This window comes from Streptomyces iranensis, assembly GCF_017874715.1.
GTDB classification, from domain to species: domain Bacteria; phylum Actinomycetota; class Actinomycetes; order Streptomycetales; family Streptomycetaceae; genus Streptomyces; species Streptomyces iranensis.
In genome coordinates this window covers 1-83798 of record NZ_JAGGLR010000037.1, presented here as the reverse complement: position 1 = coordinate 83798, position 83798 = coordinate 1, and the positions used below count along the sequence as shown (strand labels likewise).

Sequence of the window (83798 nt, the reverse complement as noted above, 5' to 3'; positions counted from 1 at the left end):
CCATCCTCGACCGACACCTCCGACAACAGCGACACCTGCGGCACACCCAGACGCTCCGCCAACATCGCCGGCAGCACACCCATCGTGCCGTCCGTGGAAGCCATACCACACACGACCAGGTCATAACCGGTCTTCTCGACCGCCTTGGCCAGCACCAGCGAGGTCCCCAGCACATCGGTACCGTGCAGATCATCGTCCTCGACGTGCACAGCCTTGTCCGCACCCATCGACAACGCCTTGCGCAGCGCGTCCTTGGCATCCTCCGGACCCACGGTCAGCACGGTGATCTCGGCGTCATCGGCCTCGTCGGCGATCTGCAGGGCCTGCTCGACCGCATACTCATCCAGCTCCGAGAGCAGCCCGTCCACGTCATCACGATCAACGGTCAGGTCCTCGGCGAAGTGCCGGTCGCCGGTGGCGTCGGGCACGTACTTCACACAGACAACGATCCTCAAGCTCACGCCCACTCTCCTCACGGTCCCCGAATGCCTGCGCTGCCGCAGCGGAGCATCGGAACGAGGGTATGGCACTCAGTGCCCTACGTAAAGGTACTCAGTGTCAGCTATTGCTGGTGCTGATGCTAGGTTCCCTCCATGACGGACGTACGCGACGAGGGCAAGGCAACCGCGGCGGTCAGCGGGCCCGAGCCGTCCGACAAGGCACCCATGCGCGAGGCGCTCATCGAGGCGGCGTTCCAGCTCTTCTTGGTGCACGGCTTCGAGCGGACCACAGTGGACGACATCGTGGCGCGGGCCGGAGTGGGACGCCGGTCATTCTTCCGCTACTTTCCGTCCAAGGAAGACGTCGTCTTCCCCGAGCATGAGCGCTGCCTGGCCGAAATGAGCGCTTTCCTCACCACGAGCACCGCCGGCGAACCGCTCGACGTGGTCTGTGACGCGGCCCGCCTCGTCACGCGGATGTATGCCGCGAACCCCGAGTTCTCCGTGCAGCGCTACCGGCTCACGCGCGAAGTGCCCAGCCTTCGCGGCTATGAACTGTCCGTGGTGCACCGCTATGAACGGACCCTGGCCCACTACCTCCGGCAACGGTACGCGGGGGACCATGTTGGAGCGCTTCGGGCCGAAGTGCAGGCCGCGGCTGTCGTCGCCGCGCACAACAACGGACTGCGGACCTGGCTGCGAGGCGGGGGGCAGGGCGATGCCGCGAAGGCGGTGGATCAGTCGCTGACCTTCGTCCGGCAGACATGGGGCAGCCTCGGCGAATCCGCGGAGAGCGGCACCGCGCCCGCGCCGGAGGACGACGTGATCGTGATGGTGGCGCCACGGAGCGTTCCCATGTGGCGCGTGGTGCAGAAGATCGAGAAGACTTTGGGCGGCGACTAGCTCCCCGCATGGCACTCAGAGCCCTGACCGAGGGTACTCAGTGTCGGCACCCGCAGTGCCTGACCTGGAACAGCCCCGGTCAGGCACCGTCATCTATCGGGTACACACCGTGAGGTGAGACAACACCGCGTGCGGTCGCCTTACGGCGTGTAGACGGCGTCGCTGCCGTACAGTTCCCTGGTGAACGCGGAGACATCGGCGCTGCGATTGGCGCCGTCGAGGTTGTACGTCAGATAGACGCCGTACCCCTCGCTGACGGTGCGGCGGGCGAGGTCGGCGGCCGTGCTCTGCGAGGTCCGGCCGATCTCGACGGCCGCCGGCGACAGCTTCGACTTGGGCAGTGCCACGCGGGGAACCTGCCAGGTGCCGTAGTACGGGTTCCAGGCGTAGTCGAACTTGGACGAGACGTCGACGCCGCCGTAGGAGAGGCGCGACGCGGCCGGGCCGATGTTGTAGAGGCTGATGATCTTGTCCGGCATGTTCGCGCGCAGCGCCGTCACCAGGTGCACGAACGAGCTGTCGTTGGGCTGGCCTGTGCCGTTGTTGCCGTAATCCGCGTACTCGTCGTCGAAGTCGATGCCATCGAGGCCGTACTTGGCCACGGTGTCCGACAGTTTCTTCGCGAACGCCGAAGCCTCTTGCTGGGAAGGGAAGTTGGCGAAGCCCGCGCCCTGGTGGTTGCCGAGCACCGAGAGGACGACCTTGATGCCCTTCTGCTGCAACGGCCGTATCTCCGTGGCGGCGTTGTCGAGGACGCGCTGCACGTTCTCGTTGAAGTGCAGATACGCCGCCTTCGTACCCGTGTCGTAGTTGATGTTCGCCGCGAAGATCACGGCGACGTCGAAGACGTTGCCGCCGCCGTTGGCGAGGGTGTATTTGCCGACGTTGCGCATGCTGTTGTTGTTCACCTCGACGTACGCCACCGAGGTCGGCCCCTGTTTCGCGGGAGCGGGGGCCGCTGCCGCGCCGGTTGCGGCGGTCGCGGCGGTCCCGCCGAAGGCGAGGGCCGCGACCGCCGAGAGCGCTAACGCGGCCGTCCGTACTCTGCTCCGTACCAGAGTGAACATCGTTGACCGGTCTCCCCTCGCATGGGTCGGCGCCCGACCTGTTCGAAGCGCCGAGTGAGCCCTCCAAGTCTTCCGCTCCCGTAACCAAATCCCGAGATTCGCGCGCGAACTCTTCACGACTCCCACGCACGTCACGCCTTCCTCACGGGTGAACGTGTCCCGGTATCGGCGGTGGGCGTGGTCGGCATCGACTCCGCGTGAGCGGCGGTGTCCGAGGCGGCAGCACGGCTCCGCATGCGCACCCCTCCGAGATCCGGACCGTTCCCGGGCCAGTAGGCGCCCGATCACCCCTGCGACGCACGGCGGGAGGGGTCCCGGTCGGGGCGGGGTTTCATGGGGCCATGATGCATAGAACGTCATCCAGCGCCGTCCTCGCCGTCGCTGTCGCCGTCGTGTTCGCCGCTCTCACGTCGTGTTCCTCGGATTCTTCGGACGGGTCCCCCGCGAAGGGCCGGCCCAGCGGGTCCAACTCCGGCTCGTCGGCCTCCGACTCCGCGCCGACTCCCACGGAGACGGCCACGCCGTCGCCCTCGCCGACCGGGCCGTGCGCTGACGGGACGTGCGAGATCGAGGTCGCCGAGGGGGACGTCCTGACAGTGCCGGCGAAGTACGGCCTCGGGCAGGTCAAGGTGACGGCGATCACTGGCAGCGAGGTCAAGATGGCCGCGCAGCTGACGGGTTCGGGCTTCAGCGTTTCGGGCTGTTCCGGTGGCGGCGGCGTGTCATCGGAGGGCGGAGGCGGCGTCGGACTGAACTGCGGCAAGGGACCCGCCGCGACCATCAACGACGCCATGAGCCTGAAGGTCGTCGAGATCCACAACACCGCCGCCGTCCTCCGTATCGAACCCGCCGGATGACGTACGGCTCGACCTCGGGACGCCGCCAGGCGAAGCGCTGAGAGGATCACGCGGATGTCCAGGCGAGCTCTGATCATGTTGCTTCCGCTCGCACCCCGACCGTCGCGGGGCTGGTGGCCGCCGCGCTCGACACGATCAGCGGCGAGACAGTGCGGGACGCCGCGGGGCATACGGTCGCAGTCGACGAGCTGCTGCGCTGCGTCGTGCAGGCGTGGTCGGAGGTGCTGCGCAACGACGAGGTGCGTGGCCCGGCCGCGGAGGGCTTCGAGAAGGTCCGGGCCAGTATCGCCGACGCGCTGCGCCGTGGCCGGGCCGCGGGCGCGGTGCCCGCCGCCGTGGACCCGGACCGCGGAGCCCGCGTGGTGATGGGGCTGCTGCACGGATTCCTGCTCCAGCGCGTGGCCTTCGGACTCACGGACACGACCGGCTTCGCGGACGACCTGCGCGCCGGGCTGATCTTGTGATGGGCGATGACCGCGCCGAACCGGCGCGATCGGCTCAGGCGGCGCGACGTCGGCCGCCACGGCGTTGATCTCTACCGCCGGGATCGACGAGCTACCGGTAGGATGACAAACCGATGAGTTCGGGGTCACACCGGCTGACGGCTCCCGCGGAGTCGTACGGGCCAGGAGCGGGTGTCCGCAGGGCGGTCAGGTCGCTGGAGGGTGCGTCGGACACGACGGGGGGCTCGCGTTGGATCGCCTGACCGGAGCGGACCTGGAAGTCGGCCCCACCCGGTTCGCGCTTGAAGTGCTGCCCCGGTCGCTGCGCGCGCGGCTCGGGCCGATCTCGGCCCTCGCCGCCCTGGTGGTCGGCGTGCTCGGGGTCCTGTACGCCGGCCACGGCGAGCCCGGCGGGGTGGACAGGTGGATCATCCAGCCGACGGCGGACAGTGTGCGGCCACCCTGGAGGCGCGTCGCTCTGGCCGTGGACTTCTTGGGGGAACCCGCCGGAGCGGCCACGCTGATCGTGGCCGCTGTGGCGGGCTGCCTGCTGCTTCGGCGTACTCGCGCGGCGGTGCTCGTCGTTGTCGGCGCCACCGTGTCCGTGGGGACGGCGACGCTGCTCAAGCATCTGGTGGGACGCACCATCCACGGCGACGGCAACCTGTCCTATCCGAGCGGGCACACCGCCTTCTTCACCGCACTCGCCCTCATCGTGGCGCTGCTCGCGACCGGCCGGTTCGGCCTCGGCGGGACGGTCGGCACGTCACTCGTGCTCGCCGCGGCGCTCGTGGCCGGCGCCGCGATGGGATGGGCGCAGGTAGCCCTGGGCGCGCACTATCCGACCGACGTCCTCGGGGGCTGGTGCACCGCGCTGGCGGTGACTCCGGCGACCGCGTGGCTGGTCGATCGCATGGCCGACGCCCGTCGGTGGAAGCGCCGCTGACGCCACGTCATGTCATGTCATGTCACGACGTCACGTCACATCACGTCACGCCAAGCGGCGGAATACGGGCTTCACCGGTCGTCCGGCCAGCCAGGGGGTGGGGTCGGCGGCGTCCAGTGCCTTCCGGTACACCGCACATGCCTGGGCCACCACATCGACGGTGTGATCGATGTCGGCGTCGCTGAGCGCGCTGCTCACCACGAACGACGGGGCCAGCACCCCGCCCGCGAGGAGCCGGCGCAGGAACAGGGTGCGGTACCGCTGCGACGGCTGCCCGTTCTCGTCGAGGGTGGCGAAGACCAGGTTGCTGGCCCGGCCCCGGACGACAATGTGGTCGCCGACGCCCATACCCGCCGCCACCTCGCGGACGCCCGCCGCCAACCGCTCGCCGAGGACGTGCAGTTGGGCGGTGATGCCCTCTTCGGCGTAGGTGGTTTGCACGGCCATCGCGGCGGCCAGCGAGTGCGTTTCCGCACCGTGCGTGGTGGACAGCAGGAACACCCGGTCGCCGGAGTGGCGCAAGCCGCCCCGCTCCATCAGATCGCGGCGCCCGGCCAGCGCGGAGACGGCGAATCCGTTGCCCAGGGCCTTGCCGAACGTGGAGAGGTCGGGGACGACGCCGTACAGGCCCTGGGCGCCCGCCTCTGACCAGCGGAAGCCGGTGATCATCTCATCGAAGATCAGTACGCAGCCGTGCCGGTCGGCCAGCTCGCGCAGACCGGCGAGATAGCCGGGCGGCGGCTCGACGGTGGCGGGTTCGAGGATCAGGCAGGCGACCTCGTCCTGGTACCGGGTGAGCAGTTCCTCCGTGGCGGCCAGGTCCCCGTAAGGGAACGCCACGGTGAGCTCGTTGGTCGCCGCCGGAACACCGGCGGACATCGGCGTGGTGCCGATGAACCAGTCGTCGACGGAGAAGAACGGATGGTCGGCGCAGATGGCCACCCGCGGGCGCCCGGTGGCGGCGCGGGCGAGGCGCACCGCGGCGGTGGTGGCGTCGGAGCCGTTCTTCGCGAACTTCACCATCTCGGCGGTCGGCACCGTGGCCAGGAAGCGTTCCGCGGCTTCGACCTCCACGATGGACGGCCGGGCGAAGTTGCTGCCGCGGTCGAGTTCCCGCCGCACCGCCTCGATCACCCGTGGGTGGGCGTGGCCGAGGCTGACCGACCGCAGGCCGGAGCCGTACTCGACGTAGCGGTTGCCGTCGATGTCCCACACATGGGCACCGCGGCCGTGGCTGATGACCGGGGCCAGGTTCTCGGGGTACTGGTCGTCGCCCTTGGCGTAGGTGTGCGCGCCCCCGGGGATCATGGCGTGCAGCCGCTCGTTCGCCAGTCGCGACCGGGGCAGGAGGAACTCTTCGGTTTCCAAGCCGACTTCACCTTTCCATGTGCTTCAGGACCTCGGCGAGGCTCGGCGCCTCCCGGTCCCGCCGGGACATCGATGTGACCGGCAGCGGCCAGCCGATGGCGAGCTCCGGGTCGTCGAAGGCGATCGTCACGTCCTCCGCCGGATCGTGCGGGCGGTCGATCCGGTACGAGGTGTCGGCGGTCTCGGTCAGCGCCTGGAAGCCGTGCGCGCAGCCCGCCGGGATGTACAGGGTCGTCTGCGTCTCGCCGGACAGTTCGAAGAAGGCCCGGCCCAGGTACGTCGGCGAGTCCGGCCGCAGATCCACGACGACGTCGAAGATCCTCCCGTACGAGCACCGCACCAGCTTGGCCTCACCGGCGCCGGAGCGCAGGTGCAGGCCGCGCAGTACGCCACGGACCGAGCGGGACAGGCTGTCCTGGACGAAGGCGTGCGGGTCGAGGCCCACCGAGCGGACCACGTCGGCGTCGAAGGTGCGGCAGAAGAAGCCGCGTTCGTCGGCGTACGGGGTCGGCTCGAACAGGTACGCGCCGGCGATCTCCGGGACTTCGGTCGCCTTCATCGAGCCTCCCGATGCGTGTGGGCGGGTGTGTGGTCCGTCGTCGGGAACAGGGCCGCGGTCAACGCGGTGAACTGGTGGTCGAGTTGCTGTGCGGCGGCCCGGTTCCGCTCGGCGAGGGTGTGCCGCAGCTCGGCCGAGTGCTTCTCCAGGTCCCTGAATTGTTCGAGCAGCCGGTCGGCGTCGACCGCGCGCGCCGGGTGGCAGTACGCGCCGAGGCCCATCCGGTCCATGAGCGCGTCGCTCTTCGCCGCATAGCAGAGGGCCAGCACCGGCGTGCCGGTCTTCAGCGCGCAGATCAGGTTGTGGTACCGGACCGCCACGACGGTGTCGGCAGCCGCCATCTCGTTCATCAGGTCGGCCAGTGAGGCCGGTTCGGCAGCGGTGACCAGGGCTGAGTCCACCGCGTCGAGGATGGCGGCGACCACCGACGCGTCGCAGTCGTCACCGGTGAGCAGCCGGACCGGTCTGCCCTCCTCGACCAGCGCACGGACGAACCGGATCGTCCCGTCGAGGTAGCGCCGGTATATCTCGTCGGCTTGGGCGCGGTCGTCGTTGCCGCCGTGGAAGTCCATGACACCGAGACAGACCGGGCCCGGCGATCCCGAACCCGAGGGCGCTTCCCCGAGCTCTCCGACAAGCTCCGAGCGGGGGATACCCCATTCCCGCGGCGTCGGCAGCGCGAACGCGAGGTCGGGGTAGACCTCGTCGCGCGCGGTGTCCACACCCATCGCCCGCATCGCGTCGCGGGACTGGGTGTCCCGGTACGACCGGTACGCGGCCAGCCGCGCCGACCAGCGCACCAGGGCCCGGGTCGGCCGATTGCCGATCTCGGCGGCGCCGACGCCGACCAGCGCGACCCGGGTGCGCAGCAGCCGGCCACTCGCGCAGAGCAGGAACAGCGAGTACGGGAAGCCCCACGGCCGCAGCGGCAGCGTGGCCTCCAGGACGCCCATGCCCGGCACGATCACCACGTCGTGCCGGCGCACCCAGGCAGCGGTGCGGAAGACATCGAGGAGTTTGCCCAGACCCTTCGCCGCGATCGCGCCCGCACGCGACGCGGTCCGGTACTCCCCGCGGTACCAGTGCAGCCGCGTGGCGGGGATCCCGAACCGGGTCGCCACGGCCTCGGGTCCCCCGCACAGCGCGTCCACGACCGCCTCCGGGTGCTCGGTGCGGAGGTAGCCGAGCATGGCCTCGAGCGACCCGTCGTTGCCGAGGTTGCCGGAGCCGAGCAGGCCGAACACCCCCACACGTGTCGCCGTCCTCATGCCCGCCGCCCCTCACGGCCCGCGACGAGGGCGTCGACGGAGACGGTCAGCTTGGCCGGGTCGACCGGGGCGCGGTCCTCGACCCGCTCACCGGCGCCCGGCCGGACCCGGCTGGTCATCCATGCGGCCAGGTGGCGGTAGCACGCGCGCCGGTCGGCCGCGGACAACGGGGCCCGCCGGATCGCCGAGGCGAAGCCCCAGACGTACTCGGCGAGCAGCCGGGGCGTCGGGTGCAGCGGGCCCGCCCGGCGCGGGTCCAGGTTGACGCACCGGGAGCGCTTGCCCGGGTTCGCCCGCTCGGCGCGGGTGGGGTGGTCGCGGCGGAAGTACAGCAGCTCCGGCACCTGGTGGAAGCGCCCGTGCAGGGCGATCTCGGCGACGAACGTGCGGTCCGCGTGGTGGTAGCTGTCCATCGGCTTCACCCGGCGCAGCGCGTCGGCCCGGATCACCCCGTAGAAGTCGTCACCGCCGGGCTCGAACAGCATGCTGCGGAAGCGCTCCGGCGGGTGCGGTGAGCCGGTGGCGAGCGTGTACTCGTACGGGACCTTCACCTGGCCGTCGCCGTCGATGACCGCCTGGTCGGCGTGTGCGAGGATCACGTCCGGCCGCTCGTCCAGCGCCTGGACGCAAGCCCGCAGCAGATCGCGGGCATAAAGGTCGTCGTGCGAGGCCCACTTGAACAGCTCGCCACGGCACTCGGCGAACACCCGGTTGTGGTTCGGCGTGGCGCCGACGTTCCGGGGCAGCCGGAGGTAGCGGATGCGCGCGTCCTGCGCGGCGTACTTGCGGCAGATGTCCTCGGTCCCGTCGGTCGAGGCGTTGTCGGAGATGACCAGCTCGAAGTCCTCGTAGGTCTGGCCGAGCAGGGCGTCGAGCGACTCGGCCAGGTACTCCTCGCCGTTGTACACGGGCAGGCCGATGCTCAACCGGGGATGGGCGGTCATGGGGTCCTCACTTCGGGGATGGGGTGGTGGCGGCGCTCGCGCAGGGCGGACCGCAGTTGCAGCCACCACACGGCCGAGCCGCTGACGGTCGCGGCGGCGACGCACCAGGCCGAGCCGACCGTGCCGGCGACGGCCGCCCCGCCGAGCCCGCCGCTGACATAGCAGGCGGAGGCGAACAGCTGGGAGCGCAGGCTGCGCCGGGCGGCGCCGAGCGCGCGCAGCCCGGCCGCCGCGCCGGTGCCGAGCCCGGCGCCCGCGACGCCGAGGGTGACCGGCACGATGAGCTGTGCGGCGGAGTGCCAGACACCGCCGAGCACGAACTCGCCGAGCCGGTCCGGCATCAGCAGCAGCGCCCCGCCCCAGAGCAGCGCGCCGACGGCCTGCCCGCCACCCAGCAGAAGGCAGAACGCGCCAAGGCGGTGCGGGGTCCGCCGCAGCACCCGCGCCGCCTCCGGGACGGTGACCAGCGAAAGGCCCATCAGCACGGCGAGGAACGGGCCGAGCAGGAGCTCGGCGCCCCGCACCGCGCCCACCGCGCCGACCCCGACGATCGCGCCGAGCCCGTACGCCCGCAGCTGGCTCGCGCCGCTGAGGCAGGTGTTCTCGACCAGGTACCGGTAGCCGAGATCGCGCTGCTCGCGGAGCCACCCGCGCGCCCCGGTCACCCGGGGCCGGATACCGGACTGGAGGTAGCCGTACCCCGCCGCCACCGTGGCGGACGCGCCCCAGGCGAGCACGAAGGCGGCCACGCTGCCCGCGCGGGCCGCCACGATCATGGCCGGGACGAGCGCGACGCCCCACACGACGTCGTTGAGACACGCCTTCCGCCCGGCACCGGCGGCGAAGAACGAGAACCGCCAGGCGTCCTGCAGAAGCAGCCCCGGCAGCACGACGCCGAGGCAGACGAACGCGGGCCCCACGCGGCCGCCGAGGGCCGGCCCGACCACCAGACACCCCGCGCCGATGGCCGCGCCTACGCCGAGTGCGGTACCCGACGACCGGGCCACCGCCCCGCGCCAGGACGCGTCCGACACGCCGCTGAAGCGCACCACGAGCGGATCGGTGGCCAGCCCGCGGGAGATGTTGAGTACCACGCCGTAGGTCACCCAGGCCAGGCTGAACACGCCGAACGCGGTCACCCCCAGCGAGCGGGCCACGTAGATGCCCACCGCGAAGTTGGACATGCTGGAGGCCGCCTGGTCGGCCAGTCCCCAAGACAGCCGGCCGACGAGGGCCCGCTTGGCGGATCGGGGCGGTGGCGCCGTTGTCCGCGGCTTCTCCCCCTCGGTGGGCATCGGCGTCATGCCTTGATCAGCCCGGCGCCGTGCAGGGCGCCGGCCGCGTCGGCGACGGTGTCGAACGGCAGCCCGGACCGCTCGGCGACGTCCAGCAGACTGTGCTCGCCGTCGGAGAGGTTGAGCACCCAGAGCATGGCCATCTGGGCCTGCTTGGCGTCGCTGCGGCCGCCGAGCGAGTCGTACAGCCCGCGTCGGCCCAGCTGTGGTTCGCCATAGGGGCTGAGGTTGAGGTACCGCCGGTCGCGGTCCAGGACGGCGAACGCCTCGCGGCAGACGGCGAGCGTGTCCGCCATCGCCTCCGGGGAGACGAAGTCCAGGTTGTCCGCCGAGGTGTGGTACTCGGGGTAGCCCGCGTACGGGGTCCGGGTGAGCGAGCCGACGCCGAGATCGAACCCGGGCGAGCAGAACTGCCGCTCGTCGTAGCCGTACGGGGTGAACTCGGCGACGCGGTGCGGGCGTTCGGAGGCGGCCAGCACATGCCGCATCACCCGGTCGATCTCCGCGTCGCCGCGCCTGCTCTGTTTGTACGTGAGGTGTCCCCGGTCCCCGGCGCAGGCCAGCACCAGCCCGTGCTTGACCCGGTCGATCCGCTCCGCGTTGCGGGCCAGCCAGGTGATCGCCCCGATGGTGCCGGGGGCGAAGATGAACCGGTAGGTGTAGTACGGCGTCTGCTCCGCCAGCGCCCGCGCCAGGAACGTCGCCACCGCGACACCGGCCATGTTGTCGTTGGCCAGCGACGGGTGGCAGACGTGGCAGGAGACGATCACCTCGTCGGCGATCTGCCCGGGGACGATGTGCTCGGCGTAGGTGAGGTGGCCATCGGTGAGTGTGGAGTCGACGCACACCTCGTACTCGCCGTCCGGCAGCGCGTCCAGGGTCTCCTGGGCCAGGCAGAACCCCCATTGCGGCTGGTAGTAGCTGGTGCGGTACGGCACCCAGGCCGGGTGGTCCGGCAGGGTGTGCAGGTGTTCGCGCAGCTCGGCCAGCGGCATGGTCGCCGACACCGGCACGCTGTAGCCGAGCACATGCAGGCTGGACGCCCGGAAGTCGACGACCCGGTTGCCTGCGGGGTCGGCGATGTACGCGTCCCGGATGTTCCACTCCTGCGGCACCGTCCAGTCGAGCACCTGGGTCCCGGTCGGCACCTCGTGCACCTTCAGCGGGACGTACTCGCCGACGATCTCCAGGGTGGCGCGCACACCGTCGCCCGTGATGCTCCGGCAGAGCGGGTACAGCCGCTCCACCAGCGCGTACATCTCATCGCCGTGCTCAGTCACCGGCGCCACCGCAGGGTGTCGTCGACGGTGCCGGCGTCGGACGCCGCGCGCAGTACGGCAAGGCGGGTGAAGCGCTGCTCGAAGTCCTCCCGGGTCAGCCCGTGTTCCCGGTAGGCGTCGGCGAGTTCGAGCGCGCCCCGCTTCACCGTCCACTCGCAGTCGAAGCCGGGTATCGCGGCGCGGAACCGGGAGAAGTCCACCCGGTACGAACGCGGATCGGCACCGGTCTCCCCGGTGATCACCACCTTGGAGCCGGACACCGCCTCGGCGACCTGCCCGGCGATCTCGGCAACCGTGACGTTGTTGGTCTCGCTTCCGATGTTGAACGCCCGGTCGTGCACCGCCTCCCGCGGCGCGGTCAGCGCGGCCGTGAAGGCCCGTGCGATGTCGACGGCGTGCACCAGCGGGCGCCAGGGGGTGCCGTCGGAGAGCACCAGCACCTCGCCGGACAGCAGCGCGTGGCCGACCAGGTTGTTCAGCACGATGTCGGCACGCAGCCGGGGCGAGTGGCCGAAGGCGGTGGCGTTGCGCATGAACACCGGGCTGAAGTCGCCGTCGGCCAGGTCGTGCAGGTCGTCCTCCACCCGCACCTTGGACTCCGCGTACGGCGTCACCGGGCGCAGCGCGGCGTCCTCGGCCACCAGGTCGTCGCCGCCGGCGGCGCCGTAGACCGAGCAGGTCGACGCGTACAGGAAGCGCCGCACTCCGGCGTCGCGGGCCAGCCGGGCCAGCCGCACGGACGCGTGGTGGTTGATGTCGTGGGTGAGCTCCGGCGCCAGCGATCCCAGCGGGTCGTTGGAGAGCGCGGCCAGGTGGATCACGGCGTCGGCCCCGGCCACGTGTTCGGCCGTGACGTCGCGCAGGTCCACCCGATGCCCCTGCGGGTCCGCGGGCGGCGGGCCGAGGACGCAGTCGGCGAACAGGCCGGCGTCGAGGCCGACGACCTCGTGCCCGGCGGCGGCGAGGGCCGGGGCCATGACGGTTCCCAGATAGCCCTGGTGTCCGGTCAGCAGTACGCGCAAGGTTCAACCCCCCAGGTTGAGCGTGAGTTTGGTGACGGCGAACGCTTCGGCGTATCGCTCGTGGCATTCGATGCCGCGGATCCGGGCGAGGCCGAGGAAGGCCTCCCGGTCGTACCAGGGCCGGTGCCGCTGCGAGGGGTAGTGCTCCTGCAGCAGCCGCACCTTCTCTTCGGCGACCTCCGGCGACAGTGGCTGGTACACCGCGAGGCGGCCGAGGTCGCCGTCCCACTTGACGATCTCGTAGCCGAGCACGAGGTGGTCGCGGAAGGCGGTGGGTATCAGCTTTGCCAGGCCGCGGTGATCCTGGTGCGCGTCATCGGTGCGCGGCGCCAGCACCAGATCCGGCTCGGTCCGCGCGCGCAGTTCCTCGACGGCGGCCTTGGCCTCTTCCCAGTGCGCGGGCAGCCGGCCGTCGGGGAGCTTGTGCACGGTCAGCCGCAGGTCGGCGTCCGGGCAGAAGGCGGCGAGCGCGGCCCGCTCCTCCCGCTCCCGCTCGCTGCCACCGCCGGTGAGCACCAGCGCGTCGACGCGGACGCCCGGCCGCGCGCGGCACAGCGCGAGCAGCGTGCCACCGGCGCCGATGGCGATGTCGTCGCAGTGCGCGCCCATGGCGACGATCCGGTCCAGGCGCCCGGTGTGGAGACGGATCACGCCCTCGCCCCCGCACCGTCTCGTTCCCATACGGCCCACGGGCGGTCGCCCCGGGCGTAGGCCTCGTCGAGCGCGGCCCGCTCCTTCACGGTGTCGGTCGGCTTCCAGAAGCCGCGGTGCTGGTGCGCCACCAGCCGGCCGCGCTTGGCCAGTTGGGCGCATCCGTCGGCGACCAGGTCCCCGTTCTCCGGGATGTGGTCGAAGACCTCCTGCCGGAGCACGAAATAGCCGCCGTTCTCCCACAGTGGCAGTTCGCTCACCGCGGTGATGCCTCCCACCAGGCCGTCGTCGCCCAGGTCCACGCAGTGGAACGAGGACTGCGGCGGCACCACCATCATCGACGCACCGGCGTCGCGCCGGGCGAACCGGTCGATCATCTCCGGCAGCGGGGCGTCGGTGAGCACGTCGGCGTAGTTGGCGAGGAACATCTCGTCGCCGTCCAGGTGGTGCCGCACCCGGCGCAGCCGCTCCCCGATCGGCGACTCGACGCCGGTCTGCGCGAACGTGATCGTCCAGTCCGAGATGTCGGTGGACAGCAGCTCGGTCCGCCCACCTCGCAGCACGAAGTCGTTGGACGTCGTCTCCTCGTAGTTGAGGAAGAAGTCCTTGATGTGGTGAGCCCCGTACCCGAGGCACAGGATGAACTCCGTGTGCCCGAAGTGCGCGTAGTAGCGCATGACGTGCCAGATCAGCGGCCTGGGGCCGACCATCGCCATCGGCTTGGGCACGTCGTCCGCGGCACCGCTCCGCATCCGCATCCCGTAACCGCCGCAGAACAGAACGACCTTCATACTGTGCCCCTTGAAGACGCGACCTCGGCAATGCTCAGTTCCGGGATGGGAAAGACCAGCCGGCCGCCCCAGTCGTGCACGAAGGACAGCTGCTCGACCAGCTCGGCCCGCAGGTTCCACGGGAGGACGAGCACGTAGTCCGGCTTGTCGGCGGCGATCCGCTCGGGCGGCAGGATCGGGATGCGGGCGCCCGGGGTGAACCTGCCGTGCTTGTAGGGGTTGCGGTCGACCGTGTACGGGAGCAGATCGGGCCGGATGCCGCAGTGGTTGAGCAGGGTGTTGCCCTTGCCCGGGGCGCCGTAGCCGACGACCGTCTCGCCGCGCTCGGCCGCCTCGATGAGGAACCGCAGCAGATCCCGGCGCACCTTGGCCACCCGGGCGGAGAACTCGGTGTACCCGGACAGCTCCTGGAGCCCTGCGGCCTTCTCCCGGGCCAGTACGTCGGCCACCCTCGAAGTCGGCTCGCCGGCCACCTCGGCCGGCCGGGCCCACAGCCGGATGGAACCGCCGTGCGTGGGCAGCAGCTCGACGTCCACGAGCGCGAGTCCGCCGCTCGCCAGCGCCCGGGTGGCGGACGCGACCGTGTAGTACTGGAAGTGCTCGTGGTAGATCGTGTCGTACTGGTTCTCCTCGATCAGGGTCAGCAGGTGCTGCACCTCGATGGAGACCCAGCCGTCGTCGGCGACCAGGGCGCGCAGCCCCCGGGTGAACCCGACCACGTCGGGGATGTGCGCGTACACGTTGTTGGCCACGACCAGGTCCGCCGGGCCGTGCTCTGCGCGGACAGCGGCGCCGGTGTCAGGGCTCAGGAACTCCGTGAGCGTGGGCACACCCGCGTCCCGCGCCGTAGCGCCGACGTTGACCGACGGCTCGATGCCGAGGCAGCGGATCCCGCGGTCCACCACATGCCTCAGCAGGTACCCGTCGTTGCTCGCGACCTCGACCACGAAGGCGTCGGTGCCGAGACCCAGCCGCTGTACGGCGTCGCCGACGAACGTGCGCGCGTGCTCCACCCAGGAGGTCGAGAACGAGGAGAAGTACGCGTACTCCTTGAACGTCTCCTCCGGCGTGATCAGCGGCGGGATCTGCGCCAGCCAGCAGTCGGCGCAGACCCGCAGGTGCAGCGGGTACGCCGGTTCCGGCTGGTCCAGTTGGTCCGCGGCGAGAAAGCTCTCACATGGTGGCGTCGCCCCGAGGTCGAGGACGCTCGCCATCGCTTCCGAGCCGCAGAGTCGGCATCGTGTCATCTACTGTCCCCATCCCCCCTGCTCGCGCGGGAGTCCCCGCCGCGAGTCAGTGCTGACCGACCCGCGATCGCGGTGCGGTACTCCTCCACCAGGCGCTCCAACCCGACGGCCGGGCTGAAACCCTGTTCGTAACGGAGCCGGGCCGCCTGGCCCATCTCCCGGCCCAGGACCGGCTCGGCCGCGATCCGGCGCAGGCAGGCCGCGACCGAGGCGGGCTCGCCCGGCTGGTGCAGCAGCCCCGTCACGCCGTCCTCGACGAGTTCGACGAAGGCGCCGTGACCGGCGGCGACGGCCGGGACCCCGGCCGCCATCGCCTCCACGACCACCAGGCCGAACGCCTCCTGCCAGGTCGAGGGAGCCACCACGGCGACCGATCGCACGATGGCCTTCCGGCACTCCCCCGGGTCCAACAGGCCGACGAAAGCCACGTCGTCCCGGCCCGCCGCCCAGCCGGTCACCTCTCGCTCCAGCGGCCCCGCACCGGCGATCACGAGCGGTACGCCCACACCGCCGCTCGCCGCGATCTCGTCCCACGCGGCCATGAGCAGCCGTACGCCCTTGGCCTCCGCGAGCCGGCCGAGATAGAGCAGATGCTCTCCCCCGCCCACTCGGCAGGCGCCCGGGTCGGGCACGAAGTTGTGCTTCACCGCCAGCCGCTCGGCCGGCATGCCGGCCCGCACCAGGACGTCGCGCTGCGCCGCGGAGATGCAGAAGAACCGCTCCACGCCGGACCACCATCGCCGCCGGTTGACCGACAGGCTGACCGCGAGCGGCACCGTCGCGAGGCGGGAACTGCGGTAGCAGCCGTGCCGGACGGCGGGCAGTGGCGCGGAGCCTACGCACTCGGCGCACGGCCGGCCGTTCCGCTGCAGCGTGCCGGGCGAGCAGACCTGGGTGTAGTTGTGCAGCGTGGCGACGGCGGGCACGCGGGCGTCGGCGCAGGCGGCGAGCACCGCGGGCGACAGGAGCGGAAAGACGTTGTGGACGTGGACCACGTCCGGCCGCTCGGTGCGCAGCCGGGCGGCGAGCTCCGCGCGGACCGCCGGGTTCCACGGCACCAGGAGCGGCACCGCGGCCTTGCCGAGGAGGGACCGGGCGGCGATGTCGTCGCTGCGCCGCTCGAACACCCCGACCCGATGGCCGGCCGCGCGCAGCAGTTCCACCTCCTGGTCGACGACCTTGTTCTCCCCGCTCGGCTGCGCCGAGGCGTAGCGGTTGTGCACCACGAGGACGTGCATGCTCAAGGAACCTCCGTTCTCCGGGCCCAGCGCGGAATGTGTCGTCGAGGGGGGTCGGGCGTCGCGCGCGGAGCGGCCGCGGCGGGTGTCGCCAACAGCGCGGCGGCCAGGGCCAGATGCAGCAGATACGGCGAGGCGTCGCCAAGACCGGCCTCGGTGTACGACGCGATCGCGCAGTAGCTGATCAGAAAGATCGCGCAGGCCCTCTGCAGCGACGGTGGCCGCAGCAACGCGACGCCGCCCAGCACGATGACGATCGCCGCGACGAGGGTGACGCCGACCAGACCCTGTTCGTTGTAGACGGCCAGCCAGCTGTTGTCGATCGGCAGCCCGCCGAACGACTTGTCGCCCAGACCCACGCCGAACCACTTCTCCCCGGTCGTCCGGGGTGCGGCCAGCAGGGCGTCCCAGACCTTGGCCCGGCCGGTGAGGCTGGAGAAGTTCTCCTTGCTCTGTCCGCGCAGGAACCACGCCTGGAGCACGGAGGCGAACCCCACCGCGGCCACCGTGGCGCACACCACCGCCCAGGTGAAGAAGCGGCGGGCGGCGGCGCTGGTGAGGAGGAGCGAGCCGATCGCCAACGCCAGGCCGAGGAACAGGCCGAGCGTGGCCGTCCGGGTATGGGTCAGCGCGAGCAGGACGAGTGACGGCACGATGACCACCGCCGCGCCGGCCCGGTCGGTCCGGCGGCCCAGTACGAGCAGCACGGTGAGCCCGGTGATCACCGCGGCGTACTGTCCGATCTGCGGCGGGGTGAGCGGCCACAACGCGCCGACCAGCCGCCCGCCGTAGAGGTCGGGCAGGGCCGCGCCCGGTGAGGCGACCAGGCCGGCGGCCACCGACCCGAGCACCGCGAAGTACATCCGGATGTGGTGCCGGACGAATGTCAGGCTGCCGTCCCACCAGCGGCTGAGCAGCCAGAGCGTGCCGACGAAGAGAGCCAGCCGGGTGCAGCGGAACAGCGCGCCGAACCCGGACTCCAGATGCGCGCTGGAGATCACGCTCGTCACCAGTAGCAGGGTGAGCAGGAATACGTACGCACTGGCTCGGATGCGCAGCCGGAGATTGACCGCGAGCGCCAGCGCGAACGCGGCGACCAGCGCGCCCATGGTGACCATCTGGATGAGGGAGCGGGGCAGCGGGACGATGGTCTTCGCCCCGGCGGAGCCGAGCGTGTTGAGGACCAGCAGCCCCCAGATTGTCCCGACGGTCTTCGGTGTGTGACCCCCGCCCATCTCAGCCACCGTCCCGTGCGCGGAGGGTGCTGCCCGCGTCCTGCCGGTACGGCGTGCTCTGCCACTGCCCGAAGTCGAGCACCCGGCTCGGGTCGTGGGCGACGAATGTCCATGGTCCGACGTAGACGTTGTCGTGCCAGCGGTTGTGCTGCTTGTGGGTGATCGCCTCGGCCACCCCTTCGCCCTGGTACGGCGACCAGTCCGGATAGGTGCCGTAGTTGGCCAGCACCGCCATCCGGTCGCACTTCACCGCGCACTTGACGACGGACTTGTCCAGCACGAAGCGGTTGTCGTGGATGTCCACCCGCTGGGTCTTCCACCGGCAGTCGGCGTAGAGCGATGGCTTGGCGATCGCCGGTTTCGCGCAGCGGCCGGTGTCCCGCACCAGCAACGTGCATTCACCGGACGAGGTATTGGCCGGGCTGTTGCAGAACCGGTCGGCGTTTTCCCACAGGGTGACCCCGGACCAGTTGTTCTCCAGCACGTTCCGGTAGATCTCGATCTTGTCGGTGCGGGCCTTGATCCGTGGTTCGCCACCGGACTCGGACACATAGACGGTCGCGAACGGGAAGTTGTCGCCGCGGTCGGCTTCCCTGCGGCCCTCGACCCAGTTGTTCCGCCGGATCGTGTTCTTCCGGATGACCGCGTTGTAGCTGGTCTCGTAGATCAGCGCGGCACCGTCGTTGTCCTCGAGCACGTTGTCCTCGACGCGGAAGTCGTTGTTGTTGGTGTCCGCCCACAACCCGGTTCCACGGTTGTCGTGCACCCAATTGCCGCGTATGTCGGCACCGTTGACGGCCCAGAACTTGATGCCTCCGGTGCAGCCGCAGCCCTTCCGTCGCCGCTCCCAGTCGCCGGTGTTGTTGCCCGCGATCTCGTTGCCCTGGACCACCAGGCCGCTGATACGGCCTTTGGCCTTGTACGCGTTCATGCCGTACTGGCCGTTGTCGCGCAGGCAGCTGGCGCGGACTCGCTGGCGGGCACCGGCCATCAGCCCGGCACCGGAGTTGTCCCGGATCGTCGCGTGCTCGATCACCCACCCGTCGGCCGAGTCATGGTTGACCACGCCCTCGTCCGGCGGCGCCACGAAACGTCGCACGGTCAGATAGCGGATGGTGACGTCGCGGGCGGTGCCGCCGAACGCGTACTGGTTCTTCTTCCGGCCGTCGAGCACCGCGCCCGGCGCGCCGATGTAGCGGTTCCCCTCCTTGGGGACGACCTGGGCATAGCGGTCCGGGTCGAGCCTGTGCCTGCCCGGCCGAAGCCAGAACGTGGTGTTCGGGGGGTGGCTCTTGGTCTTCGCCACCAGGTCACCGACGACCGCGGGGTCGACCGTCACCGCGCCCGCCGGAGCCTTGGCCGGACCGGCGGCGGGATTGGCGCACACCCGGGCCACGGGCCGGGCCGCGGACGTGGACGGCGCGGCGGTCGGCTCCGCCGCCGGGGCGCCCGGCGTGCTCTCACAGCCGGTCGCCGCCGGCAGGACGAGCGCCGCCGCCGCCACCGGTAACGCCCAGTTCCGCCACTTGATCGCCACGCGTCCCCCCTAGCCGCGGAACCTGAGTACGGTGGTGAACCCCTGCGTGCCGTCGGCGAAGCCGGTGCCGACCAGTGTGGTGGTGGGTTCCTTGCGCCCGAAGCCTGCGGAGTACCAGCCCAGCGGCGGTCCGGTCTCGCCGCGATGTGCCCGCCAGGACAGCTGTCCGGGCAGGTCGAGCACCGCGGAGCGGTCCTCGCCGTCCCGGGTCCAGGTGAGCTGTGCCCGGTTGTCGACCAGGTCCGCGGCGATCGCCGGGCCGAGGTGGAACGCCAGGTGCACATCCCGGCGCGGGCCGCGCACCTCGTCGACCACCCTCAACTCCCTTGTCGCGGCCGTCAGTTCCACCCGGCGGCGGTGCACGGAGCCCTGGTAGCCGTCGTGCTCGGCACACCAGCGGGCCACCCCCTCGCCCGATGTGTCCACGGCCAGGACCCGGCTGCGGGCATGCCGGGTCCACAGGAACGGGCCACCGGAGACGGACTGGTCACCGCCGTCCAGCCGCAGGGTGTTGTGGCCGAGGGTCGACCGGAAGTACTGCCGCCACTCGGGCTGCCCGTGGTAGCAGTACGTCCCCGGGTCGGCGAGCACATCGACCCCGTCCTGCCGGACCTCCACGGACAGCGCGTCCGCGTGGGCATGCGCGGCGATGGACAGGAAGCCGTGCGGACCACCGTCGCAGCGGCACCAGATCTCTTCCGGACCACGCAGGATGGTGAGCCCCGCGTCGGCGAAATGGGCCGGCCGGCTTGGCGGGCGGGTCACGGCCGGTGCGGTTCCGTCTTTCGGGTACGGCCGGATGAGCGCGGCCAGCAGCGGAGTGCGCACATCGGTGCCGGTCACCGCCGGCCACCAGGCGAGCCGGCCGAACACGGCGTCCCCGGTGGCCAGCAGCGAGGCCCAGCGGTCGGTGCCCGCGCCGTCCACGACCAGACCGTGCCCGTCGTCGGCGTCCCCCTGGCGCGGCGGCCGCAGCCGGCCGTCCACGATGGCCGCGAGCGCGTCGGTCATCCGCAGCAGCACCAGCCGGATCGACGCGGGGACCGGCACGCCCGCGGCATCCGCCTCGGCCACCGCGGCCAGGCCGAGCTCCAGCACCAGTCCGTGATATTCGGTGGCCAGCTCGCGGTTGAGACCGGATTCGAAGGTGTTGCTTCGCAGCTGCCGCTCCAGCGACCGCAGCGCGTCGGCTCGCCAGCGCGCCGAGGAGGGGAACCACCCGAACGCGCAGGCCGCGGCGGACTGCCCGGCGGCCTCGGCGATGACGTGGTTGTTCGCCGACGACCCCCGGCTCGGGAAGGCGGCCAGCCAGCGCTGGTGGTGCCAGATCTGGTTCAGCGCCACCGGGTTGCCCTCGAACAGCCCGGCCACGCCCGGCCAGCCGTCGAGGAGCCGGCGGATCCACACCCAGGACAGCAGCCGGATCCCCAGCTCGATACCGCTGGTCCAGTGCACTCCGCGCAGCGGCGCGTTGGCCGTCCACCACGACCGCAGGTGCTCGGCCACTCGCTCGGCGTACCGCTCGTTCCCGGTGATCGCGTAGGCGGCGGCGAGCACGGTGAGGTACTGATGCCGGGACGGCTCCCAGATCTGCTTGATGTCCCCGACCGCGTCCTCGTCGCGGTACGGCACGTCGAAGGCGTAGCCCCACGGAGCCCGGCGTCCGGTCTTCGGGTCGTACCACCAGTCCGGGTCGGCCAGGTCGTCGCGGTCCACCCCGAAGTACTCGGCGTGCCCGGCCATCAGCCGGTCCGCCTCGGCGATGAGACGTTTCGCGGCGTCCGGTGGCACCGCGGCGACCGTCCCCGCGGGCAGTACCGCGGTGAACCGGGCGCCGGTCACGCTGGGGCAGTCCGGCCGCGCCGACCGCCACCGCCGCCTGCGCACCGCGTCGCCCACCCGGCCGCCGACCTCCCGCGGTCCCATCCGGGACAGCCGCCGCAGGTACCAGCCCGGACTCCCCGCGCTCACCGTCATCGCGCCCTCGCCAACGTCACCGGCGCACCGCCGGCCAGGCCGGTCCGCACGGCGAGGGTGGCCGTCGTGGTGGCGACCAGCGACTCCAGCGGCACCGGCATCGGCCCGCCGGTCCGTACGGCCTTGATGAACGCGGCCAGCTCGGCGGACTGGCCCTTGTCCCGGGCCTTGGGCAGCCGCGAACTGACCCACCGGTCGCGGCGGCCGTCGTACACGGCGGCACGGACGAAGTCGTCGAGCCGCAGCACCTTGCCGTCCGCGATCAGGTCCAGCGTCTCCTTGGGGAAGCCCGGCGAGCCGGTGGTGACGTAAGCGATGGTGGCGGTGGACCCGTCCGGGTAGCGCAGTACGACCTGCAAGTCCTCGTTGCCGGACGTGGCGACCGCGTACACCGAGACCGGGTCGGCCCCGAGCAGCCAGCTCACCGTGTCGATGAAGTGTCCGCCCTCGCCCGCGAACCGCGAGCCCTCGGTGCCCTGTTGGAGGTACCAGCTGCCGTGCTCGAGGCGGCCCGCGTTGACCAGATAGCGGAGGTTTCCCGGCCCGGTCCGCGAGCCGAACCGCTTCCTGGCCTCCTGCAGCAGCGGCGCGAACCGGCGGTTGAAGCCCACCTGCAGCCGGTCGTTGCCGGACTCCTCCACCGCCGCGAGCACACCGGCCAGCTCGCCCTCGGTGAGGGCCAGGGGCTTCTCCACGAACACCGCCTTGCCGGCCCGTAGCGCCCTTTGGGTCAGTTCGGCGTGTGAGCTGTGGCGGGTGACCACGAACACCGCGTCGATGGACGGGTCGCCGAGCACGGCGTCGAGATCGGTGGTCGCCTCGGCGAAGCCGAACTTCCGCTTGGCGTTGGCCGCGGACAGCGCCGTAGTGGTGACGACCGTGGCCAGCTCGACGCCGTCGCGCCGTTCCAGGTGCGGCAGCAGCATCGACGTCGCGTAGTTTCCCGCGCCGACGAACGCCAGCCGCACCGACGCGTTGGCGTACCGGGCCGGAGTGGACACTCCGCCGCCGCGCCGCACCGCGGGCACGGCCACCTCGGGGGCCCCCGCTTCCGCGGCTCGGTCGGGGTGGTCGGGGTACCGGAACAGCACAGCCACGGCCTTCAGATCGCCGTCCTTCAGGCGCTGGTACGTCTCGACGGCGTCATCGAAGTCGGCTATGTGGGAGACCAGGGGCTCCACGTCGGCGCTGCCGCGGGCGAGGAGATCGAGGAAGCACGCCAGGTTGCGGCGCTCGGTCCAGCGCACGTAGCCGATCGGGTAGTCCCGCCCCTCGAGCTCGTACTCCGGGTCGTAGCGCCCGGGGCCGTAACTGCGGGAGAACCGGACGTCGAGCTCCTTCTCGTAGTACGCGTTCCACGGCAGGTCCAGGCGGCACTTGCCGATGTCGACGACCCGGCCGCGGTCCCGGCTCAGCCGGGCGGCCAGCTCGACGGGCTGGTTGCTGCCGCCTCCGGCGGCCAGATACACCTGGTCCACACCGTGACCGCCGGTGAGTTCGGCGACGGCGGTCTCCACGGCCGCGGAGGCGGGATCGCCGCAGGCCGCCGCGCCCAGGCGCTCGGCGAGCTCGCAGCGCACCGGGTCGGGGTCGGCCCCGACGACGCGGACTCCCGAGGCGGCAAGGAGCTGCACCACCAGCTGCCCGATCAGCCCGAGGCCGATGACCAGCGCCACGTCGCCGAGCTGTGGCTCACCGCGGCGGACGCCCTGCAACGCGATCGACCCGACGGTGCCGAAGGCCGCGTGCCGCGGCGCGAGGCCGTCCGGCACCCGGGCGTAGAGGTTCTTCGGCACCCAGTTCAGCTCGGCGTGCAGCGCGTGCTCATTGCCGGCGCAGGCCACGAGATCGCCGACCTTCACATCGTCGACCCCGGCGCCGACCTGCTCGACCACCCCGCACAGCGAGTAGCCGAGCGGTGTGTAGGAGTCCAGCTTGCCCATCACCTTGCGGTAGGTGGCGCCCACCCCGTTGGTGGCCACGCTCTGCATGACCTTGGCCACCTGGTCCGGCCGGGAGCGGGCCTTGCCCACCATCGACATGCCGGCCTCGGACACCTTCATGAGCTCGGTTCCGGTGGATATCAGCGAGTAGGCGCTGCGGACCAGCACACCGCCCGGCTTGCACCCCGGCACCGGCACGTCGAGCAGCGCCAGCTCGCCGCTCTTGTAGTTCTGCACAACCTGCTTCACTCAAACTCCCCAGAAGTCGCGCCGCGATACCAGTACTCGAGGGTCAGCACATGCCACAGATGCTTGGAGAAGTCCCGCTGCCCGGCGGCGTCCTCGGCGACCATCCGAGCCAGCGCGTCGCGGCGCAGGAACCCGGAACGGACGAGCACCCCGTCGTGCACCACCTCGCGCACCAGCGGTGCCAGATCCCGGCTCATCCAGGCGCGCAACGGGGCGCTGAACAGGCCCTTGGGCCGGTACACGATCTCCCGGGGCAGGATCGAGGTGGCCGCCTCCTTGAGGACGGCCTTGCCCTGCCGTCCGACGATCTTGCGATCGCCGGGCACGGCGAACGCCGCCCTGACCACCTCGACGTCCACGTACGGCACCCGTACCTCGGTCGAGGCGGCCATGCTCGACCGGTCCGTGTACGCGAGGTTCAGACCCGGCAGGAACATCCGGGCGTCGCCCAGGCACATGCGGTTGACGAAGTCGTCGAGGTCGTTGTCCTGGTAGACATCCGCATGCTCGGTCAGCACGTCCTCGACCGTCCCGGCCAGGTCCGGATCGACCAGGGCGAGCAGCTCGTCCTGGTCGTACATGGTGTAGCTGCGCCGGAACGCGGTCTCCTCCGGCAGATCGGCGAAGGAGAGGAATCGCTTCGCGAAGCGCACCGACCGGTACCCCCGGCGGGCCGTGGCCACCGGCAGCCGGTCCACGGCCCTGGACACCCCGCGCCGCAGGGGCCGCGGGACGCGCTGGTAGCGCAGCGCGATCAGGTTGGCCAGGTGCTTGCGGTAACCGGCGAACAGCTCGTCGGCGCCCATCCCCGAGAGCATCACCTTGACCCCGGCCTCCCGGGCGGCCGAGCAGATCAGGAAGGTGTTGATCGCGGCGGGGTCGCCGATCGGCTCGTCCAGGTGGTACGTCATCCGCGGCAGCAGGTCGAGCACATTCGGAGCGATCTCGATCTCATGCAGGTCGACGCCGAACCGCTCGGCCACCCGCCGGGCATAGCGCAGGTCGTCCGGCATCGCCTCGAACCTGGCGTCCTCGGCGCGGAACCCGATCGTGTAAGCGGAGATCCCGGGCTGGTGGCGGGCCGCCAGCGCGGTCAGGTAGCTGGAGTCGAGACCGCCGGAGAGGAAGGCCGCCACGGGCACGTCGGAGAGCAGGTGGCGCCGAGTCGACTCCTCGACGATGGCGGCGAGGTCCGGCTGCTCGCCGCTCCGGGCCCGCTCCCGGCCCTCGGCGGCCACGTCCTTGAGGCTCCAGAACCGGCCGCGGTCCACCCGGCCGTCGGGCCGGCACCGCAGCCAGCTCCCCGGCGGCAGCTTCTCCGCTTCGCGGAACGCGCAGCGCGAGTCCGGCACCCAGTAGTACAGCAGCGAGGCCACCAGCGCCGCATGGTCCACCTCCAGCGACCCGCCGGTCACGGCGGCGAGCGCCTTGAGTTCGGAGGCGAACACCAGACCCTCGCCGCGCCGGAGCAGGAACAGCGGCTTGATGCCCAACTGATCGCGGGCCAGGACCAGTTCACCGGTGCGCTCGTCGAAGATCCCGAACGCGAACATGCCGCGCAGCCGGGGCAGGCAGTCCGTGCCCCAGCGCCGCCAGGCCTCCAGCAGCACCTCGGTGTCGGAGGTGCCGCGGAAGCGCACCCCGGCGGCCGCCAGTTCGGCTCGCAGCTCGGGCGCGTTGTACAGCTCGCCGTTGTACGTCAGGACGAGGCCGCCCGAGACCATCGGCTGGGCGCCGGTCCCGGACAGGTCGACGATGGCCAGCCGACGGTGCCCGAGGTGCACTTCGCCGTCACCGGCGGGGTGGCTGTACCGGCCCGTCCCGTCCGGACCGCGGTGGGCGAGGGTATCGGTGAGCCGGTCGGTCACGACCTTCCCGTCCGGCCATCGGTAGGTGCCCGCGATGCCACACATGTCCTACCGCGCCTCCTGGTCGCTGTCCGTCACTCGTGCGGCCCACATCGGCAGCCGCTCCGTGCGTAGTTGGCCCATCCCGTGTCGCCGGTCCGGCCGCTCGCCGTGGCCCCGCAGCGCGATGTGCGGCCCGTCCCACAGCGTGCCGTCGGTCCGGTCACGCGGGTCGGGGTCGATCAGCACCACACCGATCACCGGAATGCGCTGGTCCGCGAGCTGCCGCGCCACGGTGTGCAGCCATGCGGCGCTGCCGTGCCCGGCACGCACGACGAGCACGGTCCGGGTACCGAGGTACCGGAGGTCGGTCCACGCGGTGCCGGGCGCGACCGAGCCGACGCCGAACCGGCGCTCCTGATCCGGCACGGCAGCGGCATGCTCACCGCTGACCACGGTTGGGTCTCCTGGCTTCGGGCGGCGGCTCGCGAGCTGCGGTCCGGGCAGACCATCGACGATCACCACTGGCCCCTCCGCCGCCAGTGCCCTGGCGAGGTCCAGGGCGATCACACTCGTGCTGCGCGCACAGCCCAGTTCCAGCAGCGACACCGGTTCCGCGGCGCCGCGTACGGTACGGGCCAGGGACGCGGTGAGCCTCGTCCGTGCCGCCCGGATCCGTCGGCGCTGCCACAGCCTGCCCGACCGGCGGGGCAGCTCCGCGATGACCGAGGCGCCCAGGTTCGCCGCGATCTCCCGGCGCAGCACGGGGCGGTCCGCCACCACCGTGCCGACCGCGGCCACCGCGAGCCCGAGGACGAGCCCGAGGACGAGCCCGATCGCGGCATTGGTGGCAGCGGTCCTGGGCAGGGAGTGCCGCACCATGCGAGGGGCGTCCACGATCTGTGTGCCTGCGATGATCCGGGGCGTGCCGGTGCGCGCCTCCGCGGCGCGCTGGTCGAAGTCGGCCATCCGCGAGTTGAGCTCGGCCCGGCGGGCGAAGAGCGACTCGACGCTCGCCGACGCTTCCGGGTCGCTGCCCGGCGATCGGTCTCCGATCGCCTTGTTGACCTCGGCGAGTTCGTCCCGCACGCGGTCACGCTGGTCGAGCAGGGCCTTGGACTCGGCTTTCGCGGCCTCCCGCATCCGCCTCACATGGTCCGCGACGAACGCATCGGCCAGCGCCTTGGCTCGGGCCACCGCTTCCGCGTCGCTGTCGCCCGTCACAGTGATCTGCAGCAGGTTGTTGGTCAGGCCGGTGCCCCGGTAGTCCCGCAGGAAGTCTTCCGGTTTTTCCCGGGACTTGAGGGACCGCAGGGCCTTGTCGGCGATCCGCGTGGTCCCCAGCAGCGCCGCGTCGGTGCGGATCAGCGTTCCGGTGTCGTTCGGCTGGTCCTCCTGATGCGCGACCAGCACCTTGGTCACCGCGGTCGGCGGCGGCGGCAGCAGGACCGCCATCGCCGCGCCGACCAGCAGCCCCAGCAGAGCCATGGAGCACCAGAGGCGGCGGCGCCTGCGCACCGCCACCACCAGCGCCTGCAGGTCGAGGAGCGGAGTGGCGGCCGACGACTCCGCGGTCTCGCTCGTCGTCACACCGAACCCCCCGTCGCGTGGCCGCGCACCGCGAGCGCCAGGGTGGCCTCGTCCGGAGGACGGTCGGCGGTTCGCGTCGGACGGGCCCGGACAGTTCCGGCGACGACGACGCCGACGACCTCATGACCGGCGTCCGCACACGCCTCGGCGAGGCCGGCGAGCTCCTCCGCGGTCCAGCTGCCCGCGCTGAGGACGACCAGGGCGCCGGACTCGGTGTCGCGGTCCGGCACGATCGGCCGGTCCACCGAAACCTCCACCATCCGCAGCACGGGGTATCCCCTGCTCGAAGCGGACGGGGACGGATCGCTCCTGGCCTCGGCGACGAGCTGGCCGGCGGCCCGGCGGGCGATCTCGTCGCCGTCCGGCACGACCACCAGCAGCCGCCGGGGACCCGGCGACTGGTCCCGGAGGCGGGCGCACACCCGCCGGTAGCGGATTTGCCTGCCGGCCTCGTCGCCGGACGCCTGCGGCGTCGGTATGTCCCACCGGATGTCGACGCCGAGCAGCCGACGGATCCGGGCCCGCGGGCCACCGCCTTCCGGCCGGTGCGCGCGCCGTTCACCAGGTACGTCGACGGTACCCAGCAGCGTCGAGCCCAGCGCCGCGGCGATCTGCGGTTCGGTCCGCGGTCGGCGATTCACCCGTGCGGCGGCGAGATGGCCGATGACCGCGAGCAGGAAGAACAACAGCGCTCCGGCGACGATGAGCTGCGTCCTCGTCGGCGGTGCCTCGCCGGTCGGCCGGGCCGCAGGCCCCATGACGACCATGTTGGACTTGTTGGTCGCCGGGTCGGCCTCGTCCAGCTTCTTCATGGCCTCCTGCAGCGCGGTGCGCAGCTTCTCCAGCTCGGTGCGGGCCTGCACGCTCTCCACGGTCTGCCCCGGACCGGCCGCGTTGGCCAGGTCGGTGATGCGGCGGTTGGTCTCCGCCACCTTCTGCCGCAGCGCCTCGGCCCCCGTAACCGCTTCGGGGTCGGTGCTGCCGCCCGCGATCCGCGCGGCGAAGGTGACGAATTCCTGGGCCACCTGGTCGGAGAGCCGCTGCGCGCGCTCCGGGGTGTCGGCCGTACCCGAGATCTTGATGATGTTCCCGTCGGCTGCCTTGGCGCTCACCCGATCCCGCAGCTCACCGCCGCTGACGCCCTTCCAGCCGAGCGTGGCGGCCGCGCGGTCGACCACCGCCGAACTGGTCGCGATGTCCACCTGAGTCAGCAGCTCGCGCTCTTCCCACTGCCCCGGCAGCAGTACCGATGCCGACGTCGTGTAACGCGGCGGGAACAGCACCGAGGTGCCATAGCCGACGAGCGCGCCCACCACGGCGAGGATGGCGAGGAGCCGCCACCGCCGACGGAGCATCCGCCCGATCGTGACCAGGCGTATCGTGTCATCGCTCAACGGCGCGGCCTCCTCCCTGCCCGGTCCGGGTCGCCCGCCGACGCGTAGGCGGCGAGCAGCGACGCTTGCGAGTTCCGCCAGGAGAGCGGCCCGCTGATCCGCTCCTGGCCGATCTTGCCCATCCGGGCCCGCTTCTCCGGATCGTCGAGGAGCAGCGCGATGAGCCCCGCGAACTCGGCCTCGTCGTTGGCGGGCGCGTAGACGGCGGCGTCACCGGCGGAGACTCGCGCCTCCTTCAGGTCGAACGAGACGATCGGCCGGCCCATCGCCATGTACTCCAGGACCTTGTTCATGGTCGACACGTCGTTGAGCGGATTGCGCGGGTCCGGGGAGAGGCAGACGTCCGCGGTGGACAGGTAGCGCACCAGGTCGGCGTCCGGAATGCGCCCGGTGAACTGCACCTGCTCGGTGAGACCGAGCCGCCGGGACAGCTCCACCATCGCGTCGAAGGCGTCGCCGGAGCCGACGAACACCGCGTGCCAGTCGGTCCGCCCGAGCTCGTCGCGCAGCTTCGCGAGGGCCCGCAAAGCGTAGTCGACGCCGTCCTGCGGGCCCATGACTCCGAGGTAGCACAGCAGATGGGTCCTGCCGCGCTTCAACTCCGGCTCGGGCGGCACCGGTTGGAACCGCTCGATCTGGGGCGCACTACGCACCACGAAGACGTCCTCCGGCCGCCGGCCGCCACGGCGCACCGCGACGTCCCGGTAGCTCTCGTTCGTGGCGAGCACGACGTCCGCGGCCCGGTAGGTCCGCCGTTCCAGCGCGCACACGGCGCGGTAGAGCAGATCCCTGCCGCGGTCGAACCGGGAGAGGTACAGCTCGGGTACCAGGTCGTGCTGGTCGAAGACGAACCGCGCACCGCGCCGCTTCAGCCACAGTGCCGGCAGGAACAGCAGATCGGGCGGGTTGCAGGCGTGGACCACGTCGACCGGTCCCACCTTCCGGGCCAGCCGGGCCGTGTGCCACAACGCCGATCCGTACTCCCGCAGGTAGCCGGCCGGCCCTCCGGTGGCCGCGCGCAACGGGTAGCGGTGGATCCGCACCCCGTCGATCTCCGCCTCCGGCTCCGTGTCCCGCTTGGTCCCCCGGGGACAGATGACGTGCACCTCCCAGCCCGCGTCGCGCAGCGTCGTGCACTCCTGCCACACCCGCCGGTCGAACGGCACCGACAGGTTCTCCACCAGGATCAGCGCGCGCCGGTCCGGCCGCTCGCCACTGGCCGTGTCACCAAACGATGTGTCACCAAGCAAGGCCCATGTACCCCGGTTCGGCCCGGCGCGCCTCGGCGTCGGGAAGGCGGACGAGGTCGACGATCACGGGGCCGCCGCCATGGGGCAGCGCCGAAAGGACGGCCGGGTCCCTGGTCCCGACCAGGCACACCTCGGCGTGCTCGAGCACCTCGTCGACGGAGTCCGCGAGCAGTTGCGCGAGGTGCGGCAGCCGGGTCTCGATGTACTCGCGGTTCGCGCCGAGCAGCCGGGAGAGGCTCACGTTGGCGTCGTGGATCCGCAGGTCGTACCCCTTGCCGTGGAGCCTCTCCGCCAGTTCGACGAGCGGGCTCTCGCGGAGGTCGTCGGTGCCGGGCTTGAACGACAGCCCGAACAGGCCCACCCGGCGCTTGCCGGTGCGCTCGACCAGCTCCACCGCGCGCTGCAGATGGTCGGAGTTGGAGGGCAGCACATGGGCGAGGATGGGCACCGAGACGTCCGCCCGCTGCGCCGCGTGGACCAGGCTGCGCAGATCCTTGGGCAGGCAGGAGCCACCGAAGGCGAAGCCGGGCCGCAGGTAGGCGGGGCTGATGTTCAGCTTGCGGTCGGCCAGGAACACGTCCATCACCTGGTGCGAGTCCACCCCGAGCGCCTGGCACACCGCGCCCAGCTCGTTCGCGAAGCCGATCTTGAGGCCGTGGAAGGCGTTGTCCGCGTACTTGATCGCCTCGGCCGTCGGGACCGGCACCCGGAACACCTCGCCGGGCAAGCCGTCGTACAGCGCCGTCACCGCGTCGCCGCTTGCCGGGTCGAGCTCGCCGATGACGGTCTTGGGCGGGTCGAAGAAGTCCCGCACGCTCGTGCCCTCGCGCAGGAACTCCGGATTGACCGCGACCCCGATGTCCACCCCGGCCGTGCCGCCGACGTACTTCTCCAGGATCGGTAACAGCAGGTTCAGACAGGTGCCCGGGAGCATGGTGCTGCGGAACACGACGGTGTGCCGGCCCCCCTGCTCGGCCCCCTCGGCCAGCGCGGCACCGATCTGCTCGGTGACCCGCTCCAAGTACGTGGTGCACAGGCTGCCGTTGGGCTCCGACGGCGTGCCCACGCAGACCAGCGACACCTCGCTGCCCATGATCGCCTCGCGGACGTCGCCGGTGGCGCGCAACGCTCCGGTCCGTACGACCTCGGCGATGAGCTCGCCGATCCGCTCCTCGACCACCGGGGCCCTGCCGTCGTTGACCAGGTCGACCTTCACCTGGTTCACGTCCACCCCGATGACCTCGTGCCCCATGCTGGCCAGGCACGCGGCCGACACACAGCCCACGTAGCCGAGCCCGAAAACGCTGACTCTCATGATCCGTTCCTCCCCCCAGGCAAGCCCTTCCGGCCTGCCTTCCGTGCGCCGGACGGACGACGCCCCCCGCGCATCAGTAGGCCCCCTGCCCCTGGAGCACCGCACGCAGCGTCTTCCACAAGATCACTGTGTCCAGGGCGAGCGACCAGTCCTCCACGTACCGCAGGTCCAGCCGGACCGCCTCCTCCCACGGCAGGTCGCTGCGCCCGCTGATCTGCCACAGGCCGGTGAGTCCGGGCTTGACCAGCAGCCGCCGCCGGATGTCCGGGCCGTACGCGGCGGACTCCTCCGGTAACGGAGGCCGCGGGCCGACGAGCGACATCGATCCGGTGAGCACGTTGAAAAGCTGCGGGAGCTCGTCGATCGAGTACCGGCGCAGCACCGCTCCCACCCGGGTCACCCGCGGATCCCGGCGGAGCTTGAACAGCAGCCCCGAACCCTCGTTGCGGTCGGCCAGTTCGGCACGTGCCCGGTCGGCCCCGGCGACCATGGTGCGGAACTTGAGAATGGTGAACTCGCGGCCGTCCTTGCCGACCCTGCGCTGGCGGTAGAAGGCCCCACCCCGGCTGTCCACCAGCACGAGCAGCCCGACGAACACCATCAGCGGCGCGAACAGCACCAGCAGGATCGCCGCGCCCATCCGGTCGACGACCCCTTTGACCGCCCGGCGGCCCCCGGTGAAGGTCGGCATGCTGACCCGCAGCAGCGGGATCCCGAGCACCGCGTCGATGTGCAGCCGCGGGCCGGCCACCTCCATCAGCACGGGGGCCACGACCATCTCCGCGTCACTGCCTTCGAGGTTCCAAGCCAGCCGCTGCAGCCGGTCCGGTGACCAGTGCGGGTCCGGTGTGACCGCGACGACGCGGTAGCCGTCGTGGCGGACGTGCTTGGCGACGTCCGTCAGCCGGCCGACGACCCGCACTCCGTCCAGTTGGTCACCGTCGAGCCCACGACCGTCCGTCGTGCACACCGCCTCCACCCGCCAGCCGAGGTGCGGGAACTTGCGGGTTCGGGTGATCAGGTCGCGCACGGTGGCCGGGCTCCCGGCAGCGAGCACCGGTCGCAGGCACCGTCCTTCCTTCCGCTGTCTGTGCAGCCAGAGGCGCAGCAGATAACGCGCGGTCATGGTGATGAGCGCGATCGCGGGGATCGCGACGAAGATCCAGAGTTTGATGTTGCGCGAGGTGAGGGCGATACCGCCGAGCGCCAGTACGACGGTCGCCGTGAACAGTGAGCGTCCGAGCCGGCGGAATTCCTCGGCACCCTGGCCGAGCACGGCCGGAGCCCACGACCGGCTCACCGCGAGCGCCCCCAGCACCAGCAGCTCGGTGCCGAATGCGAGAATTCCCCACTTCTCGTGCCAGTTGGCCGCGTCCCGGGCCCCGAAGAAGTTGCCGATCGCCGCCACCACGAAGGCGGTGGCCACGGTATCGCTGGTGATCACGGTACGGCGGTACCGCTGCTCCCAGTCGTTCGCGGGCTGTCTGATTGCCCCGTCCGCCAGACGCCCGCGCGCCGACGGAAACGGGTTGAGTAATCCCCCTTGCCGCACAGAACCCCCCAAGGTCCCCAGTGGTTCGACGTATTCGCCTAACACTGTTCTCGGGAGGCCCCCGCCCCCCGCACTGCCCCTCCCCTCGGGAGGCCCCCACCTCCCGTGCCGCGCTGGTCCTCCCCGCGGGAGGTCCCCACCCCCCGCACATGACATCGCGGCTATCTCAGAGCTACTCGAACAGCCCACCCTGGCGGCAGCGGACTCGCTTGTCCTGCCAGACTCTCGAGGTGCGCGGAAGCCCGTCGAAACCTCGGGTGCTCCCCGCACCCAAGGCCCCTCCCGGGCTCCAGGAATTGATCACCCCCACGTCTGGCGCCGTCGACGCGACTGCTGACTACCCGTAGAGCCGGACCCATAGATCATTATTTGTCGCCTGGTGTCCAAACATGTGAAGCAGGGTCAATCTAGACCATCGGGGGGCCCATCTGAAGAGGGAATGTGTGCAACTTGTGCCCAAACTTTGAAGCCGGATCCACGATCGGTGACCGCCCGCGGGCGCCCTGACGACGAAGACGTGCCTTATGCCCCGCTCAACGACCCCGGGGATCGGGTGCGTCGGATGACCAGGCGTTCAGGAAATCGCTGATCAGAGGGTTGGCCTCGGCCGAGCGCGTGGCCAGGACGACGCGGACCGGGTCGATGCCCTCGATGGGCACGGTGGTCAGGCCGGGGCGCAGTTGGGGCCGCCGGTCGCCGGCGGCCAGAATCAATACCGTCCGCTCCTCGGCCACAAGGTCGAGCTTGTCCTCGAACGATTCGTAGTCGATCGGCGCGCTGCGAGCCGGAACGCCATCCGGGCGCGGCTCCAGGCGGGCGAAATCGCTCCATTGCTGGACCGCGCTCGGGCATTGCGGCAAGACTTCTTCGCCGAGGTCGTCGACGGTTACCGACTCCTTTCCGGCCAGGCGGTGGTCCGTGGAGACGACCAGAACCCGTGGCTCGGTCCACAGATCGGTGAGGCGCAAGCGGTCGGCGGGGAAGGGCAGTGGGGCGCGGGCGACCAGGGCGTCCACACGGCGGTCGGTGAGGGCGTGGGCGTCGTTCCACGCCAGGTGGCGGGTCCGGATGCGGACCGTGGGGTGTCGATGCCGCAGCCGGCGCACGGCGTGCGTGATGACCAGATCCTCGACGTACCCGATGGTGAACTCGCGCGGGGTGACGCCTTCGCGGGCGGTGAGCTCGGCTTGATGGGCCGCTTGGAGCAGCGCCTGAGCCTGCGGCAGAAAGGCGCGACCGGCTTCCGTGAGCCGGCTGCCCTGTGGGGTGCGGTCGAAGAGGCGCACGCCCAGATGTTCCTCGAGGCGCTGGATCTGGCGGCTCAGGGACGGCTGCGCGACGTGCAGCACCGCTGCGGCGCGGCTGAAGTTGGCGTGCTCCGCCACGACCGTGAAGTAGCCGACAAGCCGCATATCGAGGTCCGATCCGGGAACGCGCACGCTTCGAGCGTACCAACATGCAATGTGCGCATAACGGGTTGCAGATTGGGTCTTGGACGCCGTCGCCGGTCCGGGATTTGAATCGAGGCATGGAAAAGTACAACGGAAAGCGCGCCCTCGTCACCGGTGGCAGCAGCGGAATCGGCCTGTCGATCGCACGTCTGCTGGCGGCCGAGGGTGCTCAGGTGATGGTCACGGGGCGCAAGGAAGCCGCGCTCGAAGCGGCGAGCAAAGAGGGGCTGGTCGCGGTTGGCAGCGACGTCGGCTCAAAGGCCGACATCGACGCGCTTGCGGGGAAGGCCGAGGAGGCGTTCGGTCAACTGGACGCGGTGTTCCTGAATGCGGGCATCACCGACTCGACGTCGTTCGAGGCGACGACCGAGCAAATGTACGATGCCATCTTCGCGGTCAACACCAAGGGGCCCTACTTCACTTTGCAGCGGTTGCTTCCGCTGCTTGCCGAGGGCAGCGGCGTGGTGCTGACCACCTCGGTCTCGAATGTGCTGGGGCAACTGGACCATGGTGTCTACGCGGCGAGCAAGGCTGCCCTCCGGTCGATGGCGCGAACCTGGGCTCGCGAACTGCTGCCGCGCGGCGTACGTGTCAACGCGGTGAGCCCGGGGCCGATCGACACGGGCATTCTGTACAAGAACCTGCCCGCAGAGGTAGCGGATGAAATGCTGGCGGGTTACGCCGCCCAGATTCCGATGCTGCGTACGGGGAATCCGGAGGAGGTCGCACGTGCTGCCATATTCCTCGCCTTCGACGCGACCTACACCACCGGCGCCGAACTCGCGGTGGACGGCGGCGGCACCCAATTGTGACGCCACCGTTTTGAGAACAAGCAGCCCGTCCCCGCCGGTGGCGGGGACGGGCTCCGTCGCACGTTCATGTGCCGGACCCGGCGGTGTCAGGCATTCATGGCCGCCCAGAACTCCTCGAAGGACATCTGGCGATCGCCGTCGGTGTCGAGCGAGTCGATGAGCTCCTGAGCCTGCGACTGGGTGATCTCCGAGCCCTCCAACTCCGCCACGACCTGCCGGTATTCGTCCGCGGTGACCAGGCCGTCCCCGTCGACGTCGTAACGCTCGAAGACCTTCCGCGCCGCCCTCTCCACGATGTCTGCCATGTGCTCTGCCCTTCTGCGATCTTCGCTGACCGGGCCCAGGTTATCCGTCCGCCCGGAGGCGGACAGGGCGAGGGCGCGTACCGGAGCGGCTGCCGCCGGCAGCGCACCTGTCTTCATCAGGCCTTTACCTGTTCCGTGAGTTTCCCCTTGCGCAGGGTGAGGATGCGGTCGGACTGGGCGGCCAGTTGCTGGGAGTGGGTGACGACGACTACGCATTTGTCTTGTTCGTGGGCGAGTTCGCGGAAGGTGTCGATGATGCCCTGGGCAGTGTCTTCGTCGAGGTTTCCGGTGGGTTCGTCGGCGAAGAGGATGTCGACGTCACAGGCGAGGGCGCGGGCGATGGCGACGCGCTGCTGCTGGCCTCCGGAGAGCTGGAGGACGTTGCGGGTGGTCATCGCCCTGTCGAGGCCGATCTTCTCCAGCAGGTGCAGAGCTCGGGCCTTGCGACTGCCGGTCGTGGGTTTGGTGCCGGTGATCTCCATGGCGCAGGTGACGTTCTGGAGGGCGGTCATGTAGGTGAGGAGGTTGTACTGCTGGAAGATCGTGGCGGCGTGCTGGTTGCGGTATCGGCCGAGCCCCAGTTCGGCGAGGTCCTGGCCCTCGAAGCTGACAGTGCCGCTGGTGGGGGTGTCGAGACCGCTGGCGAGGGAGAGCAGGGTGGTCTTGCCGCTGCCGGAAGGGCCCAGGATGGTGTACAAGGTGCCGCGTTCGAATGCGTAGTCGATGTCCTTGAGGACTGTGGTCCTGCGGCGCTGGCCCGAGTAGGTGTGACTGACGCCCGCGAGACGCAGGACAGGCGGAGCGGCGGTGGCACTGGTCATGGCGGGTCACTTGCCCTTCGTGAGGATGGTGCGGGGGTTCAGCCGCAGCACGGCACCGGCCGGGATGGCGGTGGCGAGCAGGCCGATGCCGAGGCCGATGGCGCCGAGGGTGGCGAGGTCCGCCGGATCGAGTCGTACGGTGATCTTGTCGATGGGGTCGGCGTCCTCGACGGGCTTGTCGTTCGGGTCGATGCCCTCACCGAGGCCGGTACTGCCGGACGGCGGGTCCTGCCAGGAGTCGATCTTGTGCTGGGCGCTGGTGGCTTCCTTGCCGAGCAGGGCCTGCCCGGCGCTCTGGGTCAGCTGCGGGGCAAACAGGGAGCTCAGGCCGATGGCGAGGGCGGCGACGACCACGATCTCCAGGGCCTGTTGGGCGATCAGCTTGCTCTTCTTCTCACCCATGGCCAGCAGGACGCCGTACTCCTTGCGGCGCTGCTTGACGGCGAGGTTGACCAGTAGGGTCAGAACGGCCGCGCCGGCGAGGGCCATCAGCCACATGGCCAGGGTGGCGGTGGTGCTGATGGACTTGAGCGGGCCGGTCATCTGCCGGATGGCCTTGTCGTTGGCATCCAGCTTGAAACCGTCGAGCGCCGAGCCCGCGACCTTTTTGACCTCGTCCTTGAACGCGCCCTGCATGTCGGCGTCCTGGAGGAGGAAGGTCGCCCTGCCTGCCTCGAGCGGCCCGTTCCGCTCGGAGCTGAGCGCGGAGAGGCCGCCCACCGTGCCGTACAGCATGTTGGCCGGACTAATGCCGTACTCGCCGTCCGGTTCGGTGACAGGGCTCGGGTCGCGGTAGACGGCGGCTACGGTGAAGTCGGCCGTGGCCTTCTCGTCGTTGCCGGTCAGGGTGATCGTGTCGCCGACATTGAGCTTGTTCTTCTTGGCGAGCCGTTCCTCGATCAGGACTCGCTTCTTGTCCTTGTCGGCGGCGGTGAGGTGCTCACCGGACAGGAGCGTGAACTTGCCGCTGCGGAAGTCCGGCAGCAGCGAGGTGTCGAGAACGCCCATGCCCACGGTGCCGCCGGGGCCCATGGGGTCCTTCGGCCCACCGTCGACCAGTTCGGCGCCGCCCTTGAGGAGGACGCGGTCCCACATCGAGTAGGTGTACTTCCGCACCTGGGGCAGAGCCCCGGCCTTGTCGACAGTCGCGGTGTCGATGCGCGGAGCCCTCAGCTCGCTCCCGCCGCCCAACTGGCTCAAATCCGCCTCGAGGTTGACCTCGGCGCCGACGGAGCGCTTGGCGTCCTGCTCGGCCTGGGCCGTGGCGTCGTTGATCAGGACACCGGCCAGCACCATCACGGAGATGACGAGGAAGGTGGCGAGGGTGATCAGGGTGCGGCCCTTGCGGGACCACAGGCTGAATCCCGCGCGTTTGACGAAGTTCATGGGATCGGCTTTCTCAGTCCGTGCCGGTGAGCGGCTATTCGGTGTCGGTGAGGATGGAGCGGGGGTGCAGGCGCAGGATTCCGATGCCCGGGAGGACGGTGGAGACCAGGGAGATGCCGAGCCCGATGCCGGCGACCTTGCCGACGGTGGCGGGCTCGACTTGTACGGTCGGCGGCGCGATCTCGGCATCGGGCGCACCGGCCGCCGCGGCCTGCTTGTCGTCCTGCCGGCCGAGGAGGGCGTCTCCCGCGGACTGTCCGGCGAGTGAACCGGCCAGCGCGGCGAGCGCGATGGCCGGCAGGGCCACGGCCGCCACCTCCACAGCGTGCTGGCCGATGAGCTTCCACTTCCTCTCGCCCATCGCGAGGAGCACCCCGAGCTCGGTGCGCCGCTCGCGGATCTGCAGCGTCACGATGAGGCCGAGGATCAGCGTCCCGGCCAGGGCGATCACCCAGACGATCAGTCCCGCGAACGTGCCGACCCGCTGGATCGGGCGGACCTGGTCCTGGTACGCCTTGTCGTTGACGCGGAAGTCGAGGCTGTCCCTGCCCAGGAGATGCTCGGCCTCGGCGTGCAGCCGCTCGGCCTGCTCCGGCGAGCCGATCTTGTACACCGCCTCGCTGACCGACGCGGTGCCGGCACCGAGCTTCTGCGCCGTGCTCATCGGCACGTACAGCGCGTTGCCGGGCAGTTTGTGCGGTGCCGTCCACCGCATTGGATCCTGCGTGGGGTTCCGGAAGACGCCGACCACCTTCAGCGGAACGGTTTCCCTGTCGTCCGCCGACCGCACATGGATCGTGTCGCCCACCTTGAGGTGGTTCTTGTCGGCCAGGCGCCGCTCGATCACCGCAACCTTGCGGCCCGCGTCCTCGGGGGTGATGCCGCGCCCTGCCGTGATCTTCGTCGAGCCGTACGAGAAGGGCAGCAGCATGCCCGAGTCACGGACGCCGTCCACGGCCAGCGGGCCCCGCTCCTTCTTCCCGGCACCGGCAGCGCCCGGCTTCGGCGCATCCGACGTCAGCGGCGTGAAGCCACGCGCCCCGGCCCGCACCGGAAGCTCCGGGTTGTAGCGGTACACCAGATCCGAGGCGCCGAGCCGGTCCGCGAGGACCGCGGTGAGGCCCTTCTTCTCGACGGTGGCGTCGACGCCGATGGTGCGCTGCGCGCCGGCTTCCTGGCGGGCCGCGGCGGCCTGCAGCAGAAAGCCACCGAGAAGCAGGGTGCAGATGACGACGAAGATCGCCAGCAACACGGCGCTCTTGGACTTTCTGGCACCCAGGCTCATCCCGGCGCGCTTGACGAAGTTCATGCTGAAGACAGAAGCAGCTCGCTGTTTGCAGCGGGATAAGCGTGTTACAGCGGCATAAGGGCCTGCTTGCGCTGTGCCCCGCGACCGGCGCCGCACGACCCTGGCCGGTTCGCGGGCCGCCGCGTCCTTATCCGGCTGCAATCGTGATCTTGATTTGATGGGGTCATGAGAGTTCTGGTAGCCGAGGACCACCGTGTGCTCGCCCGCACCATCGCTACCGGCCTGCGCCGCCAGGCGATGGCCGTCGACGTCGCGGCCGCCGGCGACGAGGCCGAGCGGATGTGTCTGCTCACCGCCTACGACGTGCTGATCCTCGACCGGGATCTGCCGGTCCTGAGCGGCGACGAGGTGTGCCGACGGCTGCGTGAACTCCAGGACCCTCCGCGGATCCTGATGCTGACCGCGGCCGGCGAGCTCACGGACAGGATCTACGGCCTCACGGCCCTCGGCGCCGACGACTACCTGGCGAAACCCTTCGATTTCACCGAACTGGTGGCCCGGGTGCGGGTGTTGAGCCGTCGCGCGCCCAAGCCGCCCGCCACCGTGCTGCGCTTCGCGAGCATCACCCTGGACGAGACGCGGCGCGAGGTGTCCGTGGACGGCCGCCCGCTGGAGCTGACCCCGAAGGAGCTCGCGGTCCTGCATCTGCTGCTTGTGGCCGGTGGCGCGCCGGTGTCGCACGACGAACTCGTCCGCACCGTCTGGGACGAGCACCTCGACCCGCGCACCAGCGCGGTCCGCGCCACCGTCAGTCGGCTGCGCGGCAAACTCGGCGACCCCGGCCTCATTCTCGCCGACAAGGGGGAGGGTTACCGGCTGTGCGACTGAACCCATGGGCGCTGCTGAGCGGACTGCCCTTCCGCGCCCGCCTGACCGCGGCCTTCTCCGCCCTCTTTCTGATCGCCGGCATCGCACTGCTCGCCTTCGTGGTGCTACTCGCCCGCCACGGAACGCAGCAGCAGGCCCAGGGGCTATCGGTCACGTACGGGAATGTGTCGAGCGGCCGTGCGGAGCCCATGGAGCCCGTGCACCCCACCCGGCCGCATCTCACGCCGCGAGCCCCGGGCGACGTCGCCATGTTCCAGAAGATCGACCAGACCGTGCAAGCCGTCCAGGACACCGCGCTGCGCCAGATGGTGCTCTGGTCCGCCGTCGGCCTCCTCGCCATGGCGCTCCTCGCCGGAGTGCTCGGCTGGTGGCTCGCCGGCCGAGCCCTGCGGCCCGTCGCCTCCATGACCGAAACCGCGCGCCGCATCAGCGAACAGAGCCTCCACCAGCGTCTCGCGCTCACCGGCCCGGACGACGAACTCCACCGCCTTGCCGACACCTTCGACACCATGCTCGACAGGCTCGAGCAGTCCTTCGAGAGCCAGCGCCGCTTCGTCGCCAACGCCTCCCACGAGCTCAAGACCCCTCTCACAGTCCAGCGCACCAGCCTCCAGGTCGGCCTCGCCGACCCCCTCCCCGAGGGACTCGCAGAGGTCCGCGAGGATCTGCTCACCGCCAACCACGAGGCCGAACAGCTGATCAACGGCCTCCTGCTGCTGGCGCGCAGCGACCGCGGCCTGGAGAAGACCGAGACCATGGACGTCGCGGCCGTCGTCCGGCTCGTGTCCGCCGGCCTCACCCCACTGGCGACGAAGAATGGCGTGCGCATCGACCTCGACGCCGACACCCCGCTGGCCGTTCCCGGTGATCCGGTCCTGCTGCGCCACCTGCTCACGAACCTGATCCGCAATGCCATCCAGTACAACCACCCCGGCGGCCACGTCCACATACGGCTCGACACCCCCACCGTGACGGTGACCAATACGGGCCCCCACGTGTCCCCGGAACAGCTCCCCGACCTGTTCGAGCCCTTCCACCGCCTGGACGGGGACCGTACCGCCACCACCGGCCACGGTCTGGGCCTGTCCATCGCCTACTCGATCGCCAAAGCCCACCACGCCACGCTGACGGCACAACCCGGCACCGAGGGCGGACTCATCCTCACCCTGCGCTTCCCATGAGCCCCAGTTCCCGAGAGAGCGATACTCCAAGTTGGATCGGCGCACCAAGTTGGTGCGACACTCCAAATGTGGCACCATCGAAACATGGCAACACGAGCGCGCCGAACGCAGCGGCGCAACCAGGTGCTCTCCCGGGAGCAGATCATCGATACCGCCGTCGAGTTGCTGGATACCGGCGGCGAGGGCGCGCTGACCGTCCGGGCGATGACTGAGCGCCTGGCCACTGGCTCCGGGGCGATCTACTACCACGTCGGCAACCGGGACGAACTGCTGGATACGGCGACGGAAACCGTCATCACCGCCGCATTGGCCACCAAGCCTGCCCGGGGTGCGGCCACGCCCGAGGATGAGATCCGCGTCGTCGCGCTGGCCCTGTTCGACGCGATCGCCGAACACCAGTGGCTCGCCACACGGCTGACCCTCCAGATCATCCGCAATCCGGTCGGCCCGGTCACGGTGGGGATCTTCGAGCGGATCGGCAGGCAGGTGGGCGCCCTGGGGGTGCCGCAAGCCTCCTGGTTCGACGCGACCTCGGCGCTGGTGCACTACATCCTCGGTGCGGTCAGCCAGAACGCCCACATCGACGGGGACACCTCAGGCGTCAGGGCCGACGCGGACCGCGACGAGTTCCTGGGCGCAGCGGCGGCGGCGTGGCAGGGGCTCGACCCCGACGACTACCCGTTCATGCACGCCATCGTCGGCCAGGTAAGCGAGCACGACGACCGCGAGCAGTTCCTTACCGGCATCGCCATCGTCCTCGACGGCCTCACCCATCTCCGCTGACCCGCCGAAACCGGTCGGGTTCGCCAATTGACCGTCCTGGAAGGGAAATCTCTCATGCCTGACGTACTGATCGCGGGGGCCGGTCCGGTCGGCCTGTTCCTCGCCGGTGAGCTTGCCCTGTCCGGCTGTTCGGTCCTGGTACTCGAGCGGGACCGGGAGCCGAGCTCGCCGTTGACGGCGCTCCCGCTCGGGATACGGGGCCTGAACGCCGGTTCGGCTGAGACGTTCTACCGCCGCGGGCTACTCGAAGCGGTGGCGAAGGCTTCCGGCATCGACGCGGAGAAGGTCGGCGCGGACCCCGAAGCGATCGAGGCGCCCGCTCCCCGTGACCTCAGCCATTTCGCGGGCATGACGCTCGACGCGGCGAACATCGAGGCACCCGCCCTCCCGTTCCGGCTGCCCAGCCCGGCGATGGAGGGCTTTATGACGAGCCTGGAAGCAGTCGGGGAGGTGCTGTCCGAGCGGGCCGCCGCGCTCGGTGTGGAGATCGTCCGGGGCGCTCCCGTCACGGCCGTGACACAGGACGACGCGACCGTGGTCGTGACCGCGGGCGGGCGCGCGTACCGGGCGCCCTGGCTGGTGGGATGTGACGGCGGGCGCAGCGCGGTACGCGAGCTCACGGGCTTCGACTTCGTCGGCACCGAGCCGCTGTTCACCGGCTATGCCGCCAAGGTCACCTTCGCCGACCCGGACCAACTGCCCCTCGGGTTCAACCTGACGCCGACCGGCATGTACCTGCGCACGCCCCTCGAAGGGCACCTGGGCATGACGGACTTCGACGGCGGCACCTTCGACCGCTCGCAGCCGCTGACCCGCGACCACCTCCAGACGGTCCTGCGCCGCGTCTCCGGCACCGACGTGACGCTGAACGAGGTCCACCTCGCCTCCAGCTTCACCGACCGCGCGATGCAGGCGACCACCTACCGCAAGGGCCGCGTCCTGCTCGCCGGCGACGCCGCGCACATCCATTCCCCACTGGGCGGCCAGGGACTCAACCTCGGCATCGGCGACGCGGTCAACCTCGGCTGGAAGCTCGCCGCCACCGTGCACGGCTCCGCGCCCGACGGCCTGCTCGACACCTACACCGGCGAGCGCCACCCCGTCGGCGCCTCGGTGCTCGAATGGTCACGCGCCCAGGTAGCGACCATGAAGCCGGGCCCCAACGCCCCCGCGCTGCGCCGGCTGATCCGCGATCTGATGAGCACCCCCGACGGAACCACCCACGTCTACCGCAAGACATCGGGCCTGTTCAACCGCTACGCCCTGGGCAGCGAACAGCCGCTCATCGGCCGGACCGCCCCGGACTTCCGCTTCGAGGACGGCACCCACCTCAGCCACCTGCTGCACCAGGGCCAGGGCGTTGCGCTCGATTTCAGCACCGACCGCGCGCTCCAGGCCGCGGCCAAGGGGTGGGAGGGCCGGATCCGGTACACAGCCGGTCCGGTACGCAACGACCTCGGCTTTGCTGCCCTGCTCATCCGTCCTGACGGCGTCGTGGCCTGGGCGAGTGAGCACACCCCCGATCGCGACGCGTTCGAACAGGCCGCCGCCCAGTGGTTCGGCACCCCGGAGAACCAGAGCGACTGCCCGGCTCCCGGCCAACGGGCCGGTTCCTGACCGCCTACGTCGTTCTGATGGTGACCGGGCTCCTGGCCACGAGGCCCCAGCCCAGTCGCTCGACAGCTTCGGCGTCGCGAATCTCGCACTGGCCGCCGCTGCCAGCGCCGACAGCCGAACTCGAAAGAGCACCGCCGCCCTGAGCACCGGCCGCGATACCGACAACCGGAGGACAACGACCATGACCGCCCCCATCAACTCCCCCTACAACTCCCCCCACAACTCCCCCCACAACTCCGAGGAGTCGGACGCGGACGCGTTCGAATGGGTTCGCACCTGGGGCACCTCGCCGCAGGCACCGGACAACTCCGTCACCCTCATCGAGCCCTTCGAGAACGCGACGCTGCGCCAGGTCGTCCGCGTCAGCGGCGGCGGACGCCGCATCCGCATCCGCATCAGCAACGAGTACGGAACCGCACCACTGACCGTCGGCGCCGCCCGTGTCGCCATCGCGGACTCCGACGGCGGGGTCCACGGGGTCCAGGAGGGAAGCGGTCAAGCGGTGACCTTCAGCGGCAAGCTGACCACCACCGTGCCGACGGGCGCGCCGATCCTCAGCGACCCCATCGATCTGCCGACCCCCGCGCTGTCGCGGCTGACGATCAGCCTCTACCTGCCTGAGCGAGTCGACACCTGCACCTGCCACGGGACCTTCCATGCGCTCGGCTGGATCATCCCCGGTGACGCGACCGCACTCGCGTCCGTGCCCACGAACGCGGCCCCCTTGCCGGCGCAAGCGCTGATCACGGCAGTGGAAGTGCTGCCGGACACACCGACGAAGGCCATCGCCGTCATCGGTGACTCCCGCGTTGATGGAATCGGCTCCACTCCCGGTGCGGACCGGCGCTGGACCGACCTGCTCGCAGAGCGCCTTTCCGCCCGCGGCGGACAGCCGCTCTGCGTGGTCAACCAGGGCATCGGCGGCAACCGCATGCTCGCCGACGGCATCGGCACCGCCGCCCTCGCCCGCTTCGACCGCGACATCCTCGCCACGCCGGGCCTCGGCCACGTAGTGATCGCAGTGGGCAACGACCTCGTCTTCTCCTTCGCCCCACACACCGAGGAGACCGCCGGATTCCTCGCGATGTTCCCCGGCGCCCCCGTCACCGTGGACGACATCATCGCGGCCCACCTCCAGCTGGCGGCCCGAGCCCGCGCCCACGGCGCGAAGGCCTACGCCGCGACCATCGCTCCCTACGGCGGCACGGACATGTACTCACCCGAGGGCGACAAGGCGCGCGAGCAGGTCAACTCCTGGATCCGCACGAGCGGTGCCTTCGACGGCATACTCGACTTCGACGCCGTCTGGCGCGACCCCGCCGACCCCACCCGCATCCGCAGCGACCTGCACATGGGCGACTGCCTCCACGGCAACGACGCAGGCTACGAGGCCCTGGCGAAATCCATCGACCTCTCCCTCTTCGACTGATCACTGACCCTACGGGGCACCTTACGGACCTCCGCGACGCCGCGAAGCGTGATACATCGCGTTCACGGGGATCGAGGGCGGCAACGCCGGCGCTTCACGCCTGCTCGCCAAAAGCGTGAAGCGCCACTCCAACCGGTCCTCGCGGCAGCGGGCCAGCACATGCCGGGCAGTTCGGCCTCAGGCCGTGGGATCACCGAACTCCCGATCGATGAAGTCAAGGATTTCGCTGGCACTCGCACTCGAGAGGGCGGTCGTAGAAACCTCTTCGGGCCTCGAAATCCGCTGCCATTTATTCAGAACCGACGACAGCCGATCCTTGATTGCGGATGCCTGCCGGTCGTCGAAGGCCACGGACGTGAACATCGCTTCTATACGGTCGATTTCGGCGAGCAGGGTCGTCGACTGAACCCTCGGGTTCATGAGCTCGCCCAGCCGGGCGGCCAGGTCTGCCGGGGTCGGATAGTCGAACACCATCGTGGCGGGCAGCCGCAGCCCCGTGGCCTTCGTCAGACTGTTGCGCAGCTCCACCGCGGTCAGCGAGTCCACGCCCAGATCCTTGAACGCACCGGTCGCCGCAATACTGCGGGCGTCGGCATGTCCCAGAACCGTCGCGGCGCTCTCACACACCAGCTTCAGCAGCGCCTTCGCCCGCTCCTCCGGCGCCAAGCCGACCAGCCACTGCACCGACGAATCACCGGTGGAAGCGGCCCGCCGGGCAACCGGGCGATGCAACATACGCAGCAATGCCGGAACCTCGGCCCCCCGCACCGGCTCCATCGGCGTGGCCACCAGAACCCCTTCACCCTGACGTGATGCGATGTCGAACAGGTGCATCCCGTGCTCGGCGGTGATGGTTCGCAGACCGCTGCGCCGGATCCGGTCATGGTCGGTACCGGTCAGCTTCGCGGTCAGGCCACTGGCGTCCTCCCACAGGCCCCAGGCCAGCGCGAGGGCCGGCAGACCCTCAGCACGACGCTGCTCAGCCAGCGCGTCCACGAACGCGTTCGCCACCGCATAGTTACCCTGCCCCGCGCTACCGAGCACACCAGCGGCCGAGGAGTACAAGACGAACGCTGCCAGGTCGGCATCCCGAGTGAGCTCGTGCAGATGCCAGGCACCATCCGCCTTGGGCCGCAGCACCGTGTCCAACCGCTGCGCCGTCAACGACTCCACCACACCGTCATCCAGCACACCCGCGGTGTGAATCACCGCCGTCAGGGGATGCTCCGGTGACACACCCGCCAGCACCCGCGCCAGCCCAGCACGGTCCGACACGTCACACGCCACCGTGTCCACCGCGGCACCCAACTCGGCCAGCTCGCTGATCAGCGCCTCGTCCGCGCTGCTACGGGACAGCAACAGCAGATGACGCACACTACGTTCGGTCACCAGATGCCGGGCGACGATCCCCGCCAGGACGCCCGAACCACCGGTGATCAGGACCGTGCCATCCGGATCCCAAACCTTTTCCGACTCGGGCTCAGCGGTATGCGCGCGGGTCAGTCGTGGCACTTCGAACCGGCCGTCGCTGACCCGCAGCCGTGGCTCATCGAGCCCGACCGTCGCGGCCAACTGGTGGAGGGTAAGGGCGTCGTCATCGCTCTCCACCAGAACGAACCGGCCCGGGTGCTCCGACTGAGCCGACCGCATCAACCCCGACACCGCGGCAGCGGCCAAACCAGTCCCGGTCCGCACAACCAGCGTACTGTCAGAGAAACGCTCCCCCGCCAGCCACACCTGAACCGCCCGCAAAACCTCAGCGGTCAGCTCACGAGTCTGTACCAGCGGGTCACCGCTGTCGGGGCGTGCGGTGAACACCACCACATCGGGCACCGACACCTCGCCGTCCGCCAGGTCTTCCAACTTGCCCACCGTCACGTCGGACTGCTGGGAGACCGGAACCTCCGTCCACGTCAGGGCGAACAGATCATCGGCAGCGGAACCGAGCGCATCGGCTGCCACCGGACGGGTCACGAGCGAGCCGATGGTGGCCACCGGCCGGCCGATGTCATCAGCGACCCGCACACCCCAGCCATCCGCGACCCGTGTCATCGCGACACGCAACATCGCCGACTCCGTGGCGTGAACCCGGACACCGTTCCAGGAGAACGGCAGCCGCACGGTGTCGCGGTCGGCATCGGGTGTGTTCAGCATCCCGGCGTGCAGGGCGGCATCCAACAGCGCAGGGTGGACGGCAAATCGTGCCGCGTCCTGTGTCTGCTCCTCGGCCAGAGCAACCTCGGCGTAGACGGTGTCCCCATCACGCCACGCGGCTTGCAGCCCCTGGAAGGCAGGTCCGTATTCGTAACCCACCCCGGTCAGCTGGTCGTAGAAGCCTGTCACGTCCACCGGCTTGGCCTGCGCAGGTGGCCAAGCGGTGAGATCCGACGGTGGGACAGTCGTGTCGGAAACGCTGACGGTGGCGGAAACGTGCCGGACCCAGGTGTCGGCGTCGTCCGCGCGGGAGAAGACCGTCACCGCGCGATGTCCGGACTCATCGGCCTCGGCGACGGATACGGACAGTTGCACACCGCCGGTCTGCGGCAGCAGAAGCGGGGCTTCAACGATCAGCTCGTCGACGACGTCACAGCCCACCTCGTCAGCCGCGCGGACAACCAGCTCAACGAACCCGGTACCGGGCAGTAGCACACTGCCCCGCACCGCGTGATCAGCCAGCCATGTATGGGTGGCCGGTGATACCCGCCCGGTCAGCATCACCCCATCGGAGTCCGGCAACGCCATCACGGCACCCAGCAACGGATGCCGCACCGCATCCAACCCCGCCCCCGACACATCAGCAGACCGGCCGGCCTCGGCCCAATACCGCTGGTGCTGGAAGGCGTAGGTCGGAAGGTCCAGTACCCGGGCTGTGGTGGTGCCGAGGATCGCGGGCCAGTCGATGGTGACGCCGTGGGTATAGGCCTGTGCCAGGGAGGTGAGCATCCGGGCGGCGTCCCCGTCGTCACGGCGCAGTGTGGCAACCGTGACCGCATCGTCGTCCATGGCCTGTATCAACACCGGGCTGGCGCTGACCTCGACGAACACGGTGTCGCCCTGGGCCTGCAACTGGCTGATGGCGGGGTCGAACCCGACCGGTTCACGCAGGTTCCGGTACCAGTACTCCGCATCGAGCGGGCCTTCGACCCATGTGCCGTCCACGGTCGACAGCCACGGCACCACCGGAGCTTGCGAGCCGACACCGGCAGTGATGTCGAGCAGTTCGTCACGGATCAGCTCGACGTGCGGGGTGTGCGAGGCGTAGTCGACGGTGATCCGCCGCACCCGCACCCCTTGTGCCTCATGAAGGGTGAGGACGCGGTCGACTGCTTCCGGGGTGCCCGCGATCACGGTGGAGGCGGGGCCGTTGTGGGCGGCGATCCAGGCCCCGTCGACCAGCTCGATCTCGTGCGCGGGCAAGGCGAGGGATGCCATCGCGCCCCGGCCTGCCAGGCCTCGGGCGATCGCCTGGCTGCGCAGTGTCACGATCCGGGCGGCGTCGCGCAGCGACACCGCACCCGCCACACACGCCGCGGCGATCTCGCCCTGGGAGTGGCCGATCACCGCATCCGGCCGCACACCGGCCGCCTGCCACACCGCAGCCAGGGAAACCATCACCGCCCAGGAAGCAGGCTGGACCACATCGACCCGGTCCACCACCGCCGGATCATCCAGGACGGTGAACAGATCCCAGTCCACGAACTCGCTCAACGCCGCCGCACACTCGGCCATCCGCTCGGCGAAGACCACCGAGGAATCCCGCAGCGCACTGCCCATCCCCAGCCACTGCGCCCCCTGCCCCGGGAAGACGAACACCACCCGGGGATCAGACACAGCGGTGCCGATGGTGGTGTCGTCTCCAAGGAGTACGGCACGGTGCTCGAACACCGACCGCGTCACCGCCAACGTCGATGCCACAGCAGGCATATCCACCCCAGGCGACACCGCCAGGTAGGCGCGCAGCCGGTCTTCGTGTTCGGTCAGGGCGGACTGGGTCTTGGCCGATATCACCAGCGGCACCAACTCCGACGCCACTACGGGCGTTGAACCAGCCGCGTCGTCCACAGACTGTGCCGGTGCACTCTCAAGGATGACGTGGGCGTTGGTGCCACTAATCCCGAACGACGACACACCTGCCCGACGGGCCCGGCCGGTCTCCGGCCACGGCTGGTTCTCCGCCACCAGCTCAACCGCGCCCTCCGACCAGTCCACATGCCGTGACGGCTCGTCCACATGCAGGGTGCGCGGCACCGTGCTGTGCTGCAACGCCATCACCATCTTGATGACACCCGACACACCTGCGGCGGCCTGCGTATGACCGATATTCGACTTCAGCGATCCCAGCAGCAGGGGCTCCCCACGGTCCTGGCCGTAAGTGGCAATCACTGCCTGGGCCTCGATCGGGTCGCCCAGCGTCGTACCCGTGCCATGCGCCTCGACCACATCCACCTCAGCCGTGGTCAGACCCGCGTTGCTGAGAGCGGACCGGATCACCCGCTGCTGCGAAGGACCGTTCGGCGCGGACAGGCCGTTCGACGCACCGTCCTGGTTGACCGCCGAGCCCCGCACCACCGCCAACACCTGGTGACCCTTGGCCTGAGCATCCGACAAACGCTCCACCAACAGAACGCCGACGCCCTCAGCCCATCCCGTGCCGTCCGCGGCATCGGCGAACGCCTTGCACCGGCCATCGGCTGACAAGCCTCGCTGCCGCGAAAACGCCACGAAAGTCTGCGGCGTCGCCATAACCGTGACGCCGCCGACCAGGGCCAGGGAACACTCACCCTGCCGCAGGGCATACCCCGCCTGGTGCAACGCCACCAGCGACGACGAACACGCTGTGTCCACCGTGAACGCGGGGCCCTCTAGACCGAAGAAGTACGACACCCGGCCAGACAACACACTCGCCGCACCAGCAGTCGCCCCGAACCCTTCGAAATCAACGCCAATGCCGTAACCGCCGGGGTAAGCACCTATGAAGACGCCGGTGTCGCTACCGCGTACGGAACCGGGCTCGATTCCGGCCCGCTCGAACGCCTCCCAGGACACCTCAAGCATCAACCGCTGCTGCGGATCCATCGCCAACGCCTCACGCGGACTGATCCCGAAGAATCCGGCATCGAAGCCAGCCGCGGCATCCAGGAAGCCACCCCGCACGCTGTAGGACTTCCCGGGCGCGTCCGGGTCCGGATCGTACAGGCCGTCGACGTCCCAGCCACGGTCGGTGGGGAAACCGGAGATCGCATCCGTACCCGACTCGACCAAGCGCCACAGATCCTCCGGCGACGACACCCCTCCCGGCAGGCGACACGACATACCCACAATCGCCAACGGCTCATCCTGCCCCACCGCCGACACCGGCCCGCGTACCGGGACAGGGTTCTCGCCGGTGAACAACTCGTCCAACCGGGCAGCCAGGGCGGCCGGGCTGGGGTAGTCGAACACCAACGTGGCGGGCAGCCGCAACCCCGTCGCCTTCGCCAGACCGTTCCGCAACTCCACCGCAGTCAGCGAATCGATGCCCAAATCCTTGAACGCAGCCGTCACCGGAATCGTGCTGGCGTCGGCATGTCCCAGAACCGTCGCGGCGCCATCAGACACCAGCTTCAGCAGTGCCTTCTCCCGCTCGGCCGGTGCCAGGGCGGCCAGCCACTGCACTCCACCAGCGGAAGCAGCCCGCCGAGCGATCGGGCGGTGCAACGACCGGAGCAGTGCCGGGACTTCCGCGTCCCGTACCGGCTCCATCGCCGCAGCCACCAGAACCGGTTCGTCGTGGCGCGAAGCACTGTCGAACAGGCGCATCCCGTGCTCGGCAGAGATAGCCCGCAAGCCACCACGCCGGATCCGGTCACGGTCCGTGTCGGTCAGCTTCGCGGTCAGGCCACTGGCGTCCTCCCACAGGCCCCAGGCCAGTGCGAGGGCCGGCAGACCTTCGGCTCGGCGCTGCTCAGCCAAAGCATCCACGAACGCATTGGCCGCCGCATAGTTACCCTGCCCCGCACTACCGAGCACACCGGCAGCCGAGGAATACATGACGAACGCGGCCAGGTCGGCATCACGGGTGAGCTCATGCAGGTGCCAGGCGCCATCCGCCTTGGGCCGCAACACCGTGTCCAACCGCTGCGCGGTCAACGACTCCACGACACCGTCATCCACCACACCCGCGGTATGAATCACCGCCGTCAACGGATGCTCCGGTGACACACCCGCCAACACCCGCGCCAGCCCGGCACGATCCGACACGTCACAGGCCACTGTGTCGACCTGGGCGCCCAGTTCACCGAGCTCGCTGATCAGGGCATCATCCGGAGCGCTGCGGGACAGCAGCAGCAGATGACGCACACCACGTTCGGCCACCAGGTGCCGGGCGACGATCCCCGCCAGCACACCCGAACCACCCGTGACCAGGACCGTGCCATCCGGATCCCAAACCTTTTCCGACTCGGGTTCAGCGGCATGCGTGCGGGTCAGGCGTGGCACTTCGTACCGGTTGTCGCTGATCCGCAGCCGCGGCTCGTCCAGTCCGACGGTGGCGGCCAGCTGGTCCGAGGTGAGGGTGTCGTCGTCGCTTTCGACCAGGATGAACCGGCCGGGGTGTTCGGACTGGGCCGACCGCATCAGCCCCGACACGGCGGCGGAGCCCAGCCCGGTCCCGGTCCGCACGACCAGGGTGCTGTCGGTGAAGCGTTCCCCGGCCAGCCACTCCTGGACTGTTTGCAGGACCTGGGCGGTCAGCTTTCGTGTTTGTTCCAGCGGGTCGTCGTTGCCGGGGAGTGCGGTGGAGACCACCACCTCGGGCACCGGCACATCACCACCCGACACCAGATCCTCGAACCGGCCGACCGTCAGGCCGGTCTCCTGAGGGACCGGGATCTCCGTCCATGTCAAGGCGAGCAGGTCATCGGCGGCGGAACCGAGCGCATCGGCCGTCACCGCCCGCGTCACGAGCGAGCCCACGGTAGCCACCGGCCGGCCGATGTCATCAGCGACCCGCACACTCCAGCCGTCCACTGTCGGTGCCACCGCGACACGCAGCGTGGCCGAACCAGTGGCATGGACCTGGACGTGGTTCCAGGAGAACGGCAACCCCACGCTCCGCTCGGCGTCGGGTGTGTTCAGAGTGCAGGCGTGCAAGGCAGCGTCCAACAGCGCCGGATGCACCGCGAACCGCGCCGCCTCCTGCGCCTGCTCCTCAGCCAGAGCAACCTCGGCGAAGACGGTGTCCCCGTCACGCCACGCAGCCTGCAATCCCTGGAACACGGGACCGTACTCATACCCTTCTGCCACCAGCCGGTCGTAGAAGCCCGTCACGTCCACCGGCTGTGCCTGTGCGGGAGGCCACGAGGCAAACTCCGGCAACGCGACCGTCGAGTCAGAGGTACTGATCACTGCGGAAACGTGCCGAACCCAGGTATCGGCGTTGTCCGCCCGGGAGAAGACCGTCACCGCGCGGTGTCCGGACTCGTCAGCCTCACCGACCGACACCGACACCTGCACACCACCGGTCTGCGGCAGCAGAAGCGGGGCTTCAACGATCAGCTCGTCGACGACGTCACAGCCCACCTCGTCAGCCGCGCGGACAACCAACTCAACGAACCCGGTACCGGGCAGCAGCACACTACCCCGCACCGCGTGATCAGCCAGCCACGCGTGCGTGGCCAGCGACACCCGCCCGGTCAACACCACACCGTCCGAACCCGGCAACGCCACCACCGCACCCAGCAACGGATGCCGCACCGCATCCAACCCCGCCCCCGACACATCAGCAGACCGACCGGCCTCGGCCCAATACCGCTGATGCTGGAAGGCATACGTCGGAAGATCCAGCACCCGTGCCGGGACATTGCCCAGCACCGCAGACCAGTCGACAGTCACGCCGTTGACGTACAGGTGGGCCAGGGCGCTGACAGCGGCCTGTGCCTCGTGGTCACCGTGCAGCATCGCGACACCGTCGACCAGGCGAGCCAGCGACCGGTCGGCACCCAGCTCGACGAACACCGCGTCACCGAAGGAAGCGGCCTGCTCCCCGAACCGGACCGGCTCACGGACCTGCCGCACCCAATAGTCGGGGGTGGCGACCTGCTCGCCCGCGGCCATGGTGACCCGAGGTGTTTGGTAGGTCAGGCGTTCGGCGACCGTCCGGAACTCCTCCAGCATCGGCTCCATGCGGGCGGAATGGAACGCGTGGCTGGTCGCCAACCGCGTCCACTTCCCCAGCCCCGCCGCGGCCTGCAGCACCGCGGCCTCATCACCGGAGAGAACCACCGACGACGGCCCGTTGACCGCAGCGATCTCCACACCCTCACCCAGCACGACCCGGGCCTCATCCTCCGACACCGGGACAGCAACCATCACCCCACCCGGGGGCAGGGCCTGCATCAGACGGGCCCGCGCCGACACCAGCGTGCAGGCGTCCTCCAGCGACCACAGCCCGGCCACGTATCCGGCGGCGAGTTCGCCGACAGAGTGGCCGATCACCGCGTCCGGACCCACACCCCACGACTCCAGCAACCCGAACAGCGCCACCTGCAAAGCGAACAGCGCGGGCTGGGCGTAACCGGTCTCGTTCACCTCCAGATCGGGCACATCCAGCAGATCCCACACCTGCTGATGGATCCGCGCGAAGACGGGGAACGCTGCGGCCAGTTCCTCACCCATACCAGCCCGCTGCGACCCCTGCCCCGGGAAGACGAACACCACCTGAGGATCAGACCCGGCGGTCCCGGTGACAGTACCGTCACCCATCAGCACCGCACGGTGCTCGAACACCGAACGTGTCATCGCAAGCGTCGACGCCACACCCCGCACATCCACCCCAGGCGACGCCGCCAGGTAGGTGCGCAACCGGCCCTCGTGCTCAGTCAAAGCCGACTGCGTCTTGGCCGAAATCACCAACGGCACCAACTCCGACGCCACCACCGGCGCATCGACAGGCCGCATATGCTCCACAGCCTGCGTGGGAGGTGCGCTTTCCAGGATGACATGGGCATTAGTGCCGCTGACACCGAAGGACGACACGCCTGCGCGACGCGGTCGGCCGGTCTCCGGCCACGGCCGGTTCTCCGTTACCAGCTCAACCGCGCCCTCCGTCCAGTCCACGTGCCGCGACGGCTCATCGACATGCAATGTGCGCGGCACGAAACCGTGCTGCAACGCCATCACCATCTTGATGACACCCGACACACCCGCGGCAGCCTGCGTATGACCGACATTCGACTTCACCGAACCCAGCAGCACAGGCTGCTCACGGTCCTGACCATAGGTGGCGATCACCGCCTGGGCCTCGATCGGGTCACCCAGCGTCGTACCCGTGCCATGCGCCTCGACCACATCCACCCCAGCCGTGGTCAACCCCGCGTTGGCCAGCGCCTGCCGGATCACCCGCTGTTGCGAGGGCCCATTCGGCGCGGACAGGCCGTTCGACGCACCGTCCTGGTTCACCGCCGAGCTACGGACCACGGCCAACACCTGGTGGCCCTTGGCCTGAGCGTGTGACAGACGCTCCACCAGCAGGACGCCGACGCCCTCAGACCATCCCGTGCCGTCCGCGCTGTCGGCGAACGCCTTGCACCGGCCATCGGAGGCCAGGCCGCGCTGACGGGAGAACTCCACGAAGGTATGTGGTGTGGCCATCACGGTCACGCCGCCGACCAGGGCCAGCGAACACTCACCCTGTCGCAGGGCATATCCCGCTTGGTGCAGGGCGACCAGCGACGAGGAACACGCCGTGTCCACCGTGACCGCGGGCCCCTCGAGGCCGAAGAAGTACGACAGTCGACCGGACAGCACATTGAGGCCAGCGGTCGCACCATAACCTTCGAGGTCTGCGCCGATGCCGTAACCGCCCGGGAATGCGCCCATGAAGACGCCGGTGTCGCTGCCGCGTACGGAACCGGGCTCGATCCCGGCCCGTTCGAACGCCTCCCAGGACACCTCCAGGACCAGTCGCTGCTGCGGGTCCATCGCCAATGCCTCACGCGGGCTGATCCCGAAGAACGAGGCATCAAAGTTGGCCGCGGTCTCCAGGAAGCCGCCCTCTACGCAGTACGACTTCCCTGCCGCATCCGGATCCGAGTCGAACAAGTTCTCCACGTCCCAGCCACGGTCCGTGGGGAAACCGGAGATCGCGTCCGTACCCGACTCCACGAGACGCCACAGATCCTCAGGAGAGAAGACTCCACCGGGCAGGCGGCAGGCCATGCCCACGATCGCCAACGGCTCGTCCTGCCCCACGGCCGCCGACATTGGCGTGCGTACCTGAACAGGATTCTCGCCGGTGAACAACTCCTCCAACCGGGCAGCCAGGGCACCTGCCGTCGGGTAGTCGAACACCATCGTGGCGGGCAGCCGCAGTCCCGTGGCCTTCGTCAGGCTGTTCCGTAGTTCCACCGCCGTCAGCGAATCGATGCCCAGATCCCTGAACGCGGCAGTCACCGGAATACTGTCGACGTCGGTGTGTCCCAGAACCGTCGCGGCACTGTCACACACCACCTTTACCAGTGCCTTCGCCCGCTCCTCCGGCGCCAGAGCGGCCAGCCACTGCACCGCTGCACCACCGGAGGCCGCCCGTCGGGCAACCGGGCGATGCAACGATCGCAGCAACGCCGGAACTTCGACCTCCCGTACCGGCTCCATCACCGCGGCCACGAGAACCGGGTCGCTGTGGCGTGATGCGCTGTCGAACAGCCGCATCCCGTGCTCGGCGGAGATGGCCCGCATGCCGCTGCGCCGGATCCGGTCACGGTCTGTATCGGTCAGATTCGCGGTCAGGCCGCTCGTGTCCTCCCAGAGGCCCCAGGCCAGCGCGAGTGCGGGCAGACCCTCGGCACGACGTTGCTCGGCGAGAGCGTCCAGGAACGCGTTCGCCACCGCATAGTTGCCTTGCCCCGCACTACCGAATACACCCGCAGCCGAGGAGTACATGACGAACGCAGCCAGGTCGGCATCACGGGTGAGCTCATGCAGGTGCCAGGCGCCATCGGCCTTGGGCCGCAACACTGTCTCCAGCCGCTGCGCGGTCAAGGACTCCACGACACCGTCATCCACCACACCCGCGGTATGAATCACCGCCGTCAACGGGTGTTCAGGTGACACACCCGCCAGCACCCGCGCCAACCCAGCGCGATCCGATACGTCACAGGCCGCCGTGGCCACCTGGGCGCCCAGTTCACCGAGCTCGCTGATCAGTGCCTCATCCGGAGCGCTGCGGGAGACCAGCAGGAGATGGCGCACACCACGTTCGGTCACCAGGTGCCGGGCGACGATCCCCGCCAGAACACCCGAACCACCCGTGACCAGGACCGTGCCATCCGGATCCCACGCCCTTTCAGGCTCAGGCTCATCGGCATGCGTGCGGGTCAGCCGTGGCACTTCGAACCGGCCGTCGCTGATCCGCAGCCGTGGCTCATCCAATCCGACGGTGGCGGCCAGCTGGTCCGGGGTGAGGGTGTCGTCGTCGCTCTCCACCAGGACAAACCGGCCCGGATGTTCCGCCTGGGCCGACCGCATCAGACCCGACACTGCGGCAGCGGCCAAGCCAGTGCCGATCCGCACAATCAGTGTGCTGTCGGTGAAGCGTTCCCCGGCCAGCCACTCCTGGACTGCCTGGAGGACCTGGTCGGTCAGCGTACGAGTCTGGACCAGCGGGCTCTCGCTACTGTCGGGGCGTGCGGTGAAGACCACCACCTCGGGCACCGGCACATCACCGTCCGCCAGGTCTTCGAAGCGGCCTGTGGTCAGGCTGGTCTCCTGAGGGGCCGGGATCTCCGTCCATGTCAGGGCGAGCAGGTCGTCGGTGGTGGAGCCGAGTGTGTCGGCCGTTACCGGGCGAGTCACGAGGGAGCCGATGGTGGCCACCGGTCGGCCGGTATCATCAGCGGCCCGCACACTCCAGCCGTCCGCTGCCTGTGTCACGGCGACACGCAACATCGCCGAGCCGGCCGCGTGGACCTGAACCTGGTTCCAGGAGAACGGCAACCGCACGCCCTGCTCGGTGTCGGGTGTATTCAGGATCCCGGCGTGCAGGGCAGCATCGAGTAGGGCCGGGTGCACGGCATATCGTGCCGCGTCTTGTGCCTGCTCCTCGGCGAGGACAACCTCAGCGTAGACGGTGTCCCCGTCGCGCCACGCAGCCTGCAGTCCCTGGAAGGCGGGACCGTACTCGTAGCCCACCACGGTCAACTGATCGTAGAAGTCGGCCACGTTCACCGGCTGGGCCTGGGCAGGTGGCCACGCATTGAGGTCCGGCAGCGAGAGGGTCGTGTCAGAGTTGCTGACCATGACCGTGGCGTGCCGCGTCCAGGTATCGACGTTGTCCGCCCGGGAGAAGACCGTCACCGCCCGGCGTCCGGACTCGTCGGACTCGGCGACCGCGACAGACAGTTGCACACCGCCGGTCTGCGGCAGCAGGAGCGGGGTTTCGATCACCAGCTCGTCGATGACGTCGCAGCCCACCTCATCGGCGGCGCGAACGACCAGTTCCACAAACCCGGTACCGGGCAGCAGCACACTACCCCGCACCGCGTGATCAGCCAGCCACGCATGCGTAGCCAACGACACCCGCCCGGTCAGCAGCACACCATCCGAGCCGGGAACCGCCACCGCCGAACCCAGCAGCGGATGACCACCCGCAGCCGCCCGGTCCGCACCCTCAAGCCAGTACCGCTGGTGCTGGAAGGCATACGTCGGAACGTCCAGCACCCGCGCCGGGACATTGCCCAGCACCGCGGGCCAGTCCACGGTGACGCCGTTGACATACAGGTGGGCCAGGGCGGTGACAGCGGCCTGTGCCTCATGGTCGCCGTGCAGCATGGCGACGCCGTCGATCAGGCGGGCCAGCGACCGGTCGGCACCCAGCTCGACGAACACCGCGTCACCGTATGAGGCGACCTGGTCCCCGAACCGGACCGGCTCACGAACCTGCCGCACCCAATAATCGGGGGTGGTGACCTGCTCGCCCGCGGCCATGGTGAGACGGGGTGTGTGGTAGGTCAGGCGTTCGGCGACCGTCCGGAACTCCTCCAGCATCGGCTCCATACGGGCGGAGTGGAACGCGTGGCTGGTCGCCAACCGCGTCCACTTCCCCAGCCCCGCCGCGACCTGCAGCACCGCGGCCTCATCACCGGAGAGAACCACCGACGACGGCCCGTTGACCGCCGCGATCTCCACACCATCGCACAGGACCGCTTCTGCTTGTTCCTCGGAGACCGGGACAGCAACCATCACCCCACCCGCAGGCAGAGCCTGCATCAGGCGGGCCCGCGCCGACACCAGCGTGCAGGCATCCTCCAGCGACCACAACCCGGACACGTATCCGGCGGCGAGTTCGCCGACAGAGTGGCCGACCACCGCATCCGGGCGCACACCCCACGACTCCAGCAGCCCGAACAGGGCCACCTGCAATGCGAACAGGGCGGGCTGGGCGTAACCGGTCTCGTTCACCTCCAGGTCGGGCACATCCAGCAGATCCCACACCTGCTGATGGATCCGCGCGAAGACCGGAAACGCTGCGGCCAGTTCCTCACCCATACCGGCACGCTGCGACCCCTGCCCCGGGAAGACGAACACCACCCGAGGATCCGACCCGGCGGTCCCGGTGACGGTGTCATCTCCAAGGAGTACGGCACGGTGCTCGAACACCGACCGCGTCACCGCCAGCGTCGATGCGACAGCCCGCACATCCACCCCGGGCGAGGCCGCCAGATACGCACGCAACCGACCCTCATACTCGACCAGAGCCGACTGCGTCCTGGCCGACACTACCAACGGCACCCACTCCGGTGCCGGCCCGACCACCGTGGTGTCCACAGGCGGTGTGAAGGGTGCGCTCTCCAGGATGACGTGAGCGTTGGTGCCACTGATCCCGAACGACGACACACCTGCCCGACGCGACCGACCGGTCTCCGGCCACGGCTGGTTCTCCGTCACCAACTCGACCGCACCCGCCGACCAGTCCACATGACGTGACGGCTCATCCACATGCAACGTCCGCGGCACGAGCCCGTGCTGCAACGCCATCACCATCTTGATGACACCCGACACACCCGCAGCAGCCTGCGTATGACCCAGATTCGACTTCACCGAACCCAGCAGCAACGGCTGCTCACGATCCTGACCATAAGTCGCCAGCAGCGCCTGGGCCTCGATCGGATCACCCAACGTCGTACCCGTGCCATGCGCCTCGACCACATCCACCTCAGCCGTGCTCAGACCCGCATTGCTGAGAGCGGCCTGGATCACCCGCTGCTGCGAAGGACCGTTCGGCGCGGTCAGCCCGTTGGACGCACCGTCCTGGTTGACCGCCGAACTGCGGAGCATCGCCAGCACCTGGTGGCCCTTGGCCTGAGCATCCGACAAACGCTCCACCAACAGCACGCCGACGCCCTCGGAGAATCCGGCACCGTCCGCACTGTCCGAGAAAGCCTTACTGCGACCGTCACCGGCCAAGCCACCCTGACGAGCGAACTCCACGAACGTCTGCGGCGTGGCCATCACAGTGACACCACCGACCAGGGCCAGCGAGCACTCACCCTGCCGCAGGGCATAACCCGCCTGATGCAACGCCACCAACGACGACGAACACGCCGTGTCCACCGTGATGGCGGGGCCCTCGAGGCCGAAGAAATACGACACCCGGCCGGACAGGACACTGACCGCGCTCGCGGTGGCGCCGAAGCCGCCGAGGTCGGCACCGATGCCGTAGCCACCGGGGTACGCACCCATGAAAACACCGGTATCAGTACCACGGAGGGAACCCGGCTCGATCCCGGCCCGCTCGAACGCCTCCCAGGACACCTCCAGCACCAGCCGCTGCTGCGGATCCATCGCCAACGCCTCACGCGGACTGATCCCGAAGAACGAGGCATCAAAGCCAGCCGCAGCGTCCAGGAAGCCACCCTGCAGGCGGTAGGAGCTGCCAGCTGCGGCGCCGAACAGATTCTCCACGTCCCAGCCACGGTCGGTGGGGAATCCGGAGATCGCATCCGTACCCGACTCGACCAAGCGCCACAGATCCTCCGGCGACGACACCCCACCCGGCAGACGGCACGCCATACCCACAATCGCCAACGGCTCGTCCTGCCCCACCACCGACACCGACGGACGTACCGGAACAGGAGTCTCCCCGACGAACAACTCCCCCAGCCTGACGGCCAAGGCCGTCGGGGTCGGGTAGTCGAACACCAACGTGGCGGGCAACCGCAACCCCGTGGCCTTCGTCAAGCTGTTCCGCAACTCCACCGCGGTCAGCGAATCGATGCCCAAATCCTTGAACGCTGCAGTCGCCGGAATGCTGTCGGCGTCGGCATGTCCCAGAACCGTCGCGGCGCCGTCAGACACCAGCTTCAGCAGTGCCTTCGCCCGCTCCGCAGGCGTCAAGCGGGTCAGCCACTGCACCGACGAGCCGCCGGTAGAGGCAGCCCGCCGGGCAACCGGGCGATGCAACAAACGCAGCAACGCCGGAACCTCGACATCACGCACAGGCTCCATCGCCGCAGCGAGCAGAACAGGCTCACCGTGACGTGACGCGGCATCGAGCAAGCCCATCCCACGCACAGCGGAGATAGCCCGCAGCCCACCACGCCGAATCCGGTCACGATCCGTATCGGACATTCCAGCGGTCAGGCCACTGGCGTCCTCCCACAAACCCCACGCCACCGCCAACGCAGGCAGACCCTCAACACAACGCTGCTCAGCCAAAGCATCCACAAACGCATTGGCCGCCGCATAGTTACCCTGCCCCGCACTACCGAGAACACCGGCGGCGGAGGAGTACATGATGAACGCGGCCAGGTCGGCGTCCCGGGTGAGTTCGTGCAGGTGCCACGCGCCGTCGGCCTTGGGCCGCAGCACCGTGTCCAGCCGCTGCGCGGTCAGGGACTCCACCACACCGTCGTCGAGCACGCCCGCGGTGTGAATCACCGCAGTCAGTGGATGCTCTGGTGATACACCGGCGAGTATCTGTGCCAGCCCGGCACGATCCGACACGTCGCAGATCGCCGTGTCGACCCGGGCGCCCAGCTCACCGAGCTCGTTGATCAGCGCATCGTCCGGAGCGCTACGGGACAGCAGTAGCAGATGACGCACACCCTGCTCGGCCACCAGATGCCGGGCCGCGATCCCCGCCAGGACACCTGAACCACCGGTCACCAGAACCGTGCCGTTGGCGTCGAGTTGCTGAGGGACGGTGAGGACGATCTTGCCGATGTGGCGGGCGCGGCTCATCCAGCTGAACGCATCACGGGCCTGACGGATGTCCCAGGCCTGCACCGGCAGGGGCAGCAGTACACCCTGGGCGAACAGGGTGAGCAACTCGGCGATGATCTCCCGCAGCCGGTCCGGACCGGCATCCATCAGGTCGAACGCCTGGTAGCTGGTACCCGGCCGCTCGGCGGTGACCTGGTGCGGGTCACGGATGTCGGTCTTGCCCATCTCCACGAACCGGCCACCACGAGGCAGCAGATCAAGCGAAGCATCGACGAAGTCGCCGCTGAGGGAGTTCAGGACGACATCGACACCCCGGCCGTCAGTGGTGTCCAGGACCACTTCCCGGAAGCCAGTGGTACGCGAGTCCCCGATCCGGGCATCCTCCAGACCCGCCTCACGCAGGACGTGCTGCTTACCGGTGCTGGCGGTCGCGTAGATCTGCGCGTCGAGGTGGCGGGCGATCTGGGTCGCTGCCATGCCCACTCCACCGGCTGCGGCGTGGATCAGCACGGACTCACCCGCACTCAGCCCGGCCAGATCCACCAACCCGTAATACGCGGTGGCGAACACAACCGGAACGGATGCCGCTGTAGTGAAGGACCAACCATCGGGCATCACACCCAGCATCCGGCAATCAGCGATCGCGACCGCCCCGAACCCGCCGCCCACAAGACCGAACACTCGATCTCCCGGAGCCAGATCCTGGACCTCCGAGCCGACCTCGAGCACCACGCCCGCGGCCTCAGCCCCGATCACAGCCTCACCTGGGTAAGTGCCGAGCGCGATAAGAACATCGCGGAAGTTCAGGCCTGCGGCGCGTACGTCCACCCGTACTTCGCCGGGTTGCAGGAGCCGTTCGGCGGTGTCGGCGGGTACCAGGGCGAGGTCTTGCAGGGTTCCGCTGCGGGACTGCTCCAGCAGCCATCCACGACTGTCGGGGATCGTCAGCGGGCTGCTATCCGGCGTATTCGTCCGGGCCAGCCGCGGTACCTCGAGCCGGCCGTCGCTGACCCGCAGCCGCGGCTCGTCCAATCCGACACTCGCGGCCAGTTGCTGGAGGGTGAGGCTGTCGTCGCTTTCGACCAGGACGAACCGGCCGGGGTGTTCCGACTGGGCAGACCGCATCAGACCCGACACCGCGGCGGCGGCCAGACCGGTACCGATCCGCACGACAAGGGTGCTGTCGGTGAAACGTTCCCCGGCCAGCCACTCCTGGACTGCCTGGAGGACATGGGCGGTCAGCATGCGGGTCTGCGCCAGCGGGTCCAGCGGGCTCTCGCTGCTGTCGGGGAGTGCGGTGAAGACCACCACCTCGGGCACCGGCACATCACCGTCTGCCAGGTCTTCGAACCGGGCGACGCTCAGGTCGGTCTGCCGGGGGGTGGGGATCTCCGTCCAGATCACCGTGAGCAGGTCGTCAGCAGCGGAGCCGAGGGCGTCGGCCGTCACCGGCCGCGTTACGAGCGAGTCGACGGTAACCACCGGTCGGCCGCTGTCGTCGGCGACCCGCACACTCCAGCCGTCTGCCGCTGGTGTTATCGCAACGCGTAGCGTGGCCATGCCAGTGGCCTGGACCTGGACCTGGACACCGTTCCAGGAGAACGGCAGCCGCACACCCTGCTCGGCGGTGTCGAGTGTGTTCAGAATCCCGGCGTGCAAGGCAGCGTCCAACAGCGCCGGATGCACCGCAAACTGTGCCGCCTCCTGCGCCTGCTCCTCGGCCAGGACAACCTCGGCGTAGACGGTGTTTCCGTCGCGCCACGCGGCCTGCAGCCCCTGGAAGGCGGGACCGTACTCGTAACCGGCCCCAGTCAGCTGGTCGTAGAAATCACCCAAGTCCACCGGCTCTGCCTGTGCGGGAGGCCAGGCAGCAAACTCTGGTAGCGAGAGGGCAGCCTCAGAGACGCCGATCGTGGCCGAAACGTGGCGAGTCCAGGTATCCGCGCCATCCGCCCGGGAAAAGACCCTCACTCCGCGGCGCCCGGATTCGTCAGGCTCGCCGACCGAGACGGACAATTGCACACTACCGGACGATGGCAGCAGAAGCGGCGTTTCGATCACCAGCTCATCGACGACGTCACACCCCACCTCATCGGCGGCGCGGACAACCAACTCCACAAACCCGGTACCGGGAAGCAGCACACTGCCCCGGACCGCGTGATCAGCCAGCCAGGCATGCGTGGCCAGTGATACCCGCCCGGTCAACAGCACACCATCGGACTCAGGCAACTCCACCGCCACACCCAGCAACGGATGACCACCCGCATCCGACCGGTCCACACCCTCGGCCCAGAAGCGCTGGTGCTGGAACGCGTACGTCGGAAGGTCCAGTACCCGTGTCGTGGCGGTGCCCAGGATTGCGGGCCAGTCAACGGTCACGCCCTCGACAAACGCCTGTGCCAGAGCGGTTAGCATCCGAGCGGCGTCCCCGTCGTCACGACGCAGCGTGGCAACCGTAACCGCATCGTCGTCCATCGCCTGCAACAACACCGGACTCGCACTGACTTCCACAAACACGGTGTCGCCCTCGCCACGCAACTGGCCGACGGCGAGGTCGAAGCCCACCTGCTCACGCAAGTTCCGATACCAGTACTCCGCGTCGAGCGGGCCTTCGACCCACGTGCCATCGACTGTCGACAGCCACGGCACCACCGGAGCCTGCGAACCGACACCTGCAGTGATGTCGAGCAGTTCGTCACGGATCAGCTCGACATGCGGGGTGTGCGAGGCATAGTCAACAGTGATCCGCCGGACCCGCGCCCCTTGTCCCTCATGAACCGCCAGCACACGGTCCACCGCCTCCGGCGCACCCGCAATCACCGTGGACGCCGGACCATTACGGGCCGCGATCCACGCCCCGTCGACCAGCTCGACATCCTGCGCGGGCAACGCCACCGATGCCATCGCACCCCGGCCCGCCAGACCCCGCGCGATCACCTGACTGCGCAACGCCACAATCCGCGCCGCATCCCGCAACGACACCGCACCCGCCACACAGGCTGCGGCGATCTCACCCTGCGAATGACCAATCACCGCGTCCGGCCGCACACCGGCCGCCTGCCACACCGCAGCCAGGGAAACCATCACCGCCCAGGAAGCAGGCTGGACCACATCAACCCGGTCCACCACCGCCGGATCATCCAGAACCGTGAACAGATCCCAGTCCACGAACTCACTCAACGCCGCCGCACACTCGGCCATCCGCTCGGCGAACACCACCGACGAACCCCGCAGCGCACTACCCATCCCCAGCCACTGCCACCCCTGCCCGGGAAAGACGAACGCCACCCGGGGGTCGGACACTGCGCTGCCGGAAACGGTGCCGGTAACGGTGTCGTCGCCGAGGAGTACGGCACGGTGCTCGAAAACGGACCGCGTCAGCGCCAGCGTCGAAGCGACAGCGCTCATGTCTGCCTCGGGCGATGCGGCCAGGTAGCCGCGCAGCCGGTCCTCGTGTTCGGTCAGGGCCGGGAGCGTCTTGGCTGATATCACCAGCGGCACCAGCTCCGAGGCCACAACCGGTGTCTCTACGGGCTGCGCGTTGTTTACGGACTGGGCGGGTGCGCTCTCAAGGACGACATGCGCGTTCGTACCACTGACCCCGAAAGCCGACACACCCGCCCGACGCGGCCGGCCGGTCTCCGGCCACGGCTGGCTTTCCGTCACCAGCTCAACCGCGCCCTCCGTCCAGTCCACGTGCCGCGACGGCTCATCCACATGCAACGTGCGCGGCACCAGACCGTGCTGCAGCGCCATCACCATCTTGATGACACCCGACACACCCGCAGCGGCCTGCGTATGACCGATGTTCGACTTCAATGTACCCAGCAGCAGCGGCCGCTCACGGTCCTGGCCGTAAGTGGCGAGCACCGCCTGGGCCTCGATGGGGTCACCCAATGTCGTACCCGTGCCATGCGCCTCGACCACATCCACCTCGGCCGTGGTCAGACCCGCGTTGGCCAGCGCCTGCCGGATCACCCGCTGCTGGGAGGGTCCATTCGGCGCCGTAAAGCCATTGGACGCGCCGTCTTGGTTTACTGCCGAGCCCCGAACGACTGCGAGCACCTGGTGGCCGTTGCGGCGGGCGTCGGAGAGCCGCTCTACCAGCAGCAGACCCGCGCCCTCGGAGAATCCGGCACCGTCCGCACTGTCCGCGAACGCCTTGCACCGGCCATCGGAGGCCAGGCCACGCTGCCGGGCGAACTCGGTGAAAACCTCCGGCGTGGCCATCACCGTCACACCACCGGCCAACGCCAGCGAACACTCACCATTACGCAACGCCTGCGCCGCCAGATGCAAAGCAACCAGGGACGAGGAGCACGCCGTATCCATCGTGATCGCCGGACCCTCAAGCCCGAAGAAGTACGACAGCCGTCCGGACAACACGTTGGGAGCCGCGGTCGCACCGTAACCCTCGCGGGCAGCACCGGCGCCGTAGCCAACGGGGAATGCACCAATGAAGACGCCGGTGTCGCTACCGCGTACGGAACCGGGCTCGATCCCGGCCCGTTCGAACGCCTCCCAGGACACCTCCAACAGCTGCCGCTGCTGCGGATCCATCGCCAACGCCTCACGCGGACTGATCCCGAAGAACGAGGCATCAAAGCCAGCCGCGGCATTCAGGAAGCCACCCTCTACGGAGTACGACTTCCCAGCCGCCTCCGGATCCGGATCGAACACGCCCTCGACGTCCCAGCCACGGTCGGTGGGGAATCCGGAGATCGCATCCGTACCCGACTCCACCAAGCGCCACAGATCCTCCGGCGACGACACCCCACCCGGCAGGCGACACGCCATACCCACAATCGCCAACGGCTCATCCTGCCCCACCACCGACACCGACGGACGTACCGGAACAGGAGTCTCCCCGACGAACAACTCCCCCAGCCGGACGGCCAAGGCCGTCGGGGTCGGATAGTCGAACACCAACGTGGCGGGCAACCGCAACCCCGTCGCCTTCGCCAAGCTGTTCCGCAACTCCACCGCGGTCAGCGAATCCACGCCCAGATCCCTGAACGCACCAGTCGCCGGAATCGTGCGAGCGTCAGCATGCCCCAGAACCGTCGCGGCGCTGTCACACACCAGCTTCAGCAGCGCCTTCGCCCGCTCCTCGGGCGCCAAGCCGACCAGCCACTGCACCCCGCCGTCGGCGGAAGCGACCCGCCGGGCAACCGGGCGATGCAAAGAACGCAGCAACGCAGGAACCTCTGCAGCCCGTACCGAATCCGTCGACGCGGCCACCAGAAGCGACTCGCCACGATGCGATGCGCTGTCGAACAGGCGCATCCCATGCTCGGCAGAGATAGTCCGCAGACCGATCAGGCCACTGGTCTCTTCTGACGAACCCCAGGCCAGCGCCAACGCGGGCAGGCCCTCGGCACGACGCTGCTCGGCCAACGCGTCCACAAACGCGTTGGCCGCCGCGAAGCTGCCCTGTCCCGGATTACCCATGACACCGGCGGCCGAGGAGTACATGACGAACGCGGCCAGGTCGGCATCACGGGTGAGTTCATGCAGGTGCCAGGCGCCGTCGGCCTTGGGCCGCAGCACCGTGTCCAGCCGCTGCGCGGTCAAAGACTCCACGACGCCGTCGTCGAGTGCGCCGACGGTGTGGATCACCGCGGTCAGAGGGTGTTCCGGGGATACACCGGCCAGTACCTGAGCCAGCCGGGCACGGTCCGATACGTCACAGATTGCTGTGTCGACCCGGGCGCCCAGCTCGCCGAGTTCATTGAGCTCGTTGAGCAATCCCTCGTCGGGAGTGGTGCGGCACAGCAGCAGGAGATGACGTGTACCACGTTCGGTCACCAGGTGGCGGGCGAGGCCGCCTGCCAGGACGCCGGAACCGCCTGTGATCAGGACCGTGCCATCCGGATCCCACACCTTTTCAGATTCGGGCTCAGCAACGTTCACACGGGCCAGTCGTGGCACTTCGAACCGGCCATCGCTGACGCGCAGCCGTGGCTCGTCCAAGCCGACGGTGCCGGCCAGCTGGTCCGGGGTGAGGCTGTCGTCGTCGCTTTCCACCAGGACGAAGCGGCCGGGGTGTTCCGACTGGGCTGAACGCATCAGCCCTGACACCGCGGCGGCGGCCAAACCGGTACCGGTCCGCACGACCAGTGTGCTGTCGGTGAAGCGCTCCCCGCCAAGCCACGCCTGGGCCGTCTGGAGGACTTGAGCGGTCAGCGTACGAGTCTGTACCAGCGGATCAGGGCTGGCGTCGGTGTCGGGGCGTGCGGTGTAGACCGCCACGTCGGGGACCGGAACGTCACCGTCCGCCAGGTCTTCGTACCTGCCAACGCTCAGGCTGCTCTGCTGAGGAGTCGGGATCTCCGTCCATACCAGCGTGAGCAGGTCATCGGCTGCGGAGCCGAGCGCGTCGGCCGTCACCGGCCGGGTGACGAGGGAGCCGATGGCGGCTACGGGCCGACCGGTGTCATCGGCGACCCGCACACTCCAGCCGTCTGTTGTCGGTGTTGCCGCGACGCGCAGCATGGCGGTGCCGGTCGCTCGGATTTGGACGTGGCTCCAGGAGAACGGCATCCGCACGCTCTGCTGGCCGGTATCGGGTGTACCCAGGATGCTGGCGTGCATGGCGGCGTCCAACAACGCAGGATGCACCACGAACCGCGCCGCCTCCTGCGCCTGCTCCTCAGCCAGAGCAACCTCGGCGAAGACAGTGTCCCCATCACGCCACGCAGCTTGCAGGCCTTGGAACGCGGGACCGTACTCGGTACCTGCCACAGCCAGCCGGTCGTAGAACTCGGCCACGTTCACCGGCTGCGCCTGAGCTGGTGGCCACGAAGCAAACTCCGGCAGCGAGAGGGGTGCATCAGACGTGCTGATCGTGGCCGAAACGTGGCGAGTCCAGGTATCGGCGCTATCCGCCCGAGAAAAGACGGTCACCGCGCGGTGTCCGGACTCATCGGCCTCGCCGACCGATACGGACAGTTGCACACCGCCGGTCTGCGGCAGCAGGAGCGGGGTTTCGATCACCAGCTCGTCGACGATGTCGCACTCGACCTCGCCGGCGGCGCGGACGACCAGCTCAACAAACCCGGTACCAGGCAGCAGCACACTGCCTCGCACCGCATGGTCAGCCAGCCATGTATGGGTGGCCAGTGATACCCGCCCGGTCAACAGCACACCATCGGAGTCCGGCAACTCCACCGCCACACCCAGCAGCGGATGACCACCCACAGCCGAGCGATCCACGCCCTCAACCCAGTAACGCTGGTGCTGGAAAGCGTAGGTCGGAAGGTCCAGTACGCGGGCTGTGGTGGTGCCGAGGATGGTGGGCCAGTCGATGGTGACGCCGTGGGTATAGGCCTGTGCCATGGAGGTGAGCATCCGGGCGGCGTCCCCGTCGTCACGGCGCAGCGTGGCGACAGAGACGACATCGTCGTCCATGGCCTGTATCAACACCGGGCTGGCGCTGACCTCGATGAACACGGTGTCGCCCTGGGCCTGCAACTGGCTGATGGCGGGGTCGAACCCGACCGGTTCACGCAGGTTCCGGTACCAGTACTCCGCATCGAGCGGGCCTATGACCCAGGTGCCGTCCACGGTCGACAGCCACGGCACCACCGGAGCCTGCGAACCGACACCGGCAGTGATGTCGAGCAGTTCGTCACGGATCAGCTCGACGTGTGGAGTGTGCGAGGCATAGTCGACGGTGATCCGCCGGACCCGCACCCCTTGTGCCTCATGAACGGTGAGGACACGGTCGACCGCCTCCGGGGTGCCCGCGATCACGGTGGAGGCGGGGCCGTTGTGGGCGGCGATCCAGGCCCCGTCGACCAGCTCGATCTCCTGTGCGGGCAACGCGAGGGATGCCATCGCGCCCCGGCCTGCCAGCCCCCGGGCGATCGCCTGGCTGCGCAGCGTCACGATCCGGGCGGCGTCACGCAACGACACCGCACCCGCCACACACGCCGCGGCGATCTCACCCTGGGAGTGGCCGATCACCGCATCCGGCTGCACACCGGCCGCCTGCCACACCGCAGCCAGAGAAACCATCACCGCCCAGGAAACAGGCTGGACCACATCAACCCGGTCCACCACCGCCGGATCATCCAGAACCGTGAACAGATCCCAGTCCACGAACTCGCTCAACGCCGCCGCACACTCGGCCATCCGCTCGGCGAAGACCACCGAGGAATCCCGCAGCGCACTGCCCATCCCCAGCCACTGCCACCCCTGACCCGGGAAAACGAACACCACCCGGGGATCAGACATAGCGGTGCCGATGGTGGTGTCGTCTCCAAGGAGTACGGCACGGTGCTCGAACACCGACCGCGTCACCGCCAATGTCGATGCCACGGCAGGGATATCCACCCCAGGCGACGCCGCCAGGTAGGCGCGCAGCCGGTCTTCGTGTTCGGTCAGGGCGGAGTGGGTCTTGGCCGATATCACCAGCGGCAGCACATCCGAGGCCACCACCGGCGGCACAGCAGGCTGCGCCTCCTCCGCAGGCTGGGCGGCGGGTGCGCTCTCCAGGATGACGTGAGCGTTCGTACCGCTGACGCCGAAGGACGACACGCCTGCCCGATGGGGCCGGTCGGTGCCGGGCCAGGGCTGGTTTTCCGTCAGCAGCTGCACCGCGCCCGCCGACCAGTCCACATGCGTCGACGGCTCATCCACGTGCAGGGTGCGGGGAACCGTGTTGTGCTGCAGGGCCATCACCATCTTGATGACGCCCGACACACCCGAGGCAGCTTGTGTATGGCCGATGTTCGACTTCAGCGATCCCAGCAGCAGCGGCCGCTCACGGTCCTGGCCGTAAGTGGCGATGAGTGCCTGGGCCTCGATCGGGTCGCCCAACGTCGTACCCGTGCCATGCGCCTCGACCACATCCACCTCAGCCGTGGTCAGACCCGCGTTGGCCAACGCTTGCCGGATCACCCCCTGCTGGGAGGGGCCGTTCGGCGCAGACAGACCGTTGGACGCACCGTCCTGGTTGACCGCCGAGCTACGGACCACCGCCAACACCTGGTGGCCGTTGGCCTGGGCGTCGGAGAGCCGCTCTACCAGCAGCACGCCGACGCCTTCAGCCCATCCTGTACCGTCCGCGGTGTCGGCGAAGGCTTTGCAGCGGCCGTCGGAGGCCAGGCCGCGCTGGCGGGAGAACTCCACGAAGCTTTGCGGCGTGGCCATCACGGTGACGCCGCCGACCAGGGCCAGCGAGCACTCACCCTGCCGCAGGGCATACCCGGCCTGATGCAACGCCACCAGCGATGACGAGCAGGCCGTGTCGACGGTGATGGCGGGGCCTTCGAGGCCGAAGAAGTACGACACCCGGCCGGAGAGGACACTGGTCGCGCTGGCGGTGGCTGCGAAGCCGCCGAGGTCAGCACCGGCACCGTAGCCACCGGCGTAGGCGCCCATGAAGACACCGGTGTCGCTGCCGCGTACGGAACCGGGCTCGATCCCGGCCCGCTCGAACGCCTCCCAGGACACCTCCATGATCAGCCGCTGCTGCGGGTCCATCGCCAGTGCTTCGCGTGGGCTGATACCGAAGAATCCGGCGTCGAAGCCGGCTGCGCTGTCGAGGAAGCCGCCCTCTACGCAGTACGACTTCCCCGGCGCATCCGGGTCCGGATCGAACAGACTTTCCGCGTCCCAGCCACGGTCAGTGGGGAAACCGGAAATCGCATCCGTACCCGACTCCACCAAGCGCCACAGATCCTCCGGCGACGACACCCCACCCGGCAGACGGCACGCCATACCCACAATCGCCAACGGCTCATCCTGCCCCACCACCGAGGCGGTGCGTACCAATACAGGATTCTCGCCGGTGAACAACTCCCCCAGCCGGGCAGCCAGGATGGCCGGGGTCGGATAGTCGAACACCAACGTGGCGGGCAACCGCAGCCCCGTCGCCTTCGCCAGACCGTTCCGTAGTTCCACCGCGGTCAGCGAATCGATACCCAGATCCCTGAACGCTCCGGTCACCGGAATGGTACGGGCATCGGCGTGCCCCAGAACTGTCGCAGCGGTGTCACACACCACCTTCAACAGTGCTTTCGCCCGTTCCTCCGGTGCCAGAGCGGCCAGCCACTGCACTCCACCGGCGGAAGCAGCCCGCCGGACGATCGGACGATGCAACGAACGCAGTAGCGCCGGGACTTCGGCCTCCCGCACCGGACCCATCGGCGCGGCCACCAGAACCGGCTCACCACGATGCGACGCGGTGTCGAACAGCCGCATCCCGTGCTCGGCGGTGATGGCCCGCAGGCCGCTGCGCCGGATCCGGTCATGGTCGGTGCCGGTCAGTTTGGCGGTCAGGCCGCTGGTGTCCTCCCAGAGGCCCCAGGCCAGCGCGAGTGCGGGCAGGCCCTCGGCACGACGTTGTTCGGCGAGCGCGTCCAGGAACGCGTTTGCCGCCGCGTAGTTGCCTTGCCCCGCACCGCCCATGACACCGGCAGCCGAGGAATACATGACGAACGCGGCCAGGTCGGCATCCCGGGTGAGCTCGTGCAGGTTCCACGCACCATCCGCCTTGGGCCGCAACACCGTGTCCAGCCGCTGCGCGGTCAACGACTCGATGACACCGTCATCCACCACACCCGCGGTGTGAATCACGGCCGTCAGGGGATGCTCCGGTGACACACCCGCCAGCACCTGGGCCAGCCCGGCACGGTCGGACACGTCACAGGCCACCGTGGCCACCTGGGCGCCCAGTTCGCCGAGCCCGCTGATCAGTGCCTCGTCCGGAGTGCCGCGAGACACCAGCAGGAGATGACGCACGCCGCGTTCGGTCACCAGGTGCCGGGCGACGATCCCCGCCAGGACGCCGGAACCGCCCGTGACCAGGACCGTGCCATCCGGATCCCACGCCCTTTCAGGCTCAGGCTCATCGGCATGCGTGCGGGTCAGCCGTGGTACTTCGTACCGACCGTCGCTGATCCGCAGCCGCGGCTCGTCCAATCCGACAGTCGCCGCCAGCTGGTCCGGGGTGAGGGTGTCGTCGTCGCTTTCGACCAGGATGAACCGGCCGGGGTGTTCGGACTGGGCCGACCGCATCAACCCCGACACGGCGGCGGAGGCCAAACCGGTCCCGGTACGCACGACCAGCGTGCTGTCGGTGAAGCGTTCCCCGCCAAGCCACTCCTGGATTGTTTGCAGAACCTGGGCGGTCAGTATGCGAGTCTGTGCCAGCGGGTTCGGCGGGTTCTCGCTGCTGTCGGGGAGTGCGGTGAAGACCACGACATCGGGTACCGGCACATCACCGTCCACCGCCAGGTCTTCAAACGCACCCACCGTCACGCCGGTCTGCTGAGGCGTGGGGATTCCTGTCCAGGTCAGGGTGAGCAGGTCGTCGGTGCTGGTGGCCGGTTCGTTGACGGGCACAGCGCCCAGGGTGAGGGAGCGGGCGGTCAGGATGGGGAGGCCTGTGCTGTCGACGGCCTCTACCGACAGGGTGCCGTCGTCGTGTGAGGTGAGGCGGACGCGCAGCTCGGTGGGGTTGCGGGCGTGCAGGGTCAGGCCCTGCCACACCGCGGGGGTCTCCTCGCCTACGGCGGTGAAGGCGGCAGTCATCAGGCCGGGATGAAGCAAAAACCTGGTGGCGTCGTGGATGTCGTCCAGTGCGGCCTCGGCGAACACTTCGCTGCCGCGGCGCCACATCCCGCGCAGTGACGGTACGCGGGTCTCGACCGGCACCGCACCGACCGGCGGCCACACCCCACCGGCCTGCCAGCCCGACACCGTTCCGGTGGTGGTGGTCAGGGTTGCGGTGGCCAGGCGTGTCCAGGGCTCACCGTCGCTGTAACGGGCATGGATACTGAGCCGGCGGCCGGTCTCGTCCGGTTCGCTCACCCAGGTCTGCACCTCGACGGCGCCATCCTCGGGAAGCAGCGGCAACGCTTCCACGGTGAGTTCCTCGACGTGGCCGCAGCCGGTCTCATCCGCCGCGGCCAGCGCCATCTCGGCGAACACCGCCGCGGGCAGAACCGTCTGGTCCCGCAGCCACAGATCACCGCTCCGGGAAACCCGGCCAGTGAACAGCACCCCACTGGTCTCGGCCAGCCGCACCGCCGAACCCAGCAGCGGATGACCACCCGCAACCGCCCGGTCCACACCCTCAAGCCAGTAGTGCTGGTGCTGGAAGGCATACGTCGGAAGATCCAGCACCCGCGCCGGAACATCGCCCAGCACCGCAGACCAGTCCACGGCGACCCCGCTGACATACAGGTGGGCCAGGGCGCTGATCGCGGCCTGTGCCTCATGGTCGCCGTGCAGCATCGCGACGCCGTCGATCAGGCGGGCCAGCGACCGGTCGGCACCCAGCTCGACGAACACCGCGTCCTCGTACGAGGCGACCTGCTCGCCGAACCGGACCATATCCCGGACCTGACGCACCCAGTACTCAGGAGCCGTCACCTGCTCGCCCGCAGCCATGGTGACCCGAGGTGTGTGATAGGTCAGGCGTTCGGCGACCGCCCGGAACTCCTCCAGCATCGGCTCCATACGAGCGGAGTGGAACGCGTGACTGGTCGCCAACCGCGTCCACTTCCCCAGCCCCGCCGCGACCTGCAGCACAGCGGCCTCATCACCGGAGAGAACCACCGACGACGGCCCGTTGACCGCCGCGATCTCCACACCATCGCACAGGACCGCTTCTGCTTGTTCCTCGGAGACCGGGACAGCAACCATCACCCCACCCGCAGGCAGAGCCTGCATCAGACGGGCCCGCGCCGACACCAAAGTGCAGGCATCCTCCAGCGACCACACCCCGGACACGTATCCGGCGGCGAGTTCGCCGACAGAGTGGCCGATCACCGCATCCGGACCCACACCCCACGACTCCAGCAGCCCGAACAGGGCCACCTGCAAAGCGAACAGGGCGGGCTGGGCGTAACCGGTCTCGTTCACCTCCAGATCGGGCACATCCAGCAGATCCCACACCTGCTGATGGATCCGCGCGAAGACCGGAAACGCTGCGGCCAGTTCCTCACCCATACCAGCACGCTGCGACCCCTGCCCCGGGAAGACGAACACCACCCGAGGATCCAACCCGGCGGTCCCGGTGACGGTGTCATCTCCAAGGAGTACGGCACGGTGCTCGAACACCGACCGCGTCACCGCCAACGTCGACCCCACACCCCGCACATCCACCCCGGGCGACGCCGCCAAATACGCACGCAACCGACCCTCATACTCAACCAGAGCCGACTGCGTCCTGGCCGAAATCACCAACGGCACCCACTCCGATGCCACCACCGGCGCATCGACAGGCCGCACATCGTCCACAGCCTGGGTGGGGGGTGCGCTCTCCAGGATGACGTGGGCGTTGGTGCCACTGATCCCGAAGGACGACACGCCTGCCCGGCGAGGCCGGTCGGTGTCCGGCCACGGCTGGTTCTCCGTCACCAGCTCAACCGCGCCCTCCGTCCAGTCCACGTGCCGCGACGGCTCATCGACATGCAGCGTGCGCGGCACCAGACCGTGCTGCAGCGCCATCACCATCTTGATGACACCCGACACACCCGCAGCAGCCTGCGTATGACCCAGATTCGACTTCACCGAACCCAGCAGCAGCGGCTGCTCACGATCCTGGCCATAGGTCGCGAGCAGCGCCTGGGCCTCGATCGGGTCGCCCAGCGTCGTGCCCGTGCCGTGCGCCTCGACTACATCCACCTCAGCCGTGCTCAGACCCGCGTTGCTGAGAGCGGCCTGGATCACCCGCTGCTGCGAAGGACCATTCGGCGCGGACAGGCCGTTCGACGCACCGTCCTGGTTCACCGCCGAGCCCCGCACCACCGCCAACACCTGGTGACCCTTGGCCTGAGCATCCGACAAACGCTCCACCAACAGCACACCGACACCCTCAGCCCACCCCGTACCATCCGCGGCGTCGGCGAACGCCTTGCACCGACCATCGGAGGCCAGGCCACGCTGCCTCGAGAACTCCACGAAACTTTGCGGCGTGGCCATCACAGAGACACCACCGACCAGCGCCAGGGAACATTCCCCCTGCCGCAGGGCATACCCCGCCTGATGCAACGCCACCAACGACGACGAACACGCCGTGTCCACCGTGACGGCCGGCCCCTCGAGGCCGAAGAAATACGACACCCGACCCGACAGGACGCTCACCGCACCGGCAGTTGTCCCGAAGCCGCCGAGATCGGCACCGATGCCGTAGCCACCGGGGTACGCACCCATGAAAACGCCGGTATCAGTACCACGGAGGGAACCCGGCTCGATTCCGGCCCGCTCGAACGCCTCCCAGGATGCTTCCAGGACCAGCCGCTGCTGCGGGTCCATCGCCAACGCCTCACGCGGACTGATCCCGAAGAACGAGGCGTCGAAACCGCCTGCGGCATCCAGGAAGCCACCCTGCACGCAGTACGACTTCCCGGACGCGTCCGGATCAGGGTCGTACAGGTTCTCGACGTCCCAGCCACGGTCGGTGGGGAAACCGGAAATCGCATCCGTACCCGACTCCACCAAGCGCCACAGATCCTCCGGCGACGACACCCCACCCGGCAAGCGGCACGCCATACCCACAATTGCCAACGGCTCGTCCATGGCCGCCAGCAACGAGGCGTTCGCCTTGCGGAGCCGCGCGTTCTCCTTGACCGACTTCCGCAACGCGTCAACAAGCTGGTTCTCGCTCATCGTTCCCCCTCCAGCACGTGCTTGATGAGCGCGTCGGCGTCCATCTCATCGGCGAAAGCCTCGTCATCGGATTCCGAATCGGGCTTTGGATCAGCCAGGCCCTCCATGGACGCCAGCCTCAGCAGCGTGTCCAGCACACCGGCCTCCCGGAACTTGGCAATCGAGACTCCCGCGAGCGCTCGGCGGAGCTCCTGCTCGTGGAGGTGAGGCTCCGGCTCCGCCGGAGCGAACAACTCATCCAGCCGGGCGGCCACCACAACCGGGGTCGGGTAGTCGAACACCAACGTGGCGGGCAACCGCAGCCCCGTCGCCTTCGCCAGACCGTTCCGCAACTCCACCGCCGTCAGCGAATCGATGCCCAAGTCCTTGAACGCCGCGGTCACAGGAATGCTGCCGACGTCGGCGTGTCCCAGAACCGTCGCGGCGCTCTCACACACCATCCTCAACAACGCCTTCGCCCGCTCCTCCGGCGCCAAAGCTGCCAACCACTGCGCTGACGAGTCGCCGGTAGAGGCGGCCCTGCGGGCGATCGGGCGATGCAACGACCGGAGCAACGCCGGGACTTCCGCGTCCCGTACCGGCTCCATCGCCGCAGCCACCAGAACCGGTTCGTCGTGGCGTGATGCGGTGTCGAACAGCCGCATCCCGTGCTCGGCGGAGATGGCCCGCAAGCCACCGCGCCGGATCCGGTCACGGTCCGTGTCGGTCAGCTTCGCGGTCAGGCCACTGGTGTCCTCCCACAGGCCCCAGGCCAGTGCGAGGGCCGGCAGACCTTCGGCTCGGCGCTGCTCAGCCAGCGCGTCCACGAACGCATTGGCCGCCGCATAGTTACCCTGCCCCGCACTACCGAGGACACCGGCAGCCGAGGAGTACATGACGAACGCTGCCAGGTCGGCATCACGGGTGAGCTCATGCAGGTGCCAGGCACCATCCGCCTTGGGCCGCAACACTGTCTCCAACCGCTGCGCGGTCAACGACTCGACGACACCGTCATCCACCACACCCGCGGTATGAATCACCGCCGTCAGAGGATGCTCCGGTGACACACCCGCCAGCACCTGAGCCAGCCCGGCACGATCCGACACGTCACAGGCCGCCGTGGCCACCTGGGCTCCCAGTTCACCGAGCTCGCTGATCAGGGCATCATCCGGAGCGCTGCGGGACAGCAGCAGCAGATGACGCACACCACGTTCGGCCACCAGGTGCCGGGCGACGATCCCCGCCAGCACACCCGAACCACCCGTGATCAGAACCGTGCCATCCGGATCCGGATCCCAAACCCCTTCAAACTCAGGCCCAGCAGCGTGCGTGCGGGTCAGTCGTGGCACTTCGAACCGGCCGCCACTGACCCGCAGCCTTGGCTCATCCAATCCGACAGTCGCCGCCAACTCGTCCGGAGTGAGACTGTCGTCGTCGCTCTCCACCAGGACAAACCGGTCCGGGTGCTCCGACTGGACCGACCGCATCAACCCCGACACCCCGGCGGCGGCCACCCCAGTCCCGGTCCGCACGACCAGCGTGCTGTCGCTGAAGCGCTCCCCGCCAAGCCACTCCTGGACTGTTTGCAGAACCTGGGCGGTCAGCGTACGAGTCTGTGTCAGCGGGTCCGGGGGGTTCTCGCTGCTGTCGGGGCGTGCGGTGAAGACCACCACCTCGGGCACCGGCACATCACCACCCGACGCGAGGTCCTCGAACCGGCCTGCGGTCAGGCCGGTCTCCTGAGGGACCGGGATCTCCGTCCATGTCAAGGCGAGCAGGTCATCGGCGGCGGAACCGAGCGCATCGGCCGTCACCGCCCGCGTCACGAGCGAGCCCACGGTAGCCACCGGCCGGCCGATGTCATCAGCAACCCGCACACTCCAGCCGTCCACTGTCGGTGTCACCGCGACACGCAGCGTGGCCGAGCCAGTGGCATGGACCTGGACGTGGTTCCAGGAGAACGGCAACCCCACGCTCCGCTCGGCGTCGGGTGTGTTCAGGGTGCAGGCGTGGAGGGCCGCATCGAGTAGGGCCGGGTGCACGGCATATGGTGCCGCGTCTTGTGCCTGTTCCTCGGCGAGGACGACCTCAGCGTAGACGGTGTCCTCGTCGCGCCACGCAGTCTGCAGTCCCTGGAAGGCGGGACCGTACTCGTACCCTTCTGCCATCAGCCGGTCGTAGAAATCGGTCACGTCCACCGGCTGTGCCTGTGCCGGAGGCCACGAGGCAAACTCCGGCAACGCGGCCGTCGAGTCAGAGGTGCTGACTGTCGCCGTGACGTGGCGAGTCCAGGTATCGGCGTTGTCCGCGCGAGAGAAGACCGTCACCGCGCGGTGTCCGGACTCATCGACCTCGGCAACCGATACGGACAGTTGCACACCACCGCTCTGCGGCAGCAGAAGCGGGGCTTCGATCACCAGCTCATCGACGACGTCGCAACCGATCTCATCAGCTGCGCGGACAACCAGCTCAACAAACCCGGTACCAGGCAGCAGCACACTGCCCCACACCGCGTGATCAGCCAGCCATGCGTGCGTGGACAGCGACACCCGCCCGGTCAGCACCACACCGTCCGAACCCGGCAACGCCACCACCGCACCCAGCAACGGATGCCGCACCGCATCCAACCCCGCCCCCGACACATCAGCAGACCGACCGGCCTCGGCCCAATACCGCTGATGCTGGAAGGCATACGTCGGAAGATCCAGCACCCGTGCCGGGACATTGCCCAGCACCGCAGACCAGTCGATGGTGACGCCGTGGGTATAGGCCTGTGCCAGGGAGGTGAGCATCCGGACGGCGCCCCCGTCGTCACGGCGCAGCGTGGCAACCGTGACCGCATCGTCGTCCATCGCCTGTATCAACACCGGGCTGGCGCTGACCTCGACGAACACGGTGTCACCCTGGGCCTGCAACTCGCCCACGGCAGCATCGAACCCGACCGGCTCACGCAAGTTCCGGTACCAGTACTCCACATCGAGCGGGCCTTCGACCCACGTGCCGTCCACGGTCGACAGCCACGGCACCACCGGAGCCTGCGAACCGACACCGGCAGTGATGTGGAGCAGTTCGTCGCGGATCAGCTCGACGTGCGGGGTGTGCGAGGCGTAGTCGACGGTGATCCGCCGCACCCGCACCCCTTGTGCCTCATGAACCGCCAGCACACGGTCCACCGCCTCCGGCCCACCCGCAATCACCGTGGACGCGGGACCATTACGGGCCGCGATCCACGCCCCATCGACCAGCTCGATCTCGTGCGCGGGCAACGCCACCGATGCCATCGCACCCCGGCCCGCCAGACCCCGCGCAATCACCTGACTGCGCAATGTCACGATCCGGGCGGCGTCGCGCAACGACACCGCACCCGCCACACACGCCGCGGCGATCTCACCCTGGGAGTGGCCGATCACCGCGTCCGGCCGCACACCGGCGGCCTGCCACACCGCAGCCAGCGAAACCATCACCGCCCAGGAAGCAGGCTGGACCACATCGACCCGGTCCACCACCGCCGGATCATCCAGGACGGTGAACAGGTCCCAGTCCACGAACTCGCTCAACGCCGCCGCACACTCGGCCATCCGCTCGGCGAAGACCACCGAGGAATCCCGCAGCGCACTGCCCATCCCCAGCCACTGCCACCCCTGCCCCGGGAAGACGAACACCACCCGGGGATCAGACACAGCAGTGCCGATGGTGGTGTCGTCTCCAAGGAGCACGGCACGGTGCTCGAACACCGACCGCGTCACCGCCAACGTCGATGCCACAGCAGGCATATCCACCCCGGGCGACACAGCCAGATACGCACGCAACCGACCCTCAACCTCGGCCAGAGCGGACTGGGTCTTGGCTGATACCACCAGCGGCAGCACATCCGAGGCCACCACCGGCGGCACAACGGGCTGCGCCTCCTCCGCAGGCTGAGCGGCGGGCGCGCTCTCCAGGATGACGTGAGCGTTCGTACCGCTGACCCCGAAGGACGACACACCTGCCCGACGCGTCCGGCCGGTGTCCGGCCACGGCTGGCTTTCCGTCACCAGCTCAACCGCGCCCTCCGTCCAGTCCACGTGCCGCGACGGCTCATCGACATGCAGCGTGCGCGGCACCAGACCGTGCTGCAGCGCCATCACCATCTTGATAACACCCGACACACCCGAGGCAGCCTGCGTATGGCCGATATTCGACTTCAGCGATCCCAGCAGCAGCGGCCGCTCACGGTCCTGACCGTAAGTGGCGAGCAGCGCCTGGGCCTCGATCGGGTCGCCCAGCGTCGTACCCGTGCCATGCGCCTCGACCACATCCACCTCAGCCGTGGTCAACCCCGCATTGCTGAGAGCGGCCTGGATCACCCGCTGCTGCGAAGGACCGTTCGGCGCGGTCAGCCCGTTCGACGCACCGTCCTGGTTCACCGCCGAGCCCCGCACCACCGCCAACACCTGATGACCGTTACGGCGGGCGTCGGAGAGCCGCTCTACCAGCAGCAGACCCGCGCCCTCGGAGAATCCGGCACCGTCCGCACTGTCCGCGAACGCCTTGCACCGGCCATCGGAGGCCAGGCCACGCTGCCGGGCGAACTCGGTGAAAACCTCCGGCGTGGCCATCACCGTCACACCACCGGCCAACGCCAGCGAACACTCACCATTACGCAACGCCTGCGCCGCCAGATGCAAAGCAACCAAGGAGGACGAGCACGCCGTATCCATCGTGATCGCCGGACCCTCAAGCCCGAAGAAGTACGACACCCGGCCGGACAACACGCTGGGGCCGGACGTGGCGCCATAACCTTCGCGATCAAACCCGGCGCCGTAGCCAACGGGAAATGCACCTATGAAGACGCCGGTGTCGCTACCCCGAACGGAACCAGGCTCAATACCAGCCCGCTCGAACGCCTCCCAGGACACCTCCAACAGCTGCCGCTGCTGCGGATCCATCGCCAACGCCTCACGCGGACTGATCCCGAAGAACGAGGCATCAAAGTTGGCCGCGGCGTCCAGGAAGCCACCCTCTACGCAGTACGACTTCCCAGCCGCCCCCGGATCCGGATCGAACAGGCTCTCCACGTCCCAGCCACGGTCGGTCGGGAAACCGGAGACCGCATCCGTACCCGACTCCACCAAGCGCCACAGATCCTCCGGCGACGACACCCCACCCGGCAGACGGCACGCCATACCCACAATCGCCAACGGCTCGTCCTGCCCCACCACCGACACCGGCCCACGTACCGGTACACGGGTTTCACCGACAAACAACTCGCCCAGCCGGGCAGCCAGGGCGGCCGGGGTGGGGTAGTCGAACACCATCGTGGCGGGCAACCGCAACCCTGTGGCCTTCGTCAAGCTGTTCCGCAGTTCCACCGCGGTCAGCGAATCCACGCCCAGATCCTTGAACGCACCAGTCGCCGGAATACTGCGGGCGTCAGCATGCCCCAATACCGTCGCGGCGCTGTCACACACCAGCTTCAGCAGCGCCTTCGCCCGCTCCTCGGGCGCCAAGCCGACCAGCCACTCCACCCCGCCGTCGGCGGAAGCGACCCGCCGGGCAACCGGGCGGTGCAAAGAACGCAGCAACGCAGGGACTTCGCCCTCTCGGATCGGGTCCATCACTGCGGGCACCAGGAGCGGTTCGCCATGGCGTGACGCGGTGTCGAACAGCTTCATTCCGTGCTCGGCGGTGATGGTTCGCATGCCGCCACGCCGGATCCGGTCATGGTCGGTACCGGTCAGCTTCGCGGTCAGGCCGCTGGTGTCCTCCCACAACCCCCACGCCAGCGCGAGCGCGGGCAGGCCCTCGGCACGACGTTGTTCGGCCAGGGCATCCAGGAACGCGTTCGCCGCCGCGTAGTTGCCTTGCCCCCGATCACCCAGCACAGCAGCAGCCGACGAGTACATGATAAACGAGGCCAGGTCGGCGTCCCGGGTAAGTTCGTGCAGGTGCCAGGCGCCGTCGGCCTTGGGCCGCAGGACCGTGTCCAGCCGCTGCGCGGTCAGGGACTCCACCGCATCGTCGTCGAGTGCGCCAGCGGTGTGGATCACCGCGGTCAGAGGGTGTTCCGGGGATACACCATCCAGCACCCGCGCCAGCCCGGCACGGTCCGACACGTCGCAGGCCGCAATGTCGACCCGGGCGCCCAGCTCGCCGAGCTCGTTGATCAGCGTTTCGTCGGGGGTGGTACGGGACAGCAACAGCAGGTGGCGTGCACCGCGTTCGGCCACCAGATGCCGGGCGAGGATGCCCGCCAGAACGCCGGAACCACCAGTGATCAGGACCGTGCCGTCGGGGTCGGGCTGCTTGGGTATCGTGAGGACGATCTTGCCGACGTGCCGAGCGCGGCTCATCCAGCTGAACGCATCGCGGGCCTGACGGATGTCCCAAGTTTGTACGGGCAGTGGCTGTAGGAGGCCTTGTGCGAACAGGCTGAGGATTTCGGTAATGATCTCCCGCAGCCGGTCCGGGCCAGCGTCCAACAGGTCGAACGCCTGGTAGATGGTACCGGGCCGGTCGGTGGCAACCCGGTGTGGGTCGCGGATGTCAGTCTTGCCGATTTCCACGAACCGGCCGCCGCGGGGCAGCAGGTCGAGGGAGGCGTCGACGAAGTCACCGCTGAGGGAGTTCAGGACGACATCGACGCCCTGACCCTCGGTAGTGTTCAGGAACGCTTCCCGGAAGCCCGTGGTGCGGGAGTCCGCGATCCGAGTGCCGTCCAGACCCGCCTCGTACAGGATGTGCTGCTTGCCTGTGCTGGCGGTCGCGTAGATCTGCGCGCCGAGATGGCGGGCGATCTGGGTCGCCGCCATGCCCACTCCACCCGCTGCGGCGTGGATCAGCACGGACTCACTAGCACTCAGCCCGGCCAGATCCACCAACCCGTAATACGCGGTGGCGAACACCACCGGAACGGATGCCGCTGTAGTGAAGGACCAACCATCAGGCATCACAGCCAGCAGGCGACGGTCCGCGATCGCGACCGCCCCGATACCGCCACTCAGCAGGCCGAAGACCCGGTCTCCCGGGGCCAGATCGTGGACCTCCGGGCCGACCTCGAGCACCACGCCCGCGGCCTCAGCTCCGATCACAGCCTCACCTGGGTAAGTGCCGAGCGCGATAAGAACATCGCGGAAGTTCAAGCCTGCGGCGCGTACGTCCACCCGTACTTCACCGGGTTGCAGGGGCCGTTCGGCGGTGTCGGTGAGTACGAGAGCGAGGTCTTGCAGGGTTCCGCTGCGGGACTGCTCCAGCAGCCATCCACGACTGTCGGGGATCGTCAGCGGGCTGCTCTCCGGCGTATTCGCCCGCGCCAGCCGCGGTACCTCGAACCGTCCGTCGCAGACCCGCAGCCGCGGCCCATCGAGCCCCACGGTGGCGGCCAACTGGTCCAGGGTGAGGGCGTCGTCGTCACTTTCGACCAGGATGAACCGGCCCGGATGCTCCGACTGCACCGAACGCATCAACCCCGACACCCCGGCAGCGGCCACCCCAGTACCGGTTCGCACGACCAGGGTGCTGTCGGTGAAGCGTTCCCCGGTCAGCCAGGTCTGGACTGCCTGGAGGGTCTGGGCGGTCAGTGTGCGGGTCTGCGCCAGCGGGTCCGGCGGGTCCAGCCGGTTCTCGCTGCTGTCGGGGCGTGCGGTGAAGACCACCACCTCGGGCACCGGCACATCACCGCCCGACACCAGATCCTCGAACCGGCCTGCGGTCAGACCGGTCCGCCGGGGGATGGGGATCTCCGTCCAGACCACCCTGAGCAGGTCATCGGCTGCGGAGCCGAGCGCGTCGGCCGTCACCGGCCGAGTGACGAGGGAGCCGATGGCGGCTACGGGCCGACCGGTGTCATCGGCGACCCGCACACTCCAGCCGTCTGTTGTCGGTGTTGCCGCGACGCGCAGCATGGCGGTGCCGGTCGCTCGGATTTGGACGTGGCTCCAGGAGAACGGCATACGCACGCTCTGCTGGCCGGTATCGGGTGTGCCCAGGATGCTGGCGTGCATGGCGGCGTCCAACAACGCAGGATGCACCACGAACCGCGCCGCCTCCTGCGCCTGCTCCTCAGCCAGAGCAACCTCGGCGAAGACAGTGTCCCCATCACGCCACGCAGCCTGCAAACCCTGAAACGCAGGACCGTACTCGGTACCTGCCACAGCCAGCCGGTCGTAGAACTCGGCCACGTTCACCGGCTGGGCCTGGGCTGGTGGCCACGAAGCGAACTCCGGCAGCGAGAGGGGTGCATCAGACGTGCTGATCGTGGCCGAAACGTGCCGGGTCCATGTGTCGGTGTGGTCCGCCTGGGAGAAGACGGTCACCGCGCGGTGTCCGGACTCATCAGCCTCGCCGACCGATACGGACAGTTGCACACCGCCGGTCTGCGGCAGCAGGAGCGGGGTTTCGATCACCAGCTCATCGACAACGTCGCAACCGACCTCGCCGGCGGCGCGGACGACCAGCTCAACAAATGCGGTACCGGGGAGCAGGACATTGCCCCGGACCGCGTGATCAGCCAGCCATGTATGGGTGGCCAGCGACACCCGCCCGGTCAACAGCACACCATCGGAGTCCGGCAACTCCACCGCCACACCCACCAGTGGATGACCCTCGGCAGACGCCCGGTCCACGCTCTTGAGCCAGTACCGCTGGTGCTCGAAAGCGTAGGTCGGAAGGTCCAGCACCCGGGCTGTGGTGGTACCCAGCACCGCAGACCAGTCGACACTCACGCCCTGGACATAGGCCTGCGCCAGGGCAGTGAGCATCCGGACGGCGTCCCCGTCGTCACGGCGCAGCGTGGCAACCGTGACCGCATCGTCGTCCATGGCCTGTATCAACACCGGGCTGGCGCTGACCTCGACGAACACGGTGTTGCCCTGGGCCTGCAACTG

At 69.2% G+C, this 83798-nt stretch carries 40 protein-coding genes; 10 read left to right on the top strand and 30 right to left on the bottom strand.

Annotated features, from left to right (window positions below):
• Positions 1 to 461, bottom strand: a 461-nt coding sequence (locus J2Z30_RS45640) for an electron transfer flavoprotein subunit beta/FixA family protein (RefSeq protein WP_209469124.1), incomplete at its 3' end; no start/stop codon positions are given.
• Between the two features lie 132 nt (positions 462 to 593).
• Here J2Z30_RS45640 and J2Z30_RS45635 point away from each other — a divergent pair.
• Entirely contained in the window at positions 594 to 1343 is a 750-nt protein-coding gene (locus tag J2Z30_RS45635) for a TetR family transcriptional regulator (RefSeq protein WP_063790997.1), read from the top strand.
• A gap of 140 nt (positions 1344 to 1483) precedes the next feature.
• On the opposite strand, the gene J2Z30_RS45630 is transcribed toward J2Z30_RS45635, so the two are convergent.
• Positions 1484 to 2410, bottom strand: a complete 927-nt coding sequence (locus tag J2Z30_RS45630; RefSeq protein ID WP_044578321.1) for an endo-beta-N-acetylglucosaminidase H — start codon at positions 2408 to 2410, stop codon at positions 1484 to 1486.
• 341 nt (positions 2411 to 2751) lie between these two features.
• Between J2Z30_RS45630 and J2Z30_RS50495 the strand changes: the two genes are divergently transcribed.
• The 3 genes from J2Z30_RS50495 (at position 2752) to J2Z30_RS45615 (ending at position 4656) form a co-directional block, all read left to right on the top strand.
• The gene (locus J2Z30_RS50495; RefSeq protein ID WP_245389222.1) at positions 2752 to 3267 is read left to right on the top strand and encodes a hypothetical protein; all 516 of its coding nucleotides are present in this window, start codon (positions 2752 to 2754) and stop codon (positions 3265 to 3267) included.
• A gap of 113 nt (positions 3268 to 3380) precedes the next feature.
• Positions 3381 to 3731 (top strand): TetR family transcriptional regulator C-terminal domain-containing protein, encoded by a 351-nt coding sequence (locus J2Z30_RS45620; protein ID WP_052701694.1) that lies wholly within the window; start codon positions 3381 to 3383, stop codon positions 3729 to 3731.
• A 229-nt stretch (positions 3732 to 3960) separates the two neighbouring features.
• A complete protein-coding gene (locus tag J2Z30_RS45615) occupies positions 3961 to 4656 on the top strand; it encodes a phosphatase PAP2 family protein (protein ID WP_245389221.1) in 696 nt (231 codons plus the stop codon).
• 45 nt (positions 4657 to 4701) lie between these two features.
• Here the strand turns inward: J2Z30_RS45615 and J2Z30_RS45610 are convergent, their stop codons facing one another.
• The 22 genes from J2Z30_RS45610 to J2Z30_RS45505 form a co-directional block, all read right to left on the bottom strand.
• Positions 4702 to 6024 carry a glutamate-1-semialdehyde 2,1-aminomutase gene (locus tag J2Z30_RS45610; RefSeq protein ID WP_044578317.1) on the bottom strand — a complete coding sequence of 441 codons (1323 nt, stop codon included), beginning with the start codon at positions 6022 to 6024 and terminating at the stop codon, positions 4702 to 4704.
• 7 nt (positions 6025 to 6031) lie between these two features.
• The gene (gene rfbC, locus J2Z30_RS45605) at positions 6032 to 6583 is read right to left on the bottom strand and encodes a dTDP-4-dehydrorhamnose 3,5-epimerase (protein ID WP_044578314.1); all 552 of its coding nucleotides are present in this window, start codon (positions 6581 to 6583) and stop codon (positions 6032 to 6034) included.
• A complete protein-coding gene (locus J2Z30_RS45600; protein WP_044578311.1) occupies positions 6580 to 7851 on the bottom strand; it encodes a polysaccharide pyruvyl transferase family protein in 1272 nt (423 codons plus the stop codon). The genes rfbC and J2Z30_RS45600 overlap by 4 nt, the downstream gene beginning before the upstream one ends.
• Positions 7848 to 8795 (bottom strand): glycosyltransferase family 2 protein, encoded by a 948-nt coding sequence (locus J2Z30_RS45595; protein ID WP_044578308.1) that lies wholly within the window; start codon positions 8793 to 8795, stop codon positions 7848 to 7850. The genes J2Z30_RS45600 and J2Z30_RS45595 overlap by 4 nt, the downstream gene beginning before the upstream one ends.
• Complete coding sequence (locus J2Z30_RS45590) at positions 8792 to 10090, bottom strand: MATE family efflux transporter (protein WP_044578305.1); 1299 nt, start codon at positions 10088 to 10090, stop codon at positions 8792 to 8794. Before J2Z30_RS45590 ends, J2Z30_RS45595 begins: the two co-directional genes overlap by 4 nt.
• Positions 10091 to 10095: 5 nt before the next feature.
• A complete protein-coding gene (locus J2Z30_RS45585) occupies positions 10096 to 11379 on the bottom strand; it encodes a DUF4910 domain-containing protein (protein ID WP_044578303.1) in 1284 nt (427 codons plus the stop codon).
• A complete protein-coding gene (locus J2Z30_RS45580; RefSeq protein WP_044578300.1) occupies positions 11367 to 12392 on the bottom strand; it encodes an NAD-dependent epimerase/dehydratase family protein in 1026 nt (341 codons plus the stop codon). The genes J2Z30_RS45585 and J2Z30_RS45580 overlap by 13 nt, the downstream gene beginning before the upstream one ends.
• Positions 12393 to 12395: 3 nt before the next feature.
• Positions 12396 to 13043 carry a PIG-L deacetylase family protein gene (locus J2Z30_RS45575; RefSeq protein WP_044578298.1) on the bottom strand — a complete coding sequence of 216 codons (648 nt, stop codon included), beginning with the start codon at positions 13041 to 13043 and terminating at the stop codon, positions 12396 to 12398.
• Positions 13040 to 13834, bottom strand: a complete 795-nt coding sequence (locus J2Z30_RS45570; RefSeq protein ID WP_044578295.1) for a glycosyltransferase family protein — start codon at positions 13832 to 13834, stop codon at positions 13040 to 13042. Before J2Z30_RS45570 ends, J2Z30_RS45575 begins: the two co-directional genes overlap by 4 nt.
• The gene (locus tag J2Z30_RS45565; protein ID WP_044578293.1) at positions 13831 to 15081 is read right to left on the bottom strand and encodes a class I SAM-dependent methyltransferase; all 1251 of its coding nucleotides are present in this window, start codon (positions 15079 to 15081) and stop codon (positions 13831 to 13833) included. The genes J2Z30_RS45570 and J2Z30_RS45565 overlap by 4 nt, the downstream gene beginning before the upstream one ends.
• Entirely contained in the window at positions 15078 to 16319 is a 1242-nt protein-coding gene (locus J2Z30_RS45560; RefSeq protein ID WP_044578290.1) for a glycosyltransferase, read from the bottom strand. The genes J2Z30_RS45565 and J2Z30_RS45560 overlap by 4 nt, the downstream gene beginning before the upstream one ends.
• A gap of 2 nt (positions 16320 to 16321) precedes the next feature.
• On the bottom strand, positions 16322 to 17554 hold the full coding sequence (locus tag J2Z30_RS45555; RefSeq protein ID WP_044578287.1) for a membrane protein: 1233 nt from the start codon (positions 17552 to 17554) through the stop codon (positions 16322 to 16324).
• Position 17555: 1 nt separating this feature from the next.
• Positions 17556 to 19091: a right-handed parallel beta-helix repeat-containing protein gene (locus tag J2Z30_RS45550; protein WP_044578283.1), complete on the bottom strand. Its 1536-nt coding sequence runs from the start codon at positions 19089 to 19091 to the stop codon at positions 17556 to 17558.
• A gap of 9 nt (positions 19092 to 19100) precedes the next feature.
• Complete coding sequence (locus J2Z30_RS45545) at positions 19101 to 21068, bottom strand: alginate lyase family protein (protein WP_044578281.1); 1968 nt, start codon at positions 21066 to 21068, stop codon at positions 19101 to 19103.
• Positions 21065 to 23260 (bottom strand): bi-domain-containing oxidoreductase, encoded by a 2196-nt coding sequence (locus J2Z30_RS45540; protein ID WP_044578279.1) that lies wholly within the window; start codon positions 23258 to 23260, stop codon positions 21065 to 21067. The genes J2Z30_RS45545 and J2Z30_RS45540 overlap by 4 nt, the downstream gene beginning before the upstream one ends.
• Entirely contained in the window at positions 23257 to 25173 is a 1917-nt protein-coding gene (gene asnB / locus J2Z30_RS45535) for an asparagine synthase (glutamine-hydrolyzing) (RefSeq protein ID WP_044578276.1), read from the bottom strand. The genes J2Z30_RS45540 and asnB overlap by 4 nt, the downstream gene beginning before the upstream one ends.
• A 3-nt stretch (positions 25174 to 25176) precedes the next feature.
• Entirely contained in the window at positions 25177 to 26697 is a 1521-nt protein-coding gene (locus J2Z30_RS45530; RefSeq protein ID WP_044578274.1) for a Wzz/FepE/Etk N-terminal domain-containing protein, read from the bottom strand.
• Positions 26694 to 28091: a Wzz/FepE/Etk N-terminal domain-containing protein gene (locus tag J2Z30_RS45525; protein ID WP_044578271.1), complete on the bottom strand. Its 1398-nt coding sequence runs from the start codon at positions 28089 to 28091 to the stop codon at positions 26694 to 26696. Before J2Z30_RS45525 ends, J2Z30_RS45530 begins: the two co-directional genes overlap by 4 nt.
• Positions 28088 to 29341 (bottom strand): glycosyltransferase family 4 protein, encoded by a 1254-nt coding sequence (locus J2Z30_RS45520; protein ID WP_044578268.1) that lies wholly within the window; start codon positions 29339 to 29341, stop codon positions 28088 to 28090. Before J2Z30_RS45520 ends, J2Z30_RS45525 begins: the two co-directional genes overlap by 4 nt.
• Positions 29331 to 30656: a nucleotide sugar dehydrogenase gene (locus J2Z30_RS45515; RefSeq protein ID WP_044578265.1), complete on the bottom strand. Its 1326-nt coding sequence runs from the start codon at positions 30654 to 30656 to the stop codon at positions 29331 to 29333. The genes J2Z30_RS45520 and J2Z30_RS45515 overlap by 11 nt, the downstream gene beginning before the upstream one ends.
• Before the next feature lie 73 nt (positions 30657 to 30729).
• Positions 30730 to 32208 (bottom strand): sugar transferase, encoded by a 1479-nt coding sequence (locus tag J2Z30_RS45510; RefSeq protein WP_044578261.1) that lies wholly within the window; start codon positions 32206 to 32208, stop codon positions 30730 to 30732.
• A 533-nt stretch (positions 32209 to 32741) separates the two neighbouring features.
• Positions 32742 to 33620 (bottom strand): LysR family transcriptional regulator, encoded by an 879-nt coding sequence (locus J2Z30_RS45505; protein WP_044578258.1) that lies wholly within the window; start codon positions 33618 to 33620, stop codon positions 32742 to 32744.
• A 116-nt stretch (positions 33621 to 33736) separates the two neighbouring features.
• Here J2Z30_RS45505 and J2Z30_RS45500 point away from each other — a divergent pair, with 116 nt between their 5' ends.
• Positions 33737 to 34471 carry an SDR family oxidoreductase gene (locus J2Z30_RS45500; RefSeq protein ID WP_044578256.1) on the top strand — a complete coding sequence of 245 codons (735 nt, stop codon included), beginning with the start codon at positions 33737 to 33739 and terminating at the stop codon, positions 34469 to 34471.
• Between the two features lie 86 nt (positions 34472 to 34557).
• Here the strand turns inward: J2Z30_RS45500 and J2Z30_RS45495 are convergent, their stop codons facing one another.
• From J2Z30_RS45495 to J2Z30_RS45480, 4 genes are all read right to left on the bottom strand, one after another.
• A complete protein-coding gene (locus tag J2Z30_RS45495; RefSeq protein WP_044578253.1) occupies positions 34558 to 34776 on the bottom strand; it encodes an EF-hand domain-containing protein in 219 nt (72 codons plus the stop codon).
• Positions 34777 to 34892: 116 nt separating this feature from the next.
• Positions 34893 to 35597, bottom strand: a complete 705-nt coding sequence (locus J2Z30_RS45490; protein WP_044578250.1) for an ABC transporter ATP-binding protein — start codon at positions 35595 to 35597, stop codon at positions 34893 to 34895.
• 6 nt (positions 35598 to 35603) lie between these two features.
• A complete protein-coding gene (locus J2Z30_RS45485) occupies positions 35604 to 36983 on the bottom strand; it encodes an ABC transporter permease (protein ID WP_044578248.1) in 1380 nt (459 codons plus the stop codon).
• 34 nt (positions 36984 to 37017) lie between these two features.
• Complete coding sequence (locus tag J2Z30_RS45480; RefSeq protein ID WP_044578246.1) at positions 37018 to 38292, bottom strand: ABC transporter permease; 1275 nt, start codon at positions 38290 to 38292, stop codon at positions 37018 to 37020.
• A 165-nt stretch (positions 38293 to 38457) separates the two neighbouring features.
• Between J2Z30_RS45480 and J2Z30_RS45475 the strand changes: the two genes are divergently transcribed.
• The 5 genes from J2Z30_RS45475 (at position 38458) to J2Z30_RS45455 (ending at position 44130) form a co-directional block, all read left to right on the top strand.
• Complete coding sequence (locus J2Z30_RS45475; protein ID WP_044578244.1) at positions 38458 to 39120, top strand: response regulator transcription factor; 663 nt, start codon at positions 38458 to 38460, stop codon at positions 39118 to 39120.
• The gene (locus tag J2Z30_RS45470; protein ID WP_044578241.1) at positions 39111 to 40301 is read left to right on the top strand and encodes a sensor histidine kinase; all 1191 of its coding nucleotides are present in this window, start codon (positions 39111 to 39113) and stop codon (positions 40299 to 40301) included. Before J2Z30_RS45475 ends, J2Z30_RS45470 begins: the two co-directional genes overlap by 10 nt.
• An 84-nt stretch (positions 40302 to 40385) precedes the next feature.
• Positions 40386 to 41084: a TetR/AcrR family transcriptional regulator gene (locus J2Z30_RS45465; protein WP_044578239.1), complete on the top strand. Its 699-nt coding sequence runs from the start codon at positions 40386 to 40388 to the stop codon at positions 41082 to 41084.
• A 54-nt stretch (positions 41085 to 41138) separates the two neighbouring features.
• Complete coding sequence (locus J2Z30_RS45460) at positions 41139 to 42701, top strand: FAD-dependent oxidoreductase (protein ID WP_044578236.1); 1563 nt, start codon at positions 41139 to 41141, stop codon at positions 42699 to 42701.
• Positions 42702 to 42882: 181 nt separating this feature from the next.
• Positions 42883 to 44130: an SGNH/GDSL hydrolase family protein gene (locus J2Z30_RS45455; protein ID WP_078957030.1), complete on the top strand. Its 1248-nt coding sequence runs from the start codon at positions 42883 to 42885 to the stop codon at positions 44128 to 44130.
• 177 nt (positions 44131 to 44307) lie between these two features.
• Here J2Z30_RS45455 and J2Z30_RS51210 read toward each other — a convergent pair whose 3' ends face one another.
• Both J2Z30_RS51210 and J2Z30_RS51205 read right to left on the bottom strand, forming a co-directional pair.
• Positions 44308 to 74955 carry a type I polyketide synthase gene (locus J2Z30_RS51210; RefSeq protein ID WP_044578233.1) on the bottom strand — a complete coding sequence of 10216 codons (30648 nt, stop codon included), beginning with the start codon at positions 74953 to 74955 and terminating at the stop codon, positions 44308 to 44310.
• Positions 74952 to 83798, bottom strand: an 8847-nt coding sequence (locus J2Z30_RS51205) for an SDR family NAD(P)-dependent oxidoreductase (RefSeq protein ID WP_443732399.1), incomplete at its 5' end; no start/stop codon positions are given. The genes J2Z30_RS51205 and J2Z30_RS51210, both read right to left, overlap by 4 nt.

Bases quoted from the DNA above. Each gene is read 5' to 3' on its own strand.
- J2Z30_RS45635 (WP_063790997.1), top strand. From the start codon at position 594: ATGACGGACGTACGCGACGAGGGCAAGGCAACCGCGGCGGTCAGCGGG.
- J2Z30_RS45630 (WP_044578321.1), bottom strand. From the start codon at position 2,410: ATGTTCACTCTGGTACGGAGCAGAGTACGGACGGCCGCGTTAGCGCTC.
- J2Z30_RS50495 (WP_245389222.1), top strand. From the start codon at position 2,752: ATGATGCATAGAACGTCATCCAGCGCCGTCCTCGCCGTCGCTGTCGCC.
- rfbC (WP_044578314.1), bottom strand. From the start codon at position 6,583: ATGAAGGCGACCGAAGTCCCGGAGATCGCCGGCGCGTACCTGTTCGAG.
- J2Z30_RS45600 (WP_044578311.1), bottom strand. From the start codon at position 7,851: ATGAGGACGGCGACACGTGTGGGGGTGTTCGGCCTGCTCGGCTCCGGC.
- J2Z30_RS45595 (WP_044578308.1), bottom strand. From the start codon at position 8,795: ATGACCGCCCATCCCCGGTTGAGCATCGGCCTGCCCGTGTACAACGGC.
- J2Z30_RS45590 (WP_044578305.1), bottom strand. From the start codon at position 10,090: ATGCCCACCGAGGGGGAGAAGCCGCGGACAACGGCGCCACCGCCCCGA.
- J2Z30_RS45570 (WP_044578295.1), bottom strand. From the start codon at position 13,834: ATGAAGGTCGTTCTGTTCTGCGGCGGTTACGGGATGCGGATGCGGAGC.
- J2Z30_RS45565 (WP_044578293.1), bottom strand. From the start codon at position 15,081: ATGACACGATGCCGACTCTGCGGCTCGGAAGCGATGGCGAGCGTCCTC.
- J2Z30_RS45560 (WP_044578290.1), bottom strand. From the start codon at position 16,319: ATGCACGTCCTCGTGGTGCACAACCGCTACGCCTCGGCGCAGCCGAGC.
- J2Z30_RS45555 (WP_044578287.1), bottom strand. From the start codon at position 17,554: ATGGGCGGGGGTCACACACCGAAGACCGTCGGGACAATCTGGGGGCTG.
- J2Z30_RS45545 (WP_044578281.1), bottom strand. From the start codon at position 21,068: ATGACGGTGAGCGCGGGGAGTCCGGGCTGGTACCTGCGGCGGCTGTCC.
- asnB (WP_044578276.1), bottom strand. From the start codon at position 25,173: ATGTGTGGCATCGCGGGCACCTACCGATGGCCGGACGGGAAGGTCGTG.
- J2Z30_RS45515 (WP_044578265.1), bottom strand. From the start codon at position 30,656: ATGAGAGTCAGCGTTTTCGGGCTCGGCTACGTGGGCTGTGTGTCGGCC.
- J2Z30_RS45505 (WP_044578258.1), bottom strand. From the start codon at position 33,620: ATGCGGCTTGTCGGCTACTTCACGGTCGTGGCGGAGCACGCCAACTTC.
- J2Z30_RS45500 (WP_044578256.1), top strand. From the start codon at position 33,737: ATGGAAAAGTACAACGGAAAGCGCGCCCTCGTCACCGGTGGCAGCAGC.
- J2Z30_RS45495 (WP_044578253.1), bottom strand. From the start codon at position 34,776: ATGGCAGACATCGTGGAGAGGGCGGCGCGGAAGGTCTTCGAGCGTTAC.
- J2Z30_RS45490 (WP_044578250.1), bottom strand. From the start codon at position 35,597: ATGACCAGTGCCACCGCCGCTCCGCCTGTCCTGCGTCTCGCGGGCGTC.
- J2Z30_RS45485 (WP_044578248.1), bottom strand. From the start codon at position 36,983: ATGAACTTCGTCAAACGCGCGGGATTCAGCCTGTGGTCCCGCAAGGGC.
- J2Z30_RS45480 (WP_044578246.1), bottom strand. From the start codon at position 38,292: ATGAACTTCGTCAAGCGCGCCGGGATGAGCCTGGGTGCCAGAAAGTCC.
- J2Z30_RS45475 (WP_044578244.1), top strand. From the start codon at position 38,458: ATGAGAGTTCTGGTAGCCGAGGACCACCGTGTGCTCGCCCGCACCATC.
- J2Z30_RS45465 (WP_044578239.1), top strand. From the start codon at position 40,386: ATGGCAACACGAGCGCGCCGAACGCAGCGGCGCAACCAGGTGCTCTCC.
- J2Z30_RS45460 (WP_044578236.1), top strand. From the start codon at position 41,139: ATGCCTGACGTACTGATCGCGGGGGCCGGTCCGGTCGGCCTGTTCCTC.
- J2Z30_RS45455 (WP_078957030.1), top strand. From the start codon at position 42,883: ATGACCGCCCCCATCAACTCCCCCTACAACTCCCCCCACAACTCCCCC.
- J2Z30_RS51210 (WP_044578233.1), bottom strand. From the start codon at position 74,955: ATGAGCGAGAACCAGCTTGTTGACGCGTTGCGGAAGTCGGTCAAGGAG.